Here is a 91,753-nt window from a genome sequence, read left to right as displayed (position 1 = left end):
TCCGGGTGATCAAACAGCAGTTCGGATTCCAGAAAACCAGGCTGCGCGGCCTGGCCAAGAACAGCTGCAAAATCAATGTAATTGTAGCTCTGACGAATCTGTTCCTGGCACGGCGACAGTTACTCGCAGCAGTGTGAGCAAGGGAATGATGTGCCCAAACACCTCGATTCAGGCTCAAATACCAGCCAGATGATCCCGAAATGAGCCGATAGAGCCAACAATTTCCGGCCTCAGAGGCAAATCAAGGCCAAAGGCAGCTTTGCCCGGTCTCAAGAGGCACTTAACTCCCTGTTGCCCAGAGCTTCCCTAGCAGAGGTAGCCGCCCAGGCTGGCCTCAACATCGAAGCCGCCGCCCTAGTGAAAGGCTTTGCTCAGCTGCTGCTTGCCAGCGACGACGCCTTGGCCCTGCGTAACTTCGACAACCTCGGCTGGGATGTGGGTGAGTTGGCCTGGACCGCCAAAACCTGGGAGCTAGCTGATCAGGCCTGAGCGAGCCGAGCCAGGTAGCTCTGATAGCTGCCGGCATTGATCCAGCCGGTAGCGATCGTTTTGGTGTGCTCCTCGCTCACCCTGCCCCGGTGGATGTGGGACGGGCCAGCCGGAAAGATCACGAGCTTGCCCCGCTCAGCCGGCTCGTGGTGATCCTGCCAATGAAACTCGGTGCCCCCTTTGGGCACGTCGTTGCAATAGAGAATCCAGGCCAGCACGCGATGTACCGGCTCGGTGGCCTCGTCGCTGATTGTCCAGTCGCAGTGCCAGCGCTTGAAACCCTCGCCAGGGGCGTAGCGCTGCAGGTTGAAGATCGGATTTACGAACAATTCCTGCTCCGGGCAGCACTGGCGAAAGAGGGCCCGCTCCTGCAGGTAGCGCTCCAGCCCAGCCGTGACGCCGCGCAGGATCACCTCCGCCAGGGCGAAGGCCTCAGGATCGGAGCGGTCGATGGCCACCAGGCTGATGTCGGTGGAAATTTTGGCGGGCTCAGTTTTGCCGCCAGGGCCAAAGGCCACCCCGGGCCGCCGCAGGTCAACGCGGCGCTCATAAAAGGCCATCACCCCATCGGCGAGGGCCTCGAAGCCGGCATTGCGATAGGTAGCGAGCAGATTCATCAGCAGAGCTCCTGCCAGGGAAGGGCCAGGGCCGCCTCCAACTGCTGCCAGCGCTGCGGCTCCGCCGCGACCCTTGCCAGCAGACCCAGCCGCTCCAGCGCCGCCACCACCCGCCCATGATCAAGGGGGCCAGCAGGCCCTAAGGGCAGCACCAACACCTGGGGCTCGGCGGGATCGGCAAGCACCCGCAGCTCCAAATCCTCCAGCTCGCGCTCAAAGAAAATTCGCCGCATGCGGCCGGTGAGCCCTGGCCCCAGCGCCTCGGCATAGGCCTCCAGCGAGTCACGCTCAGCGCTGCATCCGCAATTGAGCGCCAGCCAGATCAGCAGCTTGGCCCAGCTATCAGCGGTCCAGAGGGGCTGAAAGCTCTCACGGTGCTGCCGCACCAACTCGCCAATGGCGAAATCAAACAGGGTTGCCTGCAGGTTGATGGCATTCATGCCTGCCATCCTGCCCAGCTGCCGGCAGACTGCACAGGCATGCGACTGCCGCAACCATGGCCCTCGACTTCAACGACCCCGATTTGGAGTTCAGCGATCTCGTGTACGCCTACCAGAGCTGGGTAATGGCAGTGATCAACGACGAAAAGCTCGGCGGCGAAGAAACCCTGCTCACCGACGAGATCGCTGACGACGCCCTCAACGCCATGCGCTTTCTGCCCGGCGAAGTGACCAGCGCCATCGAAACCAGCCTCGCCCGTGTCTACGACGTAGATGCCGACGAACTCGCCAGCCTGCTGTTCCCAGAAGGCTGACGCCCCCCCCGGAGCGCCCATGCCCATTCCTTTTGCAGAGGCCCACAGTCACCAGGCTTCCCTGGTGGCTGCCGATCTTGGTAGTCACCCAGAACAAGGCCTATCCGATCTGGAGGCAAAGCAGCGGCTGCTCAGCTACGGCGCAAACGCCCTGGAAGCAGGCGGTGGTCCGCCTGTCTGGCGCCGATTTTTAGGGCAATTTCACGATCCCCTTCTGTACACGCTCCTGGTGGTGGGAGCGATCAAGTTGCTGCTGCACGAGCCGGGCGAAGCGCTGGTGATCTGGAGCGTCACCCTGATCAACGCCACCATTGGGTACATCCAGGAAAGCAAGGCCGAAACGGCCATTGCCGCCCTGGCCCGTTCGGTGCGCACCGAGGTGGAAGTGGTCCGCGAAGGCCGGCGCCAAAGGCTGGTCTCGGAGCAGCTGGTGCCCGGGGATCTGGTGTGCCTGGAGGCCGGCAACAAGGTGCCCGCAGATCTGCGCCTGCTCCAAACCCGCAACCTGCAGCTCGATGAATCGAGCCTTACAGGGGAATCCCTGCCTGCCGCTAAAAACAGCGAGGCCGTTGCAGCGGCAAGCCCCCTGGCAGAGCGGGTGGGTATGGCTTACGCCGGCTGCTTCGTGAGTGGCGGCCAAGGGCAGGGAGTGGTGGTGGCCACCGGCGCCACCACCGAAGTCGGTCAGATCTCCGACTCCCTGCAGAAGCAGGTGAACCTCAGTACCCCCCTGACCCGCAAGATTCGCCGCTTCAGCCAAACCCTGCTGCACGTGGTGCTGGTGCTGGCCGGGCTCACCTTTCTGGTGGGAATCCTGCGGGGCCGCGGTGCAGCCGAAATGTTCGATGGCGCCGTGGCCCTGGCCGTGGGGGCCATCCCGGAGGAGTTGCCGGCGATCGTGACCATCACCCTGGCTATCGGCGTCAACCGCATGGCCCTTCGCAACGCCATCATCCGCAAGCTGCCGGCCGTAGAAGCCCTAGGCAGCACCACGGTGATCTGCTCCGACAAGACCGGCACCCTCACCCAAAACCGGATGACGGTGCAGGAGATCTACGCCGGCGGCGCCCTAGTCCCCCTCGAGGCGCTGGGGCCGGGCAATGAAGCAGCCGCCAACGTGGCCGTACACGAAACCTTGCTGGCGGGGCTGCTCTGCAACGATGCCCGGCCTAGTCAACGCGACGGGCTGGTGGGCGACCCCACCGAAACGGCCCTACTGCAGGCAGCCCAAACCGCAGGCCTGGACAGGCAGCTGGCCCTTGAGGCCCATCCGCGCCGCGATGCGATTCCATTCGAATCGGAGCAGCAGTACATGGCCACCCTGCACGGCGGCAACCGGATCTTGATTAAGGGCTCGGCTGAAGCGGTGCTGGCCCGCTGCAGCCGCCAACTCAGGCCAGATGGCCAAGCCGAACCCCTCGACGTCGTCGCCATCGAAGCGGCGGTAACAGCCATGGCCGTACGGGGCCAGCGGGTGCTGGCCTTTGCGATCGGCAGTAGCGGCAATCAAGCTCAGCAGCTGCACCCCGAGCTGGTCGAGGGCGGCCTGGATTTTCTGGGTTTACAAGGCATGATCGATCCGCCGCGGCCGGAGGCAGTGGCCGCCGTGGCCGCCTGCCAGCAGGCAGGTGTGACCGTAAAAATGATCACGGGCGACCACCTAGAGACCGCCCGCACCATCGCCCTCCAGCTGGGGCTGGGTAAAAACGGCAGGGTCCGTGCCATTGAGGGCCGCGACCTGGATCAGCGCAGCGACGACGAGCTGAGCCAAATCGCCAGGGACAGCGACGTATTTGCCCGGGTGGCACCGGCCCAGAAGCTGGCCCTGGTGCGAGCGCTGCAGCGCCAAGGGGAAGTGGTGGCGATGACTGGCGATGGCGTCAATGACGCACCGGCGCTTAAGCAGGCCGACATCGGTATCGCCATGGGCCGAGGCGGCACCGAGGTGGCGCGGGAGGCGGCCGACATGCTGCTCACCGACGACAACTTCGCCACCATCGAAGCGGCCGTGGAAGAGGGCCGGGTGGTCTACCTCAACCTGCGCAAAGCCCTGGCTTTTGTGTTGCCGGTGAATGGCAGCGCCTCAATGACGATCCTGCTGGGGGCGGTCCTGGGCCTGGAACTTCCAGTCACAGCCCTGCAGGTGCTGTGGCTGAACATGGTTTGCTCCCTCAGCCTGTCGGTACCACTGGCCTTTGAGCCGCGGCCGCCCGGGCTGATGCGGCAGCCGCCGCGGCCACCGGCCCAGCCCCTGCTCAACCGCGGCCTGGTGCGCAAGGTGCTGCTGGTGTCGGTTTTCTACTGGTGCTTCATCTTCGGGGTATTCCTCTGGGCCCGCTCCCACGGCAGCAATCTGGCCCAAGCGCGCACGATGGCAATCCAGGCCCTGGTGCTGGCCCAGATCGCCTATCTGGTGAGCATCAGCCAAGCCAGCAAAATGGGATGGCGCCACTGGCACCAATCCCCCTGGCTTGCGGCTGGCATCGCCTTAGCGGTGGTGCTGCAGCTGAGCTTTAGCCAGCTGGGCTGGATGAACCGCTTCTTCGCCACCGCCCCCCTAGAGCCCCAGCAGTGGCTGGTGTGCGGCATCGCCCTACTGGTAATGGTGCCTGTGGCCTGGCTGGCGGAGCGCCTAGACAGCTAACCCTTAGTAGCGCTAATGCTTGATGCCAGGAATGCCGAGCCCGCCGATCATGGCCTTTGCGACAGGCGAACTAGCTGCTGGGTGCAGTGCTCCACGAGCACCGGCAGATCGGTCTGGATCGCACCCCAGACCACGCGGTCGCTCACCTTCAGGTATTCGTGGGTGAGCAGGTTCCGAAAGTCGATGATCTGCCTTCCTTCCGGAATAGCAGCGAAAGCTCTGGATTTCGCTGAGCGATCACTTTGAGGGCTTCGCCGATAACGGTGAATTCCCGTTCCACGGCAGAGCGGATCAGGCGGGTAGCTGTGTACGTGGCTTCGTCGATGGACCCGGTGGCCTCCTGGATGGCTGCCGCCGCCTCCTGGATGTCGCTCAGGTAGGCACTGGGATCGCGCTTCGACTAGATCTGGCGCTTGCTGGCTTCGATCGACTGCCGGATGTAGGGGTTGCGCACGGCATCCGCCATAACCAGATCAACTTGAGAGGCCAGGCTCTGCCGAAGGTCGTTGAGCAAGGCGAAGTAGTTCTTGTAAAGACTGGAGGCGTCGAGCGGCTGGAATTCCACCAGCAGGTCGATATCGCTCTCCCCTGGCCGGTAGTCCGGCCTGAGCACCGAGCCAAACGCATGTAGCCGGGCCACGTGGTGGCGCTTGCAGGCTGCGGCAATGGCGTCGAGTTGGGGCTGGGGGAAGAGGACGCTCATAGATCCATTGTGCTCAGAACTGCTGGGCGGCGACTAGCTGCAGCTCACCCCCGGGGCTCTTTGTCCCCAGACTGAGTCGCTAGAGAATCATCCGAACCTGGAACATTGCGCCCCTAAAGATTAAAAATGCGCGATGCCGGGTTCGAACCAGCGACATCCTGCTTGTAAGGCAGGCGCTCTACCGCTGAGCTAATCGCGCGCCATAGGCAAAATACACCCCATGGCTCAGGCCCCACTTCAACGCAAGCTGCGCTGGCAACTTGAGGCCCTCGGGGTGCGGCTGCTGCTGCTGGCGCTGCGGGGGCGCTCCCACCGCAGCATGGGCCGCGGCATTGCCCAAGCCCACCGACTAGCCAGGCCCTTGCTGCGGCGCCGCCACACCACGGCGATCGCCAACCTGACGCGGGTGTATGGCGAGCAGCTCAGCCAAGGAGAGCGTGAGGCCATCGCCGAGCAGTCGATCAACAGCTTTTTTCTCTCCTGCCTCGAATCGATCATCCAACCGGTTGACGCCTCCTTGATCAGCGCCGAGGGGGAGGGGCTCGACGAACTGTTGCGGCTGCATCGCCAGGGCCAGGGGGTGATCGTGGGATCGCTGCACCTGGGTTGCTGGGATCTGGGGCTGCGCTGGCTAAGCGAACAGCTCGACACCCCGTCTGTCGTTTATCGCCCCGCCCGCAACCCCTACAGCGACGTGCTGCTGAACCGGGCCCGCCAGGCCAACAGCTACTGCAACTGGATACCCCAGGCTGATGCCAGATCGATGTTGCGCTGCCTGCACCGCGGCGGCAGCCTCGTTGTGATGACCGACCTTTACAGCCGCAGCAGGGAAGTGCAGGTCGACTTCCTCGGCCTGAGCACCAACTTCGTCAAAGGGCCAGCGGCCCTTGCGCAGAAATCGGGTTGCCCCCTGTTTCCCGTGGCCCATGTGCGGGAAGCCAACGGCCGCTTTCGGTTGAGCGTTGGTGCACCGCTGTGGCCCGGCCAGGGTGCCGCCGCCCTGAGCGACCAGCTTGCCGCCGTAGCCCGCTGGCACGAACTCCTGATCCAGGCCTATCCGGAGCAGTACTACTGGATCAACCGGCGCTGGCGAACGGGCGATGGCAGCGGTGAGCGGCTGCGGCCCATCGGCCCACCCGGGCGCTGATCGATGGCCAGCGGCCGCAGCCACGACCGAGCCACCTGGCTCCTGAGCCTGCCCTTTGGGCTGCTGTGGTGGCCCTGGCTGGGTTTGGCAGGGGTAAGCGTGGCCGGCCTGAGCTTTCTGCTGGGTGGCCTGCTGCTCTCCCCCGACCTCGACACCCGCTCCAACCCCACCCGCCGCTGGGGACCGTTGCGGCTGCTCTGGTGGCCCTACCGCAATCTGCTACGCCATCGCTCCCTGCTCTCCCACAGTCCCCTGCTGGGCAGCAGCGGGCGCCTGGCCTACCTGGCAGCGCTGCTGCTGCTGAGCTGCTTGCTGCTGCAACCCCTCGGTGGGCCAGCACCCCAGCAGCTCCTGGCTACCGCCCAGGCGCTCTGGCAGGGCCAGCGTCCGCTGCTGCTGGCCGCCCTGGTGGGACTGGAGGCCAGCAGCTGGCTGCACCTGATCCAAGATGGCGACCCGATGCCGCGCCTACCCCGCCTGCTGCGCCGCCGCCGCCGATGAACCCCCAGACCCCAGCCCACCTTGAGGCCCTAGCTGAGCTGATCGCCGTGGTGGCTCGCCTACGCGACCCCGAGGGCGGCTGCTCCTGGGATCTGGCACAAACCCACGCCTCCCTGGTGCCCTACGTGCTGGAGGAGGCCCACGAAGTGGCCGATGCCATCCGCTCGGGCGACGACCAGCACCTGGCTGAGGAACTGGGCGACCTACTGCTGCAGGTGGTGCTTCACGCCCAGATCGCCAGCGAGGCAGGCAGCTTTGATCTGGCCCAGATCGCTGCAGGCATCAGCGCCAAGCTGGTGCGCCGCCATCCCCATGTGTTCGGAGGTGGCGAGCCGGCCAGCTGGGAGGAGATCAAGGCCGCCGAGAAACCCCAACCCGCCTCCACCAGCCCCCTCAGCGATCGGCTGGCCGGCAAGGTGCGGGGCCAGCCCGCCCTAGCCGGCGCCATGACGATCTCCAAGCAAGCTGCCGCGGCCGGCTTCGAGTGGGACGACATGGCAGGGGTGTGGGCAAAGGTGCACGAGGAACTCGACGAGCTCAAAGAAGCTGTGGCCTCAGGGGATCGCCGCCATGCCCAGGAGGAGCTGGGCGACGTGCTGTTCACCCTGGTGAATGTGGCCCGCTGGTGCGGCATCGAACCGGAAGCCGGGCTGGCAGGCACCAACCGCCGCTTCCTCGATCGCTTCTCCCGGGTGGAGACAGCCCTAGATGGCGACCTCAAGGGCCGCAGCATCGGCGAGCTCGAAGGCCTCTGGCAGCATGCCAAGGCCAAAATCCGGGCTGAAAACACGCCAACGCCAGGTCCCTGATCCTTGAGCGCAACAGCCTCGCAAGTTCCGTACAACCTGTACAGATTTAGGGACAGCCAGCCAACAACTCAATCCTCCGGCTGAGGACGCGCCCCCCTCTGCCCCTTGATGGCGCCGCGCTGCTTCTTGGCCGCCAGACGCCGCTGCACTGAACCGCGGGTAGGCCGAGTTGCCCGGCGCGGCGGCGGCGGCGGCTTAATCGCCTCCAGCAGCAATTCCACCAAGCGCCGCTGGGCCGCCACCCGGTTTTGCCATTGGGAGCGATGCTCACTAGCCGCAATCACCACACAACCTTCCACCAGCTTTCCCTCCAGTCGCCCCAAGACCCGGGCCTTGATCGTGGGCGGCAGGGCAGCGGAGGCCGCCAGATCAAACACCAGCTCCACCCGTGAATCGGTGGTGTTCACGTTTTGGCCGCCGGGGCCGGAGGAGCGCGAAAAACGCCAGGCCAGCTCGGCGGCGCCGATCACCAGCGCTGGGGTCAGCCGCAGATCCGCCGTGGGGCGCAGGGGAGCCATGGATTCAGGGGAGCCCTGGAATCAGCCTGTCACGGCCAACACACTGGCGATGCGCAAGGCTGGAGCCTGCGAAATTTTGGCCATGGGCTGGATCGACGAGATCTTCGACGGCGTGCGCTACGGCCTGGAAGGCACGGTGGTCGCCGAACAAGATTCAGCCTTCCAGAAGGTGACGATCATCGACAGCCAGCGCTACGGCAAGGGCCTGCTGCTCGATGGCTGCTGGATGACGGCCGAGCGCCAGGAGCGCCACTACCACGAGGCGATCGTGCATCCGGCCCTGTGCGGCGCCGCCAGCATCGAGCGGGTGCTGGTGATCGGCGGCGGCGATGGCGGCACCGCCCGCGAATGCCTGCGCTACGCCGGCGTGCGGCACCTCGACCTGGTGGAGATCGACGGCCTGGTGGTGGAGTGGAGCCAGCAGCACCTGCCCAGCATCGGCGGCGGCTGCTGGAGTGATCCCCGCTTCCACCTCACCGTCGGCGATGGCATCGCCTGGGCCGCCAACGCCCCGGATGCCAGCTACGACGTGGTCATCGTGGACGGCTCCGACCCGGCTGGCCCGGCCGAGGGCCTGTTCAACCGGGCCTTCTTTGAGCACTGCCGCCGCATCCTCAAGCCAGGCGGTGTGTTCGCTACCCAGAGCGAATCGCCCGAGGCCTTCCGCCAGGTTCACATCGACACGGTGAAACTGATCCGCGAGGTGTTTGGCCACGCCGATCCGATGTATGGCTGGGTGCCCATGTATCCGAGCGGCTGGTGGAGCTGGACGTTCGCCGCCACAGACGGCCGCCGGTATCTGCAGCCGGATCCCGCCCGCGCCGCGGCCGTCGACTGTGGCTGTGATATCTGGAGTCCCCGCTGGCAGCGCGGCGCCTTCGACGCCATCCCCGCCGCCATCGAGCGGGAGCTGGGCTGATGTTTGACACCGATTTGTTTGACACGGATTTATTTGACACCGACGGCGCCATCTACATGGCCAGCCAGCGCGATCCGGCCGGCTGCCGGGTGGGCCTATTTGGCGTGCCCTACGACGGCACCACCTCCTTCCGCCCCGGCACCCGCTTCGGGCCGGCGGCAATCCGCGAGGTGAGCAGCGGCCTGGAGAGCTACTGCCCCCAGCTCGATCGCGACCTAGAAGACCTGGCCTTCGCCGATCTCGGCGCCGTTGATATCCCCTTTGGCGCCCCTGAGCCAGTAGTGGCGGCTGTGAAGGCGGCCACAGAAGCCGTGCTGGCCCTTGGTCTCAAGCCGCTAATGCTGGGCGGCGAACACTCGATCAGCTCCGGCGCCGTGGCGGCCGTGGCGGCCCAGCACCCGGAGCTGGTGCTGGTGCAGCTCGATGCTCACGCCGACCTTCGCCACGAGTGGCTGGGCGCGCAGCACAGCCACGCCTGCGCCATGCGCCGCTGCCTGGAGGTGCTGCCCAGCCAGCAGCTGCTGCAGATCGCCATCCGTAGCGGCAGCCGCGAGGAATTTTCCGAGCTGCGGCAGTCGGGCCGGCTAGTGGCGATCGAGCAGATGGCCGAGGCGCTCAAGCCCCTGCGGGGCCAGTCGCTTTATCTCACAGTGGATCTCGATTGGTTTGATCCGGCGGTGATGGCCGGCACCGGCACACCGGAGCCCGGCGGCTTCCTTTGGGGTGATTTCGCGGCACTCGTGGAGGAGCTGCGCCACCACAACCTGGTGGCCGCCGATGTGGTGGAGCTGGCGCCGATGCTGGATGCCACCGGCGTGAGCAGCGTGCTGGCTGCCAAGGTGGTGCGCAGCCTGCTGTTCCTGCTGGATCAATAGCAGCAGGTGCCGCTGGTGCGCTGCTCGCGCAGGCGCTCGTGCTGCTGGCTGATCAGCAGCACCGCCAGAGTCGGATGGTTGTGCAGCAAGTTGAGGAAGCGCAGGCGATCTAGCCGCAGGATCTCAACAGGGGTACGGGCCACGGCTTCGTTGCGATAAATGCCGTCGCGCCAAAGGATGTCCTGATAGCTGAACAGCTCGCCGGGGCGGTAGCAAAGCTTCTCGCCGCTCTCGCCGATCACTTCGATGATGCCGCGGCGCACCCCATAAATCGAATCGGCCCGAGAGCCCCTGGAAAACACCTTGGAGCCGGTGGGCAGAGTGAGAACCTCGCAATCCACCTGAGCCGCCATCAGCTCCAGCGGGGTCGTGATCGCCACCGAAGCCACCATGCCCCATACCCCCTAATCGAAACCAGAATCCCTTAATACAGCTCTGCCGCCCAAGGCCGCTAGCCATGGCGAGCACAAAAGCCGAATAAGCCCCGAATCCAGGCCAAATTACAGATTTTCTTCAGCTTTTGCCAAAAGCTGATTCAAGACTTAGCTGCTGGTTCGGCTGGGCTGGTGTCCCCCCAGCAACTGCCTCCGCGCTGATCGCAGGCAGCCGCGGCGGCCGGGCCGTCCAGTGGTGGCACCACAGCTCCAGGGCCAATTCGGGATGAATCGGCAGCTGGCGCAGCTGACACCAGCCGAATTCAGCGCCACTGGGTGGGGCGCAATGGCGGCAGCTGCGGCAGCAAGGGCGCTGACCCATCCAAAGGAGTGATCTGGTCTCTCAAGGTATGGACGTTTCGTCAAAGTGGTAGCGAATACAGCGAATCTTCCAGGTTCCTTATTGATTCCGCAGGCCTGCATAGGATCCGGCCATGGGTTTAAAACGCACCCCCCTGTTTGAAGCCGCCCAAGCTGCTGGTGGCCGGATGGTGCCCTTTGCCGGCTGGGAGATGGCAGTGCAATTTGAGGGCTTGGTGGCAGAGCACCAGTCCGTGCGGCGCCGCTGCGGCATCTTCGACATCTCCCACATGGGGGTGCTGACCCTGCGGGGCGCAGGCGCCAAAGAAGCCCTGCAGGCTCTGGTGCCCACCGACCTGTTTCGCATTGGCCCCGGCGAGGCCTGCTACACGGTGCTGCTCAACGAGCGGGGCGGCATCCGCGACGATCTGATCGTTTACGACAGGGGCTGGCAGGCAAATGGCCAGTGCCACGAACTGCTGCTCGTGATCAATGCCGCCTGCGCCGCAGCCGACACCGCCTGGATTTGCAGCCAGCTAGAGCCCCTTGGCATCCGTGTTGAAGATCGCAAGGGTGATGGCGTGCTGCTGGCCCTGCAGGGCCCGGAGGCGGCCGCCCGGCTAGAGGAGTTGGCGGGTACCGACCTGAGCGGCCTGCCCCGCTTCGGCCACCGGGAGCTGAAACTGGCTGGCGTCAGCGCCTTTGTGGGCCGCACTGGTTACACCGGCGAAGACGGCTTCGAGCTGCTGCTGAACCGGCCAGACGGCCTGCTCCTGTGGGACAAATTGCTGGCCAGCGGCGTCAGCCCCTGCGGCCTCGGCGCCCGCGACACCCTGCGCCTGGAAGCGGCCATGCACCTCTACGGCCACGAGCTGGACGAGCACACCACACCCCTGGAGGCCGGCCTGGGCTGGCTGGTGCACCTGGAAATGCCCAAAGCCTTCATTGGCCGCGAAGTGCTGGAGCGCCAGAGCGCCGCGGGAGTCCAGCGGCGCCTGGTGGGATTGAAGCTGCAGGGCCGCGCCATCGCCCGCCATGGCTACCCGGTGTTGGCGGCCGGGGCTCCAGTGGCTAGTGAGCCGGTGGGGCAAATCACAAGCGGCAGCTGGTCACCCAGCCTCGAAGAAGCGATCGCCCTGGCCTACGTACCAGCGAGCGCCGCCAAGCTGGGCACCGAGCTGGCGGTGCAGATTCGCGGCAAGGCCGAGCCAGCGCTGGTGGTGAGGCGTCCCTTCTATCAGCGCTGACGCGGGAACAGCCCGGTGCTGACGCCACCGGGTGGGACAATCGCCCATTCACTCCGGATCTCAGCATGCGCAGCCACGGATGCGGCGACCTGCGTCACGACGCCAGCGGCCAGGCCGTGCAGCTCTGCGGCTGGGTAGACCGATGTCGTGACCACGGCGGCGTGATCTTCATCGACCTGCGCGACCGCAGCGGCACCGTGCAGATCACCGTCGACCCCGACAACGGCGCCGCGATGTTCGCCGTGGCGGAGCACCTGCGCAACGAGACGGTGGTTCAGGTGGAGGGCACGGTGCGGGAGCGCCCCGCCGATGCCATCAACGACAAGCTGGCCACCGGCCGCATCGAAGTGCTGGCCAGCGCCATCACGGTGCTCAACGCCGTGAAGGGCAACCTGCCCTTCCCCGTGTCGGTGCACGACGAGGAGAACACCCGCGAGGAGCTGCGGCTGCGCCACCGCTATCTGGATCTGCGCCGCGAGCGCATGAACGGCAACCTGCGCCTGCGCGCCCAGACGATCCAGGCCGCCCGCCGCTTCCTGGAAGACCAGGGCTTCATCGAAGTGGAAACCCCGGTGCTCACCCGCTCCACCCCCGAGGGCGCCCGCGACTATCTGGTGCCCAGCCGGGTGTGCGGCGGCGAGTGGTTCGCCCTGCCCCAGTCGCCCCAGCTGTTCAAGCAGCTGCTGATGGTGGGCGGCATCGAGCGCTACTACCAGGTGGCCCGCTGCTTCCGCGACGAAGATCTGCGCGCCGATCGCCAGCCGGAATTCACCCAGCTCGACATCGAGATGAGCTTCATGGGCCAGGAGGAGATCCTCGAGCTCAACGAAGCCCTGATCGCCAACATCTGGCAGGCGGTGAAAGGCGTGGAGCTGCCCCGCCCCTTCCCCCGCCTCACCTGGCACGAGGCGATGGAGCGCTACGGCACCGACCGGCCCGACACCCGCTACGGCCTGGAGCTCACCGATGCCTCAGACATCGTGGCCGACATGGGCTTCAAAGTGTTCAGCGGTGCGGTGGCCGCAGGCGGCGCCGTGAAGTGCATCGCCGTACCCGGCGGCAACGACGCCATCAGCAACGTGCGCATCAAGCCCGGCGGTGATGTGTTTTCCGAGGCCCAGGCGGCCGGCGCCGGCGGACTGGCCTTCATCCGCGTGCGCGAGGGCGGCGAGATCGACACGATCGGCGCCATCAAGGACAACCTCTCTGAGGCCACGAAGGCGGAACTGCTGGCTCGCACCGGCGCCCAGCCCGGCACCCTGCTCCTGTTCGGCGCCGGCGACACCGCCACGGTGAACAAGGCCCTCGATCGGGTGCGCCAGTTTCTGGCCCGCGAGCTCGGCCTGGTGCCGGCCGACCGAGACAACGACCAGTGGAATTTCCTCTGGGTGGTGGATTTTCCGATGTTTGAGTTCAACGCCGGCGAAAACCGCCTCGAGGCCCTGCACCATCCCTTCTGCGCCCCCAACGCAAACGACCTGGGCACCGATCCGGCCGCCTGGGCCACCACCCTGCCCACCGCCCGGGCCCAGGCCTACGACCTGGTGCTCAACGGCCTGGAGCTGGGCGGCGGCTCGCTGCGCATCCACGATTCGGCGCTGCAGCGCCAGGTGCTGCAAACCATTGGCCTGCCCCTGGAAGAGGCCAACCAACAGTTCGGCTTCCTGATGGATGCGCTCGACATGGGCGCTCCGCCCCACGGCGGCCTGGCCTTCGGCGTCGACCGGATCGTGATGCTGCTGGCGGGTGAGGAGTCGATCCGCGACACGATCGCCTTCCCCAAGACCCAGCAGGCCCGCTGCCTGATGACCGGCGCCCCTGGCGGTGTGGCCACCAAACAACTCGACGAGCTGCATGTGGCCAGCACCTGGGTTGAGGAAGACGACAGCTGAAGCCCAAAGACACAACTGAAAGCCAAAACTGAAAAATAAAACTGAAAACCAAAACCCAAAGCCAAAACAAAACGGGGCATTTGGCGCCGCAGCTGCCCAGCGCAGCAACGGTGAAGCACCACTTATGCATTGGGCGTGCCCCACACCCCCACCAGCACCGATCCGGTGCGGCTTTATCTGCAGGACATCGGTCGGGTGGACCTGCTTACCCAGGAGCAGGAGCTCATCCTGGCCCGGCTGGTGCAGCGGCGAGAACAGCTACTGCGCCAGGGCGAACCGGACAAAGACGAACCGGGCGCAGGTGAACTGGACGAAGTGGCCGCCAAAGAGCGACGACTGGCCCTGCACCGAGGCAAAAGGGCCAAGGAGCGGATGATCCAGGCCAATCTGCGGCTGGTGGTGTCAGTGGCCAAGAAGTACCAGCGCCGGGGCATGGACCTGCTGGATCTGGTGCAGGAGGGCACCTTGGGACTGGAGCGGGCCGTGGAGCGCTTTGACCCGACCCGGGGGTTTCGCTTCAGCACCTACGCCTACTGGTGGATTCGCCAGGGCATCACCCGGGCCCTTGCCAGCCAGAGCCGCACGATCCGGCTGCCGGTGCACATCACCGAGAAGCTCAACCGCATTAAACGGGCCCAGGGTGAACTAAGCGCCCGGCTAGGCCGCCTGCCCTGCGTGGCTGAAATCGCCCAGGAGCTGAATCTCAGCGAAGCGCTGATCCGCGAAACCCTGTTGCAGCTGCCCAAACCCGTCTCCCTGGAGGCCCGGGTGGGCAAGGAGCACGAAATGCAGCTCGGCGACCTGCTGGAAGACGACCACGGCACACCTGAGCAGGAACTCGCCCGCGAGCAGCTGCACAACGACCTCGAGGCCCTGCTTGAAGACCTGAGCAGCCGCGAAGCCGAGGTGATCCGTCAACGCTTCGGGCTAATAGACGACACTCCCCGCAGCCTGACTGAGATCGGCGCTGCCATGCAGCTCTCCAGGGAGCGGGTGCGGCAGATCGAATCCCGGGCCCTGCTGAAACTGCGCCAACCCCAGAACCGCTGCCGCGTGAAGGATTATCTGGGCAGCCTCGACTAAACCAGCCCATCCGGGCTAAAACGAAGTCACTACGGATAAATTGCCATGGCAACCGACATTGACATCGGCATCCCGGAAGCCCAGCGGCTGGAGATCGCCGCAGGTCTGGGCCGCGTGCTGGCCGACAGCACCGTGCTCTACGCCAAAACCCACGGCTTCCACTGGAACGTCACCGGGCCGATGTTCAACACCCTGCACCTGATGTTTATGGGGCAGTACACCGAGCTCTGGAACGCCCTAGACGCCATCGCCGAGCGCATCCGCGCCCTTGGCTGCCCAGCTCCCTTTGGCGGTGCCACCTACGGCCAGCTCTCCTCAATCGCCGAAACCCAGGGCATCCCGGCGGCCTTGGAGATGGTGCGCGAGCTGGTGCTGGGCCACGAGGCTGTAGCCCGCACCATCCGCGGCGTCATGGTCACCGCCGAAGAGGCCAACGACCAACCCACCGCCGACCTGCTCACCCAACGGCTGCAGATCCACGAGAAGACCGCTTGGATGCTGCGCAGCTTGCTCGAGGGCTGATCAAGTACCGCTGGTGCCGCTGGGATCGGCCGGTCGGCGCCCGCTGCGAGGTTGGCTGCGGTGAGCGCGGTGTTGCCCGCGCCGCGGGCGTGACCGCCGAACCCAGCCAACCCCGCAAGGAGCCAGCCCCGCTGGCAGCGCCCGGTACATTGAAGGGTCAGCCACCGGGATATGAGCAAGTTCGTCTTTGTCACCGGCGGCGTGGTGTCGAGCATCGGCAAAGGCATCGTGGCCGCCAGCCTGGGGCGCCTGCTCAAGAGCCGCGGCTACAGCGTTTCGATCCTCAAGCTCGACCCGTATCTGAACGTGGACCCGGGCACGATGAGCCCGTACCAACACGGTGAAGTGTTCGTCACGGAGGACGGCGCCGAGACCGATCTGGATCTGGGCCACTACGAACGCTTCACCGACACCGCCATGTCGCGCCTAAACAGCGTGACCACCGGCTCGATTTACCAGTCGGTGATCAACAAGGAGCGCCGCGGCGACTACAACGGCGGCACCGTGCAGGTGATCCCCCACATCACCCGCGAAATCCGCGAGCGCATCCATCGGGTAGCCGCCAACAGCAATGCCGACGTGGTGATCGGCGAGATCGGCGGCACGGTGGGCGATATCGAATCGCTGCCGTTTCTTGAGGCGATACGCGAATTCCGGGGCGATGTGGGCCGCCAGGACCTGGCCTACGTGCACGTCACCCTGCTGCCCTTCATCGGCGTTTCGGGGGAACTCAAGACCAAGCCGACCCAGCACTCGGTGAAGGAGTTGCGCTCGATCGGCATCCAGCCCGATGTGCTGGTGTGCCGCAGCGACCGGCCCGTGAGCGACGAACTGCGCCGCAAGATCGGCGGCTTCTGCGGCGTGCCGCAGCGGGCCGTGATCCAGGCCCTGGACGCCGACAGCATCTACGCGGTGCCGCTGGCGATGGAGCAGGAGGGGCTCTGCCGAGAGGTATTGGAGGTGCTGCAGCTCACAGACCACAACAGCGACATGGCCCGCTGGCAGGAGCTGGTAACCAAGCTGCGCCACCCCGGCCCGGCAGTGAAGGTGGCGCTGGTAGGCAAGTACGTGCAGCTCAACGACGCCTATCTATCGGTGGTGGAGGCCCTGCGCCACGCCTGCCTGGATCGGGATGCTTCGCTTGATCTGCACTGGGTATGCGCCGAGCAGCTCGAAAGCCAAGGCGCGGAAGCTCTGCTGGCCGGCATGGATGCAGTGGTGGTGCCCGGCGGCTTCGGCAACCGCGGTGTGGACGGCAAGGTGGCGGCAATCCGCTGGGCGCGGGAACAGCAGGTGCCCTTCCTAGGCCTATGCCTAGGCATGCAGTGCGCAGTGATCGAGTGGGCCCGCAACCAAGCGGGCTTGGCCGGTGCCACCAGCGCCGAACTTGATGCAGACACGCCCCATCCCGTGATCCACCTCCTACCTGAGCAACAGGACGTAGTTGATCTGGGCGGCACGATGCGACTTGGCGTTTACCCCTGCCGCCTAGCTGCAGACACAATGGCCCATCGCCTTTATGGCGACGAGGTTGTATACGAACGCCACCGCCATCGCTACGAATTCAACAACGCCTACCGCAGTCTCTTCACCGAATCGGGCTACACAATCAGCGGCACTTCGCCAGATGGCCGTTTAGTTGAATTAATCGAGCTACAGAGTCACCCATTTTTCACAGCTTGCCAATATCACCCCGAATTTCTCTCCCGCCCCGGCAAGCCTCACCCCCTATTCCGAGGATTGATCGAGGCCGCCCAGCAGCGCCTGCCGCAGCAAGGTTGATCAGATTTGCTTGAGTGAGTCTGTTTTGTCTTTAAATTCTCCAAGCAAAAGTTGCAAGTAAGTAACCTTGCGCAGCTTGATGTTGGCCGTAAGTGACATACCCACCTGCAAAGGCAGGCTCTTGCCAGATTTCAGCTTGAGCTGCTGAGAATCGAGGGCAATCGTGGCTGGGAAGCGGTAGGTCTGATTGCGCTCATCTGGAGGCAAGGCATCGGAGCCAATGCCCTTAACGGTGCCAAGCAGCACGCCGAAATCGGTAGCCGGGAAGGAATCGATACTGATGTCGGCAGGGCGACCAACTCGGACAAAGCCGATATCGCTGCTCTCAATCTCCACTTTGGCTTGGAGCGCATCAAAGGGAACAATCTTCATCACCGGCTCACTGCCTTGGGCCACAAAACCAGGACCGGTTGGCTTGAGATCAAACACCACCCCATCCACCGGGGAGCGCACATCCTGGTAGCGGATATTGACCTGGAGCTCAGTGAGCTTGCTGCCTAGATCGGCCAGCTCTCCTTTGATCTGCTCCAGCGCCTGCTCGATGATCGCAATTTGACGCAAGCGATCTACCTTGAGCTTGGCGAGCTCGCCATCAACCTCACGCACCTTGTTGCGCTGTTGCAGATACTGCAACTCAGCAGATGCCCCAACCGCCTTAAGGACCTCAAGCCGCTGCAGGATTTCGGTTTCAAGCACGAGGTTCTGGCGAGTCACCGTCTGCTCGGTGTCGTTGAGGTTGAGATAGCGAGCCAGCTCCACCTCCTTGAGGCGCAGCTGGGCCTGCTTGGCGATGATGGTGGTACGCAGGCTCCCCTGACGATCGAGGGTGGCCTCGTTGTCGAGGCGCAGCAGCACCTGGCCCTTCGTCACCCGCTGCCCGTCCTTGACCAGCATGGTTTCCAGCACACCGCCCACCGGCATCTGGATGGTTTTGACATCACCAATCGGCTGGAGCTTGCCTGAGGCCACCACCACCTCGTCGGTTTTGGCGAAGGCCAGCCAGGCCAGGCCAGCAGCTGTGGTGCCCACTAGGGCCCAGGTGATAGCACGCGCTAAAAAGCGCGACTGCTGCAGCGCCATCTCCTCATGGCTGGTCTGAACCCGGCGCTCGATAGCGTTTTGGGCGCGGCGCACAATCGACATCAGTTGACCTCCTGCTGGCGGTAAAGGGCGTAATAGCGACCTCGGCGCTCCATCAACTCATCGTGGGTGCCTGTTTCCACGATGGATCCTTCGTGCATCATCACGATTAGATCGGCCCGGCGGATGGTGGAGAGCCGGTGGGTGATGAAGAAAACGGTGCAGTGCTTGAGGTTGTCGAGCAAGTTGTCGCAAACGCGCCGCTCGGTGTCGTAGTCGAGGGCGCTAGTTGCTTCATCGAGCACCAGCAGCCGCGGCTGGGAGAGCAGGGTGCGGGCCAGGGCCAGCCGCTGCCGCTGGCCGCCGGAAAGGCCGGCGCCGCGTTCACCCACATTGCTGCTGTAGCCAGCAGGAAGCTCCATGATGAAATCGTGGGCGCAGGCCAGCCGTGCCGCCTGCACGATCGAATCACTGCTGGCATCGGGATCGGTGAGGGCAATATTTTCTGCCACCGTGCCGGTGAAAAGCAGGGGCTCCTGGGGCACAATGCCGATTTGGCGCCGCAGCGAATAGAGCTCAACTTTGTCGATGTCGTAGTTGTCGATCAGGATCCGGCCGCTGCCTGGTGAATAGAGGCGAGCCAGCATTTTGGTGAGGGTGCTCTTACCGCTACCGCTCTGGCCCACCACCCCCACAAAGGTGCCGGCGGCGATGGTGAAGTCGATGTGACGCAACACCTGGGCGCCGCCTGGGGTGAAGGAGAAGCAGAGGTCGTCGAAACGCACCTCGCCGGCGATGGGCGGCAGAGGAATCTTCTGCTTATCAGCCTCATCTGATTCCTCCGGGGTGTCGACCACATCAGCAAGGCGCTCAAAGGAAACCTTGAGCTCCTGGATGCTCTGCCAGATCGAAGAGAGCCGCAACAAAGGCTGTGTGACGTAGCCAGAGATGATCCGGAAGGCGATCAATTGGCCCAGGGTCATGTCGCCGGAGAGCACCAAAGAGGCGCCTACCCAGAGCACCAGCAGCTGGGAGAGCTTCTGCAGCACCTGGGAGGTTTCGGTAAGGGCCGTACCGGTGATGGTTTTTTCAAACGTACGGGAGATGTATTTGCCGTAGAGGTCTTGCCACTTCCAGCGGCTGATCATCTCGACGTTCTGGGCCTTCACCGTCTGGATGCCGGTGAGCACCTCAACAAGGTGGCTCTGGGTGCGGGCGTTCTCCTGGGCCGCATCGCGGTATTGACGACGGAACAGGGGCGCGCCCAGCACGGTGAGACCGATCTGAATCGGCAGCACGCACAGGGCGATCAAGGTGAGTACCCAGCTGTAAAGCAGCATCACGGCGATATAGATCACCGAGAAGGCCGTATCGAGCAGGGTGGTGAGCGCTTGACCGGTGAGGAAATTACGGATCTTCTCTAGCTCAGCAATACGGGTGCCGAGTTCACCCACGGGACGGCGGTCGAAGTAATTGAGCGGCAGCCGCAGCAGGTGGTCGATCACCTCGGCTCCGAGGCGCAGATCGATGCGATTAGTGGTTTCGCTGAATAGGAAGGTGCGCAGGGCGCCGATCAAACCCTCCATCAAGGTCACCACAACCAGGGCAAAGCCCAGCACCTGCAAAGTATCGAGGCTGCGCTGGTTGATCACCTTGTCGATGATCACCTGAATCAGCAGGGGGTTGGCCAGGCTGAACAGCTGCACCACAAAGGAGGCGATCAGCACCTGGGTAAGGATGCCCCGGTAGCGCTGCAGAGCTGGCCAGAACCAGGCAAAACCAAAGCGCTGCTCGGGGGTGGCGGAGCTGCGCTCCAGCATCAGCACATCGATGCCGTCTGGGAAAGCCTCAGGAAGCTGGTCGGGGGGAATTTCCACCCAGCCCTGCCGCGGGGAGGCCAGCAGCAAACCTCGCGCATTGGCGCCCCGGACCACGGCAAACCCGCCCTGCCATGGGATCAGGGCCGGGGTCTGCAGGCGCGTGCCCTGATTGGCAGGCACCCGCACGCCGCTTACGTGCAAACCCATCATCGCGGCGAGATTGCCGCAGAGCTGCAGGTCGGGCGTCTGGCCGCGGCGCAGCACATCGCGCAGGATCTTCTCGATCGCATCGCGGCGGAAGGGCAGCTTGAGCTCCGCCGCCAGCATCTGGAAACAGGCGAGGGTTTCCTCGAGGGGGCCATTGCCGCGCAACAGCTGCAGAGCCGTGCGGTCCCGCTGGCCCAGATCCAGGGCTGAAGCCAAAGGCGGATTGGAGCCGGCAGGTTGGCCGGAGCTGCCGGAACCCTCCGGCATCAGCTCTGCTTCCAGCACTGGAGCTACCGGCGCCAGCAGCTCCGCAGGCAGGGCGATCAGGCGTGGCGCTAGTGGTGGGGTGGCAGCCGGCACACCCTGGCGGGGATTGAGCGCTGCCCCGAGGGGGTGATCGAGCAGGTTGTGGCTAGCGGCCAGCAAGCTGAACTCAATCGGCAGGGCAGCTAGGGCAGCAGGCTCAGGCGGCACCAGTCGGGCCTGGGGGCGGGCCTGATCCAGCAACTCCTGGATCGAAGTGCGGGCCTGGGGGTGCTGCTCAAGCAGCAGGGCCAGTAGGGCTGCCAATTCAGCGGTAAATAAGTGGGAGCCACACCACTGGGCGAAGGAGGGTTCGCTGGTCAGCAGCTCCAGGATCAGGGAATCGGCCAGCACCAGTGCCTCCACTTCGGAGCCAGCGCTCACCTCCTCACAGGGAGCAGCTCGCAACAGGGAGGCCAGGCCCACAAAGCTGCCCGGTCCCAACTTTTCTGCGGTGCGCAGGCGGCCCTGGTCCCGCACCAGCAAGCGAGCTGTGCCGGAGTGGATCAGCAGAATCTCAGATGGAATCAAGCCCCCAAGACAAAGAGGATCACCAACAGCAAACCGACGCAGGCTGAGCTGCAGCTGCAAACGCTCGGCGCTGGCGTGCGACAACCCGGCAAAGGCGGGATGGGCGGGCAGCTGCAAAGGGGCGGAATCGTCCATGGCATTCATGATGAGCCTGGGCTGACGTTCTGGCCCGCATCGCCGGACACGGCCAATTCAATCAGGGGTTGCAGATCGGCAAGACGTCGTTCAACTTGCTCTGAGATCCACTGCTCGAACAGCTCTTGAGCCATGCGGGCGGCGGTGGCCTCATCGAAGGTGGCGGAAGTAAGGCTTTCGAGCCGCACCACAAGCCACCAGGATTCGACTTGGAAGGGCTCGAGCACTACGCCAGGGGGAGCGGTGCGCAAACGATCAACTAAGGCAGGGTGGGCTTGGGTGAGGGGCACCGGGCCAACAATGCCGCGGGTGGCCTGCTCGGGGCCTTCGGCGTAGCGGGCCGCTAGATCGGCGAAGTTGGCATCGCCATCATCAATACGTAAGTAGAGCTCGCGGGCGAGACCACCATCGCGGAGACGCAGCAGGCTGTAGACAACGCGATCGAGCTGGTTCTTGCGCTGCAGAAAGCGAGCTTCTGCCTTGGCGGAGAAATCACGCTGGCAGAGAAGCTGCAGCTGCAGGGGCTGCCGCATCTGCGCCTCTAGGGCGGCGGGGCTGAGCATGCGGGCTATCGCCCAAGCCTTGAGGGCCTCACCGTCACGGATTTGGTGCTGACGACAAAAAGCCTGCCTGGCCGCATCTATTTGCTCATCGCTTAAAGCAACATCGCTAGCCGCCAAGGCCAGCAAATTAGCTCGCACGTAGGGCTCAAGCAAACCGAGGCGAGCCAAGTCTTGGAGCGAAACGGTAGGACTCTCTTGAGGCTCAGCAGACATAAATAAGCGTGCTCTTGAGCGATTTAGAAAGAATAAAGCGGTTGCGCGACTTTGCGAAACCGCGCAAAGCTATCCAATGCATATCAATTATTCTATCAATATAGTTTATGGCTTTGCTCAGCTCTAACAAGTCCTAATTACAAACAGATGCAAATAAAGCGCCATTGGCTTGGGCTCCCCCGCACACAAGCACTCCACACCAAAAGGAAAGCCAAGCGCTAGACCAATCTGGCAATTCCATTCCCCTAAGCCCGGTGCCCCAGCCCCTGGCCGCCGATTCGCTGCCAGCAAGTGCCCTGCCAGTGGTGGAAACCTTCCACTCCCTGCAGGGTGAAGGCCTGCACGCCGGCCGCAGCGCCTTCTTCATCCGCCTGGGGGGCTGCGCGGTGGCCTGCCCCTGGTGCGACACCAAACACTCCTGGCCGGCCGAAGCGCACCCCCAGCAATCCCTGGCCGCGCTAGCCGCCGCAACCGCGGCCGCCGCCGAAGCCGGTGCCGCTTTTGTTGTCATCACCGGCGGTGAACCGCTGCACCACAACCTTGGCCCGCTCTGCCAAACCCTGGAGCCCTCGGGCCTGCCCCTGCACCTGGAAACCAGCGGCGTGGATCCACTCAGCGGCCGCTTCGCCTGGATCACCCTTTCGCCCAAGCGCCACCGCCCTCCCACCGCAGAGCTGCTGGCCGTCTGCCAGGAGCTCAAGGTGGTGGTGCACGAGGCCGCCGATCTGGCCTTCGCCCAAGCCATGGCCGCCCAGGCCCGGGAGGCGCGCGGCGGGAGCCCTGGCCCCCAACTGCTGCTGCAACCGGGCTGGGACTGCCCAGCCGGCCAGACCCTGGCGATCGATTACGTGCGCCGCAACCCCCAATGGCGGCTCAGCCTGCAGAGCCACAAGTTGCTGGGATTGCGCTGATCAGAGCAGGTTGGCCGGGCGCTCCTGGACCTCCGCCTTCCACAGACGCCAGCGCAGCTCCAGCGGCCGGGGGGCATCGACCACGATCGGGCGACTGGCGTTGTAGGGCACCACAAACGCCTTACCGGCCATCGGCACAAAGCCGCGGCGGCGCGGCTGGTCCGCCGGGCAGGCCATGCGGGTGGAGGCCAACTGCCCCACATCCGTGACCCGATAGATCACCGGTCCACCCTTCTGGGCGGGTTTCACGGCGCGGAGCTTGCCGCCGAACATCTGGCGATTGCAATCCAGTTGCACCATTTGTCCCACCAGCAACTGCACCCGCCAGTCGGCGGGGTTTGACGACAGGGCGGCATCGGAGTTGGGGGGCAGCACCCCCGGCAGCTGAATCACCCAGCGCCGGTCGCCGGCAGCGACTTTCGGGTAACTGGAGAGATCGAGCCGGGGTACCGCCGAGACGGGCGCCGCAGCGAGCAGCAAAACAAGCGCCGCGTTCTTGATGCCCCTGACCAAATCCATATCCATCCCCATATCCACGGTTATGGCCATCGTGGCGGCCGCAAGCGGCGCTGGCATTGGGGAAGATGTACTTCTGTACAAGCTCCTCAACGCCATCGCCAGCCCAGTAGCCGTGTCTGCCGCACCCATGCCTGGCCCACCCCTCGCCATCGCCCTGCTCTCCGGCGGCCTGGATTCGGCTACCGCCGCGGCCCTGGCGATCGAAGCCGGTTACCGGGTGATCGGGCTGTCGCTGGATTACGGCCAACGCCATCGCCGCGAACTGCAAGCCGCGGCCGAACTGGCACCGCTCCTGGGGCTGGCTGAACACCACACCATCGCCGTCAATCTGGCCGCTTGGGGTGGCTCCTCCCTCACCGACACCGCCATCGCCGTGCCCAGCACCGGGGTTGAGGCGGGCGTGATCCCGAGCACCTATGTGCCAGGACGCAACACCGTGTTCATCGCCTTGGCGCTGAGCCTGGCTGAGGCCCGCGGCGCCCAGAAGCTGGTGCTGGGCGTAAATGCTGTCGACTACTCCGGCTACCCCGACTGCCGTCCCGACTACCTCGAAGCCTTCCAGAGCCTGGCTGAGCTTGCCAGCAAGGCCGGCCGCGAAGGCCACGGCGCCCAGCTCTGGGCACCCCTGGTGACCTGGAGCAAAACCCGGATCGTGCAAGAGGCCCGGCGGCTCGGCGTGCCGATCGAGCGCACCTGGAGCTGCTACGAGGGCGGCGAGCGGCCCTGTGGCGTGTGCGACAGCTGCCGCATCCGCGATGCCGCCCTGCTGGCAGCCGGGGCATGAGCCCGCCCCGGCACCGCGAGCCCCAATATCACCCCCTGCCCTGGCGGGATCCCTGGCCCCTGGTGCAAGCCCTGGCGGCCGAGCTGGGTAGGGAAGGTCTGGTGTGGCTCGATAGCGATGGCAGCGCCCAGGGCCCCTGCAGCCGCCTCGGCCTGGCGCCCCTGGAGCAGCGCATCTGCCGCGGCCTGCCGGGGGAGAGCGGCGCCAGTGATCCCTTTGCGCAGCTGGCCGATCTAGCCGCTGGCGGCGGCCATTGGATGGGCTGGCTCAGCTACGAAGCCGGGGCCTGGGTGGAGCCGGCACCCCATTGGCAGTCGCCCGACATGGCCCTGCTCTGGGCTGCCCGCCACGACCCGGTGCTGGTGTTTGACCATGGCAGCCAGCAGCAGTGGCTCGAGGGTCAAGATCCAGCGCGGCTGAGCAGCTTCGCTGCCCTGTTGGAGCGGCTTGATCTAGGCAACGCGCCAGCGAGCCAATCCCCGGCCGCGATCGCGCCAGCCTCCTGGCACTGGCACACTCCACCGGAGCGCTTTGCCGCCCAGGTGGAGCAAGTGTTGGCCTGGATCGCCGCCGGCGATCTTTTCCAAGCCAATCTCACCGCCTGCTGCGAGCACTCCTTAACAAGCCCCGCCGATCCCCTCGGCCTTTACGGCCGCCTGCGCGAGCTATGCGCCGCCCCCTTTGCTGGCCTGGCGATCGCCGGCGGCGCGGCGGCGGGGGAGGCGGTGCTGTCGGCCTCACCGGAGCGGTTCCTACGGGTGGGGGAGGGCGGGCAGGTGGAAACCAGGCCGATCAAGGGCACCCGGCCGCGCCATGGCGATACCGACGCCGATGCCGACGCCGCCGCCGACCTGGTGACCAGCCCCAAGGACCGGGCCGAGAACGTGATGATCGTCGACTTACTGCGCAACGACCTGGGCCGGGTGTGCAAGCCAGGCTCGATTCAGGTGCCCCAGCTGGTGGGGCTGGAGAGCTACCGCCAGGTACACCACCTCACCTCGGTGGTGCGGGGCCAGCTGCAGCCGGGGTTCGACACGATTGATCTGCTGCGGGCCTGCTGGCCGGGCGGGTCGATCACCGGCGCCCCCAAGATCCGCGCCTGCCAGCGCCTGCATGGCCTTGAGCCGGTGCCGCGAGGGCCCTACTGCGGCTCCCTATTCAGGCTTGGGGTCGACGGCCAGTTCGACAGCAACATCCTGATCCGCTCGCTGCTGCTGCGCGGCCAGCGCCTACGGGCCCACGCCGGCTGCGGCATCGTGGCCGACTCCGACCCCGCCGCCGAAGCCGAGGAGTTGGGCTGGAAACTGCAACCGCTGCTGGAGGCCCTGGCATGAGCGCCCCGATCGCCTGGTTGGGCGACGGCACCGGGCAAGGGCGCTGGGGCACACCGCAGACCCTGACCCTGCCGATCAGCGACCGGGGCCTGCTGCTGGCCGATGGCCTGTTTGAAACCCTGCTGGTGGAAGCAGGTCAAGCCTGGCTGCTGGGGGAACACCTGGGTCGCTGGCAGAGCTCGGCAGCGCTGCTGGGGCTGCCGCCACCGCCAGGAGCGGCGACCGTGCAGCCCCTGATCGCCGCAGCGATCGAGCGCAGCGGCATCGGCAAGGCCCCTGGCAGCAGCGGCGCCCTGCGGCTCAACTGGAGCCGCGGCAGCGGTGCACGGGGCATCGAGCCGCCCTGCATCAACAGCCCCAGCTTCTGGCTGCAGCTCAGTGCCTTCAAACCGTGTTTTGAGCCGGTGCGAGTGATCACTAGTGCCACCGAAACCCGAAGCGCCACCAGCCTGCTGAGCCGCTGCAAGAGCTTCGCCTACGGGGCCTCGATCCAGGCCCGCCGCCAGGCCCTGGAGGCCGGAGCCGACGACGCCCTGCTGGCCAGCTCCGCCGGCGGCCTCTGCTGCGGCACCAGCGCCAACCTGCTGGTGTGCAGCGGGGGCTCCTGGATCACCCCGCCCCTGAGCAGCGGCTGCCTGCCTGGGGTGATGCGGCAGCGGGGTCTGGATCGGGGCCTGATCACTGAAGCCCCGGTCAACGAGCAAGATCTGGCCAGCTGGGAGGCGGCCATGTTGATCAACAGCCTGGGCTGCCGGCCGATCAGCCACCTGGGCGCCCTGCCGATAGCTAACTCCGCTCCATCTGGCGGCGGCAATCAGAAGCCAGAGACGTTCTGGCGACAACTCCTGCAGGCCAGCCCATGACCCGTCGATGACCAACTCCGAACTCTCGCGCCAGCTGGGGCTGCGCAGCCTCACCCTCGCCGTAGTGACCAGCACTATTGGCTCAGGCTGGCTGTTTGCCCCCTTTTACGCCGCCCGCAGTGCCGGCCCAGCAGCCCTCGGCGCCTGGCTACTGGGCGGAATGTTGGCCTTCAGCCTGGCCCTGGTATTTGCCGAACTGGGCTCCTTGGTGAGCAGTTCCGGCGCCCTGGCCCAGATCCCCCTGCTCAGTCACGGCCGCACCGCCGGCTTCATCGGCGGCTGGAGCGCCTGGATCGCCTACCTGGCCCTGCCCACCATCGAGGTGCTGGCGGTGATGCAATACCTAGCCAGCAGCTTCCCCTGGCTGACGGCCGATGGGGGCAGCGGCCAGGTGCTCAGCGGTCCGGGCCTAGCCCTGGCCACGGCCCTGCTGGCAATGCTGGCCTGGATCAACCTGGCAGGGGTGGGCTGGCTAGCCCGCTGGATCGACGGGCTCACCGCCTGGAAGCTGGCCATACCCCTGGTGATCTCGGTCACGCTGATGCTGGCTTCGGGCCACTGGGGCAATCTCGCCGCCAGCCGCCTACCCCCGGGCGAAACCCTGCGGGGCATGGTGACGGCTATCAGCAGCGGCGGAATTTTGTTTTCGCTGCTGGGTTTTCGCACCGCCATGGATCTGGCCGGCGAAACCCGCCGGCCCCAGCGCACCGTGCCCCTGGCCATGGCCCTTGGTCTCGCCATCTCCCTTGGCATCTACCTAATCCTGCAGCTGGCCTTCCTGGTATCCATCCCCCCCGACCAACTAGCTGGCGGCTGGGGCCGGCTTGAGCTCACCGCCCACGGCGGACCCCTGGTGGCCCTGGCCATGGGCCTGGGTCTGGGCTGGGTGGCGCGGCTGCTGCTGCTAGATGCGGTGATCTCCCCGAGCGCCACGGCCATGGCCTATATGGGCGCCTCGGCGCGGGTGAGCTGGATGATGGGGCGCTGCGGGCTGCTGCCCAGCAGCTTTGGGCGGCTCAACCGCCAGGCCGTGCCCTCAGTTGCCCTATTAGTGAGCCTGGCCATGGGGGTGTTGATGCTGCTCAGCGGCCCCAGCTGGCAAACCGTGGTGAGCTTCCTCACCGCCACCTTGGTGATCGCCCTGGCCATGGGCCCGGTAAGCCTGATAGCCCTGCGCCAGCAGTTGCCCGATACCCAACGGGCCTACCGATTGCCATGGGCCGGTGTCTGGTGCAGCTCCGCCTTCGTGCTGGCCACTTGGGCGATCAGCTGGTGCGGCACCAGCGCCCTGCGAGGAGCCAGCCTGATCGTGCTGGTGCCGGCCGGGCTGTTTGCCCTTGCCGATCGTCAGCAGCTACGTCATGGACTTTGGTGGTTTCTGTACCTCGGCGGCATCGTGGCCATCACCTCAGTGCCGCTGGGCCTCTTGGCCCAGCTGGCTGCGCTAGCTAGCTGGGCCTTAGTGGTATTTCCGATCGCCACCAGCTCCCGACTAGCTCAGTTGCAACCCATGGTGGAAATGCGATAGGTGAAACCAGTAGCCGCCTGGTCTGCGCTGGCTCCAATCTTAAAATTGAGCTGGCTCACGGTTTTGCCGGGAATGGCGGGGAAGGGGCCCCACATGCGGCCGGTGCCCATCTGGGGTGCAAACGACTCATTGATCACCTGCAAGCTGGAGCCGTCAGTGAACTTGAGATAGCCCTGAATAGGGTACGTGGCGCTCACCGAGGAGTTGGCAGTGAAGAAAAACTTGTAGCTGCCGTAGGGCTGGGTCACAAAGAAATCAGTGTTCCAATTGGGCCGGCCAAAGGGATTGCCTGCACCAATCGTTTTGGTGATGACGTTGGTGACGCCATCGCCACCCACCGGCGCTAAGAACTGGCAGGTTTGGGCCTGGGCTGGCGCCAAACCAGCAACCAGGGTGGTGCTGCACAGACCGGCCGCGAAGGCCGCCACAAGGGAAGCGCGCATCAAATTTCTGTATGACTTTGATCAGCCTCTTTCTAGCCTCAAACGCTCAAGAAGCGCTGGATCATCTCCGAGCTGAGATCGGCCGTGGCGCCACTGGCCACAATGCCGCCCTTCTGCATGGCGTAATAAGAGTCGGATTGGCGCACAAAGCTGGCGTGATGTTCCACCAGTAACACCGAAATCCCCGTCTCTCGAATGATCCGGCTCACTGCCCGCTGGATGTCGAGCACCACCGATGGCTGAATGCCCTCAGTGGGTTCATCGAGCAGCAGCAGACGGGGCTTACCGAGCAGGGCCCGGGCGATGGCCAGCTGCTGCTGTTGACCACCGGAGAGGTCGCCGCCACGGCGGGCCAGAAACTTCTCCAGCACCGGGAACAGCTCAAACACCAGCGGGTCAATATGGCGATGGCGACCCATACCCCCCGGCAGGGCTTCCAGACCCAGCAGCAGGTTTTCGCGCACGCTGAGCTGGGGAATGATCTCCCGCCCTTGGGGCACATAGCCAATGCCAGCCCGGGCGCGGCGGTGGGGGGCCAGGCCGCCGCAGTCGCTGCCTGCCAGCTCGATGCAACCGCTGCGCTGGGGCACTAGGCCGATGATCGACTTCAGCAGGGTGGTTTTGCCAACTCCATTGAGCCCGATCAGGCAGGCCATCTGACCAGGCGCAATCGATAGATCGACGTTGCGCAGGATGTGGCTCTCGCCGTAATAAACATTGAGCCCGCGCACGCTCAACAAGCGGCTGGATTCGCCCTGGGCTGGGGTGGTCATGGTGGCAGAAGCAGTCATACGTCGTCCTCAACACCGAGATAAACCTCGATCACGCGGGGATCGCTCTGCACCGTCTCCATCGTGCCCTCACAAAGCACGTGACCCTCATGAAGCACGGTCACAGGGCAATCGAGCTCACGGATGAAGTCCATGTCGTGTTCGATCACCAGCACGGTGTGGTCGCCAGCAAGGCTGCGCAGCAATGCACCGGTGCGCTCGGTCTCCTCCTCGGAAAGGCCGGCCACCGGCTCATCCACCAGCAGCACATAAGGGTCTTGGGCCAGCAACATGGCGATCTCAAGCCACTGCTTCTGGCCGTGGGAAAGGCTGCCGGCCCGCCGGGAGGCATGGGCCTCGAGGCCAACCACGGCCAGCAACTCTTGAACGCGCTGGCGCTGACGGCTATCGAGGCTGCCAAACAACAGCTTGAAGGGTGAGTGGCTGCCTTTAACAGCCAGCTCCAAATTGCGGCGAGGGCTGAGGTTTTGGTAGACGCGCGGCGTCTGAAATTTGCGACCAATGCCTAGCCGAGCGATGCGGTGCTCAGCGATGCCTAACAACGAGCGCCCCCGAAACACCACGTCGCCTTTGGTGGGGCGCACCTTGCCTGTGATCACATCAAGGAAGGTGGTTTTACCCGCCCCATTTGGGCCGATCACGGCCCGCAGCTCACCGGGTGCCAGGGAGAGGTTGAGATCGTTGAGGGCCCAAAAACCATCGAAGCTGACGCTGACACCGCGTAGCTCCAGCAATGGAGCGACCAATTGAGCGCTAGTAGACGCAGTCATGGAGCTCCTCCAGGAGGAAGATCGGACCGAAACGCCTGGCGCTCCGCCTGCGCCGCAGGGTCGAGATCCAAGCCTGGATAGGTGGGCGCCAAAGGTGGCCAGCCAACCATGGCCTGGATATGGCGCGGGCCACCCTGACGCCACCAGCCCACCAACCCATCAGGCAGCGCCGTGACCACCAATAGGAACAAACCACCCTGGATAAACAGCCAGGTTTCCGGCAGTTGTTCACTCACCAAGCTCTTGGCGTAGTTGATCAAAACGGCACCAAGCACGGCTCCAATCAAGGTGCCGCGGCCACCCACTGCCACCCAAATCACCATCTCAATCGAGAAAGGCACGGCCATGTATTGGGGCGACACAATGCCGGACTGCACGGTGTAAAGCGCACCACTCACGCCAGCCATAGCTCCAGCAATTGCAAACACCAGGGTTTTGTAGGCAGTGGGGTTGTAGCCGGTGAAACGCAGCCGCGGCTCGTCGTCACGGATGGCGATCAAGGCATCGCCGAAGCGACCACGGGTGAGCCAGCGGCAGAGCAACCACGCAGCGATCACCAACGCCACAGTGAGCCAAAAAAGATTGCGCTGCATGACATCACTGCCCACCAGCTCACCCAAGATCCGGGCGGTATCGGTTTTGAGGCCGTTAGTGCCATTAATCAGCTTCTGCTGGCCATTAAAAAAGTTGAAAAAGACCAGCAGGGCCGCCTGGGTAAGAATCGAGAAATAGACCCCTTTGATGCGATTGCGAAAAACCAGATAACCAAGCACACCAGCCACTAGGGCAGGCAACACCCAAATGCACAATCCCGTAAACAGAAACGACTGAAACGGCTGCCAAAAAACAGGGATTTGCTTGACCCCATAAAGCCCGAAAAACTCTGGCAACTCCCCAGGCGCTAGAGATAAAAGCTGCAAATGCATGCCAATGGCATAGCCACCTAGGGCAAAGAAGATGCCCTGACCCAGGCTCAGCATGCCAGTAAAACCCCAGATCAGGTCTATACCCAGGGCTACGATTCCAAGCGACAAAAACCGACCCAGCAGGTTGAGCCGGAAGGGCGGCAGAATTGCCGGCAAGACCAACGCTGCTGCCACAAGCAGCAGCCAAGGCAACCAGGTGCGCAATTTCGCCATGGTTCAGGCCTCCACCAGCCGTCCCTTCTGCGGGAACAGGCCAGCGGGCCTGAACTGCAGGAACACGACGATCAGGGCAAACACGAGCACCTTTGCCATCGAGGTGGTGGCAAAAAATGTGATCAGCTCATTGAGGCCGGCTGGCATGGCTGGCCAGAGCAGCAGTAGGGAGCCTGAACCGATCACATAACTGAGCACTCCGATACCCAGGGCCGCTACAACCGTGCCGAGAAGTTTGCCAACCCCTCCCAACACCACCACCATGAAGCAGTCAACGATGTAGTTGCCGCCAAGGTTTGGGCCCACCGAGCCAAGCAAAGTCACAGCCACTCCAGCCACTCCAGCCAAGCCCGATCCCACCAAAAAGGTGAGTGCATCGACGGTTTCGGTGGGAATACCCAAGCAGTCACTCATTGAGCGATTTTGGGTAACGGCCCGGATGCGAATGCCCCAGACGCTCTTCTGCAGAAACCAATGCACCGCCACCAGGGCAATCGCCGTAAGAGCAACAATGAACAGGCGTGCCGTTGGCATATTGACACCGCCAAGTTCAACCGAGCCACGCAACCACAGGGGAGCAGTGACGTCTAGGTTGCGAGCGCTAAACCAGGGCTGATCCAGCACCCGAACACCACCCAGTCCGGAGGCCAAAATGATGCCAAGCAGGCCAGAAATAACCCAGCTAGCCACTCCAAGCAATGGGGTCCAGCGCCGTTGAGCCCAGGAGCTGGGCCACAACCGTGGCACTACCAAGCCAAGAGCCACGGCCACCACAAGCCCCACAACAAAAGCACTGCTCACCGAGCGCACAAATTGCTGCAAAATCAGGCTTACCCCCCAGGTGGCCAAGAGAGTTTCCAGCGGTCTGCCATAAAGGCGCCGAATCACGGTTTTTTCCAGCAGCAAGCCCGCCAGGCCACTCACTAAAAAAGCAAGTGGTATCGCCACCAAAATGTAGATGGGGAAAAGACCCTCCAGGGGTCCATTTTTAAATAGGTTTTGCACCACGAAGGTGGTGTAAGCCCCGAGCATCATCAACTCACCATGGGCCATGTTGATGACCCCCATCAAGCCAAAGACAACGGCCAAGCCAAGGGCGGCCAGCACCAGTACAGAACCGATGGCTAGGCCATTGAAGAGTGTGTCGTAAAGAAGATCCATGGCGCCCAACAGGGCTCGGCAAGAGGAAAAGAATAAAAACGAAGTGAAAAGGGGGAGACAAGCTCCCCCGATCTGAAGTCAATGGGCAAGCCGAAGGCTCACATCTTGAACTTGCCAGCATCAGGACGATCCTGGGTCCAATCGCAGGTGTAACCCTTGGTTTCTGGAACAAACTGGTTCCAGGCAATTGGCTTAAGCACACCCTTGTCTTCGATGATCTTGAACATGCCGTCCTTTTGGACTTCACCAATCATCACCAGCTCGGTGGTGTGGTGATTGGGCTGCACCTCAATCTTGCCCTGGGGGGCATCGAAAGTCACACCGATTAGCGCCTTGCGCACTGCGTTGTTATCAACGCTATTGGCCTTCTCCGCTCCAGCGGCCCAGAGGTAGACCATGTTGTAAGCGGATTCAGCCGGGTCGTTGGTGACCCGATTCTCGCCGTACTTGGCCTTGAAATCAGTAGTGAACTTCTTGGAAGCCGGGGTGTCGAGACTCTGGAAGAAGTTCCAGGCCGCATAGGTGCCTTCAAGATACTCGGGGCCAATTGCCGCAACCTCCTCCTCAGCAATTGAGAAGCTCATGATTGAGTAGCCATTGGCAGGGGTGATACCAGCAGCCTTCATCTGCTTGAAGAAGGCGACATTGCTGTCGCCATTAAGCGTATTAACGATCACACCACCCTTGGGCAGGGCCTGCTTGATCTTGGCAATGATCGGCGCCACCTCGGTGTTGCCAAGTGGCAGGTAGTCCTCACCCACCAGATTACCGCCCTCAACCTTGAGTTGCTCCTTCATGATCGTGTTCGCAGTGCGCGGATACACGTAATCGGAGCCCACTAGGAAGAAGTCCTTGCCCTTATTCTTGAGCAGCCAGGAGACCGCCGGCTCAGCCTGTTGGTTCGGGGTGGCACCGGTGTAGAAGATGTTCTTGGAGCACTCCTGACCTTCGTATTGAATCGGGTAGAAGAGGAAGTGATCCTTGGCCTCAAACACCGGCAACATCGCCTTGCGGCTAGCTGAGGTCCAGCCACCAAACACCACAGCCACCTGATCCTGATCGATCAGTTTTTTAGCTTTCTCAGCAAAGGTGGGCCAGTCAGAGGCACCATCTTCTTCGACGGGAACAATCTTCAGCTTCTTGCCATCGATGGTGATCCCGCCCTTGGCGTTGATCTCCTCGATCGCCATCAACTCGGCTTCAGCCACCGTGTTTTCGGAGATGGCCATGGTGCCGGAGCGGGAATGCAGAATCCCCACCTTCACTTCACCGTCAAAATCGCCAGAGGCTTTTTCGCCGCCGCCGCAGGCCACCAGCGAGAGGCTGGCTGCCATCGCCGTAGCACCAGCGACATAACGCATGGTGGTTTTGCGCATCAGGGAAGACTTCATAAAAACTCCTACGGGAAACCGCTGAATGTTCCGCTGCTATTTAGCGGTCACTGGAAGGTATCCAGTTGTCACACTTTGGCTTTGTAGTGGTTGCTACGATTCAGTAAATACAAGCTAATCAGGGCAGCTGAGCCCACAAAAACTTCTCTACCGCCTCCAGTCCTTCGCCGCTGCGGATGTTGGTAAAGCACCAAGGGCGTCCTGGGCGCATGCATTCGGTGTCGGCTGCCATCACCTCAAGGCTTGCTCCCACCATGGGAGCCAGGTCGATCTTGTTGATCACCAGCAGGTCGGAGCGGGTGATCCCCGGGCCGCCCTTGCGAGGAATTTTGTCGCCGGCGGCCACATCGATCACATAGATGCAAAGATCCACCAATTCCGGGCTGAAGCTGGCAGCCAGGTTGTCGCCACCGCTCTCCACCAGCACCAGATCCAGATCGGGGAAGGCCGCCTCCAGCTCAGCCACCGCCGCCCGGTTGATCGAACAGTCCTCGCGGATGGCGGTGTGGGGGCAGCCACCGGTTTCGACGCCGCGGATTCTCTCGGGTTCTAAAGCCCCAACTCGGGTGAGGAACTGGGCATCCTCCTGGGTGTAAATGTCATTGGTAACAACCGCCAGCTGCAGACGATCGCGCAGTCGCCGGCACAGGGCCTCCACCAGGGCCGTTTTGCCCGAGCCCACCGGCCCAGCCACGCCCACCCGCAGCTTGCTCATCCGATCCGCTCAGCTGCGAAACAGCCTGGAGTACAGCTCGGCATGGCGCAACTGGGCCAGACCCGCACCCACACCACCGCTCCAAAGCTGATCGGGATCGGCAGCCACCAGTTCCAGGGCCCGCTCGGCAATCAAAGGTGCCAGGCCCAGCTGCAGGCGCTGGGCCTCGGTGGGTCCTAGGGGCACCAGCCGCAACGCCGCACTGAGCTGGTTTGCCACCCAGCCATACAAGTAGGCCTCCACCAGCTCGGTGGCAGCAACCTCCAGGGCGCGGCCCGCCAGGGCAAAGGCTGCCGGCCAAGCCAGGTTCAAGGCAGGCGGATTGAAGCCCAGATCGGCCAGCAGCCCCAGCAGCGACGCGCCCATCTGGCGGTGCTGGGCGCGCACCTCCGCCGCCTCCCGCAGGGCCAGCAACCAGCTATCGCGCTCGCGCAATTCGGCTGGTTCAGCCAGCAGCAAACCGGGCAAACTGGCCGCCTCCAGCGCCAAGGTGCCGCGCTGCAACTCAGCTTCCAGCCAGGCCCTCACCCCAGCCCCATCCAGCAAAAGCCCGCGCTGCACCTGCACCTCCAAGCCCTCCGAATAACTGAAGGCCCCCACCGGCAGCGCCGGGCTGATCAGTTGAAACAAGCGCAACCGGCTAGTGGTCATGGCTGTGGCTGTGGGCGGAGCCGTAGGCACCGGACTCGGGCTGAAAGGGAGCCTGCAGCTGATCCACCTGCAGGCCGCGATGCTCCAGCAGATGGGCCAGCACGGAATCGGCGAGCAGGCGCAGTTCACCAGCCCTGATCTCCATCGCCACGTGGCGATTGCCAAGGTGATAGGCGGCCTGGAGCAGGGCTAGGGGATCGGCGCTGCGCACCTGCATCAGCTCCTCCAGCGCCGCGCGCACCTGCACCAGCGGTTCGGCAGCCGTGGCGGCCAGCCACTCACCGGGTTCTAGGGCTGCTCCCCGGCGCAGCTGCAGCAGCACCTGCCTGCCACAGACAGTGCAACGCAAACCCCGCAGCTGGGTGCGCTCCGCCGCTGAAAGGGCCAGCACCAAGGCAGGAACATCCCCCGGACTTGCCGCCAGCCCGCGCTCACGCAGCACCAAAGGCTGGGCAGCAGGCTCGGAGCTGGCCATCGCCGGGTGCACCATGGTCTTTAAACAGCATGCCTGGTGAATCATCCCAACACCATTGCGGCAGGCCGCTGGCACGGCTCCGCTGAGCTGGAGTTCAAGGCCAGGCAGGGCAGTCCGGGGGAGCCGCTGGTCACGGTGCATCAGGGCTGGGCCACCTCCCCCCTGAAATTGCAACGGGCCTACCCCCAGGCAGACGGCCGCTGCGAATTGCCCCTCCTGCACACCGCCGGCGGCCTGGTGGGGGGCGACCAACTGACGGTGCGGGCCTACCTAGCCCCAGGTAGCCAGGCCCTGCTCACCAGCGTGGCGGCCCAGAAGGTGTATGGCTCGGTGGGGCGCTCCCGCTTGGTGCCGCAGGGCCAGTGGGCCCGGCAGAGTTTGCACTTCAGCCTTGAAGCCGGCAGCGACCTGGAATGGCTGCCCCAGGAGCTGGTGCTGTTTGCCGGCGGACTGCTGGAGCAGAACATCACGGTGGAGCTAGCAGCGGGGGCCAGCTGGCTGGGCATGGACGTCGTACGGCTGGGCCGCAGCGCCGCTGGTGAAACCCTGGGCCAGGGCTGCTGGCGCTCACGGCTGCAGGTGTGTCGCCGCGGCCCCGAAGGTCGCCGCTGGGAGCTGGTGGATCCCCTGGAAATCAGCGGCGCCAGCCTCGCTGCAGAACACGGCATGGCGAGCCAACCGGTGCTGGGATCGCTGGTGTGGGCAGCGCCGCAGCCCCTGGGGGCCGCTGCCCTGGCCCAGCTGCTGGCCGACTGCCGCAGCGACCGCCAGGGCCTGGAGGGCGACCTTGCCTGCGGAGCCCTAGACCAGGGCCTGATCGCCCGCTACCGCGGCCCTTCCAGTCAGGCGGCCCGGTTTTGGTTCACCAGGGTATGGGCCCGGATCCGGGCCGCACGCGGCCTCACCGCCCCAGAACTGCCGCGGGTATGGCCCTTCCAGGAACAGCCCTAGGGTTCAGGCTGAACGGGTCAAGGCGCCCTAAAGCTGCCAAAGTTGGCTCATGCACCTAACCCCCCAGGAAAAGGACAAGCTGCTAATAGTCACCGCCGCCCTGCTGGCAGAGAGGCGGCTCAACCGCGGCCTGCGGCTCAACTACCCTGAGGCGGTGGCCTGGCTCAGCTTTCAGGTTATCGAAGGCGCCCGCGACGGCAAGACCGTTGCCGCCCTGATGGCTGAGGGCAGCACCTGGCTGAGCCGTGAACAGGTGATGGAGGGGGTGGCGGAACTGGTGAGCGAGGTACAGATCGAGGCGATGTTTCCCGACGGCACCAAGCTTGTGACCCTGCACGACCCGATCCGCTGATCGCTGCCCCACAACCCCGATCCGCTAATCCCCGAGCCATGCCCCCCCTGATCCCTGGTGAACTACTGCCCGAGCCCGGCGAAATCGTGCTGAACGCCGGTCGGCCCGTGACAACGCTGCTGGTGGCCAACAGCGGCGACCGGCCCGTGCAGGTGGGCTCCCACTTCCATTTCTTTGAGGCCAACAGCGCACTCAAATTCGACCGCGACGCGGCCCGCGGCCTGCGGCTCGACATCCCCGCCGGCACGGCTATCCGCTTCGAGCCAGGCGACAGCCGCGAAGTGCAGCTGGTGCCCTTCGCCGGCGAGCGCCGCATCTTCGGCTTCAACGGCTTGGTCAACGGACCGCTCGATTAACGCCCATCCCGGCAACCCCACCCCATGCCCTATCGCATCTCCCGCCGCGCCTACGCCGAGACCTACGGCCCCACCACCGGCGATCGGCTGCGCCTAGCCGACACCGAGCTGTTTCTGGAAGTGGAAAAAGATTTCACTGTCTACGGCGATGAGGTCAAGTTTGGCGGCGGCAAGGTGATCCGCGACGGCATGGGACAGGGCCAGACACCCCGCAGCCAGGGCGCCGTGGACACAGTCATAACCAACGCCCTGATCCTGGATTGGTGGGGGATCGTCAAGGCCGACATCGGCCTGCGCGATGGCCGCATCTGCGCCATCGGCAAGGCGGGCAACCCCGACACCCAGGCCGGCGTGACGATCGTGGTGGGACCGGGCACCGAAGCGATCGCCGGTGAGGGCCACATCATCACCGCCGGTTCAATCGACACCCACATCCACTTCATCTGCCCCCAGCAAATTGAAACGGCCCTGGCCAGCGGTGTAACCACCCTGCTGGGGGGCGGCACCGGCCCGGCCACCGGCACCAACGCCACCACCTGCACCCCGGGCGCCTTTCACCTGGCCCGCATGTTGCAGGCCGCCGAGGGCCTGCCGGTGAATCTGGGCTTCTACGGCAAGGGCAACGCCTCCACCCCCGAGGCAATCGAGGAGCAGGTGCGGGCCGGCGCCTGCGGCCTCAAGCTGCACGAAGACTGGGGCACCACCCCAGCCGCGATCGACTGCTGCCTCACGGTGGCCGATCGCTTCGACGTGCAGGTGTGCATCCACTCCGACACCCTCAACGAGGCCGGCTTTGTGGAAGACACGATCCGCGCCATCGGCGGCCGCACCATCCACACCTTTCACACCGAAGGAGCCGGCGGCGGTCACGCCCCCGACATCATCAAAATCTGCGGCGAAGCCAACGTGCTGCCCAGCAGCACCAACCCCACCCGCCCCTACACCCGCAACACGCTCGAGGAGCACCTCGACATGCTGATGGTGTGCCACCACCTGGATCCACGCATCCCGGAGGATGTGGCCTTCGCCGAGTCGCGCATCCGCCGCGAAACGATTGCCGCAGAAGACATCCTCCACGACCTGGGCGCCTTCTCAATCATCGCCAGCGACTCCCAGGCCATGGGCCGGGTGGGCGAGGTGATCACCCGCACTTTCCAGACCGCCCACAAGATGAAGGCGCAGCGGGGCACCCTGCCCGAAGACTCCGCTTCAAGTGGAGGGCGCAACGACAACACCCGCTTGAAGCGCTATATCGCCAAAACCACGATCAACCCGGCGATCGCCCACGGGCTTGATTCCCAGATCGGTTCGGTGGAGGTGGGCAAGCTTGCCGATCTGGTGCTGTGGAAGCCGGGCTTTTTCGGGGTGAAACCGGAATTGGTGATCAAGGGCGGCTCAATCGTGTGGGCCCAGATGGGCGATGCCAACGCCTCGATCCCCACCCCCGGACCGGTGCACGGCCGGCCGATGTTTGCCGCTTTTGGGGCCGCCCTGGCCCCCAGTTGCCTCACCTTCATGAGCCAGGCAGCCCTCGATGCCGACCTACCCCGCCAGCTGGGCCTGAAACGCCCCTGCGTGCCAGTGACCAACACCCGCGGCGACATCGGCAAGGCCTCAATGAAAAACAACACGGCCCTGCCGAATGTTGAGGTTGACCCCCAGACCTATGAGGTGTTCGCCGATGGGATGCACCTCAGCTGCGAACCAGCCGAGGTGCTGCCAATGGCCCAGCGCTACTTCCTGCTCTAATCGGCCACCGTGTTGGGGTCGCGCAGGCGATTGCGCCGCTCCGGCAGCAGCTGGGGAAGCAGGGACAGGGGTTCGCTGAAGCCCACTCCCATGGTGGTAACGGTGCCGGAGCGCACAAACCAACGCACCAAGCCAGCCACCCGATGCAAGTCGGTGGCCCGATGCACCTTGAAATCAACCAGCAGTCTTTGACCTACCTGTAACTCATGGTTTTCGGTGATCAACAGGCACAAGCCACCGAGGCTGATATCGAGGATGTCGGCATAAAACCACTCGGTGCGGGGTTCGCCATCTGGGCTGAGCAGCTGAATCGGCACCGGACGACAAGGTGGCGCCACCAACCTTTCAAAGCGGCGCTGACCATCGTGAGGACCAAGGATTTCTAGGTATTCATCCCCGGTGAGGATTGTTTCTGCCTCAAAACGCCCTGGATCTTTACTGAAGGGTTCGGACCAGGAGACACCAGGCGCTCTGGAGGCGTCGCCAGCAAGATTGGGGAGATAGCTGGGCATCACAAAAGCCCCAAAGAGCTGCTGTTGTCTCACCTTAATGGCCGAGGAAGGAAGCCGCCAGAGACGGAGCTGGCCTTCCGTATCAATCCACACCGGCGTCAACCCCAGCGGGTGGACATGATCCCGCCATGGCAGGTGGCGCGGCATGTTTACCGAATACAGACCAAATCGGGGCTACGACGAATATTTCAGCGCCCCTGATAAGCCTCGCACTGCCCTACGCCCTCTGCTCTCCTCCCTAGGCCAGCTGGGCCTCGATGAACTGAACCGCAATCACGCAGCAGCCGGTGTGTTGCTGCGGCGGCTGGGGGCCACCTTTCGCCTCAATGGCTCCGGCAGCCAGGGGGGTGAGCGCATCCTGCCCTTCGACCCCCTGCCGCGGCTGATCGGTAGCGCGGACTGGCAACGCCTCGAAGCAGGCCTGTTCCAGCGGCTAGAGGCGATCGACCTATTTCTGGCCGATGTCTATGGACCCCAAAAAATCCTCAACGACGGTGTGATTCCGCGGCAGGACGTGGAGAGCTCCCAGGGCTGGCGGCCCCAACTGCAGGGCTTCCAGCCGCCTCTGGGACGCTGGTGCCATATCTCCGGCCTTGATCTGGTGCGCGACGGCGAGGGCACCTGGCGTGTGCTGGAAGACAACCTGCGCTGTCCCTCCGGCGTGGCCTACTTCCTGGAAAACCGCCGGGTGATGAAGCGGATGTTCCCGAGCCTGTTTGCCGGCCGCACCGTGCAGCCGATCGACGACTACCCCTCCCACCTGCTGCAGACCCTGCGGGAGCTGGCCCCCTGGACCGACACCCCCAAGGTGGTGCTGCTCACCCCCGGGGTGTTCAACAGCGCCTACTTCGAGCACAGCTACCTGGCCCAGCAGATGGGCATCCAGCTGGTGGAGGGCCGCGACCTGATCTGCCAGGACGACCGGGTGTGGATGCGCAGCACGGCCGGACCCGAACCGGTGGATGTGATCTACCGGCGCATCGACGACGACTTCCTCGACCCGGCCGTATTCCGCAGCGATTCGATGCTGGGGGTGCGGGGCCTGATGGCCGCTTACCGGGCCGGCCGGGTGGCAATAGCCAACGCCCCAGGCACCGGCGTAGCCGACGACAAGCTGATCTACGCCTATGTGCCGGAGATGATCCGCTACTACCTGGGCGAGGAGCCGATCATCGAGAACGTGCCCACCTACCTCTGCGCCAGGGGGGACGACCGGTCCTACGTGCTGGCCCACCTCAGTGAGCTGGTGGTGAAAGCGGTGGCCGAGGCCGGTGGCTACGGCATGCTCATCGGCCCCCACGCCAGCAGCGAGGAGATCGCCGAGTTTGCCGTCAAGATCCAGGCCGATCCCCGCAATTACATCGCCCAGCCCACCCTCGAGCTCTCCACCGTGCCCTCGCTAAGCGAGGGCGAATTGTTCCCCTGCCACGTGGATCTACGGCCCTATGTGCTGCGCGGCAAGGGGGTCTGGGTAAGCCCGGGCGGTCTCACCCGGGTGGCCCTGCGCCGGGGCTCCCTGGTGGTCAACTCTTCTCAGGGTGGCGGCTGCAAGGACACCTGGATCGTGAGTGAACAACCATGCTGAGCCGCGTCGCCGACTCCCTTTATTGGATCAACCGCTATGTGGAGCGGGCCGAAAACATCTCCCGCTTTGTGGAGGTGAGCGAAGCGATGGCCCTCGACTGCCCGCCCGGCAGCGCCGAGCCCTGGCTGCCCCTGGTTGATGCCAGCGGTGATCGGGAACTATTTGACCGTCTTTATCCAGAAGGACGCCCGGAGCAGGTGGTGGATTTTCTGGTGCGCGCCGAGGCCAATCCCAACAGCGTCGTGAACTGCATCGCCATCGCCCGCGAAAACGCTCGCCAGATCCGCGATGTAATCACCACCGAAATGTGGGAGCAGCTCAACGACATCTATTGGACGCTGTTCGACAACAAGGGCTTCTGGAATCAGCCGCCCCAGGAGCAACTTCGCGACATCCGCCGCTCCTGCCAACTTTTCTATGGCATCACGGATGCCACCCTCAGCCGCGACCTCTCCTGGCAATTCAGCCGCCTGGGGCGGGTGCTGGAGCGGGCTGAAAAAACCACCCGCATACTTGATGTGAAGTACTTCCTGCTGCTGCCTTCACCTGATGAGGTGGGCGGCGTGCTCGATGAACTGCAATGGATCTCCCTGCTGCGCAGCGCCGGGGCCTATCAAATGTTCCGTCAGTCGCGCCAGCAGGCGATCGAGCCAAAAGCGGTGGCAGGCTTCCTGCTGCTCGACCCAATCTTTCCACGCTCAGTGCGCTACTGCCTGGAGCGCATCCACGAAACCTTGAGGATCGTGCGCGGCCAGGCGGTGCCAGGAGCTCCAGACGAGCTCGAATGCCTTAGCGGCCTCACCCTGGCCCGCTGGAGCTACAGCCGTATCGACGAGCTGATTGCGGGAGGCTTGCACGAGTCGATCGACGGCCTGCAGAGCGACCTCAACCGGCTCCATGATCTGATCGAACAGCGCTACTTCATCGCCGACCACGCATGCGTGCCCGCGTAACCCACACCTTCACCTACCGCTACAGCGCCCCGGTGCTGCTGGGTCCGCACCGGTTCTGCCTCAAACCCCGGGGTCACGGCTTTCAGCGGCTGCTGGACTTCCAGCTGGTAGTGACCCCTGAGCCAGGGCGGCTCTACCCCTTGATGGCAGCCAGCGGCGATGAAATTCTGCGGGCCCGTTTCAATGGGCCAACAGATGCGTTCATCGTGCGGGCCAGCAGCCTAGTGGAAACGGAAACGGCACCACTGCTGCAGGTTTGCCTGGAGGGCAGCGAACCGATGCTGCCCTACCCGGTGGGCCACCTAAACGGTGACCTGGCCGGCAGCCTGGAGGGCTGGCTACCCAACGGTCAGCACGACCCAGCCGCGGTGGACATGGCCCAGGAAGCACTGATGGGCAGCGATCAAAGGGCGCTGATGTTTCTGCAACAACTGGTGGAGATCATTCAAGACCGGGTCAAATACACCCAGCGACACGTGGGTCCGGCCTGGCCCGCCGGCCGCACCCTCAAGGAAAGGGTGGGGTCCTGCCGAGACCTGGCGATGCTGATGGTGGAGGCCTGCCGCTGCGTGGGTTTACCGGCTCGCTTCGTGAGCGGCTACCACCTAATAGAACCAAAGCCGGTGAGCTACGACCTGCACGCCTGGGCTGAGGTGTATCTGCCAGGTGCCGGCTGGCGGGGCTTTGATCCCAGCGGCATAGGCGTAATCGACGATCGGTACATCACCTTGGCCACTTCCTCCAAGCCGGAGCTGACCGCCGCAGTCACGGGCAGCTTTTCGGGGGCGAATGGCGTCGAAAGCCTGCTGGAATGGAGCATTGAGTCAGACATCCAAGAGCCGGCCGCAACCATGCAATCCGCCTAAGCAAAAGGTGCCTTCAATTGGGTGTCCTCCATTTCCAGACAAACCACCTGGTGGCGGCCTCGATCCTTCGCCACATAAAGAGCGGCGTCGGCGGCGGCCATCAACGACTCCAAGTCGTAGCCGCTCCCTCCTGCGGTGGAGGCAACTCCAACGGAAAGCTCCACCTCCACCACGCCACCGTCTTCCTTGCGCAGTGGGCTCACCTGCAACTGCTGCCGGGTGCGATCCAACATCTGCACAGCTCTTTCGCGCGGATTTTGCAGCAGGATTATGAATTCATCTCCCCCTAATCTGCCCACCAGGTCTGTGCTCCGGCCCACACCAGCCAAGAACTGGGAGACGTGGCGAATCACCTGATCCCCCACTTCATGGCCATTGTTGTCATTGATGGCCTTGAAGTGATCAACATCAATCAAGGCCATCGAGCAAGGCACGCCCACTTGCTGCGCCTTGGCGAGCACTTCCCTAGCAGTCTCCAAAAATGTACGGCGATTGAAGATACCGGAAAGGGCATCAATCTGAGCCATATTGAGCAGCTCGGGCAGCAAATGGCGCCGCAGCATCAACAACAAACCCAGGGAGCCAAAGATCAACGGCAAGGTGCCGGCAATAAAGACCAGCAGCACAAAAGTAAGCGCCTCGTTGCGCTGGGTGTCCAGGTTAACAACGGTGATCAGCGTGGCCCGTTCGCCAAATCCACCGCCCCGGCCCTCCAAGGCGAGCGGTGACTGCCGCATCGTTACTAAGAAATCACCACCAAACCAGGGCAGGGGACCAACAAAAACACGCCGATCCTGGTTGAGACAGCTCACCACCCCATCTTTACTGGGGCAATCAGCAAACAACGCCCTCAATGGCTGCTCACCTGCCAGCTGCAACACATGGGGCAGGGGCAAGTTCACCAAAGCATTATTAGAGGCCACCAGCACAACCCCGCGAGCATCTACAACCAGGGCACTCTCTAAGCCCTGATTGACAGCTGCCCGCTGCAAATCCCGCTGCAGATCATGCAATGGCCGGTAGCCAGACATGCTCGCGCTGAGGATGCGCTCCAAATTGGTGGCACTCCGCTCCGTTTCCCTGGCGTTGTAGGAGAGCACCAGGGATCCAGCAAGAAGGGCCATTAATGCTGATCCAGCAGCCGCGGTGAGAGCCACCAGCAGCCAAAGCTGTCGATTGATCCGGCCCTTGAGTAGAGACACTCCAGACAAATTATGCTCCGGAGCCAGGACAGAAGGTATAAGACTCGAAGAAGAATTGGACGATTTTGCCTATTGCATTAAAAAGTTAACCATTTTTTATGGCTTTGGCAGAAAGGCCTGGGTGGGGGTGGGCAGTGGGGCATTGGCTGAAAGGCGCCTAGCCGAAATCATCTGGTCTGCCATGCGGGCCAGCACGCGAGCTACCGAGCCAGCTGGTGCCAGCATCTCCGCCTGCTCAGCTGGGCCAGGATAACGAATGCCACGTTCCGAGGCCACAAACTCGGCAGGTCTCACCTGCTGGCGATTAGCCATCAACGCCTGGGATGCATGCGGCTCGGCTCTAGCCAGGGCCTGAGCTGCCCACCAAGTGCGCACCAGCGCCCTGATCAAGTCCGGATGGCGCTTAGCAAAAGCAGGGTTTACAGCCAAAACGTCAACGATCTCACCAGGGATTTGAGCGGAGCTAAATAAAAGCCGGTAGCGAGAATCCACGCGCAGGTCATTAGAATAGGGCGGGTAGGTGACAATCGCGGCAACCTTGCCTTTGTCCAGCGCCTTGACAAGGGCGCTGGGCCCTTCGTACAAAAGCCGCACCTGATCAAAAGGAACCTTCTTGGTTTCAAAAGCACGCAAAAGCAGATATTCAGCAAGGACAGTGCGCTCCAGCCCCACTTTCTGACCCGCCAAACTACGTACATCCGCAAAATCACTAGTGCTGACAATCACATCCGCACCATCGGATTGGTCAATCACTAAAAACAACTCAGGGCAGCGCTTTGGCACCTCCTGACAAATCTCTATGGCATCAGGAAGAGTAGTAGCGATAACCTCAGCATCTCCACGGCCATAACCAAGGCGCTGATCCTCAATAGAGCTGTATTGCTGCACCCGCAAATCGAGCCCATAGCGCTGACCCAACCGCCGCTGCTCAGCCAAATACAGATACTCATAACCAGGCCATGTATAAATCGCCACCGAAAGCCGTTGCTGGGAACCCAGGATCCGCCAGGCAGCCAACGCTCCCGCCAACGAAACCAAGCCAACCAAGCCCAAGCACCAAGGGCTCTGAAGCCAGGGACGCTGATGGCTTGGTCGCTGATTTGTCATCAAAGGGCAGCTTCCACTAAGCGATTAGTTACTGAAGGCAGCTGGGCACCAATCCGCACAAGCTCCAGCTCCTGTTGCACCTTTTGAACAGGCTTGGGATTGTGCTCCATCACACCACCTCGAGCAGGTATTGCCTTCTGTTAAACAAACCCACAATAAGCCAAGCCCCGTTCAGCTTGCAGAAACTCCTTGGCACACACTCTCGGCCGATCAGGACTTAGCCCTATCGACTGCTTTGGATGGGCTTGGACCAATTGGTGAGCGCCTTACCAAGCAGTAATAAGTTTAGCCAGGGCTGCGAGCATCTACGCCATCGGCATATTGCCGATCTTCACCTGATCGAGACTCAACCCAAGACCCCTGCAAAGCCCGACCAACAAAATAGGAGCCAAAGGTTGAAATGGTTATACCAATACTCTTAGCGGCAAGATCCCGGCGCCCTGCTAAATAAAAATATTCATATCCTGGCCAACTCGATACGGCTACGCTGACCTCCCACAGCAGCCAAGGCGAAAGACTCGAATCCCAGGATCCGAGACAGGGAAGCGCCCATTAGCGAAAAAACTACAAAAATGACAACCTCATCGGCGCCTAGAGCTAGCCGAGCAAGGGGTTTAACGAGGAGGGAACTTAAGGAAATAATTGGCTTCTTGCCCAAAACTTCACATCTCGCACGCTAATAGCCACTGCGACTAGTTTTTCTTGATGGCATCGATAACTGGCTCCCCTGCCCCGTCCCCGTGGGGCCCGCTGTTTGCGCCGCCTACTCGTCGGCAAGGGCTTGTTCTGGCCCTAACGGCAGGTATGGCCGTGCTGCTGAACCTGCAGCCCCTGCCACTCTTCTATGGCATCCAAATGCTGCTGGGCTCGATCCTGCCGATCCTGGCCCTACTGCTCTGGCGCACCGGCTGGGTAATTCCGGTGGGCTGCATCGCCAGCTTGGTGACCTGGGAGGCATGGGGTCATCCTTGGGCGGTGGTGATCTTCAGCGCCGAAATCACCTGGCTAACCCTCGGCCTACAACGCCTGAGCCGCCGCAACGATCAAGTAAGCACTGGCGCAGTTATCCCCCTGGCGATCAGCTACTGGCTGCTGCTGGGGGCGCCCATGGTTGCCATTTTTTATGGCCTAGTACTTCGAATAGACCCGAGCAACGTGGCCGTCACGGCGCTGAAACAAGCTGTCAATGGGGTCCTTAACGCCACAATTGCATTCGTGCTGTTCATGGTGATCAGCGCCCTGCAAAACCGCAAGGGGCACGGCAATGGCATCTCATTGCGAGGAATAATTGTAGGTCTGGTGCTGATCACCATGACCGTGCCAACCCTAATCATCACTATGAGCTCCGGCTATCAGCTAGAGCTGGCGGTGCAGCAAGCGGAGCTTGAAAATCTTAAAGTAGTAACTCGGGCTGTTGCCACATCTAGGCCTTGGGCTGAAATACCGGGCGAAGATGTGGCCTACCGACGTGTCGAGGCCAATGGCAAGAGCACCAGCTCCGATGCTGAACTGTTCAGTCAGATCGACAAGGAGTTCACCGATGGGGGACGCGCCTATGTGCATCCCCGCGAATTAGCAGTGCTGATCTCCAAGCAACCCCTACCCGTGCTGAAGAAATGGATAAATGGCTACTGGAGTTATAGCCAACTGTATGCCAGCCCAGGCAAGCAGTCCGTATTGATCCAAGTTGTGCAGCCCGCTGACAAGCTAGTTAAACGGATGCAAGATCAAAGCTCGCAACTGCTGATTGTCGTTCTGGCCACTCTGCTACTTGGCACTGCCGCCAGCATGACAATTGGCGCATTATTTGAGCGCGAAATCAATAAAGTGCTGCAGCCGATGCTGATAAGCCCAGACGGTCTGAACACACTTGCCCCGTCTCTAATCAACGAACTGCGCGTAATGGTGCTATTGATCAATCAAAGGATCCAGCAGGTGCGCCTGCTGACCGTTGATCTCCAAGAAACAAACCTAGCCTTGCGCCAATCACGCGACGAGCTCGAACAGCTCAATACCAGCGACTTACTTACCGGCTGCGGTAATCGCAATGCCCTGTTCCTAAGGCTAAAAGAGGAATGCCTGCGCTGCCGCCGCACCGGCGAACCCCTCAGCTGCATCACCATAGACGTGGATGGTCTTACCAAAATCAATGACAGCTTTGGCCATGAAACCGGCGACGTAGTTCTAAAACGAGTGGCGAGTACGGTACGCCAACGGCTGCGCATCACCGACCACTTCTTCCGCAGCGGCGGGGATGAATTCGTGTTGGTTGCCACCGATTGCAATGGAGCAGCCGCCCAGGAAATGGCTGCAGAGCTGCAAGCCCTAGTAAGCCAGCTGGAGCTAACAAGCAATCAGCAACGAGTGCCCACCAGCATCACCACCGGGATCAGCACCCTGGAAGGTGATGAGCTCAAACCCGACACCCTGCTGGCCCGCTCGGATGCAGACATGCGCCAGGCCAGGCAAAATGGGAACAACTGACCTAATGTTGTAGTCAGGTTTTGACATCTAGCCCGCGTGCAAGAAGCGCCCATACCCGAAGAGGATTCGGCTCGCCTCAAGGAACTGCACAGCTACGGCGTACTTGATACGCCATCGGAAGCAATCTTCGACGATATCACCTACCTAGCCCAAGATATTACTGGTGCGAAAATAGGAATAATAAGCCTAGTCGACGAAAATCGTCAGTGGTTCAAGTCTTGCGTTGGCCTTGATGATGCGCCCCAGGAAACACCCAGGAATGTTTCATTTTGTGGCCACACAATCGTACAGCGCCGGCCCTTAATTGTAAACGATGCCCTTGAAGATGATCGCTTTGCCGACAATCCACTTGTTCAAGGTGAGCCACGCATCCGATTTTATGCCGGCTTCCCCCTAATTGCCGCCAACGGCATGATGCTGGGCAGTCTTTGTGTCATTGACATGGAGCCGAAGACGCTCACAACTCAGCAGGTCACCTCCCTAGAGCGACTGGCTCGCCAAGTGGTAAGCCAGATGGAACTGCGGCGAGAAGCTCACCTACTGCAATCCGCCGAATTGGCACTGCAATCTCAAGGTGGAAACGGAGAGACCAAGCCAGGCATCCAGCTGCTTAGTGACATCAATCCGGTAATGGATCGGGAGCAATTGCAGCAGATGCTCAATCTGATGCTTGGCCTAGATCAACCACCCTGCTTTGCACTAGCACGCTGCAAATTTAAGGAATACTCCCGCGTTAGCGCCACCCTTGGGACTGCCGCCGCCGACAGCCTGGTCCAAACGGGCTTAGAGCGCCTACGCGGCTGTTTGCCGATTCAAGCATCAACCGCCTGCTTCTCAGATGACGAATTAGTAATTGTGCTCCCCCATCTCTCAGAGGAAGGTGCTATCACAGCAATCGCAGAAAGATGTGCAACCAGCCTTGAGGCACCATTAAAACTAAATGACCGCGATATTGAGCTAGGCGTGAGCATGGGCATTGCGATCTTCAAAAACAACTATAGCGATGCTGATTCTCTACTCTCTGATGCCAGCATCGCCCAACGCATAGCCATCACAGATCGCACCAAAAATAGCAATTTCAACTTCATCGACTTGGCCGCACGACTGGCGGCACAGCAGCACTACCAAATAGAAACGGACCTGCGCCGCACCATCCGACGCAACGACATCACCCCCTACCTGCAACCGATTGTTGATCTAGCCACGGGCAAACCCGTAGGCCTGGAATGCCTGATGCGCTGGCGCACCGACAGCAGCGAGATGCTGCTACCCGAAAAGTTTTTACCCATATCCCATCTGGCCGGGCTCAGCGGCGAACTCGACCTCCAGATCATCCAAAAAGCAATCAATGCCAGCCATGAACTAGCAACCGCTGCTCCAGGGCGGCCGCTGCAACTCTCGGTGAACCTTTCAGCCCTACTGCTGGAGAATGAGGGTCAGCGCAACCGACTGCTGCAACTCATTCGCTCCACCCCCTTACCAAAGAATTGGCAGCTGCAAGTGGAACTGGTAGAGGATTATTTACAAGACAACGGCTCAGAACTGGGGGCCTTTCTCAATACTCTGCGCCGCCAAGGTGTGGCCATCGCCATCGACGACTTCGGCACAGGCTATTCCTCACTAAGCCGCCTGCACAACTATCCGGTGCGCACGGTCAAAGTCGATTCTAGCTTTATTAAACGCATCGACGCCAAGAGTAATCCTACCAATCAATTACTGAAAACCATCCAGGCTCTCTGCGCCGATTTAGGCCTGGAAAGCACCGCCGAAGGGGTCGAAACCGAATCGCAACGCGCCTGGTTGCTGCAGAACGGCTACAGGCACGGCCAGGGCTACCTATTCAGCCGGCCGATGTCGGTGGCTGCTACAAGCCACTACTTAGCTGAAATTCACTGAGAAACTACCAGCTAATCCAATGCAACTTAGGCAGGGGGGCCGTTTTAAAGGTAGTGGCAAATAAACGGGGAATGAGGCGGCTGCTGTATACCCGAAACTCCCTCACCACGCCTGCACCCTCCTCGCGCGCAGCCTGATTTAGCACCACCGAACCATCGTGATCAGAAATGGAGCGGTGAAAAGTTCGGCCGCCGTGCAGGGCCAACAAATTATCTTCCTAGTGGGGGTGCAGATAAAACTGCCAGGCACCAGTCTTCTCCTCATCAGGAGGGCTCACGGCCGGACCGGCATGGATCACCAGATCGCGGGCATTGGAGCTGGCGACGGTGATATCAAAGAAACGAACAGCGGGGGTATCACGGAACTTCTCGTAAGGAATCAGCTCAAACATCGGCGCAGACCGGGGAGGGGCAGGCCGTCGCAACCACTACCCATCAAGAAAATTGGCTTGGATCAGAAGGGGATCGGCATCTCCACATCAGCGGGCTCGGGGGCACAGACCGCCACCCGCTGGGCCACCACTTCGCCCAGCACCACGATTGATGGCGAAGCGAAATCCTGCTCCTCCGCCCGGTCGGCCAACTCGCCCAGCACTGTCACCAACTGGCGCTGACCGCGCACCGTGCCCTGCTGGATCACCGCTGCCGGCGTGTCGGCCGCCAAGCCGCCCGCCATCAGCTCCTCGGCGATGCGGCGCAGGTTATGCAAGCCCATGTAGATCACCAAGCCATCACTGGTCTGGGCCAGGCCGCGCCAGTTCACCCCTGGGCGGCCCTTATCGATTTCCTCGTGGCCCGTCACGAAGGTGACGCTGGAGCCGGCGCGGCGGTGGGTAACAGGAATGCCCGCATAGGCCGGAGCCGCGATGCCAGCTGTTACCCCAGGCACCACCTGCACCGGCACGCCCCTGGCGGCTAAGTGGGCGGCCTCCTCACCGCCGCGGCCAAACAAAAAGGGATCACCACCCTTAAGCCGCACGATCAGTCGATGGCGGCTGGCCAGTTCCACCAGCACCGCGTTGGTGCTCGGCTGCGGCACCGAATGGTGACCGCGGCGCTTACCGACAAAGTGGAGTTCGCAGCCCTGGGGCACCAGATTCAGCAGGGCCTGCGGCACCAGGGAGTCGTAGACGAGGGCGTCGCACTGGCGCAGTAGCCGGTGGGCCTTGAGGGTGAGCAGCTCCGGATCACCGGGGCCCGCCCCCACCAGGTAAACCGTGCCGAGCTGGGCCGGGGCACTCATGGCAGGGCCTCGAGTTCAGCCAGCAGCAGCTGGCGCAGCCCAGGCCGCTGCAGCAACGGCGGACCCACCTGCTCGGCTAGCTGGTCGGTGAGCCGGTTGGCGGCCAGAGCAAGCGCCAGGGCTGGAGCGGCAAGGGTCAGCTTCAGCTCCGCGAGGTGCTCTGCACTGTATGGAGTGGCGACGCAGTGGGCGCCGGTGCGCCGCTCCAGGCTGGTGAGATACCGCGCTGCCAGGGGACCCTCCAAGGGGTGATGCAGCAGTAAGGGCCGGGCCGCTGGCTGGCAATCCTGCATAGCCAAACCGGCCAGCTCAATTGCGAGGGCGGCCTGCCAGCGGGGCCAGGCCCCCAGGAAGGGCCAGTGCTGCACGCGGCCAAAAGCCGACCAATGGCGCACGATCGCCGGCAAATCGTGGCGCACATGGCCGCCGGGCAGCAGCAGCAGCGGCACCAAGCCGAGAACCTGACCCGGCTGCAGCAGCTCGCTCGCCGCCGGCGGCGCCGCAGCCGAAAGGGCCTGTAGCCGCACGGGCGCACCACGACGGCACTCCAGCTCGGCGGCCAGCGCCACCAACTCGGCAGGCAGCTGGCCGCCCGCGCGGCCGTGCACCACCAGCAGCAGGGGCTGGCGCCAGGGGATGGTGGAGGGCGTGAAACGCTCGGCAGCGGTGGCGACCATGCTGAAACGCTACCCCCGTAGACTTCGTGTCCTCAGGAGTCAACGAAGCGTCCGCTTTGAGGAAAAGCGCACACGGCGAGATGACCTACCTAGAGGGCTCTCTTGAAATATCGAACTCAAAGATCAGCCTCGCCAAGTGGGCATACCTCCAGCCATCAAGGTGCCCCTATGGCGCCATAGCGCTTCGGGAGTGACGGTGATGTGGTTGGCGGCTGCCAGCTCAACGGCCTCCGCGGTAGACCTAGTGGCCAGCAGGGCGGTAGTGAATGCAGGATCGCGCCGGGCCAGCTCTTTGAGATCGTGCAGAGCAACGGTGGATTGGGTTTGGCAGGTAGTCATCTCTTTTACCTCAATTATCTGTACCCAGGCTAAGAAGCCTTATTCAGTCCAGAGGTGAGTAAAAGCACCCGTCTTAACTGACATGTAAGTGCAAGGCTCATACCTCCTGCAGATTGCAAGGCCGGTTATGGGCATTGAGCTGGGCAGCAATCCAGCCACTGATAGCGGCTCGGATCTGGAAAAGGGAGTGGAGCCAGGGGGGTGGGTAGCTGGATCACGGGCAATACGCCTCTATGAAGCTCGGGCCCGGAAAGAAGTCCGCGACTCAGCAGACCCCAACTGTCTGTGCCACATTCATGGGCAGAAAAACTTGGAGAGCTGGCCGTGCACATGGTGGCGAATTTTTGGCCCGGAGCCACGCTTGAGCAATTCCAGGTGGAACTAGCCCAGCTGGAGGGCAAGGAGCAACCTCAAGCCCAGCTGCTGCGCACGGTGGCGGAGGTGGAAGGGGGTCTGATGATCGTGTCCCTTTGGGAAGGGCAGGCGCAATACGACAGCTGGGCTGAAGCCACCCTGTTGCCCCAGATCGATCTTCCAGGGGGCATGGACGGTCGCCCGGAACAACGCAAGGGGCTGGTGGTGGATCACTACTCCGTGCTGCCCGCCAGCTGAGTGGTGATAGGGGCTGACTTAGTGCAGCTAAGAAAATCAGCAACCGCAGCAACTGGGCCCAGGCAACCGGCCGCCAGCTCTACAAGGAGTTGGCGCAGGGGTTCAAGATGATCAACTACCACCCGCAGGGCGGTCAGCAAGTCGAACCGCGAGCAGTGTGTCTCCCTGGGCTGCCTCCTCATTAGGGCTACGAATTGAGGGGTTAGCGCCTCAGAGCTGCTCCAATTCGATCCCATAACGTGTGGCTTGACGCACTCGCCAGCCGCCCTGCCCTTGTCATTACCCCGCCCCTCCACCTTCTTCTGCGCCTTCCTCACCCTGCTGAACGACCGGCTGGGGGAAAGCATCGTGTTTCCGCTGCTGCCCTTTTTGCTGGCGGGCTTCACCAGCGACGGCAGGGTGCTGGGACTACTGGCGGGTAGTTACGCGGTGGCCCAGTTCGCCTTCACGCCCCTGATCGGTGCCCTAAGTGATCGCTACGGCCGCAAACCGGTAATCAGTGTCTGTGTGGCGGGCTCGGTACTGGGCCTGGCCCTGTTTGCCCTCACCATCAGCCTGCCCTGGGCCAGCCTCTGGCCCGCCGCCCAGGACGCCGGGTTGCCCCTGGCCCTGCTGTTCGGGGCTCGGCTGATCGATGGGGTGAGCGGCGGCACCGCCGCCACAGCTAGCGCCGTGCTGGCCGACATCTCGCCACCGGAAAAACGGGCCAAGGCCTTCGGCCTAATCGGGGTGGCCTTTGGCCTGGGCTTCATTCTTGGCCCCGCCCTAGGCGGGCTGCTCGGCCAGATCAACGTCACCCTGCCGCTGCTCGTTGCCGTAGCGATCGCCGCACTCAACCTGGTTCTGGTGCTCACCGTGCTGCCAGAAACCCACCCGCCAGAAGCACGCCGGTCCATGCCGCGCAAACGGGATCTCAACCCTTTGGTCGCCCTGCAGCGGGTGTTCACCAACCCCCAGGTGCGGCGGCTTTGCGTGGCATTTTTTCTGTTTTTCCTTGCCTTCAACGGCTTCACCGCCGTGCTGGTGCTCTATTTCAAGCAGGCCTTCAATTGGGGGCCCGGCCTAGCGGCCTCAGCTTTCCTGGTGGTGGGCGTGGTGGCCACGGTTGTCCAAGGCGGCCTGATCGGCCCGCTGGTGAAGCGCTTCGGCGAATGGCGCCTCACCCTGGCCGGCCTGGGCTTTGTGATCGCCGGCTGCCTGCTGATTCCCCTGGCCACCAGGGCCAACGCCCAACCGGTGGTATTCAGCGCCGTGGCGATCCTGGCCCTCGGCACCGGCCTGGTCACCCCCTGCCTGCGCAGCCTGGTATCGCGCCGACTCGACAGCGAAGGCCAGGGCGCCGCCCTGGGCAGCCTCCAGGGGCTGCAGAGCTTGGGCAGCTTCGTTGGCCCACCGCTGGCGGGCCTGGCCTACGAAACCACCGGTCGCCAAAGCCCCTTCTGGCTTGGCATCGCCTTGCTGGTGGGGGTGGCCCTGCTGGTGGCCGGTGGTCTTCCGGGCCGAAACGCGGCGATGACAGCAGGACTACACGGATCGGAGAGTTGAGATTGCTACGTTGCCGCTAATCACAGCCAGGGTGCGGCATGGCGGAATCAACGGCTGAAACCCAGCTAGCTCCCGAGCTTTATATCAACCGTGAACTGAGCTGGCTGGAGTTCAATTACCGGGTGCTGGCACAAGCCCTAGACGAGCGCACGCCGCTACTTGAGCAGGCGAAGTTCAGCGCCATCTTCAGCAACAACCTCGATGAGTTCTTCATGGTGAGGGTGGCCTCGCTGAAGTCCCAGATCGATGCGGGGGTGAGCACTCTCAGTGATGACGGACTCACCGCCCAGCAACAGCTGCAGGCGATTCGCACCAAGCTGCGCCCCCTGCTGGAGATGCAGCAGCAGCACTACCGCCACTCCCTTAAGAGCCATCTCTGCGACTACGGCGTTCACCTCACCGACTACGCCAACCTCAACGGTCCCCAGCGCGATTGGCTCAACGCCTACTTCCAGAGCGCCATTTTTCCGGTTCTCACCCCCCTGGCGGTGGATCCCTCCCACCCCTTTCCCTTCATCAGCAACCTGAGCCTCAACGTGGCCGCCCTGGTGCGCGACCCCGATACGGGTCAGCAGGAATTTGCCCGGGTGAAGGTGCCGCAGAAAAACCTGCCCCGCTTCGTCCAGATCCCGCCCCACCTGAGCGGCAAGCAACCCGAACCCGTTTACACGGCCGTGCCTCTGGAGCAGGTGGTGGCCTTCAACCTCGGCCTGCTGTTCCCAGGCATGCACGTGGAGGGGCACTACTTCTTCCGCGTCACCCGCGACGCCGACCTGGAATTGCGCGACCTGGAGGCCGACGATCTGATGGAGGCCCTGGAGGAGGGCCTGCGCAAACGCCGCCGCGGCGGCGAGGTGGTGCGGCTGGAGGTGGCCGATGAGATGCCGGAAGCGGTGGTGCAGCTGCTGATGGAAGGCACCGCCGTCGAGGCGGAAGACGTCTACCGGGTCAACGGACCACTGGGTCTCGACGATCTGATGAGCCTGCTGGCCATTCCCTTGCCCCAGCTCAAGGAGAAGGCCCACAAGGGCCGCACCACACCAGCCCTGGCCCGCACCCAGAAGAGCCAGCTGGAAGACGGCTCTATCAAGGCGGAGGAGTTTGAAAGCATCTTCTCGGTGATCCGCCGGGGAGATGTGCTGCTGCATCACCCCTACGACTTGTTTTCTACATCGGTAGAGGAATTCCTCAACCAAGCCGCCGATGACCCCTCGGTATTGGCCATCAAGATGACCCTCTACCGCACCTCTAAGGATTCAGCGGTGGTGGCAGCGCTGATCCGGGCCGCCGAAAACGGCAAGCAGGTGATGGCCCTGGTTGAATTAAAAGCCCGCTTCGATGAAGACAACAACATCCAATGGGCTAAGCAGTTAGAGGCATCTGGAGTGCACGTCGTCTACGGCGTATTGGGCCTTAAGACCCACACGAAAATTCTGCTGGTAGTTCGCAAGGAGAAGGAGCGCCTCAACAGCTACGTACATATAGGTACGGGCAACTACAACTCCAAAACTTCCAGCCTCTACACCGATATCGGCCTACTCACTGCCAGGCCTGAATTCGGCGCCGATCTAGTGGAGTTGTTCAACTACCTCACCGGTTTCTCCAAGCAGCAAAGCTTCCGGCGCCTACTGGTGGCTCCAGTGACGCTGCGCAGCCGCATGGAAGGCCTGATCCGCCGCGAAATCGACCATGCCCAAGCCGGCAGGGGCGGCCATATCCGGGCAAAGATGAATGCCCTGGTGGATCCGGCGATCGTCGCCCTGCTCTACGAAGCCTCCCAGGCCGGTGTCACGATCGATCTGGTGGTGCGTGGCATGTGCAGCCTGCGGCCCCAACTGGAGGGCGTCAGCGACAACATCCAGGTTGTGAGTGTGATCGGTCGCTTCCTTGAACACTCGCGGCTGTTTTGGTTTGGCAATGGCGGCGAGCCCGAACTTTTCTTCGGCAGCGCCGACTGGATGTCACGCAACCTGGACAGACGAGTTGAAGCGGTAGCCCCGATCGAAGATCCAAAACTGCGCCATCAGCTTGAGCAGGTCATCGATCTCTACCTGAATGACACCAGTGCCTGGCACATGGACAATCAAGGAAAGTTCAGTCAACGACAGCTCGAAGGCGAACAACATCTGGTTCAGCGGGAGATGATGCGTCGCTGGCGCGGCGGTTTGGTGGCTTGATCTGCAGCATTCCATACAGGAAATCTTCCAAATCAAGGAGATACAACCAACCCAACAGTGCTACATTCCGGCCAAATCCAATACGGAGGCTGGGGTGTGGGGACGCCTTTGCAATCCGCTTCAGACGTTGTTGACAGCAGCGTCTCGAAGCAGTCGCCATCTTTGATGGCGACTAATGCTGCATCTAGCAAATCTGCCTCGGCAAAGGGACGCGCCGCCACAGGCCCGAAAGCCGGGGGCCGGCTTAGTGCCGATTCAATCGGCTGGTATCTAGGCACCATTGGCCGGGTGCCGCTGCTCACGGCCGCCGAAGAAATTGAGCTGGCCCACCACGTACAGGCCGGCAAACGCCTACTGGAGCTGCCTGCAGGGGAGCACACCCCTAAGCACAAGCGCCAGCTGCGCATGGCCCAGCGGGCCCGCGATCGCATGATGGCCGCCAACTTACGCCTGGTGGTGAGCGTCGCCAAGAAGTATCAAAACCAGGGGCTGGAGCTGCTGGATCTGGTGCAAGAAGGGGCGATCGGCCTAGAGAGAGCTGTTGACAAATTCGACCCAGCAATGGGCTACAAATTTTCGACCTACGCCTATTGGTGGATCCGTCAGGGAATGACTCGGGCCATCGACAACAGCGCCCGCACGATTCGTTTGCCGATTCACATCAGCGAAAAGCTGTCGAAGATGCGTCGGATCAGCCGTGAGCTTTCCCATCGGCTCGGCCGCCAGCCCAATCGCCTCGAGCTCTCCCATGCCATGGACATGGCCCCGCGGGACCTCGAAGAGCTGATGGCCCAAAGTGCTCCCTGCGCCTCCCTCGATGCCCATGCCCGCGGCGAAGAAGATCGCAGCACCCTGGGCGAACTAATCGCCGATCCGGCCAGCAACGAGCACCTGGACTCGATGGACCGGCACATCCAAAAGGAGCACCTGGGCACCTGGCTCTCCCAGCTAAATGACCGGGAACAGCAGATCCTCAAGCTGCGCTTCGGCCTGGAAGGGGCCGAACCTCTTACCCTCGCTGAAATTGGCCGGCTGATCAACGTGTCTCGGGAGCGGGTGCGGCAGCTGGAGGCAAAAGCAATCATGAAGCTGCGCCTGATGAGCAACTACCAGCAGGCCGCCTGAGCCCATGGCCGCTGGATGGTCGCAGCAGCTGCTGGGAGTGGCGGCCGTTGCTGGCTGGCTGGCCCTGTTGGCACTGGCGGCGCTGCAGGTGCGGCGGCGCTGGAATGGTCAACGGGAATGGAGTCGCAAGTTGGTGCACATCGGCACCGGCGCCGTGGTGCCGATCGCCTGGGCCACCGGCATCGATCGCCTGATCGCCATCCCCGCCGCCGGCCTGATCACGTTGCTGGCGGCAATGAACCATCGCTTCCGCCTGCTGCCAGCAATCGAAGATGTGGGCCGGGCCAGCTACGGCACCATCGCCTATGGGGCCTCAATCACCATGCTGCTGCTCCAGTTTTGGCCGCAGCAACCCGCCGCCGTAGCCGCTGGCGTGCTGGTGATGGCCGTGGGTGATGGCCTTGCCGGACTGCTGGGTCCCCTGGTGAGCTCCCCTTGCTGGCTGGTGTGGGGCCAGCGCAAATCAGTCGTTGGCACCGGCGCCATGGCCGCTGGCAGCCTGGCCATGCTGCTGCTGGTACGCCAGCTGGCGATCGCGGCTGGCCTGCCCCACCCGGAGCTGCCCGCCCTGCTGGCCATCAGCGCCACTGCAGTGGCGCTGGAGCAGGTGGCGGTGGGGGGCCTCGACAACTTCACGGTGCCGCTGGCAGCCGGCTGGCTGTGGCAACGGCTCAGCTAGCGCACTGGCTTAGCTAGCGCACCGCCTCAGCCAGAGTTTCGAGCACCTCCGAGGTGGTGGCCAGATCGATGCAGGCATCGGTGATGCTCTGGCCGTAGGTGAGCTGGCTTAGGTCTGACGGAATCTTCTGGCTACCAGCCACCAGATGGCTCTCCAGCATCACGCCCATCACGTGACCAGAGCCAGCGCGCAGCTGGGCGGCCACCTGGGCTGCCACCTCCCCCTGGCGGCGATAGTCCTTATTGGAGTTGCCATGGCTGCAATCCACCATCACGCGAGGCGGCAGGCCGGCTTTGGCCAGCTCAGCAGCGGCTTCCTGCACCGCCTCTGGGTGGTAGTTAGTGCCGCGCTTGCCACCCCGCAACACCAGATGGCCATCGGGGTTGCCCGTGGTGGTCACAATGGCGGCGTGACCGTCGTGGTTGATGCCCAGGAAATGGTGGGTCTTCGCCGCCGCTTCCATGGCATTGATGGCGGTGATGGCACTGCCGTCGGTGCCATTTTTGAAGCCGATCGGCATCGACAAACCCGAAGCCATCTCCCGGTGGGTCTGGCTTTCGGTGGTGCGGGCGCCGATGGCCGTCCAGCTGATCAGATCGGCGATGTACTGGGGCACCACCGGATCGAGCAGCTCGGTAGCCGCCGGCAGACCCATCTCTGCTAATTGCAGCAAAAGGCCACGAGCGACCCGCAGTCCCGTATTGATGTCGTAGCTGCCATCGAGGTGGGGGTCATTGATCAGGCCCTTCCAGCCCACGGTGGTGCGGGGCTTCTCGAAATAAACCCGCATCACGATCTCGAGCGCGTCCTTATAGCGCTCATGGGCCTGGGCGATTGCCGCGGCGTATTCGTGGGCCGCGGCCACATCGTGCACCGAGCAGGGCCCCACGATCACCAGCAGGCGGGAATCGCGGCCATGCAGGATCGCCTTAATACGTTCTCTGGCTTGCTGGACCGTTGCCGTTGATCGATCGCTGATCGGCAGTTCGCGGTGCAACAGCGCCGGAGGCACCAGCGGCCGGGTTTCCACCACATGCAAATCGGAAGTGGTGGTGGTCATGGGCCTGAGGCCGTCAGAACGGCGCTGCGGAGTCGCCTTCCACCCTAGTCAGCAGCGATTGCGACCACCAAAGGGACCGGCTGCCAAGAACAATGGGGTGTAGATCGACGCGACCGGGCATGTCTGCAGCCACCTTCCTCCCCAGCTACCGCGCCGCTGCGGCCGAGCGCGAAGCCTTGGGGGTGCCCGCCCTGCCGCTCTCAGCAGAGCAGACCCAGTCCCTCACCGAGCTGCTGCAGGCCCCGCCCGCCGGCGAGGAAGCCTTCCTGCTGCACCTGCTAAGTGAGCGCATCCCCCCGGGCGTGGATGAGGCGGCCTACGTGAAGGCCGCCTGGCTCGCGGCTGTGGCCCAGGGCACGGCTACTAGCCCCCTGGTGAACCCGGTGGCGGCCGTAAAGCTGCTGGCCACGATGATCGGCGGCTACAACGTGAGCGCCTTGATCGAGCTGCTCAGCAACTCCGATCCGACCATCGCTAGCGCCGCCGCCGAGGGGCTGAGCACCACGCTGCTTGTCTACGACGCCTACAACGAGGTGCTGGAGCTGGCCTCCAGCAACCCCTACGGCCAGCAGGTGATCGACAGCTGGGCCGCCGCCGAGTGGTTCACCGCCAAAGCCGAGCTGCCCGCCGAGATCACCGTGACGGTGTTCAAGGTGGAGGGTGAAACCAACACCGACGACCTCTCCCCCGCCACCCACGCCACCACCCGGCCCGACATCTCCCTGCACGCGATGGCGATGCTGGAAACCCGCCTGCCCGGCGGCCTGGAGCTGATCAGCCAGCTCAAAACCAAAGGTCACCCGGTGGCCTACGTAGGTGATGTGGTGGGCACCGGCAGCTCGCGCAAATCCGCGATCAACTCCGTGCTTTGGCACACCGGCAGCGACATCCCCCACGTGCCCAACAAGCGCGGCGGCGGTGTGATCCTGGGCGGCAAGATCGCACCGATCTTCTTCAACACCGCCGAGGATTCAGGCGCCCTGCCGATCGAGTGCGACGTAACGGCGCTCAACTCCGGCGATGTGATCACGATCCGTCCCTACGCCGGCACAATCGAGCGGGCCAGCGGCGAAGCGAATGCCGGCGAGATCGTGGCCCGCTTCGAGCTCAAGCCCAGCACGATCACCGATGAGGTACGCGCCGGCGGCCGCATCCCCCTACTGATTGGCCGCTCGCTCACCGATAAGTTGCGCGCCCAGCTGGGGCTGGCCGCCAGCGAGCTGTTCATCCGCCCGGTGGCCCCGGCCGACGCCGGCAAGGGCTACACCCTGGCCCAGAAGATGGTGGGCAAGGCCTGCGGCCTGGCGGGAGTGCGCCCCGGCAGCAGCTGCGAGCCCCTGATGACCACCGTGGGCTCCCAGGACACCACCGGGCCCATGACCCGCGATGAGATGAAGGAGCTGGCCTGCCTGGGCTTCAGCGCCGATCTGGTGATGCAGAGCTTCTGCCACACCGCGGCCTATCCGAAGCCGGTGGACCTCAAGACCCACGCCGAGCTGCCGGATTTCATGGCCTCCCGCGGCGGCGTCGCCCTGCGCCCTGGCGACGGCATCATCCACAGCTGGCTCAACCGCATGCTCCTGCCCGACACCGTGGGCACCGGCGGCGACAGCCACACCCGCTTCCCCTTGGGCATTTCCTTCCCCGCTGGCTCGGGACTGGTGGCCTTCGCCGCCGCCATCGGCGCCATGCCGCTGGACATGCCCGAATCGGTGCTGGTGAAGTTCTCCGGCTCCCTGCAGCCGGGCGTCACCCTGCGCGATGTGGTGAACGCGATTCCCTACGTGGCGATCCAGCAGGGCTTGCTCACCGTGGCCAAGGAGGGCAAACAAAACGTGTTCAACGGCCGAATCATGGAGATCGAGGGGCTGCCCGATCTCAAACTGGAACAAGCTTTTGAACTGACGGACGCCACCGCCGAGCGCTCCTGTGCCGGCAGCACGATCAAACTCAGCGTCGAGACGGTGAGCGAATACCTAAACAGCAACGTGGCGTTGCTCAAAAACATGATTGCCCGCGGCTACGGCGACGGGCGCACCCTGGCCCGCCGCATCAAGGCGATGGAGGCCTGGCTGGCGAACCCGGTGCTGCTGGAGGCCGATGCCGATGCCGAATACGCCGCCGTGATCGAAATCGATCTCGATCAGATCACAGAGCCGATCCTGGCCTGCCCCAACGACCCCGACAACGTCAAAACCCTCTCCGAAGTAGCCGGCGCAGCCGTCGATGAGGTTTTCATCGGCAGCTGCATGACCAACATCGGCCACTACCGCGCCGCGGCCAACGTGCTCAAAGGCCAGGGCGAAAACAGCGCGCGGCTCTGGGTATGCCCCCCCACCCGCATGGACGAGGAGATGCTCAAAGAGGAGGGCTACTACGCCATCTTCGAAGCGGCCGGCTCACGCATGGAGATGCCGGGCTGCTCTCTGTGCATGGGCAATCAAGCCCGGGTGGAAAACGACACCACGGTGTTTTCGACCAGCACCCGCAACTTCAACAACCGCCTCGGCAACGGCGCCCAGGTATACCTAGGCAGCGCCGAACTAGCGGCGGTGTGCGCCCAGCTGGGCCGCATCCCATCCAGAAACGAATACCTGAAAGTCGCCGCCGAAAAGATCGATCCCTACGGCGCCGAGCTCTACCGCTACCTCAACTTCGATCAGATCGAGGGCTTCGAAGACAGCGGCCGCGTGCTGAGCACCGAACAGGAAGCCCAGGTGCTGGCGGGTGTGTGAGGCTCAGGTCAGCTCATAACAGTTGAGTCACATAATCGAGCTGAGTTAGGCCGCCGTTGCCGTCTGGGTAATTGGCAAAGCCAACTGTCACATCACCGTACAGCGAGTTAGCGGTACTCAGCACGCTGTCTGCCCCATCGCTACTGCGCCTCACATCCAAATCCTGCCAACGGGCCTTGGCACGAAATCCACCCCTTTTGTTGCGTTTTACAGTGACAACGGAGGCGATGGCTAGGTCATCCTCATTGTTCAAACCAACACTGGTAGCAGGCAGGCGGTAGTTGCCATTGTCTGTGCGATAAATCCCTTCGAAGTGGCTTATCAGATCGGTGCGATCTCGATTTCGATAAGAGAAATCCGTGTAGTTCGAAAACTGGCCAGTGATGCTGTCGTAATCAATCAAATAGGCCTCGCCAGCAGAGACCCTGCCGGCCTCCTCGTTGAGCACCTCACCCGAGCCGCCGGCAATGGTGTACTTACCGCTGCCGTTGGCCCAGATGCCATAAGCCGTGTGGGTCACCAACGGATCGCGCTCGCCCGGGAAGCGGATGGGGATTTGGCTTCCCGTAGCCAGCTCAATGATGAAAGCAGTGGAACTCAGGCTGAAGTAACCGGTGATGCCATCGACATCGGCGTTATCGGTGTTCCCAACTGCTAGGCCCCCATCGACGGAATGGACAAAGGTGTAGGCCCCCGGAGTGCCCAGCTGAGTGGTGCCTTGCACACTGCGCCAACCACGACCCGTCGTGCCATCCACCGCTCCGGTGTAGGCGAAGCCAACAACGGCAGGATTGTCCGCCGATGGAGTCTTACCGCGCAGATCTCGGGTATAGGCCCCCACGAGATTGCCGAGGCCGGCACCGAGATTGTCGGGGCCATACACGCTGGTGCCTGCAGCGCCGAATTTGTTTGGCACGGCCACGGTGCTCCAGGTGCCAGAACCACTGACACCGTTGTTCTCCGCCGCATCCAAGGGCCCCTGATACACCAACCCCACTGGGGTAGGGCCCGGCGAATTGTTTGCGCCTACTAACAGGAAAGTACCCAGTGCATCACCCCCCTTGAGGCCTTGCAAATAGGTAACCACCGTGGGGTCATCACCCGGGTTGTACTGGAAGGGGGAGATGAATTGACGACGCTTGCCAGTCATGGCCAGATGGCTTCAAAGAATTGTCAGCACTTGGCCGCACCCTGTCAGCTTGGCGCCCACCGCACAAGCTGGCGCAATTTGGTATAAGTCCTTACATTAAACCGAAGAAATCAGCTGGCCTAACTAAAGTTCCTAGGGTCCAGAGGTTTGCTGAACAGCATCTCCATGCGTCGCATTTCTCTGCTCGCCGGCGGCATCGCCCTGACCCTTGCTGGTGGCCTAAGCCTCACTGGCTGTGACCAGGTCACCAAGAGCGCCAAGGACGCCGCCACCTCTGCTGCCACGGGTGCCGCCCAGACGGCCTTAGGGCCAGCCGTGACCCCGGTGCTCGACCTGCTCAAGCAGAGCCAAAGCAAGGTGGCCTCCGGCGATCTAGCCGGTGCCGCAGCCTCCATGGGCGGCTTCCAGGCCATCTGGGAGAAGGCAGCACCAGTGGTCAAGCCCCTGGCCGGGGATAAGTGGGCCGCCATCGAAAGCGCAGCCCAGGGCTTGAGCAGCACCTTCAGCAAGGGCACTCCATCGGCAGCCGATGCCAACGCCGCCATCAGTGGCTTGCTTGGCCCCCTCTCCGCCCTGGCCGGGAAGTAATCGCGCCCCCGTGGTGAGACGCTGGAGGTATACCTGCCCCCGTCGTCTCATCTGAACCAGGAAATCCTGCTGTTCGAACCCGCCCCAGCTGAGGCCGGTGCCCTGCGTGCCGTGCTGGCCTTCCCCAGCACTTACACGGTGGGGATTACCAGCCTGGGCTACCAGGTGGTGTGGGCGACCCTGGCCCAGCGGGCTGATGTGGATGTACGCCGCCTATTCACTGACCAGGGCGACCCAGCGCACCGCCACTGCGACCTGTTTGGCCTGTCGCTGAGCTGGGAGCTGGATGGGCCGGTGCTGCTGGATCTGCTGGAGCAGCAGCGCATTCCGATCTGGGCGACCGAGCGCAGCGACGACGACCCGATCGTGTTCGGCGGTGGGCCGGTGCTCACCGCCAACCCCGAGCCCCTGGCACCATTTTTTGATGTGGTGTTGCTGGGCGATGGCGAACTGTTGCTGCCAGCCTTCGTCGATGCCCTGCAGGCAGGCCGGGACTCTCCCCGGGCCGAACGGCTACGCCAACTAGCCCAGGTGCCGGGCGTGTACGTGCCCAGCCTCTATGCCCCTCGCTACAGCCCCGAGGGCGATCTGCTCGCGGTAGCGCCAACAGAAGCGGGTATCCCGGCCACGGTGGCCAAGCAGACCTGGCGCGGCAACACCTTGAGCCATTCGGCGGTGATCACCCCGGAGGCGGCCTGGCCCTCGATCCACATGGTCGAGGTGGTGCGCAGCTGTCCGGAGCTGTGCCGCTTCTGTCTGGCCAGCTACCTCACCCTGCCGTTTCGCACCCCGAGCCTGGAAGACGGCCTGATCCCAGCGGTGGAAAAGGGTTTGGTCGCCACCCAGCGCCTGGGATTGCTGGGGGCCTCAGTAACCCAACACCCCCAATTCGACGACCTGCTGGCCTGGCTGGATCAAGACCGCTTTGAAGGCACCCGGGTGAGCGTCAGCTCGGTGCGGGCCGCCACCGTGACCGCCGAGCTGGGCCGAATCCTGGCCAAACGGGGCAGCAAATCGCTCACGATCGCGATTGAAAGTGGCAGCGAGCGCATGCGCCAGGTGGTGAACAAGAAGCTGGCCACCGAAGAGATCTACGCCGCCGCCCGCTACGCGAAGGAGGGCGGGCTCACGGGCCTGAAGCTCTACGGAATGGTGGGCCTGCCTACGGAAGAAGAAACCGATGTGGAAGCCACCGCCGAGCTGCTGCTGGCTCTGAAAAAAGCCACTCCCGGCCTGAGGCTCACCCTGGGAGTGAGCAGCTTCGTGCCCAAGGCCCACACCCCGTTCCAGTGGCAGGGGGTGCGGCCCGAAGCCGACAAGCGACTCAAGCTGCTGGCCAAGCGGCTCAAGCCCAAGGGCATCGAGCTGCGCCCCGAAAGCTATGGCTGGAGCGTGATCCAGGCGCTGCTGTCGCGCAGCGACCGGCGCCTGGCGCCAGTGATCGCCGCCGCCCGCGGCAAACACGAGAGCCTAGGGGGCTGGAAGCAGGCCTATCGGGCAGTGCGGGAGCAAGCCTCAGGGCCAGATAGCCCACCAGCCTGGGAGGAGGTGATCCACGCCACATGGAGCAGCGAGCGGGTGTTGCCCTGGGCGCACCTGGAGGGGCCGCTGCCCCCCGCCACCCTGAAGCGGCACCGAGCCGAAGCACTCGCTCTGGCGCAGAAAGGTGGCGTACCGGCATGAGCCCGGGCAGCCGTGGCGGTTTCGTGATGACCAGAGGGAGAGGCCGCGGGTGATTACAGCCACGACTGGAGTGCTAAAAAAACTGAGGCCACCAAACTCCAGGTTCCTCCAAAGCAAACTTCTGGTGGGAACACCTCCCCCCTCTCCTGAGCTAAAACTCAATAGGAGCTTTTGGTAGCGCTTTTTTAGCCAGACCAGGTCTGTAGGCGTTATGAATTGCGGAAACCAGTCCTCGCAAGCGTTCGGATGCGACCCACTTTCAGTCCGCTCGGGATTGTGCGGCCCAGCCCTTAATCCTCCTGGTCCGTAGTCGTTTTGAGCCCCTGTTTCCGCCATGGCGAATCTCAGCTGTTTTGAACCCGAAATACCCGCCCGTGCCAGTCGCCCGGAGGAGGATTTCCTAGGGACTGAGACCCTTTTCATGGTCGGCTTCAAGACGGAAGTCCCCACCCGAGCTTCAGATGCTCTCGCAGCCCCAACCTCTGTGGAGGCGGAGCAGCGCGACATCCTGAGCAGCCCTGGCTCCCTCCCCTCGGCGCAGCTGCCAGCAGGCTCACCCACTCCGGCACCGCTAGCGCCGGTGGCCCGTGATGCCCTAACCGTGGCCCTTGCCAGGGTTACCGCAATTGGTAGCGACAGATCGGTTTCTGATTACTCGATCGATCTCGATGCGATCGACAGCCGCTTCCATGCCGGCCGCTGCGCCTGCATGGCCTGCAGCAACAACCGGGTGGGGCCCGGCGGCGATTCAGCCACGCCCCTGAGCGGCGGCGCCACGGCCGCTCCGGCGCCCGCCGGCAGCCTGCAGATCCTGGCCGACTACCTGCGCGTCGGCTATTGGCAGGACGCTGGCACCGTGTCGCGCCTCTACAACCTCGGCACCAACGGCAACAACCCCAATGCCGGGGAGCTCCGGTACAACCTGAGCGGCTGGAACTTCGACACCGACGGCAACGGCAGCCTCGACGGCGACACCAACGGCCTCGACACGACGGCCCGGCGCGACATCGCGCGAGAGGCGTTCAAGCTCTTCCAGGCCGTGCTCGGCATCCGCTTCGTCGAGACCACGGCCACCGACACCAGCGTTGACATCTTCTTCACCGACAACGATCTCGGCTCGGCCTATGCCTATGCCGCCGGCAACTCCTACAGCAACGGCGTCGATTACTCGGTGATCAACGTCTCCAGCAACTGGTACTCCAGTCTCTCCGGCTTCGACACCTACACCCATCAGACCTTCCTGCACGAGATCGGCCACGTGCTCGGGCTCGGCCACCAGGGTCTCTACAACGGCAGTGGCGCCTATTCCACCGACGCCCAGTTCGCCAATGACAGCTGGCAGGCGTCGATGATGTCTTACTTCAGCCAGACGCAGAATCCCACCACTGGCGCCTCCTACGCCTTCCTGCAGACGGCGATGTCGGTGGACTGGCTGGCCCTCGATGACATCTACCGTTCCTACGGCTACGGCATCAGCAAAGCCTTCAATGGCGACACCGTCTACGGGGTCAACACCACAATCACTGCTGACGTCAGCCGCATCTTCAACGAGTTCAGCGTCTACGCCGACACCACCGCCTACACGATCGTCGACGCCAGCGGCTACGACACCATCGACGTCAGGAACTTCAGCGCCGATCAGCAGATCAACCTCGCCCCCTCTCAGGCGGCCTCCACCATTCCCTCCACTTCCAACATCGGCGGCAGGATCGGCAACCTCACCCTCGCGGTCGGCACGGTGATCGAGGCCGCCATCGGCGGCGCGGGCAACGACAGCTTCTTCGGCAACGCCGCCGCCAACACCTTCCGCGGCGGCGGCGGCAACGACATCTTCACCGACAGCTTCGGCTCCGACGTCTACTTCGGCGACTACGGCACCGACTGGCTCTTCTTCAGCGAATCGATCGATCTGATCCGCTACGAACTCTCCGGCGACTCCCTGCTCTTCTCCCGCCTCTCCGGCAACAGCGACGTCGACCGGGTCTGGAACGGTCTGGAGAACCTCTCCTTCAGCGGCGTCGCCACCACCTACCAGCAGTTGATCGACAACCTCGGCGGACCCGTCCTGCCCGGCGTCACGATCGGCGCGGCGAACGGCGGCCTCGCCAGCGGGGCGGCCACCGGCAGCACGGTCCTGGCCTTCAGCGGCACCCTGACCCAGACCCTCGCCGCCGACCAGAGCATCGCCTTCTTCCGCAACGGCGTGCAGGCGGGCACGGCCAGCCCCACCGCGCCAGGCGCCGTGAGCTGGGGCTTCGACCTCCAGGAGACCAGCGGCTCCAACACCTTCACCTACACCGCCCGGGTGGTTGAGGCGGGCAGCGGCCGGCTCGGCACCGTCTCCAACGCCTTCGTGCTCACGGTCGACACCGTGGCCCCCGTGGTCGGCGTCAACGCCCTCGAAACCCAGGACACCACCCCGCTGCTGAGCGGGACGGTGAGCGAGGCCGGCGCCACGGTGAGCGTGACGATCGGCGCCCTCACCGGCACCGCCGCCAACAACGGCAACGGCACCTGGTCGCTGCAGTGGAACGACACCCTCGCCGCCGGCCAGACCTACGACGTGGTGGCGCGCGCCACCGACCCCGCCGGCAACAGCGGCACCGGCACCGCTGAGCTGATCGTCCGCCCCGACGACTTCGCCGCCGGCACCACCACCTCCGGCGCCGTGCCCCTCGGCGGCAGCCGCAGCGGCGTGCTTGAGGTGAGCAGCGACCGCGACTGGTTCGCCGTCGATCTGCAGGCGGGGCGCAACTACGAGTTCCGCCTCAACAGCGCCGACCTCAATTCGCTGATCCGCTATACCGCCGCCAGCAGCGGCCGCTTCTACCTCGAGGCCGCCGCCTTCAACGACGCCGGCGCCGGCTACTACACCGTCACCGCCAACGACGTGACGCCGCCGCCAGCCGCGTCGATCCTCTACTTCTCACTCCAGAAGGCCGTCACCACCACCTCCGCCTCGGTGATGGGCGGCCTGACGGCCCAGCGCAACGACATCGTCGCCTTCGACGGCAGCCTTCTCCACCTGGCTCAACGGCAACGCCAGCGGCCTGAGCGGCGCCCTGCTGCGCGATTTCCACATCGTCAGCACCGATGAGGTGGTGGTGGCCCTCCAGAGCCCGGTGACGCTGGCGGGCATCGCCTTCGACGACTCGGATCTGGCGCGTCTCAGCCGCAACACCAGCGGGGGGTTCAACGTGTCGATGTTCTTCGACGGCAGCGACGCGGGCCTCACCACCAATGCCGAGGCGATCGACGTGGTAACGGGCCTGGCTGACGGCTCCTGGCTGATCTCCACCCGCGGCAGCGGTGCCGTCTCCGGCGTGAGCAGCTTCTCCGCCGAGGACATCCTGCGCTTCCGGCCCACCAGCCTCGGCACCACCACAGCCGGCAGCTGGAGCCTCTACGCCGACATGAGCGACGTCGGGATCACCGGCACCAGTGAAAACATCACCGCTGTGGACGTGGCCGCCGACGGCCGGATATTCCTCACCACCTCCGGCAACATCGGCGCGACTACCGGAGGAACCAGTGTCAGCGGTACCAACGAGGACGTTGTCGTATTCCAGCCCACCACCCTTGGATCCACCACAACAGGCAGCTATCCGTCGCCGCTGTTCTTCGACGGCAGCCTCCACGGCCTAGGCCGCAACGCCCTTCTGGGGATTGATGTGCCGGTCTAAGCGGATGGCGCCCTCCGCTTGACAAACGTCACGCCCACAGGCTTGTCGCCATCATCAGAACCATCACCTCAAGCAAACACCGCCGTCCGCCCCCGGTAAACCATCACCTGGCGCTTGAGGTGCAGGCGCACGGCCCGGGCTAGGGCCAGGCGTTCGCAGTCGCGGCCGAGGCGGATCAGGTCAGCGACCTCATCGCGATGGCCCACGGGCACGGTGGACTGGGCAATGATCGGCCCCCCATCCAGCTGCTCGGTCACGTAGTGACCGGTGGCACCGATCAGCTTCACGCCCCGCTCCCAGGCCCGGTGATAAGGCTGGGCGCCCTGGAAGGCAGGCAGAAAAGAGTGGTGGATGTTGATCACTCGATGAAAAGCATCCGGTGGATCAAAGCTCTCCAAAAATGCCGGCGTCAGCACCTGCATGTACTTGGCCAGGACCACCAGCTCGATGCCGTGCTCGGCAAGCAGCTCCAGGTGCCGTGCTTCAGCCTCCTCCCGGTTGGCGGCTGAGATGGGCACATGGGCAAAGCGGGCCCCAAATTCCTCGGCCATGGCGCCAAGGTCGGGATGGTTGGAGATCACCAGCGGCACCTGCATCGGCAACTCGCCCGTGCGCGTGCGCCACAGCAAATCCAGCAAGCAGTGGTCCTGCTTGCTCACGAAGATCGCCACCGTCGGGCGCACATCTGAGAAGTTCACCTTGTATTGGCCGCCCAATCGCTCCGCCAGGGCGCTGGCCGTGGGACAGATCGCCTCCCGCGGCAGCCCGAAACCCTCAAGCTGCCACTCAATCCGGCTCAAAAACAAGCCGGCGCCTTGATCGCTGTGGTGGTCGGCGTGCACGATGTTGCCGCCGTTAGCTGCCACCCAGCCAGACAATTCCCGCACTAATCCGGGTTGATCCGGGCAGATCATCTGCAGGATGGCGGTGGCGGTAGTCATGGCCATGGTCAACGTCAGTTCAGACGTAGCACCTCGGCGGCATTTAGGGCCAGGTTGCGAGGGGCAACAGACAGGCCGGAAGAGCCAGCCTGCCCCGATAAACTCACCCCCACGAAACGTTGTTGGTACCTGCTGATGGCTTCTGCGCGGATTCCTGCGGTTTTCACTGCTTTTAACCAAACCGCTTTTGGCCAAACCACTTTTGGCCAGCAGCTGCGCCGTTTACTGGTGCTCTGCCTTGCCACCGTGCTCTGCCTTGGCCTGAGCGCCTGTGACGGCAGCCAGGGCAAGAAGCCGCCGACCATAAGCCCAGAGGACATGGCCCTGATCGAGCGCCAAGCCGAGGGCTTCCTGGCAGCCCGCAACCGCCTACCCGAGTTGGCCGCCCTCGTAAACGACCGCAACTGGGTATTCACTGCCAACTTGATCCACGGCCCTATGCAGGAAGTGGGCCGGGAAATGAGCTACATCAACCAAAGGCTGCTGCCCGCCGACCGTCCCGAGGCCGAAAAGCGCGCCACCGCCCTAAAAACGGCCCTAGCCCAGCTCGATGAGGCAGCCCGCCTTCAAGACGGCGACAAGCTGCGTAAGGGCTACATCAAGGTCGCGAGCGGTTTTGGTCTCTATGCCCAGGTGTTGCCCACCCAAGTTCAGGAAGACCTCAAGCAAATCTGATCCAGCTGAGCCACCCCGTCGGATCAGCCGTTAGGCGCCTTTCGATCGCTGTAATCGGCGCCGGCTTGGTGGGCCGGGCCTGCGCCTGGCTGCTCCTGCAGCGTGGCCACCGAGTTTTGCTGCTCGATCAAGGCCTGGACGGCCAGCGCGACCCCAGCTCAGGCAGCGAGGCAGCCCTGGGGGTGCTGATGGCCCAGGTGTTTCACCGCAACAGCGGCCGGGCCTGGCGCCTGCGCCAACGCAGCCTGGAGCTCTGGGGCCAATGGCGTCAGCAGTTGCAGGCGCAGGGCTGGGCCCTGCCCTGGCGACCCGGCTTGCTGCTGCTGGCCAGCACGCCTGAGGAACTGGAGCGCCAGCGCCAGTTGGTGGCAAGCCGGCGACAGCAGGGCATGGCCCTGGAGCTCTGGGATCAACCCCGGCTTGATGCCCTGGCACCCACCCTGCCGATCGGAGCCCTCGGCGGGCTCTACTCCCCGGCCGACGGGCAGCTGGATCCAGGGCCCGCCCTCGCAGCCCTGCTAGCCGATGGCCTGAGGCTGGGTCTGCAGACCTGCTGCGATCGGGTTGAGCGCCTAGAGCAACGCCCCGGTGGCTGGAGCGTTCACACTCGCTACGGCGAAAATCTGAAAGTGGAAGCTGTGGTGCTGAGCGCCGGGGTAGCCAGTAGCGCTCTGCTGGCGGACCTAGGCCACCAGGTGCCCATGGAGCCGGTGTTAGGCCAGGCCCTGGAACTGGAGTTGCCACTCCCCACAAACTGGAGCAGCACCAGCACCCGGTCTGGGGCAGTCCCCTGGCCTGGGGCAGTGGTGTGGCAGGGGCTCAACCTGGTGCCCCGTGCCAGCAGCAAGCTTTGGCTGGGGGCCACCCTGGAGCCTGGCGATCAAGCCGATCCGGCCGCCCTCGCCAACCTGCAACAGCTCGGTGGTGCCGCGCCAGCCTGGCTGCAACAGGCCACCGTGGTGCGCCAGTGGCAGGGCCACCGGCCCCATCCGATCGGACGCCCAGCGCCCCTGCTCGAGCAGCTGGAGCCGGGCCTATTGCTGGCCAGCGGCCACTACCGCAATGGCGTGCTGCTGGCACCGGCGACAGCTGAATGGGTGGCAGAGCAACTGGAGCAAGGCTGACAAACCAGCAAGCAAAAACCTTCTTAATCAAGCCCTAACCTGCCGGGACGCCACCCTTCACCAGCTGCCTCCATGGCCGTCAGCCGCTTTCGCCCCAGCATCCTGTTGAGGAGCGCCCTCGGCTTAGCTGCCCTAATCAGCCTGAGCAGCTGCAGCAGCAGCCAGACCTTACAAGCCGCCGGCGCTAGCTTCCCGGCGGGCCTCTACCAACGCTGGTTTGCAGACCTGGCAAGCAAGGACAAGATTCGGGTCAACTACCAGTCGGTGGGCTCCGGTGCCGGCATCCGCCAGTTCCAAGCCGGCACGGTGGATTTTGCAGCCAGCGACAAACCCCTGGACGCCAAAGATGCTGCAGCGATCAAACGCGGCGTGGTGCAACTGCCCCTCACCGCCGGCGCCATTGCCGTGGCCTACAACCTGCCCGACTGCAACCTCAAGCTCAGCCAGACCCAGCTGGTGCAGATCTTTGAGGGCAAGATCAAGAACTTCCAGCAGTTGGGCTGCGCCAATCAGCCGATCCAGGTGGTGGTGCGCTCCGATAGCTCCGGCACCACCTACAACTTCTCCAACTCACTGGCCGCCTTCAGCCCCAGCTGGAAGAAAGGGTCCGGCGTTGGTAAGTCGGTGAACTGGCCCACCGGTGTGGGCGCCAAAGGCAATGAGGGCGTCGCCGCCAGCCTCCTGCAAACCAAAGGCAGCATTGGCTACGTGGAGGCGGCCTATGTGCGAGGCGTGCTCAAGGCGGCCGCGATCGCCAACCGGGCCGGGGCCTACGCCCTGCCTGATGCCGTCAGCTCCAGACAGGCTCTGGCCACGATCAACCTGGGGTCTGACCTCACCGGCAACGATCCCAACCCCAGCGCCGGTTACCCGATCGTCACCTTCACCTGGGTGCTGCTCTACAAAAATGGCAATGCAGCCAAACTGCCCTCCCTGCAGCGCACCTTCAACTACGCCCTCAGCGATGCAGCCCAAAAGCAGGCTCCATCTCTGGGCTACATCCCCCTGCCCGCTCCTGTCTTAGCAAAAGCAAAGGATGCCCTGGCCAGCGTTGGCCCCTGAGCCCCCATCAAAAAGCCCCCCCTTACGGGGGGCTAAAGATCACCTAAAGGCGCTCAATAAATCTGATTACTTGCTTTCGGTGAATTCAGCGTCGATCACGTCGTCGCTGGAGGCAGAGCTAGCCGCATCGGCACCATTGCCCCCAGGGGCAGCGCCGCCGGCCTCAGCTCCTGCAGCCTGCTGATACACAGCGGCACCAGCTGCATACAAGGCCTGCTGCAGGGTCTCGAGCTCAGACTTCATGGTGTCGAAGTCTTCCTTAGCGATCGCCTCCTTGAGCTTGGCTGAGGAGGATTCAACCTTGGCCTTGTCCTCAGCGCCCACCTTGTCGCCGAGCTCGCCGAGCTGCTTCTCCGACTGATAAACGAGGGTTTCAGCCTGGTTTTTCAGGTCGATCTTTTCGCGCTTCTCCTTATCGGTAGCAGCGTTGGTCTCAGCATCCTTGACCATCTTCTCCACCTCGTTGTCGCTGAGGGTGGAGGCTCCGGTGATCGAGATGCTCTGCTCCTTGCCGCTGCCCTTGTCCTTAGCGGTGACGCTGAGGATGCCATTGGCATCGATATCGAAGGTGACCTCGATCTGGGGCACGCCGCGGGGTGAAGGAGGAATGCCGTCGAGGCGGAAGGTGCCGAGCGACTTGTTATCGCTGGCCATCTCACGCTCACCCTGGAGCACGTGGATCTCCACATTGGTCTGACCATCCACCGCCGTGGAATACACCTCGGTTTTCTTGGTGGGGATGGTGGTGTTGCGGGTGATCATCTTGGTCATCACGCCGCCGAGGGTCTCAACGCCAAGAGACAGGGGGGTGACGTCCAACAGCAGGATGTCCTTGACCTCACCGGCCAACACACCGCCCTGGATCGCGGCACCAACGGCCACCACTTCATCTGGGTTGACGGTTTGGTTGGGGTCCTTACCGGTAACGCGCTTAACCAGCTCAAGCACCGCCGGGATGCGGGTGGAGCCACCCACCATCACGATTTCATCGAGCTCAGCAGAGGAGAGCTTGGCGTCCTTAAGGGCCTGCTCCACCGGCACGCGGCAACGGTCGATCAGCTTGGAGGCCAACTCCTCAAACTTGGCCCGGGTGAGGGTGAGGTCGAGGTGCTTAGGACCCTCCGGGGTGGCAGTAATGAACGGCAGGTTGATTTCGCTCTGGGTAGCGCTGGAGAGCTCGATTTTTGCCTTCTCTGCAGCTTCAGTGAGACGCTGCAGCGCCTGCTTGTCTTGACGCAGATCAATGCCCTCATTGGCTTTGAAGCTGGCGGCCAGGTAATCAACGATCACCTTGTCAAAGTCATCGCCGCCCAGGTGGGTGTCACCGGAAGTGGAGAGCACCTCGAACACACCGTCGCCCACCTCGAGCACGGAGACGTCGAAGGTGCCGCCACCCAGGTCGAACACCAAGATGCGCTCGTTGCTCTTGCGATCGAGGCCATAGGCCAGAGCGGCCGCCGTGGGCTCGTTGATGATGCGCAGCACCTCAAGCCCAGCGATCTTGCCGGCGTCCTTGGTGGCTTGGCGCTGGGAGTCGTTGAAATAGGCGGGAACGGTGATCACCGCTTGGGTCACCGTCTCACCGAGATACTTACCAGCGTCTTCGGCGAGCTTGCGCAACACCTGGGCGCTCACCTCCTCGGGGGCAAACTGCTTATTGAGGACCGGGCACTTGACCTTCACATTGGCGCCGGCCTTTTCAACGCCATAGCTCACTTCCTTCGATTCTTCGTTGACTTCATCAACGCGACGCCCAATGAAGCGCTTCACCGAATAGAAGGTGTTCTCGGGGTTCATCACCGCCTGACGCTTGGCGATTTGGCCCACCAGCTGATCCTGGTTTTTGGTGTATGCCACCACGGAGGGTGTGGTGCGAAACCCTTCGGCGTTGGCAATCACGGTGGGCTTGCCGCCCTCCATAACGGCGACACAGCTGTTTGTAGTGCCTAAATCAATGCCAACGACCTTGCCCATGGGTTACTAACTCCTTACGGTGAGTGGATCTGACTTGGAGCATCTTCAGCAGCTGGGGCCATCCCAGGCGAGGGGTGGTTCCCGAACAGGTCCAGCCAGCCAGCCCACCTTCATGCCCCAGCCGATCTCCGGAAGCACTGCCTTTGCTGGGGTTCTCGGGGATCCGGTGCGCCACTCCCTATCGCCGGCAATGCACAACGCAGCCCTGGCGGAGCTGGGGCTCAACTGGGTGTACTTGGCCATGCCCACCAGCCCAGACCAACTGGCGGTGGTGGTGCAAGGGCTGGAGGCCATTGACTGCCGCGGCCTCAACGTGACCCTGCCCCACAAGCAAGCCGTAGCTGGGCTCTGCCGCAGCCTCTCGCCCCTGGCGCAACGGGTGGGTGCGGTGAACACCTTGGTACGGCACCAGCAGGGGGGCTGGCTGGGGGAAAACACAGATATAGAGGGCTTCTTGGCTCCCCTACGCAGCACTGAGCAGAACTGGCAGGGGCGGCGAGCGGTGGTGCTGGGCTGTGGCGGCAGTGCCAGAGCTGTGGTGGCAGCCTTGGTGGAACTGGGCTGCAGCTCGATCGCCATGGCAGGCCGCAGCAGCGATCGCCTTGCAGCCCTGCTGGCCACCTGCCACAGCTGGGCGCCCCAACTGCGGGGGCTGGAATGGGCTGAGGGCAGCGCGGCGCTGGCCGAGGCCCTGGCCCTGGCAGACCTAGTGGTCAACACCACACCCGTGGGCATGGCTGCCGCTGGCAATCCGGATGCGGCCCGGCACTGCCCACTCAGCCCCGGCGAACTGGAAGCCCTGCAACCCGGCTCCACTGTGTACGACCTGATTTACACCCCTAGACCCACGGCCCTGCTGCTGGCGGCGAGCCAACGGGGCTGCCGGGGCCTGGATGGCCTGGAGATGCTGGTGCAGCAGGGGGCCGCCTCCCTACGGCGCTGGAGCGGGCTTGAGCAAGTGCCCGTAGCAGCGATGCGCGCGGCAGCCCTGGCCCAGCTGGGCCCCTAGCCTTAGGGCTCTGGAAGTTTCTCCATCCATGCAGGATCCCCCGATCTGGCAGCGATTGCTGGCGGCCCTGGCCTACCTGTTGCCCTGGAGCGACGCCTTCTCCTTCGGTCGGGGGCTGTTCGGCCTGTTCCCGGCACTGCAATGGCTTGGGGTTCCGATCCTGCCGATCGCCCTGCTGGAGCAGGCGGTGCCCTTTGGCGGGCTGGTGCTGTTCCTAGTGCTGTTTCTGGCGGTGGTGCGCAACAACAAGGTGCCCTACGTGATCCGCTTCAACGTGCTGCAGGCGATCCTGATCGACATCGTGGTGGTACTGGTGAGCCTGGCCTTCCAGGTGCTGCAGCTCGGCGCCCTGGACTTCGTCGGCAAAACCCTAAGCAACACAGTGTTTATCGGCATTTTGGTGCTGGTGCTGTTTGCAGTAGTGCAAAACCTGCGGGGTAAGGAAGCCGATATTCCCAGCCTCTCGGAAGCCGTTCGGATGCAGCTGTAAGGTGATTGATCCGTCGCTGGTGGGCATCAGCCCGCCGGCCGCTGCCCCAATTCCTGAGGCGACAACCCCGAAGCGACCATGACGCAGCCCTATTACGAGACCATGTACATCCTTCGCCCGGATATTCCGGAAGAAGAGGTGGAAACCCATGTCGCCAAGTACCGCGATCTGGTCACCGAATCCGGAGGTGAGGTGCTGGATTGCCAGATGCGCGGCAAGCGCCGCCTGGCCTATTCGATCGCCAAGCACCGCGAGGGCATCTACGTGCAGCTCAACCACAACGGCGACGGCCAACAGGTAGGTCCGCTGGAGCGGGCCATGCGTCTTTCAGAAGATGTGATTCGCTATCTCACCGTCAAGCAAGACGGCCCGATGCCGGCACCACGCACCCTGCCCGGCGCCAGCACTGAAGCCGCTCCCATGGAACCAGCCACCGTCTGACCCAGGGACCTAGTTTGACCTTATGACTCGGTTTGACCAAAGAACTCGGTCTGACCTGAGGACTAAATCTGACCTAGGGACTCCAAATAGCTGCGGAGCTGACTACAGGCCTGGCTTGTAAAAAATCGGGCCCACTCGTAATCTCCGCCCATGGAGCCTGATGCCATACCACCAGCACCGAAGTGGCAGCCTTCTGTCACTTCGGTTTTTTCGTGGCACCAGCAGCAAGAGCGCCAAAACGAGCTGGAACAGGAACTTGGCAAAACTCGGGAGGAGCTTCAGGCCATGCAGGCCCTGCTCGAAGACCTCCCCGGCCTGTTTGAAGACAAATTTCGGCAGCGACTGCAGCCGATGCTCGACCAGCAACAGCGGCTGCTCAGCGACAACGCCAACCTGCGCCAGCACCTGCTGCAGTTACAGCCTGGCAGCGATACGAATACCCAGCCTCTCCTGCTGCCCCAGCAAGAGCCTGCCAGACCACGACTGCGCCAAGCCCTACTCCATGCCTTTGGCTTCAGCCCTAACCAGGGGCCCTAACGCCGGCGCTGGCTGGCCGCCCAGAGGCGGGTAGGCAGACCCCAGACGTAGATAAAGCCCTCGGCGGCCTTGTGGTCGAATTGATCTTCGGAGCCGTAGGTAGCCATATCGGGCACATAGAGGCTGTGGCTGGCACTGCTGCGGCCCACCACGGTGGCATTGCCCTTGTGCAACTTCAGCCGCACGGTGCCGTTCACGGTTTGCTGGGTGCGCTCCATGAAGCCATCAAGCGCATCCTTGAGCGGGCCATACCAAAGGCCCTGATACACCAGATCCGCCCACTGCTGCTCGAGCTGGCGTTTGGTGCGCAACACATCGGCCGCCAGGGTGAGGCTCTCCAGCTCTTGGTGGGCCTTGATCAACAGCAGCAGGCCAGGGGTTTCGTAGATCTCCCGGCTCTTGATGCCCACCACCCGGTTTTCGACCATGTCGAGGCGGCCGAAGCCGTGGCTGCCGGCCAGGGCATTTGCCTGGCGGATCAAGCTCACCGGATCGAGGCGCAGGCCGTTGATGCTCACCGGGTTGCCCTGCTCAAAGCCAATCTCAACGATCTGGGCCTGATCCGGCGCCGCATCCACCGACACGGTCATGGCATAGATCTCCTCGGGCGGCTCCACGTTTGGATCCTCCAAGGGGCCGGCTTCGATCGAGCGGCCTAGGAGGTTGAGGTCGATCGAATAAGGCGATTTCTTGCTCACCGGCGAGGGAATGCCACAGCGCTCGCCGTAGGCGATGGTTTGCTCGCGGCTCATGCCCCACTCCCGCGCCGGGGTGAGCACCTTGAGGTCGGGGGCGAGGGCGCCGATGGCCACATCGAAGCGCACCTGATCGTTGCCCTTGCCGGTGCAGCCGTGGGCCACCGCATCGGCGCCCACCTCGCGGGCAATCTCCACAAGTCGCCGCGCGATCAGGGGCCGGGCCAGGGCTGTGGAGAGGGGATAGCGGCCTTCATAGAGGGCGTTAGCCCGGATAGCCGGGAAGGCGAATTCGGTGATGAAGGGCTCGATCAGGTCGCCCACGATCGACTGGCTGGCCCCTGAATCAAGCGCCTTCTGGCGAATCGGCTCGAGCTCGTCGCCCTGACCTAGGTCGGCGGCGAAGGTAATCACCTCCTCCACGCCCCACTCCTGCTTCAGGTAGGGAATGCAGACGCTGGTGTCTACGCCGCCGGAATAGGCCAGCACCGCCTTCTTCGCCCGACCCATCAACGCCTCTCCATGCGTTTAGTTGCACGATTCTCCCCTGTCGGGGTGTGGCAGGGACCAGTGGGTCAGCAACCACAACCCCATTAGCAGGGGCGGCAGGCCCACCAGAAGCCACACCACCCCCTGCTGCAGGGGCAACGGCTGGGGCCAGCGCTCGCCCGCTGCGGCCAGCGCGGCACTGATGGCCAGGGCCAGGGCCCAGACCTTCAGCACCCCGGCTAGGGGGCTGGCCTTTTGGCTGCTGGTGGACATGGGCTGGAGGGCTGTATTTGCTTTGCAGCTATGGTGACTGATTGGTCTGTATGGGCCTAGCCCCAGACCTAGCTACCGGTAGGCGCACGCATGAGCACACTCGCGACCAGTGACAGCAGTCGACTTGACACGATCAATCCCTCGCTGACCCGCTACCGGCGCAGCGATCCAGCCCCGGTGCTGCCCCTGCGCGATGAGCCCGATCTGCTGAGCTGGCTTGAGAGCAGTGGCCGCCTGGTAGCGGATGAAGAAACCGCCAGCACCGAAGTGAGCACGGTGGAAGAGGAGGAGCTTTCCGCCCTGATGGGCGAGAAGGAGGACTACAACAAGGACGACGAACAACAAGACGAAGACTGGGAAGACTGAGTTCCGCAAGGGAAACTGGAGCGGTCGCCGTCCCTTTCCCTTGCTTGTTTCGACCCCGGCTGCCCTACTCAGCGGTTTGTTGTTGCTGGCCTGTCTGCTGTGCGATTGGCTTAGCGGCGCGCCCCAGCTCACCGTGCCGCTGCTAGTTGCCGGCCTAATCAGCGCTGGAGTCACCGGTTGGGGGGTGCCGCGACTGCGCCAGCTCAAGCTCGGCCAGGTGATTCGCGCTGAGGGGCCCCAAGGCCACCTCAGCAAGGCAGGCACTCCCACCATGGGCGGACTGCTGGTGGTGCCCGTGGGGGTGCTGGTGGGCGGCCTGCTGAGCCCAAGCGATCCCCGCCTGCTTGCTGTTGCCGCCGTAACCCTGGCCTACATGGCGATCGGCGCCGTCGATGACTGGCGCAGCCTCACCCGCCGCACCAACACGGGCCTCACTCCCCGGGGCAAATTGCTGCTCCAGGCCGGCGCGGCCCTGTTGTTTCTGATCTGGGCCGCAGCAGGCCAGTGGCTGGGTGGGGCCTCCCCCGGCGACATCGCCCTGCCCCTGGGCTGGGTGCTGCCGATCGGTTTGCTGATCTGGCCGCTGGGGTTGTTTGTGTTTATGGCCGAAAGCAACGCCACCAACCTCACCGATGGCCTCGACGGCCTGGCCGCAGGCTGCGGCGCCGTTGTGTTCACAGGCATAGGGCTGCAGCTGATGCTGCGGGGCCATGAAGGCGATGCGGCTATGGCCGGTTTCTGCGCCGCGATGGCCGGCTGCTGGCTGGGCTTTCTGGTCCACAACCGCCACCCGGCTCGAGTGTTCATGGGCGACACCGGCTCGCTGGCCATGGGTGCAGCCCTCAGCGCCGTCGCCTTGCTCTCCAATAGCCTCTGGCCCCTACTGCTGATGGGCGGCGTCTTCCTGGCGGAATCGCTGTCGGTGATCCTGCAGGTGTGGGTGTTCAAGGCCACCAAAGACCCAGCCACGGGCCAGGGCCGGCGCCTGTTCAAGATGGCGCCGCTGCACCACCACTTCGAGCTTGGTGGGCTCAACGAACAGGTGGTCGTGATCCGCTTTTGGCTCGCCAGCCTGCTACTGGTGGGATTGGGTTTAGTGCTGCTGCCCTAAGCCCTGCCCTCGCTTATCACCCATGGCTTACTTCACCTGGAAGGACACCGGCCTGAGCTCCGACTGCGCCAGCCTGGCCGCCATGGCTGCCCGCTTCGAGGAGGCCGCTGCCCTGATGCGCCGCATGGCCAGCGAGGGCTTTCAGCTGGAGCGCCACAGCGATGGCCAACACATCACCCACCCAGATCCAACCGTATTTGAGGCCTATGGCTTCATCAACGAGGAATCGCCGGTGCGGCAGCTGACATTGCTGAGCTAATCAGTTTCGACGCAAATAGCCCACCAGCCACACCACCACAAAAGCCAGGGAGGAAAGACCTAGGTAGATCAGGGCCCATTTCTGCAAGGTGGCGATGTCCCAGCCAAACAACAGGCCGTTGGCAGCGTCCCCAGCCGTACTGAAACCCAAGGGCAATCTCAACAGCCAAGCCATCAACGCGCCCCGGTGTGCAAAAAGATCAGTTCCATCTTGCTGTCCCGCCCGCGATCCGAGCGACCACCATGACCTTTCCCACCCCTGCCACTCTTCCCGCCACCTTGATGCTGCTCGGCAGTGGTGAGCTGGGTAAGGAGGTGGCCATCGCAGCCCAGCGGCTCGGCTGCCGGGTGATCGCAGTGGATCGCTACGCCAACGCACCGGCCATGCAGGTGGCTGATGTCGCTGAGGTGGTCGCCATGACCGACCCAGAAGCGCTCAAGGCGGTGGTGCGCCAGCACCGGCCCGATCTGGTGATTCCAGAGATAGAAGCTCTAGCGGTTGATGCCCTCATGGAACTGGAGGCGGAAGGCATCTGCGTGATTCCCACGGCCCGGGCCACGGCCGTGACCATGAATCGCGACCGCATCCGCGACCTAGCGGCCACTGAGCTGGGGCTGCGCACCGCCCGCTTTGCCTACGCCAGCAGCGCCAGTGAACTAGCAAGCGCTGCTGCCGGCCTGGGCTGGCCCTTGGTGGTCAAACCGGTGATGAGCTCCTCGGGTAAGGGCCAAAGCGTGGTGCGGGGTCCAGAAGAAATTGCCGCCGCCTGGGAGGCAGCACTGGCGGGTGCCCGAGGTGCCGGCGAGCTGGTGATCGTGGAAGAGTTCCTGGTCTTCGAGCTCGAAATCACCCTGCTCACCGTGAAGCAATGGCAAGGGCCAACGCTCTTCTGCCCGCCGATCGGCCACATCCAGGAGCGGGGTGATTACCAGTGCAGCTGGCAGCCTGCCCAGATGCCGGCCGCCGCTCTAGAAGCAGCCCAGGTCATGGCCCGCGGCCTCACCGACAGCCTGGGCGGCGCCGGCCTATTTGGTGTTGAATTTTTCCTTTGCAAGAAGCCCAGCAGCAGCTCCGATCAGCCAGATGAACTTGAGGTGATTTTCTCCGAGCTCTCGCCACGCCCCCATGACACCGGCCTGGTGACGCTGGTTGGCCAGAACCTGAGCGAATTCGAACTGCACCTGCGGGCGGTGCTCGGCCTGCCAATCCCGTCGATCGAAAGCCTGGGAGCCGCTGCCAGCCGAGTGATTATGGCCAACACCAACGGAGCCGCGGTCTCCTACGACGGCGTAGCGCAGGCCCTTAGCGAAACCGATACCGAGGTGCTGCTTTTCGGCAAACAGCACGCCCGGCCCCAGCGGCGCATGGGCGTAGCCCTGGCCCGCGGCAGTTGTGAGGCGGAAGCACGCCGCAAGGCAGACATGGCCGCAGCCCACATCCAGGTGCGGGCCTCCAGCTGAACAAGCGGCGCTCACCCCCTGGTGCAGCAGGGATCCGGCCCTTAAGGTGCGCTGAATAGGAGCCCATATGAGCCAGGCCCAGCCCCGCCCGCGTCGCAGCCGACGCGAAAGCAGCCGCGGGGCTGTGGTCACCGACCTGCGCAACCGTCGCGAGCTGCGTCAAGCAACGCCAACCACCAACGCCAAGCCCCAAACACCGCCAAACCCTCGACGACGCAAACCGCCCGTTCTGGCCTTCTTACTAGGTATCGGCCTGGGCTATGGACTTGCTGGACCCCTGCCGCAAATGGCCTCAGGGGTTTGGGCAGCCATGTTGCGCGGGCCAAGCCAACTCACCAGCCTGATCAACCCCTTCGGAAACGGCAACCGGCGCGTTGTTGTGATCGGCACAGACAAGGTGGGCGAAAACACCGATGTGATGTTCACGGTGCAGCTCAAGGATGGGGTCACCCAGCTCACCCAGGTGCCACGCGACACCTTCGTGGAATCGGGCGAGTTCGGCGTAATTAAAGCCAATGCCCTCTATGCATTTGGTGGTATGGGTGCCTTGAAACAGGAGCTCACCAGCCTGCTAAATGCACCGGTAGATCGCTATGTGCGGGTGAATATGCGCGCTGTGGAGCACCTAGCCGATGCCATTGGTGGCGTAGAAGTTGATGTGCCTAAGCGGATGTACTACGTAGACAATGCCCAGAACCTATACATCGACCTTTATCCAGGGCTGCAGGTGCTGAAAGGTGAGCAACTCGAGGGCTTCCTGCGCTTCCGCCATGACGAGATGGGCGATCTAGGACGGATGGAGCGCCAAAAGCTGGTGTTGGCACAGGTATTTCGCAAACTGGCCCAGCCCTCCACCCTGGCCCAACTACCGGAATTGCTGAAAGTGGCCGGCGAAGACGTCAAAACGGATCTTTCCCCAGTGGAGATGGGCCAACTGATCTCGGCGATGGCCAGCACAAAACTAAGCACCCAGCAACTTCCGGGCCGCCTGTTCTGGCACAACGACCTCAGCTACTGGATGCCCAACGGCAATAGCCACTACGCCGGGGTTGGCAGCGAGTAGCCATGGCAATCACGCTAAATCGCTTGCTAGGCCTCGGTACTGGGCTGCTGCTGATTGTTGGCGTCTACGGCTGCGACGAGCTATCCCGCGCCCACCGCAAGGATGACCCCGCCTCAGCGCTGAATGCAAAGACATCCAAATGGCGTGGCAACTCCTCCGATGGTTCTTACAGCAGGGTTGATCAAGTAAGCACGGGCAAGAACAGCTTCGTCTTTACCGAAACGTGGTACAAAAAAGGTCCCAAACCAATCAAGACGTCAGGCTCTGGCCGCTACGAAGCATCTAACAGCACCAACATCTACACCTACAGCAAGCCCTCGGGAGTGGTGGTGGTACGCACAGATGAAAGCCCCGACGAGATATCCACAGTAGACACCGTAATTAATAGCACCGTTCCCATCTTTAAGGTGGGAGAGCAGATTACCTACACGGTGCGGGAATAGGTGACCTATCCAGCGCCTCCACTGCAGCCGTGGACCTGATGGCATGGGGATTTTGTTGAAACAAACAACACAAATGCATGTCGCAAGCTTTAAGCTGAATGAATTGATAAAATTTCCGTAGACCATGGGAATCACTTGGGATTGCGCACAATTAAGCACCCCATGGCATCATCCAGAAAAAACTCTGCTTGAGATTGCATCAGAGGCGGATATCGAGATGGTATCGGCATGCGGAAGCAAGACAATTTGCAGCACCTGCAAAGTCGAAGTAATTGAAGGTCTAGATCAGCTTGAGCCAAGATCCCCAGAAGAACTGCGAATCGCTGAACGACTGAAGTGGGGAGGCAACATTCGACTAGGATGGGCCACCCGTTTCTAGAGCGGTGGAACAGTAGTAATTAAGCGACTTATTAAGCCACCAAACGAAAGAAAAGCCGAGAAGAGACGATTAAAACAAGATGGACCAGGAGTAATCCGCAGCCTAGCGTTATTATTTGTTGACCCAAGAGGCTTCACTCCATTATCAGAAAGCATCCCAGCATTGGATTTAGTATATATTCTTAATCGATATTTTACATCACTCAAGGAAGAAATTATAAAAATAATGGCACAGTAAATCTCTGGGTTGGCGACGAAATGAGCTGTGTCTTTGGCATCAATGAAATGAAGCATTCATCATATTGCGAAGACGCCGTTCAAACTGCTATCTCGATCAAAGAGAGGATTAAGGTTTTATCAGAAGCCTTAAAGAATGAATTTTCCGTAGAAATTGATGTTGGAATCGGTATTCACTATGGACCTGCCGTGATTGGCAATATTGGACCAATTGATGACTTAAGGCTTGGCCTAGTCGGAGATGCTGTTAATATTGCAAGCAGAATAGAAAGAAAAACAAGAGAACATAACTGTGACGCACTGATCACAAGCAATGTGCGAGATAATCTCTACGAATCCAAGACCCTATTCGCTGGAGAACAACTTGTCAACCTCAAAGGTGTAAGCAAGGAAATGGCGGTATATCCTCTTGCTTAGACAAGCCGTATCAAGCAAGGCTGTAGTTTTTAAGTTAGCCTAGAAAGCTAATAATTCAAAAACATCTACTCAAACAACCACCACCTCAGAAGGATGCTGCTGGCACCTGATTGGGATAACGATCTATATGACTGATAAAATGGTAGACAAACTGTACGCCTGTGATGAACGGTCCCGCGCCAAGCAACGGGATGATCCAACCTCCGCGCTCAATAAAACCTAGTAGAAAATAAAAGCCCCTACCCCGAGGCATGGCGGTGGCAGACGACAGCGATCACCCCAATGAAATCTCTACCACCGAAACCTAAATCAACTTGAAGCGATGCAATTAAAACGCGGGCAATTTACAAACCGATGTTGCATCACCCAGCCAGCAAGGCAAAAGTGAATCAAACAATATGCCCCAAAGCCTTGAGGAAGAGCGATTCACAGTCAAGCGAAAAGAATGACGATGCAAGCCTGAATCGTCGCAAAAAGCAACGCATTCCAATCGAAAGCAGAGGCAAACAACCCGAGCCCACCCTGCACATCAATGGGGATTTCTACCCATGCACAATTGTCAACATCAGCATTGGCGGACTCTGCCTGGGACTAAAAGAGCCATTCGAGCCCGACTCTGGTTCCATCGGCTACATTTCCTTAGAAAGTGAAACCTCAGATCAAAACACTAGACATAGAATCTTTCTGCGCTGGATTGAACAGGTCCAAGACGGGAAGCTTGCCGGATTTGAGTTCAGTGACAGCGAATCTAAAGCATACGAATCAATTAGACCATGGCTGGATCAGCCGGTAATGGAAGAAGATGAATTAACAGGCATGCACTAGCTCTAATGCCTCAACCAACCACCACCTCAGGCGGATGCTGCTCCAGCACCTGCTTGAGATACCTGCCCGTATGACTGGTGGGATGCTCGGCAACCTCCTCTGGGGTGCCCGTGACCCGGACCAGTCGGCACAGCGGATCACATCGAGGTTGTGCTCGATCACCAGGATCGAGTTGCCCTCGTACACCAGGCTCTGCATCACATCCATCAATTTATGGATCACGGCAGATCCCTTTGAGCATCAGGGATCTGATGGGTTCTCAGATCGAAAAGCCAGAAGCCAAGCCATTTCCCCTGAATTCCCCTTGCTCTGTATCCCACTGAATCTCCCTGAGCTACAAACCGCTTCATTGCTGGGTTGAGGTCTTGGCTTGATCCCAAGCCACCCAATAGCCATGTGGTCTCCTACGGATCCACTGGCACCCATGAGAAAACCACCATCCCTGCGCAGCAACAACGGGGCACTGCAACTCCGTGTCCGCATTGACAAGAGTGATCTGGTCAAATTCCTGATCAAGAAGGAACACCAGAACCTCAAGTCACATGATAACTACATCTTCAAATGAAATCCGAATCAAAGCAGATCCTGATTGAGATCCAGAAGAAAGCAATCAACCCCATCACCCACAAACCGACCTTCAAGACACCTGATGAGGTTCTTGAGGAAGCACTCGATCTCCTCTACAGACGCCTGAAGCAGCAGAAGGTCTTCTGATCACCGCCAAAGCACCCTGCAGGATCTACCAGCACCCATCAGATCCTGGTGCTCCCTGCGTCCCCACCAGCAGTCGCCAAGACCCAACGGGTCCCCTTGAAAAGGGTGGTCAACTCAAACCTACAAAAGTGGGTGCATCGATCCTCAATGCCTCGACCATCCCTCGCGTCCCCTTGGCCGCCCTCCAGCTCTCCGCAGCAAGACAGGCAGCATTTTATCGACCTTGGTCGATAGCCAACAAAAGCAGACGCCAGGAAGATAAACAATATATTCAACTCGAACAAATGACATCTATTGAATTTGTATCCGTTGGAGACCTGGGCAATGCCAATGATGAGCCCGACTCGAATGGCCTGGAATTTGGCCGCGTTGACTATAATTATAAAATCGCTAAATATGAGATTACATTTGGGCAGTATGTTGAGTTTTTGAATGCTGTCGCCAAAACAGACCCTCACGGACTGTTCAATCCAGGCATGCAATATGACAAGTTGCTGAATGGCATTGCCAGGACAGGTGAAGATGGAGATTACGGTTACAGCCTTGTGGATCTCAATAGCACTAACAAGCCTGTTACATATGTCAACTTTCTTGATGCTGTTCGCTTTACTAATTGGATAAATAATGGCCAGGGGGATGGGAGCACTGAAACGGGCGCATACTCAATTACAACTGCCGAGCTTGTTGGGGCTCAACGAAAAAATAGTATTATTACCTACAAAGCGGAAGGCAACTTAGATCTCATAGTAGGAGATCAAGCTCAAATGAGTGGGCTAACTGGCAGAGGTTTTGAGGCACGTGGCACTATCACTTCTGTGATCCAGAAAAAAGGATATACCTATATCACAATTGAGAACAATGGTCGCAATGGAAAAGCGACGGGGGCAGGAACCCTGACAGTGATACCTGCTACCCATAACTCAGAAGCCAAGTATTGGATCCCAACCGAAAACGAGTGGTATAAAGCAGCTTATTATAATCCGCAATTGAATGGTGGAAAAGGTGGTTATTATAATTGGGCGACTCAGAGCGACTCGACTCCCGGCAACACCTTAGGTGATGCACCAAATCAAGCCAATATCCGAACATCAACACGATTCACAAATTCAGAATTTCTACCAAAGCCCGATCCCTTAATCGGGCCGAATATGTTGACAGCAGTTGGTTCCTTTAGCAACAGTTCTAGTTACTATGGGACATTTGATCAAGACGGCAACATCACTGAGTGGAATGAAAGCATCTATGATTCTTCGTCTGCGTTTGGCGATTACAATGGCTCGATTAATGGAACAAGATCTAAACGTGGGGCTAGCTTTTACAACCCTGATCCAGGAACAGCAAGTCGTGATGATGGCCTGATGCCGAATGATGCAGGATATGCAGCAGGTTTTCGGCTTGCATCTGCTAGTGATCTTTTCCCTGCTAACAATCTTTCCTCTGCGACGAATAAAGAGTCTGCAATCCCCTCTACCTCATCAAGCACAAAGACATCGTCCAGCAAAAAAACATCTGTAGACAAGAACGAGCCACTTGTTTATTCAGGGATGCTGAGTTCAAACAATGAACTGTGGACTACAAGAACTCCAGCAACTGGGGTTATTCAACTTACTCTGAACAAGAAACATACCAAGGCGAGATATGAACTAAATGTAATTGGATTAGATTTCGGTAAGTGGTTCGATGGGCAGCCCAGAACGTCTGATCCAGGCGATGATGTAGCCGGAATGCATTTTCATCATGCGCCTTTCTTCACCGTTGGCGATGTATCCATTGGCCTCATCAATCCAAATCAAGAAAAAGATCTAAGCATATCATACAATATCAATACTACCATATGGACACTAAAGGGAGAATGGACCGACTCCGACCGGAGTGTTCTTAGCCTCAAAGATAGCTTGCAGTATATCTATGCCGGAGAGCTGTATACGAATATACATACTGAAAGAGTGGCGCTTGGTGAGATACGCGCTCAATTTAGTCCACTGCCACAATCTGCTGCTTCTCGCTTGATGGCTGATATCGCCCCTTATGCTAAGAGCACTTCCCCTCATCTTAGCGATCATTCCGCTGATACTTCCTCCCATCTTGAGGATCATTGCGAGGAAACTTCTCATCAATCTGAAGACTGCTGCCATGAGATTACTGATGCTAGTGTTCAAGAATCTGCTTCTGGCACTGACTTCCTGACCGGCCTGGGTGGCAAAGATGTATTTTGCTATGACAGCGTATTTGATAGTCGTTTCAAGCGCTCCGACAGAGACAGGATTAAGAATTTCGATAGCGGCAAAGACATGATTAACCTTCGCAGTCTTGATGCTGACTCCACCCGCGAAGGTCTTCAGGCTTTCACCTGGATTGGTGATCAATCATTCACTCCATCTACCCCAGGCCAATTGCGCTATCGCAATGGAGTGGTTTCAGCCGATTTGAATGGTGATTTGCGCGCAGATTTTGCTCTTGAGGTTCTTGGAAGTCCAGCATTAACGGCAGCGAACTTTCTTCTTTGAGAGTCTCCGACTCCGAACATGATGCTTTTCTGTAACCTAGCTACTTGCTGCTGCGGCAATATCTAGCATAGTATTGTTGAGCGGAGTCAGCGGCAGCATCATGGTTGGCATCAGCTCCTCCCTCAAGGGTGTTGAGCGCATGCTTAATATCAAATCTAATGCGTTTACGTATGAGGGAAGGTTTCTTCTCGCCTGTTTATCTACTGGATTCAGCCCAAGAGTATTACTACTCGGCACTAGCCAGTTATTACTTGGCGCGCAACTTAGGTCACTAAAGAACCCAGATGATTGCATTGGATGCTGCGTTTCAGCAAGCGAAGCCATTGATATTCTCCGAATTGACCATCCTGGTCTTGTTGTCATTTCTGATTATTCCTCAAACCTCATATTTCAGGATGTGATTAACTACGTGTCTGAAAATTGCACTCAGACGCGGACAATCGTTTTCGTAGAAAATCTTGATCTGAATTACTTGCCTCAATCAGCGGACTCCATAATTGCTGAGAAAGATACTATCCTTCCGGAAAATCCTATCTTACAAGGCCTGATGGCCTTGGTTTCAAATGCAACTTACCGAAGCCCCTCAATCGAGGCTCTCATTGCAGAATCGGCAAGTTACTGTGATATTTTGCCCGATAATCGAGTCTTTCTCTCACTGAGGGATCGCCAGTTACTCTCTGGATACTTGCTTGGCTTAACCAACAAGCAGATGGCAGAGCGATTAAATCTTTCCCCTCGCACGATTCAGACATATAGTGGCAAATTGTTGCAGAAGCTTGGCGTCAATAATCGGCAAAAGGCTTTGATTGCTGCCCTTAAAATCGGCTTCTCTAGGTTTGAAAAGTGGTTTTAGCGTTCCAAGAATGTTTTCCTCTATCAATGCCTTAGTGAGTTACTTGACGTTCGAAATACTAAATATTTCTTCATATATTTCCATGCCTAACGAAGCCTAGGTATATCAGGATAATGAGGTGGCTTTTTCTGGGCAGGTCCAATCGTTAACCTCTGAAGCAGCCCACTGCCCAGAAAGGGGGCACCCACCCAACTCCCCTCAAGCCACAACCCAAGCCAGCTCCTCCTTCAACCAACCACCACCTCAGGCGGATGCTGCTCCAGCACCTGCTTGAGATACCTGCCCGTATGACTGGTGGGATGCTCGGCAACCTCCTCTGGGGTGCCGGTGACCACGATCTCTCCTCCCTTGTCTCCACCTTCTGGACCGAGATCCACGATCCAGTCGGCACAGCGGATCACATCGAGGTTGTGCTCGATCACCAGGATGGAGTTGCCCTTGTCCACCAGTCGTTGCATCACATCCATCAACTTATGGACGTCATAGAAGCTGAGGCCAGTGGTGGGTTCGTCGATCAAATAGAGCGTTTTTCCCGTGGCACGCTTGGAAAGTTCGGTGGCCAATTTCACCCGCTGGGCTTCACCCCCCGAAAGGGTGGGGGCTGGCTGGCCGAGCTTCACGTAGCCCAGGCCCACATCCACCAAAGTGCGCAATCGATCAGCAGCCTGGGGGATGGCTGAGAACACATCGGCGGCCTGCTCCACCGTCATCTCCAGCACATCAGCGATCGTGTGACCCTTGTAGGTCACCTGCAACGTTTCGCGGTTGTAGCGGGCTCCCTTACATACATCGCACTGCACATACACATCTGGCAGGAAGTTCATCTCGATCACATTGACGCCTTGGCCGCTGCAGGCCTCACAGCGGCCACCCTTCACATTGAAACTGAATTGACCCACCTGATAGCCGCGGGCCTTGGCCTCCACCGTGGCCGCAAACACCTGGCGGATCGGGTCAAAAGCGCCCGTATAGGTGGCGGGGTTGGAGCGGGGCGTACGACCGATCGGTGATTGATCGATCACGATCACCTTGTCGATCGCCTTGATACCGCGCAGCTCACCTAAGCCAGGTGGAAATGGCACCTTCATGCCCAGCTGATGCTCCAGGGCCGGATGCAGCAGCTCATTCACCAAGGTGCTCTTGCCACTGCCACTCACCCCGGTGACGCACACCAGCCGCCCCAGGGGAATCTCCACATCGAAGCCGGCCAGGTTGTTGCGCTCGCAGTCCACCATCGTGAGCCGGCGGCTTCCGGTGCTGCGCCGCTCCGCTGGAGTCGGAATCGAGAGGCGGCCACTTAGGTAGGCACCGGTAAGGGAATCCTCTGCGGCCAGTAGATCTTCAAAGCTGCCCTCAGCCACAATGTGGCCGCCGTGCACCCCCGCCCCCGGGCCGATATCCACCACGTAATCGGCCGCACGAATCGTGTCTTCGTCGTGCTCCACCACGATCAAGGTGTTGCCTAGATCCCGCAACTTCAGCAAGGTATTAAGCAGCCGGTCATTGTCACGCTGATGCAAACCGATGCTGGGCTCATCCAGCACGTAGAGCACTCCGGTGAGGCCCGCGCCGATCTGGGTCGCTAACCGAATCCGCTGGGCTTCGCCACCGCTGAGGGTCATGGCGGGCCGATCCAGGCTCAGATAATCGAGCCCCACATCCAGCAGAAACTTCAAGCGCAGTCTTATCTCACGCAACACCAGATCACCGATCTGGATCTGGCGAGGACTGAGCAACGGATCAGCACCCTCGCTCTCTCCCACCCCCATCAGCGACTCAATCCGGCGCAGGGTTTCGCCCACACTCACCGCCGTGAGTTCGTGGATGGCATAGGGCCCCACCCGCACCGCGAGCGCTTCCGGCCGTAATCGCAGGCCGTGGCAGGTGGCGCAGGGCACCAGCTCGAGAAACTTCTCCAGCTTTTGGCGCACAGATTCGCCGCTAGCGTCGCGCAACTGGCGCTCCAGGATCGGCAAGATGCCTTCAAACGGCCGCTCGTAGCCGGCGCTCTTGCGATAGCGGCTGTCGGCCTGAATGGTGATCGGCTCCTGGCTGCCATGCAGCAGCACCTCCTGCTGCTCAGCGCTGAGCTGATTCCAAGGCGTCTTGATCTCAAACTTGTACGCCTCCCCAACCGAATAAAGCAGGGAGAAGTAATAGGAATTGTCCTTATCCGCCCAAGGCGCAATCGCCGCATAAACGGGCAGGGAGGGATCGGGCAACACCCGCTCGGCGGTGAACTTGCGCAGGTGGCCGATGCCGTGGCAATCGGGGCAGGCGCCGTAGGGGCTGTTGAAGGAGAACAGCCGCGGCGACAGCTCCTCCATCACGGCACCGTGCACCGGGCAGGCGAAATTTTCCGAATAGAGCCGCTCCCGCTCCACCCCCTCAGGCAGCTCCTCATCGGCCTTGGGCACCACCTCCACCAGCGCCAGACCATCGCCCCTTTTAAGAGCAGTGCGCAGCGAATCGGTGAGCCGCTCCTGCACCCCCTCGCGGGCCACAAGCCGGTCCACCACCACCTCAATGTTGTGGGCGT

Annotated in this window: 91 protein-coding genes, 1 tRNA gene and 3 pseudogenes (1 of these 95 running past the window's edge); 57 read left to right on the top strand and 38 right to left on the bottom strand. The window is 62.1% G+C overall.

Annotated elements, in window-relative coordinates; translation table 11 throughout:
- Together KBY75_RS01545 and KBY75_RS01540 are read left to right on the top strand one after the other, a co-directional pair.
- Positions 1-137 (top strand): annotated as a pseudogene (locus tag KBY75_RS01545) (IS5/IS1182 family transposase); the annotation flags it as partial.
- 154 nt (positions 138-291) lie between these two features.
- The gene (locus KBY75_RS01540; RefSeq protein ID WP_255022688.1) at positions 292-489 is read left to right on the top strand and encodes a hypothetical protein; all 198 of its coding nucleotides are present in this window, start codon (positions 292-294) and stop codon (positions 487-489) included.
- Here KBY75_RS01540 and KBY75_RS01535 read toward each other — a convergent pair.
- On the bottom strand, positions 480-1,106 hold the full coding sequence (locus tag KBY75_RS01535) for a 2OG-Fe(II) oxygenase (protein ID WP_254935410.1): 627 nt from the start codon (positions 1,104-1,106) through the stop codon (positions 480-482). The genes KBY75_RS01540 and KBY75_RS01535 overlap by 10 nt on opposite strands.
- Complete coding sequence (locus tag KBY75_RS01530; protein ID WP_254935409.1) at positions 1,106-1,555, bottom strand: protein phosphatase; 450 nt, start codon at positions 1,553-1,555, stop codon at positions 1,106-1,108. The genes KBY75_RS01535 and KBY75_RS01530 overlap by 1 nt, the downstream gene beginning before the upstream one ends.
- A 47-nt stretch (positions 1,556-1,602) precedes the next feature.
- Here KBY75_RS01530 and KBY75_RS01525 point away from each other — a divergent pair, with 47 nt between their 5' ends.
- Positions 1,603-1,860, top strand: a complete 258-nt coding sequence (locus tag KBY75_RS01525; protein WP_106502661.1) for a hypothetical protein — start codon at positions 1,603-1,605, stop codon at positions 1,858-1,860.
- A 19-nt stretch (positions 1,861-1,879) separates the two neighbouring features.
- Positions 1,880-4,504, top strand: coding sequence for an HAD-IC family P-type ATPase (locus KBY75_RS01520; RefSeq protein WP_255022687.1), 2,625 nt, complete (start codon positions 1,880-1,882; stop codon positions 4,502-4,504).
- Positions 4,505-4,551: 47 nt separating this feature from the next.
- On the opposite strand, the gene KBY75_RS15425 is transcribed toward KBY75_RS01520, so the two are convergent.
- From KBY75_RS15425 to KBY75_RS01510, 4 genes are all read right to left on the bottom strand, one after another.
- A complete protein-coding gene (locus KBY75_RS15425; protein WP_396097792.1) occupies positions 4,552-4,689 on the bottom strand; it encodes a HepT-like ribonuclease domain-containing protein in 138 nt (45 codons plus the stop codon).
- Positions 4,653-4,829: a hypothetical protein gene (locus KBY75_RS15420; RefSeq protein WP_396097790.1), complete on the bottom strand. Its 177-nt coding sequence runs from the start codon at positions 4,827-4,829 to the stop codon at positions 4,653-4,655. The genes KBY75_RS15425 and KBY75_RS15420 overlap by 37 nt, the downstream gene beginning before the upstream one ends.
- Before the next feature lie 75 nt (positions 4,830-4,904).
- Positions 4,905-5,207, bottom strand: coding sequence for a nucleotidyltransferase family protein (locus KBY75_RS01515; protein ID WP_255022686.1), 303 nt, complete (start codon positions 5,205-5,207; stop codon positions 4,905-4,907).
- A 127-nt stretch (positions 5,208-5,334) separates the two neighbouring features.
- Positions 5,335-5,406 (bottom strand) — tRNA-Val (locus KBY75_RS01510).
- Between the two features lie 21 nt (positions 5,407-5,427).
- Here KBY75_RS01510 and KBY75_RS01505 point away from each other — a divergent pair.
- The 3 genes from KBY75_RS01505 to mazG are packed head-to-tail and all read left to right on the top strand — an operon-like array spanning position 5,428 to position 7,664.
- Positions 5,428-6,354 carry a lysophospholipid acyltransferase family protein gene (locus KBY75_RS01505; protein ID WP_254935405.1) on the top strand — a complete coding sequence of 309 codons (927 nt, stop codon included), beginning with the start codon at positions 5,428-5,430 and terminating at the stop codon, positions 6,352-6,354.
- Between the two features lie 3 nt (positions 6,355-6,357).
- Positions 6,358-6,855 carry a DUF2227 family putative metal-binding protein gene (locus tag KBY75_RS01500; protein WP_255022685.1) on the top strand — a complete coding sequence of 166 codons (498 nt, stop codon included), beginning with the start codon at positions 6,358-6,360 and terminating at the stop codon, positions 6,853-6,855.
- Positions 6,852-7,664 (top strand): nucleoside triphosphate pyrophosphohydrolase, encoded by an 813-nt coding sequence (mazG, locus tag KBY75_RS01495; RefSeq protein WP_255022684.1) that lies wholly within the window; start codon positions 6,852-6,854, stop codon positions 7,662-7,664. Before KBY75_RS01500 ends, mazG begins: the two co-directional genes overlap by 4 nt.
- A gap of 68 nt (positions 7,665-7,732) precedes the next feature.
- Here the strand turns inward: mazG and arfB are convergent, their stop codons facing one another.
- Positions 7,733-8,182, bottom strand: coding sequence for an alternative ribosome rescue aminoacyl-tRNA hydrolase ArfB (gene arfB / locus KBY75_RS01490; protein ID WP_255022683.1), 450 nt, complete (start codon positions 8,180-8,182; stop codon positions 7,733-7,735).
- A gap of 49 nt (positions 8,183-8,231) precedes the next feature.
- On the opposite strand from arfB, the gene speE reads away from it, so the two are divergent.
- Together speE and speB are read left to right on the top strand one after the other, a co-directional pair.
- The gene (gene speE / locus KBY75_RS01485; RefSeq protein WP_396097788.1) at positions 8,232-9,101 is read left to right on the top strand and encodes a polyamine aminopropyltransferase; all 870 of its coding nucleotides are present in this window, start codon (positions 8,232-8,234) and stop codon (positions 9,099-9,101) included.
- On the top strand, positions 9,101-9,976 hold the full coding sequence (speB, locus tag KBY75_RS01480) for an agmatinase (protein ID WP_255022682.1): 876 nt from the start codon (positions 9,101-9,103) through the stop codon (positions 9,974-9,976). Before speE ends, speB begins: the two co-directional genes overlap by 1 nt.
- On the opposite strand, the gene KBY75_RS01475 is transcribed toward speB, so the two are convergent.
- Both KBY75_RS01475 and KBY75_RS01470 read right to left on the bottom strand, forming a co-directional pair.
- Positions 9,970-10,356, bottom strand: a complete 387-nt coding sequence (locus KBY75_RS01475; RefSeq protein ID WP_254935400.1) for a cyclic nucleotide-binding domain-containing protein — start codon at positions 10,354-10,356, stop codon at positions 9,970-9,972. The two genes, speB and KBY75_RS01475, sit on opposite strands and share 7 nt — an antisense overlap.
- 133 nt (positions 10,357-10,489) lie before the next feature.
- Positions 10,490-10,732 (bottom strand): hypothetical protein, encoded by a 243-nt coding sequence (locus tag KBY75_RS01470; RefSeq protein ID WP_254935399.1) that lies wholly within the window; start codon positions 10,730-10,732, stop codon positions 10,490-10,492.
- A 112-nt stretch (positions 10,733-10,844) separates the two neighbouring features.
- Between KBY75_RS01470 and gcvT the strand changes: the two genes are divergently transcribed.
- The 5 genes from gcvT (at position 10,845) to KBY75_RS01445 (ending at position 17,236) form a co-directional block, all read left to right on the top strand.
- Entirely contained in the window at positions 10,845-11,957 is a 1,113-nt protein-coding gene (gcvT, locus tag KBY75_RS01465) for a glycine cleavage system aminomethyltransferase GcvT (RefSeq protein WP_255022681.1), read from the top strand.
- Between the two features lie 65 nt (positions 11,958-12,022).
- The gene (gene aspS / locus KBY75_RS01460) at positions 12,023-13,849 is read left to right on the top strand and encodes an aspartate--tRNA ligase (protein ID WP_255022680.1); all 1,827 of its coding nucleotides are present in this window, start codon (positions 12,023-12,025) and stop codon (positions 13,847-13,849) included.
- 135 nt (positions 13,850-13,984) lie between these two features.
- On the top strand, positions 13,985-14,932 hold the full coding sequence (locus KBY75_RS01455; RefSeq protein ID WP_255022679.1) for an RNA polymerase sigma factor, RpoD/SigA family: 948 nt from the start codon (positions 13,985-13,987) through the stop codon (positions 14,930-14,932).
- A 45-nt stretch (positions 14,933-14,977) separates the two neighbouring features.
- Entirely contained in the window at positions 14,978-15,454 is a 477-nt protein-coding gene (locus tag KBY75_RS01450) for a Dps family protein (protein ID WP_255022678.1), read from the top strand.
- A gap of 171 nt (positions 15,455-15,625) precedes the next feature.
- On the top strand, positions 15,626-17,236 hold the full coding sequence (locus KBY75_RS01445) for a CTP synthase (RefSeq protein ID WP_255022677.1): 1,611 nt from the start codon (positions 15,626-15,628) through the stop codon (positions 17,234-17,236).
- On the opposite strand, the gene KBY75_RS01440 is transcribed toward KBY75_RS01445, so the two are convergent.
- From KBY75_RS01440 to KBY75_RS01430, 3 genes are read right to left on the bottom strand one after another with little or no spacing between them, the layout of a single operon-like run.
- Positions 17,237-18,379 (bottom strand): HlyD family secretion protein, encoded by a 1,143-nt coding sequence (locus KBY75_RS01440; RefSeq protein WP_254935393.1) that lies wholly within the window; start codon positions 18,377-18,379, stop codon positions 17,237-17,239.
- On the bottom strand, positions 18,379-21,312 hold the full coding sequence (locus KBY75_RS01435) for an ABC transporter transmembrane domain-containing protein (protein WP_396097776.1): 2,934 nt from the start codon (positions 21,310-21,312) through the stop codon (positions 18,379-18,381). Before KBY75_RS01435 ends, KBY75_RS01440 begins: the two co-directional genes overlap by 1 nt.
- Positions 21,313-21,317: 5 nt before the next feature.
- Positions 21,318-22,088, bottom strand: coding sequence for a peptidylprolyl isomerase (locus tag KBY75_RS01430; protein WP_255022675.1), 771 nt, complete (start codon positions 22,086-22,088; stop codon positions 21,318-21,320).
- Between the two features lie 254 nt (positions 22,089-22,342).
- On the opposite strand from KBY75_RS01430, the gene KBY75_RS01425 reads away from it, so the two are divergent.
- Positions 22,343-22,999 carry a 7-carboxy-7-deazaguanine synthase QueE gene (locus tag KBY75_RS01425; protein WP_254935390.1) on the top strand — a complete coding sequence of 219 codons (657 nt, stop codon included), beginning with the start codon at positions 22,343-22,345 and terminating at the stop codon, positions 22,997-22,999.
- On the opposite strand, the gene KBY75_RS01420 is transcribed toward KBY75_RS01425, so the two are convergent.
- Positions 23,000-23,548, bottom strand: coding sequence for an ecotin family protein (locus tag KBY75_RS01420; RefSeq protein ID WP_255022674.1), 549 nt, complete (start codon positions 23,546-23,548; stop codon positions 23,000-23,002).
- A gap of 97 nt (positions 23,549-23,645) precedes the next feature.
- Here KBY75_RS01420 and queC point away from each other — a divergent pair, with 97 nt between their 5' ends.
- From queC to KBY75_RS01400, 4 genes are read left to right on the top strand one after another with little or no spacing between them, the layout of a single operon-like run.
- On the top strand, positions 23,646-24,302 hold the full coding sequence (gene queC / locus KBY75_RS01415; protein WP_255022710.1) for a 7-cyano-7-deazaguanine synthase QueC: 657 nt from the start codon (positions 23,646-23,648) through the stop codon (positions 24,300-24,302).
- A complete protein-coding gene (locus KBY75_RS01410) occupies positions 24,299-25,636 on the top strand; it encodes an anthranilate synthase component I family protein (RefSeq protein WP_255022673.1) in 1,338 nt (445 codons plus the stop codon). Before queC ends, KBY75_RS01410 begins: the two co-directional genes overlap by 4 nt.
- On the top strand, positions 25,633-26,499 hold the full coding sequence (locus KBY75_RS01405; RefSeq protein ID WP_255022672.1) for an aminotransferase class IV: 867 nt from the start codon (positions 25,633-25,635) through the stop codon (positions 26,497-26,499). Before KBY75_RS01410 ends, KBY75_RS01405 begins: the two co-directional genes overlap by 4 nt.
- A 7-nt stretch (positions 26,500-26,506) precedes the next feature.
- Positions 26,507-28,027 carry an APC family permease gene (locus KBY75_RS01400; protein ID WP_255022671.1) on the top strand — a complete coding sequence of 507 codons (1,521 nt, stop codon included), beginning with the start codon at positions 26,507-26,509 and terminating at the stop codon, positions 28,025-28,027.
- Here the strand turns inward: KBY75_RS01400 and KBY75_RS01395 are convergent.
- From KBY75_RS01395 to ureE, 9 genes are all read right to left on the bottom strand, one after another.
- A complete protein-coding gene (locus KBY75_RS01395) occupies positions 27,997-28,470 on the bottom strand; it encodes a hypothetical protein (protein ID WP_254935385.1) in 474 nt (157 codons plus the stop codon). The genes KBY75_RS01400 and KBY75_RS01395 overlap by 31 nt on opposite strands.
- 38 nt (positions 28,471-28,508) lie before the next feature.
- Positions 28,509-29,261 carry an urea ABC transporter ATP-binding subunit UrtE gene (gene urtE, locus KBY75_RS01390; protein ID WP_255022670.1) on the bottom strand — a complete coding sequence of 251 codons (753 nt, stop codon included), beginning with the start codon at positions 29,259-29,261 and terminating at the stop codon, positions 28,509-28,511.
- Positions 29,258-30,007, bottom strand: a complete 750-nt coding sequence (urtD, locus tag KBY75_RS01385) for an urea ABC transporter ATP-binding protein UrtD (protein ID WP_254942219.1) — start codon at positions 30,005-30,007, stop codon at positions 29,258-29,260. Before urtD ends, urtE begins: the two co-directional genes overlap by 4 nt.
- A gap of 20 nt (positions 30,008-30,027) precedes the next feature.
- On the bottom strand, positions 30,028-31,170 hold the full coding sequence (gene urtC / locus KBY75_RS01380; RefSeq protein ID WP_254935383.1) for an urea ABC transporter permease subunit UrtC: 1,143 nt from the start codon (positions 31,168-31,170) through the stop codon (positions 30,028-30,030).
- Positions 31,171-31,173: 3 nt separating this feature from the next.
- The gene (locus KBY75_RS01375) at positions 31,174-32,331 is read right to left on the bottom strand and encodes an urea ABC transporter permease subunit UrtB (protein ID WP_255022669.1); all 1,158 of its coding nucleotides are present in this window, start codon (positions 32,329-32,331) and stop codon (positions 31,174-31,176) included.
- Positions 32,332-32,429: 98 nt separating this feature from the next.
- On the bottom strand, positions 32,430-33,722 hold the full coding sequence (urtA, locus tag KBY75_RS01370) for an urea ABC transporter substrate-binding protein (protein ID WP_255022668.1): 1,293 nt from the start codon (positions 33,720-33,722) through the stop codon (positions 32,430-32,432).
- 118 nt (positions 33,723-33,840) lie between these two features.
- A complete protein-coding gene (ureG, locus tag KBY75_RS01365) occupies positions 33,841-34,437 on the bottom strand; it encodes an urease accessory protein UreG (protein WP_254935381.1) in 597 nt (198 codons plus the stop codon).
- A gap of 9 nt (positions 34,438-34,446) precedes the next feature.
- On the bottom strand, positions 34,447-35,088 hold the full coding sequence (locus KBY75_RS01360) for an urease accessory protein UreF (protein ID WP_255022667.1): 642 nt from the start codon (positions 35,086-35,088) through the stop codon (positions 34,447-34,449).
- Positions 35,078-35,563 (bottom strand): urease accessory protein UreE, encoded by a 486-nt coding sequence (gene ureE, locus KBY75_RS01355; protein ID WP_255022666.1) that lies wholly within the window; start codon positions 35,561-35,563, stop codon positions 35,078-35,080. Before ureE ends, KBY75_RS01360 begins: the two co-directional genes overlap by 11 nt.
- A gap of 36 nt (positions 35,564-35,599) precedes the next feature.
- Between ureE and KBY75_RS01350 the strand changes: the two genes are divergently transcribed.
- From KBY75_RS01350 to ureC, 4 genes are read left to right on the top strand one after another with little or no spacing between them, the layout of a single operon-like run.
- Entirely contained in the window at positions 35,600-36,514 is a 915-nt protein-coding gene (locus KBY75_RS01350; RefSeq protein ID WP_396097771.1) for an urease accessory protein UreD, read from the top strand.
- Positions 36,515-36,563: 49 nt separating this feature from the next.
- The gene (locus KBY75_RS01345; protein WP_255022665.1) at positions 36,564-36,866 is read left to right on the top strand and encodes an urease subunit gamma; all 303 of its coding nucleotides are present in this window, start codon (positions 36,564-36,566) and stop codon (positions 36,864-36,866) included.
- Positions 36,867-36,904: 38 nt separating this feature from the next.
- Entirely contained in the window at positions 36,905-37,222 is a 318-nt protein-coding gene (locus KBY75_RS01340) for an urease subunit beta (protein ID WP_254935377.1), read from the top strand.
- Between the two features lie 24 nt (positions 37,223-37,246).
- Positions 37,247-38,971 (top strand): urease subunit alpha, encoded by a 1,725-nt coding sequence (gene ureC, locus KBY75_RS01335; protein ID WP_255022664.1) that lies wholly within the window; start codon positions 37,247-37,249, stop codon positions 38,969-38,971.
- Here ureC and KBY75_RS01330 read toward each other — a convergent pair.
- Positions 38,968-39,483: a PilZ domain-containing protein gene (locus KBY75_RS01330; RefSeq protein WP_255022663.1), complete on the bottom strand. Its 516-nt coding sequence runs from the start codon at positions 39,481-39,483 to the stop codon at positions 38,968-38,970. The genes ureC and KBY75_RS01330 overlap by 4 nt on opposite strands.
- Before the next feature lie 145 nt (positions 39,484-39,628).
- Here KBY75_RS01330 and KBY75_RS01325 point away from each other — a divergent pair, with 145 nt between their 5' ends.
- The 3 genes from KBY75_RS01325 to KBY75_RS01315 are packed head-to-tail and all read left to right on the top strand — an operon-like array spanning position 39,629 to position 42,887.
- The gene (locus tag KBY75_RS01325) at positions 39,629-41,068 is read left to right on the top strand and encodes a circularly permuted type 2 ATP-grasp protein (protein WP_255022662.1); all 1,440 of its coding nucleotides are present in this window, start codon (positions 39,629-39,631) and stop codon (positions 41,066-41,068) included.
- A complete protein-coding gene (locus tag KBY75_RS01320; RefSeq protein WP_255022661.1) occupies positions 41,062-42,021 on the top strand; it encodes an alpha-E domain-containing protein in 960 nt (319 codons plus the stop codon). The genes KBY75_RS01325 and KBY75_RS01320 overlap by 7 nt, the downstream gene beginning before the upstream one ends.
- A complete protein-coding gene (locus KBY75_RS01315; RefSeq protein WP_255022660.1) occupies positions 42,006-42,887 on the top strand; it encodes a transglutaminase family protein in 882 nt (293 codons plus the stop codon). The genes KBY75_RS01320 and KBY75_RS01315 overlap by 16 nt, the downstream gene beginning before the upstream one ends.
- Here the strand turns inward: KBY75_RS01315 and KBY75_RS01310 are convergent.
- Together KBY75_RS01310 and KBY75_RS01305 are read right to left on the bottom strand one after the other, a co-directional pair.
- Positions 42,884-44,089, bottom strand: coding sequence for a diguanylate cyclase (locus KBY75_RS01310; protein WP_255022708.1), 1,206 nt, complete (start codon positions 44,087-44,089; stop codon positions 42,884-42,886). The genes KBY75_RS01315 and KBY75_RS01310 overlap by 4 nt on opposite strands.
- Before the next feature lie 96 nt (positions 44,090-44,185).
- Positions 44,186-45,106, bottom strand: coding sequence for an ABC transporter substrate-binding protein (locus KBY75_RS01305; RefSeq protein ID WP_255022659.1), 921 nt, complete (start codon positions 45,104-45,106; stop codon positions 44,186-44,188).
- An 894-nt stretch (positions 45,107-46,000) separates the two neighbouring features.
- Here KBY75_RS01305 and KBY75_RS01300 point away from each other — a divergent pair.
- Both KBY75_RS01300 and KBY75_RS01295 read left to right on the top strand, forming a co-directional pair.
- The gene (locus tag KBY75_RS01300; RefSeq protein ID WP_255022658.1) at positions 46,001-47,680 is read left to right on the top strand and encodes a GGDEF domain-containing protein; all 1,680 of its coding nucleotides are present in this window, start codon (positions 46,001-46,003) and stop codon (positions 47,678-47,680) included.
- Positions 47,681-47,716: 36 nt separating this feature from the next.
- Positions 47,717-49,576, top strand: coding sequence for a sensor domain-containing phosphodiesterase (locus KBY75_RS01295; RefSeq protein ID WP_255022657.1), 1,860 nt, complete (start codon positions 47,717-47,719; stop codon positions 49,574-49,576).
- A 4-nt stretch (positions 49,577-49,580) separates the two neighbouring features.
- Here KBY75_RS01295 and KBY75_RS01290 read toward each other — a convergent pair.
- The 4 genes and pseudogenes from KBY75_RS01290 to KBY75_RS01275 form a co-directional block, all read right to left on the bottom strand.
- Positions 49,581-49,967 (bottom strand): annotated as a pseudogene (locus tag KBY75_RS01290) (redox protein).
- Positions 49,968-50,029: 62 nt separating this feature from the next.
- Positions 50,030-50,818 (bottom strand): uroporphyrinogen-III C-methyltransferase, encoded by a 789-nt coding sequence (cobA, locus tag KBY75_RS01285; RefSeq protein ID WP_255022656.1) that lies wholly within the window; start codon positions 50,816-50,818, stop codon positions 50,030-50,032.
- Positions 50,815-51,495, bottom strand: coding sequence for a CbiX/SirB N-terminal domain-containing protein (locus tag KBY75_RS01280; protein ID WP_255022655.1), 681 nt, complete (start codon positions 51,493-51,495; stop codon positions 50,815-50,817). The genes cobA and KBY75_RS01280 overlap by 4 nt, the downstream gene beginning before the upstream one ends.
- Positions 51,496-51,618: 123 nt before the next feature.
- On the bottom strand, positions 51,619-51,834 hold the full coding sequence (locus KBY75_RS01275; protein ID WP_255022654.1) for a hypothetical protein: 216 nt from the start codon (positions 51,832-51,834) through the stop codon (positions 51,619-51,621).
- A gap of 330 nt (positions 51,835-52,164) precedes the next feature.
- On the opposite strand from KBY75_RS01275, the gene KBY75_RS01270 reads away from it, so the two are divergent.
- The 5 genes from KBY75_RS01270 to KBY75_RS01250 all read left to right on the top strand — a co-directional run bounded on the left by KBY75_RS01270 (position 52,165) and on the right by KBY75_RS01250 (position 57,972).
- Entirely contained in the window at positions 52,165-52,446 is a 282-nt protein-coding gene (locus tag KBY75_RS01270; protein ID WP_254935354.1) for a hypothetical protein, read from the top strand.
- 246 nt (positions 52,447-52,692) lie between these two features.
- Entirely contained in the window at positions 52,693-53,991 is a 1,299-nt protein-coding gene (locus KBY75_RS01265; protein WP_396097766.1) for an MFS transporter, read from the top strand.
- Positions 53,992-54,029: 38 nt separating this feature from the next.
- Entirely contained in the window at positions 54,030-56,168 is a 2,139-nt protein-coding gene (ppk1, locus tag KBY75_RS01260) for a polyphosphate kinase 1 (protein ID WP_255022653.1), read from the top strand.
- Positions 56,169-56,333: 165 nt separating this feature from the next.
- Positions 56,334-57,293, top strand: coding sequence for a sigma-70 family RNA polymerase sigma factor (locus tag KBY75_RS01255; protein WP_255022652.1), 960 nt, complete (start codon positions 56,334-56,336; stop codon positions 57,291-57,293).
- Positions 57,294-57,297: 4 nt separating this feature from the next.
- Complete coding sequence (locus KBY75_RS01250; protein ID WP_255022651.1) at positions 57,298-57,972, top strand: diacylglycerol/polyprenol kinase family protein; 675 nt, start codon at positions 57,298-57,300, stop codon at positions 57,970-57,972.
- Between the two features lie 13 nt (positions 57,973-57,985).
- Here KBY75_RS01250 and KBY75_RS01245 read toward each other — a convergent pair whose 3' ends face one another.
- On the bottom strand, positions 57,986-59,032 hold the full coding sequence (locus tag KBY75_RS01245; RefSeq protein WP_255022650.1) for a 3-deoxy-7-phosphoheptulonate synthase: 1,047 nt from the start codon (positions 59,030-59,032) through the stop codon (positions 57,986-57,988).
- Between the two features lie 119 nt (positions 59,033-59,151).
- Here KBY75_RS01245 and acnB point away from each other — a divergent pair, with 119 nt between their 5' ends.
- Positions 59,152-61,767, top strand: coding sequence for a bifunctional aconitate hydratase 2/2-methylisocitrate dehydratase (gene acnB, locus KBY75_RS01240; protein ID WP_255022649.1), 2,616 nt, complete (start codon positions 59,152-59,154; stop codon positions 61,765-61,767).
- A gap of 13 nt (positions 61,768-61,780) precedes the next feature.
- Here acnB and KBY75_RS01235 read toward each other — a convergent pair whose 3' ends face one another.
- A complete protein-coding gene (locus tag KBY75_RS01235) occupies positions 61,781-62,917 on the bottom strand; it encodes a hypothetical protein (protein ID WP_255022648.1) in 1,137 nt (378 codons plus the stop codon).
- 165 nt (positions 62,918-63,082) lie between these two features.
- Between KBY75_RS01235 and KBY75_RS01230 the strand changes: the two genes are divergently transcribed.
- The 4 genes from KBY75_RS01230 (at position 63,083) to KBY75_RS01215 (ending at position 68,871) form a co-directional block, all read left to right on the top strand.
- Positions 63,083-63,505: a hypothetical protein gene (locus KBY75_RS01230; protein ID WP_255022647.1), complete on the top strand. Its 423-nt coding sequence runs from the start codon at positions 63,083-63,085 to the stop codon at positions 63,503-63,505.
- A gap of 111 nt (positions 63,506-63,616) precedes the next feature.
- Positions 63,617-65,188, top strand: coding sequence for a radical SAM protein (locus tag KBY75_RS01225; protein ID WP_255022646.1), 1,572 nt, complete (start codon positions 63,617-63,619; stop codon positions 65,186-65,188).
- Positions 65,189-65,522: 334 nt separating this feature from the next.
- Positions 65,523-68,285: a M10 family metallopeptidase C-terminal domain-containing protein gene (locus tag KBY75_RS01220; RefSeq protein WP_261347121.1), complete on the top strand. Its 2,763-nt coding sequence runs from the start codon at positions 65,523-65,525 to the stop codon at positions 68,283-68,285.
- A gap of 1 nt (position 68,286) precedes the next feature.
- Positions 68,287-68,871, top strand: coding sequence for a hypothetical protein (locus KBY75_RS01215; protein ID WP_255022645.1), 585 nt, complete (start codon positions 68,287-68,289; stop codon positions 68,869-68,871).
- A 68-nt stretch (positions 68,872-68,939) separates the two neighbouring features.
- Here KBY75_RS01215 and purU read toward each other — a convergent pair whose 3' ends face one another.
- Positions 68,940-69,812, bottom strand: coding sequence for a formyltetrahydrofolate deformylase (gene purU / locus KBY75_RS01210; protein ID WP_255022644.1), 873 nt, complete (start codon positions 69,810-69,812; stop codon positions 68,940-68,942).
- A 135-nt stretch (positions 69,813-69,947) separates the two neighbouring features.
- On the opposite strand from purU, the gene psbQ reads away from it, so the two are divergent.
- From psbQ to pstS, 3 genes are all read left to right on the top strand, one after another.
- On the top strand, positions 69,948-70,487 hold the full coding sequence (gene psbQ / locus KBY75_RS01205) for a photosystem II protein PsbQ (RefSeq protein WP_255022643.1): 540 nt from the start codon (positions 69,948-69,950) through the stop codon (positions 70,485-70,487).
- Entirely contained in the window at positions 70,484-71,611 is a 1,128-nt protein-coding gene (locus KBY75_RS01200; RefSeq protein ID WP_315859037.1) for an FAD-dependent oxidoreductase, read from the top strand. The genes psbQ and KBY75_RS01200 overlap by 4 nt, the downstream gene beginning before the upstream one ends.
- Before the next feature lie 72 nt (positions 71,612-71,683).
- On the top strand, positions 71,684-72,673 hold the full coding sequence (gene pstS, locus KBY75_RS01195; RefSeq protein WP_255022642.1) for a phosphate ABC transporter substrate-binding protein PstS: 990 nt from the start codon (positions 71,684-71,686) through the stop codon (positions 72,671-72,673).
- Positions 72,674-72,739: 66 nt separating this feature from the next.
- On the opposite strand, the gene dnaK is transcribed toward pstS, so the two are convergent.
- Positions 72,740-74,647 (bottom strand): molecular chaperone DnaK, encoded by a 1,908-nt coding sequence (gene dnaK / locus KBY75_RS01190; RefSeq protein ID WP_255022641.1) that lies wholly within the window; start codon positions 74,645-74,647, stop codon positions 72,740-72,742.
- A gap of 112 nt (positions 74,648-74,759) precedes the next feature.
- Here dnaK and KBY75_RS01185 point away from each other — a divergent pair, with 112 nt between their 5' ends.
- From KBY75_RS01185 to KBY75_RS01170, 4 genes are all read left to right on the top strand, one after another.
- Positions 74,760-75,656, top strand: a complete 897-nt coding sequence (locus tag KBY75_RS01185) for a shikimate dehydrogenase (protein ID WP_255022640.1) — start codon at positions 74,760-74,762, stop codon at positions 75,654-75,656.
- Between the two features lie 10 nt (positions 75,657-75,666).
- On the top strand, positions 75,667-76,146 hold the full coding sequence (locus KBY75_RS01180; RefSeq protein ID WP_255022705.1) for a Tic20 family protein: 480 nt from the start codon (positions 75,667-75,669) through the stop codon (positions 76,144-76,146).
- Positions 76,147-76,224: 78 nt separating this feature from the next.
- Positions 76,225-76,587: a 30S ribosomal protein S6 gene (gene rpsF, locus KBY75_RS01175; protein WP_106502591.1), complete on the top strand. Its 363-nt coding sequence runs from the start codon at positions 76,225-76,227 to the stop codon at positions 76,585-76,587.
- Positions 76,588-76,737: 150 nt separating this feature from the next.
- Positions 76,738-77,124 (top strand): hypothetical protein, encoded by a 387-nt coding sequence (locus KBY75_RS01170; protein WP_255022639.1) that lies wholly within the window; start codon positions 76,738-76,740, stop codon positions 77,122-77,124.
- Here the strand turns inward: KBY75_RS01170 and KBY75_RS01165 are convergent.
- Together KBY75_RS01165 and KBY75_RS01160 are read right to left on the bottom strand one after the other, a co-directional pair.
- Positions 77,121-78,329 carry an argininosuccinate synthase gene (locus KBY75_RS01165; protein WP_255022638.1) on the bottom strand — a complete coding sequence of 403 codons (1,209 nt, stop codon included), beginning with the start codon at positions 78,327-78,329 and terminating at the stop codon, positions 77,121-77,123. The genes KBY75_RS01170 and KBY75_RS01165 overlap by 4 nt on opposite strands.
- A gap of 18 nt (positions 78,330-78,347) precedes the next feature.
- Positions 78,348-78,581 (bottom strand): hypothetical protein, encoded by a 234-nt coding sequence (locus tag KBY75_RS01160; RefSeq protein WP_255022637.1) that lies wholly within the window; start codon positions 78,579-78,581, stop codon positions 78,348-78,350.
- A 90-nt stretch (positions 78,582-78,671) separates the two neighbouring features.
- Here KBY75_RS01160 and KBY75_RS01155 point away from each other — a divergent pair, with 90 nt between their 5' ends.
- From KBY75_RS01155 to KBY75_RS01145, 3 genes are read left to right on the top strand one after another with little or no spacing between them, the layout of a single operon-like run.
- Positions 78,672-78,947, top strand: a complete 276-nt coding sequence (locus tag KBY75_RS01155; RefSeq protein ID WP_106502587.1) for a DUF3134 family protein — start codon at positions 78,672-78,674, stop codon at positions 78,945-78,947.
- 40 nt (positions 78,948-78,987) lie between these two features.
- Positions 78,988-80,058, top strand: coding sequence for a phospho-N-acetylmuramoyl-pentapeptide-transferase (mraY, locus tag KBY75_RS01150; RefSeq protein ID WP_396097758.1), 1,071 nt, complete (start codon positions 78,988-78,990; stop codon positions 80,056-80,058).
- 22 nt (positions 80,059-80,080) lie between these two features.
- The gene (locus KBY75_RS01145) at positions 80,081-80,317 is read left to right on the top strand and encodes a hypothetical protein (RefSeq protein WP_255022636.1); all 237 of its coding nucleotides are present in this window, start codon (positions 80,081-80,083) and stop codon (positions 80,315-80,317) included.
- Here the strand turns inward: KBY75_RS01145 and KBY75_RS01140 are convergent, their stop codons facing one another.
- Entirely contained in the window at positions 80,318-80,491 is a 174-nt protein-coding gene (locus KBY75_RS01140) for a cytochrome B6 (RefSeq protein WP_255022635.1), read from the bottom strand.
- A 68-nt stretch (positions 80,492-80,559) separates the two neighbouring features.
- Here KBY75_RS01140 and purT point away from each other — a divergent pair, with 68 nt between their 5' ends.
- The 6 genes from purT (at position 80,560) to KBY75_RS01115 (ending at position 85,140) form a co-directional block, all read left to right on the top strand.
- Positions 80,560-81,777 carry a formate-dependent phosphoribosylglycinamide formyltransferase gene (purT, locus tag KBY75_RS01135; protein WP_255022634.1) on the top strand — a complete coding sequence of 406 codons (1,218 nt, stop codon included), beginning with the start codon at positions 80,560-80,562 and terminating at the stop codon, positions 81,775-81,777.
- 67 nt (positions 81,778-81,844) lie between these two features.
- Positions 81,845-82,840, top strand: a complete 996-nt coding sequence (locus KBY75_RS01130; RefSeq protein ID WP_255022633.1) for an LCP family protein — start codon at positions 81,845-81,847, stop codon at positions 82,838-82,840.
- 2 nt (positions 82,841-82,842) lie between these two features.
- Complete coding sequence (locus KBY75_RS01125; RefSeq protein WP_255022632.1) at positions 82,843-83,283, top strand: hypothetical protein; 441 nt, start codon at positions 82,843-82,845, stop codon at positions 83,281-83,283.
- Between the two features lie 124 nt (positions 83,284-83,407).
- Positions 83,408-83,662 carry a 2Fe-2S iron-sulfur cluster-binding protein gene (locus tag KBY75_RS15415; RefSeq protein ID WP_396097755.1) on the top strand — a complete coding sequence of 85 codons (255 nt, stop codon included), beginning with the start codon at positions 83,408-83,410 and terminating at the stop codon, positions 83,660-83,662.
- A gap of 257 nt (positions 83,663-83,919) precedes the next feature.
- Positions 83,920-84,315, top strand: a complete 396-nt coding sequence (locus tag KBY75_RS01120) for an adenylate/guanylate cyclase domain-containing protein (protein WP_255022631.1) — start codon at positions 83,920-83,922, stop codon at positions 84,313-84,315.
- Positions 84,316-84,726: 411 nt separating this feature from the next.
- Positions 84,727-85,140 (top strand): PilZ domain-containing protein, encoded by a 414-nt coding sequence (locus KBY75_RS01115; protein WP_255022630.1) that lies wholly within the window; start codon positions 84,727-84,729, stop codon positions 85,138-85,140.
- Positions 85,141-85,150: 10 nt separating this feature from the next.
- Here KBY75_RS01115 and KBY75_RS15410 read toward each other — a convergent pair.
- Positions 85,151-85,359, bottom strand: a pseudogene (locus tag KBY75_RS15410) (hypothetical protein); the annotation flags it as partial.
- A 342-nt stretch (positions 85,360-85,701) separates the two neighbouring features.
- Between KBY75_RS15410 and KBY75_RS01105 the strand changes: the two are divergent.
- The 3 genes from KBY75_RS01105 to KBY75_RS01095 all read left to right on the top strand — a co-directional run bounded on the left by KBY75_RS01105 (position 85,702) and on the right by KBY75_RS01095 (position 89,214).
- A complete protein-coding gene (locus KBY75_RS01105; protein ID WP_255022629.1) occupies positions 85,702-85,854 on the top strand; it encodes a hypothetical protein in 153 nt (50 codons plus the stop codon).
- A 173-nt stretch (positions 85,855-86,027) separates the two neighbouring features.
- Entirely contained in the window at positions 86,028-88,361 is a 2,334-nt protein-coding gene (locus tag KBY75_RS01100; protein ID WP_255022628.1) for an SUMF1/EgtB/PvdO family nonheme iron enzyme, read from the top strand.
- A 76-nt stretch (positions 88,362-88,437) separates the two neighbouring features.
- Positions 88,438-89,214: a response regulator transcription factor gene (locus tag KBY75_RS01095; protein ID WP_255022627.1), complete on the top strand. Its 777-nt coding sequence runs from the start codon at positions 88,438-88,440 to the stop codon at positions 89,212-89,214.
- A 227-nt stretch (positions 89,215-89,441) separates the two neighbouring features.
- Here the strand turns inward: KBY75_RS01095 and uvrA are convergent, their stop codons facing one another.
- On the bottom strand, positions 89,442-91,753 hold the 3' portion of the coding sequence (gene uvrA, locus KBY75_RS01090; RefSeq protein ID WP_255022626.1) for an excinuclease ABC subunit UvrA. 715 nt of this gene lie beyond the right edge of the window; only the last 2,312 of its 3,027 coding nucleotides appear in the window; the start codon falls outside the window, past its right edge; it ends in the stop codon at positions 89,442-89,444.

This window comes from Cyanobium sp. T1G-Tous, assembly GCF_024345455.1.
Taxonomy (GTDB): domain Bacteria; phylum Cyanobacteriota; class Cyanobacteriia; order PCC-6307; family Cyanobiaceae; genus Cyanobium_A.
Note: the sequence above shows the minus strand (reverse complement) of the source record. Positions and strands in the feature narration are given on the sequence as shown.

Coding starts and splice junctions, on each gene's coding strand:
- KBY75_RS01535 (WP_254935410.1), bottom strand. CDS start 1,106: ATGAATCTGCTCGCTACCTATCGCAATGCCGGCTTCGAGGCCCTCGCC.
- KBY75_RS01530 (WP_254935409.1), bottom strand. CDS start 1,555: ATGGCAGGCATGAATGCCATCAACCTGCAGGCAACCCTGTTTGATTTC.
- KBY75_RS01525 (WP_106502661.1), top strand. CDS start 1,603: ATGGCCCTCGACTTCAACGACCCCGATTTGGAGTTCAGCGATCTCGTG.
- KBY75_RS01520 (WP_255022687.1), top strand. CDS start 1,880: ATGCCCATTCCTTTTGCAGAGGCCCACAGTCACCAGGCTTCCCTGGTG.
- KBY75_RS01515 (WP_255022686.1), bottom strand. CDS start 5,207: ATGAGCGTCCTCTTCCCCCAGCCCCAACTCGACGCCATTGCCGCAGCC.
- KBY75_RS01505 (WP_254935405.1), top strand. CDS start 5,428: ATGGCTCAGGCCCCACTTCAACGCAAGCTGCGCTGGCAACTTGAGGCC.
- KBY75_RS01500 (WP_255022685.1), top strand. CDS start 6,358: ATGGCCAGCGGCCGCAGCCACGACCGAGCCACCTGGCTCCTGAGCCTG.
- mazG (WP_255022684.1), top strand. CDS start 6,852: ATGAACCCCCAGACCCCAGCCCACCTTGAGGCCCTAGCTGAGCTGATC.
- arfB (WP_255022683.1), bottom strand. CDS start 8,182: ATGGCTCCCCTGCGCCCCACGGCGGATCTGCGGCTGACCCCAGCGCTG.
- speE (WP_396097788.1), top strand. CDS start 8,232: ATGCGCAAGGCTGGAGCCTGCGAAATTTTGGCCATGGGCTGGATCGAC.
- speB (WP_255022682.1), top strand. CDS start 9,101: ATGTTTGACACCGATTTGTTTGACACGGATTTATTTGACACCGACGGC.
- KBY75_RS01470 (WP_254935399.1), bottom strand. CDS start 10,732: ATGGGTCAGCGCCCTTGCTGCCGCAGCTGCCGCCATTGCGCCCCACCC.
- gcvT (WP_255022681.1), top strand. CDS start 10,845: ATGGGTTTAAAACGCACCCCCCTGTTTGAAGCCGCCCAAGCTGCTGGT.
- aspS (WP_255022680.1), top strand. CDS start 12,023: ATGCGCAGCCACGGATGCGGCGACCTGCGTCACGACGCCAGCGGCCAG.
- KBY75_RS01450 (WP_255022678.1), top strand. CDS start 14,978: ATGGCAACCGACATTGACATCGGCATCCCGGAAGCCCAGCGGCTGGAG.
- KBY75_RS01445 (WP_255022677.1), top strand. CDS start 15,626: ATGAGCAAGTTCGTCTTTGTCACCGGCGGCGTGGTGTCGAGCATCGGC.
- KBY75_RS01440 (WP_254935393.1), bottom strand. CDS start 18,379: ATGTCGATTGTGCGCCGCGCCCAAAACGCTATCGAGCGCCGGGTTCAG.
- KBY75_RS01435 (WP_396097776.1), bottom strand. CDS start 21,312: ATGGACGATTCCGCCCCTTTGCAGCTGCCCGCCCATCCCGCCTTTGCC.
- KBY75_RS01430 (WP_255022675.1), bottom strand. CDS start 22,088: ATGTCTGCTGAGCCTCAAGAGAGTCCTACCGTTTCGCTCCAAGACTTG.
- KBY75_RS01420 (WP_255022674.1), bottom strand. CDS start 23,548: ATGGCCATAACCGTGGATATGGGGATGGATATGGATTTGGTCAGGGGC.
- queC (WP_255022710.1), top strand. CDS start 23,646: ATGCCTGGCCCACCCCTCGCCATCGCCCTGCTCTCCGGCGGCCTGGAT.
- KBY75_RS01410 (WP_255022673.1), top strand. CDS start 24,299: ATGAGCCCGCCCCGGCACCGCGAGCCCCAATATCACCCCCTGCCCTGG.
- KBY75_RS01405 (WP_255022672.1), top strand. CDS start 25,633: ATGAGCGCCCCGATCGCCTGGTTGGGCGACGGCACCGGGCAAGGGCGC.
- KBY75_RS01400 (WP_255022671.1), top strand. CDS start 26,507: ATGACCAACTCCGAACTCTCGCGCCAGCTGGGGCTGCGCAGCCTCACC.
- KBY75_RS01395 (WP_254935385.1), bottom strand. CDS start 28,470: ATGCGCGCTTCCCTTGTGGCGGCCTTCGCGGCCGGTCTGTGCAGCACC.
- urtE (WP_255022670.1), bottom strand. CDS start 29,261: ATGACTGCTTCTGCCACCATGACCACCCCAGCCCAGGGCGAATCCAGC.
- urtC (WP_254935383.1), bottom strand. CDS start 31,170: ATGGCGAAATTGCGCACCTGGTTGCCTTGGCTGCTGCTTGTGGCAGCA.
- KBY75_RS01375 (WP_255022669.1), bottom strand. CDS start 32,331: ATGGATCTTCTTTACGACACACTCTTCAATGGCCTAGCCATCGGTTCT.
- urtA (WP_255022668.1), bottom strand. CDS start 33,722: ATGAAGTCTTCCCTGATGCGCAAAACCACCATGCGTTATGTCGCTGGT.
- ureG (WP_254935381.1), bottom strand. CDS start 34,437: ATGAGCAAGCTGCGGGTGGGCGTGGCTGGGCCGGTGGGCTCGGGCAAA.
- KBY75_RS01360 (WP_255022667.1), bottom strand. CDS start 35,088: ATGACCACTAGCCGGTTGCGCTTGTTTCAACTGATCAGCCCGGCGCTG.
- ureE (WP_255022666.1), bottom strand. CDS start 35,563: ATGGCCAGCTCCGAGCCTGCTGCCCAGCCTTTGGTGCTGCGTGAGCGC.
- KBY75_RS01345 (WP_255022665.1), top strand. CDS start 36,564: ATGCACCTAACCCCCCAGGAAAAGGACAAGCTGCTAATAGTCACCGCC.
- KBY75_RS01340 (WP_254935377.1), top strand. CDS start 36,905: ATGCCCCCCCTGATCCCTGGTGAACTACTGCCCGAGCCCGGCGAAATC.
- ureC (WP_255022664.1), top strand. CDS start 37,247: ATGCCCTATCGCATCTCCCGCCGCGCCTACGCCGAGACCTACGGCCCC.
- KBY75_RS01330 (WP_255022663.1), bottom strand. CDS start 39,483: ATGCCCAGCTATCTCCCCAATCTTGCTGGCGACGCCTCCAGAGCGCCT.
- KBY75_RS01325 (WP_255022662.1), top strand. CDS start 39,629: ATGTTTACCGAATACAGACCAAATCGGGGCTACGACGAATATTTCAGC.
- KBY75_RS01320 (WP_255022661.1), top strand. CDS start 41,062: ATGCTGAGCCGCGTCGCCGACTCCCTTTATTGGATCAACCGCTATGTG.
- KBY75_RS01315 (WP_255022660.1), top strand. CDS start 42,006: ATGCGTGCCCGCGTAACCCACACCTTCACCTACCGCTACAGCGCCCCG.
- KBY75_RS01300 (WP_255022658.1), top strand. CDS start 46,001: ATGGCCGTGCTGCTGAACCTGCAGCCCCTGCCACTCTTCTATGGCATC.
- cobA (WP_255022656.1), bottom strand. CDS start 50,818: ATGAGTGCCCCGGCCCAGCTCGGCACGGTTTACCTGGTGGGGGCGGGC.
- KBY75_RS01280 (WP_255022655.1), bottom strand. CDS start 51,495: ATGGTCGCCACCGCTGCCGAGCGTTTCACGCCCTCCACCATCCCCTGG.
- KBY75_RS01275 (WP_255022654.1), bottom strand. CDS start 51,834: ATGACTACCTGCCAAACCCAATCCACCGTTGCTCTGCACGATCTCAAA.
- KBY75_RS01270 (WP_254935354.1), top strand. CDS start 52,165: ATGGTGGCGAATTTTTGGCCCGGAGCCACGCTTGAGCAATTCCAGGTG.
- ppk1 (WP_255022653.1), top strand. CDS start 54,030: ATGGCGGAATCAACGGCTGAAACCCAGCTAGCTCCCGAGCTTTATATC.
- KBY75_RS01255 (WP_255022652.1), top strand. CDS start 56,334: ATGGCGACTAATGCTGCATCTAGCAAATCTGCCTCGGCAAAGGGACGC.
- KBY75_RS01250 (WP_255022651.1), top strand. CDS start 57,298: ATGGCCGCTGGATGGTCGCAGCAGCTGCTGGGAGTGGCGGCCGTTGCT.
- KBY75_RS01245 (WP_255022650.1), bottom strand. CDS start 59,032: ATGACCACCACCACTTCCGATTTGCATGTGGTGGAAACCCGGCCGCTG.
- acnB (WP_255022649.1), top strand. CDS start 59,152: ATGTCTGCAGCCACCTTCCTCCCCAGCTACCGCGCCGCTGCGGCCGAG.
- KBY75_RS01235 (WP_255022648.1), bottom strand. CDS start 62,917: ATGACTGGCAAGCGTCGTCAATTCATCTCCCCCTTCCAGTACAACCCG.
- KBY75_RS01230 (WP_255022647.1), top strand. CDS start 63,083: ATGCGTCGCATTTCTCTGCTCGCCGGCGGCATCGCCCTGACCCTTGCT.
- KBY75_RS01220 (WP_261347121.1), top strand. CDS start 65,523: ATGGCGAATCTCAGCTGTTTTGAACCCGAAATACCCGCCCGTGCCAGT.
- purU (WP_255022644.1), bottom strand. CDS start 69,812: ATGACTACCGCCACCGCCATCCTGCAGATGATCTGCCCGGATCAACCC.
- psbQ (WP_255022643.1), top strand. CDS start 69,948: ATGGCTTCTGCGCGGATTCCTGCGGTTTTCACTGCTTTTAACCAAACC.
- pstS (WP_255022642.1), top strand. CDS start 71,684: ATGGCCGTCAGCCGCTTTCGCCCCAGCATCCTGTTGAGGAGCGCCCTC.
- dnaK (WP_255022641.1), bottom strand. CDS start 74,647: ATGGGCAAGGTCGTTGGCATTGATTTAGGCACTACAAACAGCTGTGTC.
- KBY75_RS01185 (WP_255022640.1), top strand. CDS start 74,760: ATGCCCCAGCCGATCTCCGGAAGCACTGCCTTTGCTGGGGTTCTCGGG.
- rpsF (WP_106502591.1), top strand. CDS start 76,225: ATGACGCAGCCCTATTACGAGACCATGTACATCCTTCGCCCGGATATT.
- KBY75_RS01170 (WP_255022639.1), top strand. CDS start 76,738: ATGGAGCCTGATGCCATACCACCAGCACCGAAGTGGCAGCCTTCTGTC.
- KBY75_RS01165 (WP_255022638.1), bottom strand. CDS start 78,329: ATGGGTCGGGCGAAGAAGGCGGTGCTGGCCTATTCCGGCGGCGTAGAC.
- KBY75_RS01160 (WP_255022637.1), bottom strand. CDS start 78,581: ATGTCCACCAGCAGCCAAAAGGCCAGCCCCCTAGCCGGGGTGCTGAAG.
- KBY75_RS01155 (WP_106502587.1), top strand. CDS start 78,672: ATGAGCACACTCGCGACCAGTGACAGCAGTCGACTTGACACGATCAAT.
- KBY75_RS01145 (WP_255022636.1), top strand. CDS start 80,081: ATGGCTTACTTCACCTGGAAGGACACCGGCCTGAGCTCCGACTGCGCC.
- KBY75_RS01140 (WP_255022635.1), bottom strand. CDS start 80,491: ATGGCTTGGCTGTTGAGATTGCCCTTGGGTTTCAGTACGGCTGGGGAC.
- purT (WP_255022634.1), top strand. CDS start 80,560: ATGACCTTTCCCACCCCTGCCACTCTTCCCGCCACCTTGATGCTGCTC.
- KBY75_RS01130 (WP_255022633.1), top strand. CDS start 81,845: ATGAGCCAGGCCCAGCCCCGCCCGCGTCGCAGCCGACGCGAAAGCAGC.
- KBY75_RS01125 (WP_255022632.1), top strand. CDS start 82,843: ATGGCAATCACGCTAAATCGCTTGCTAGGCCTCGGTACTGGGCTGCTG.
- KBY75_RS15415 (WP_396097755.1), top strand. CDS start 83,408: ATGGGAATCACTTGGGATTGCGCACAATTAAGCACCCCATGGCATCAT.
- KBY75_RS01120 (WP_255022631.1), top strand. CDS start 83,920: ATGAGCTGTGTCTTTGGCATCAATGAAATGAAGCATTCATCATATTGC.
- KBY75_RS01105 (WP_255022629.1), top strand. CDS start 85,702: ATGAAATCCGAATCAAAGCAGATCCTGATTGAGATCCAGAAGAAAGCA.